The 115343-nt window shown below is 60.5% G+C and carries 101 protein-coding genes and 2 tRNA genes (2 of these 103 only partly in view); 27 read left to right on the top strand and 76 right to left on the bottom strand.

Going from position 1 to position 115343, the window contains the following annotated elements; all coding sequences use genetic code 11:
• Both ACEE43_RS01540 and ACEE43_RS01535 read right to left on the bottom strand, forming a co-directional pair.
• Positions 1-1388: the 5' portion of an AAA family ATPase gene (locus tag ACEE43_RS01540; protein ID WP_449108002.1), read on the bottom strand. 1756 nt of this gene lie to the left of the window's left edge; only the first 1388 of its 3144 coding nucleotides appear in the window; its start codon is at positions 1386-1388; the stop codon falls past the left edge of the window.
• The gene (locus tag ACEE43_RS01535; protein WP_449108001.1) at positions 1389-2534 is read right to left on the bottom strand and encodes an exonuclease SbcCD subunit D; all 1146 of its coding nucleotides are present in this window, start codon (positions 2532-2534) and stop codon (positions 1389-1391) included. It abuts the gene before it with no gap.
• Between the two features lie 48 nt (positions 2535-2582).
• Between ACEE43_RS01535 and ACEE43_RS01530 the strand changes: the two genes are divergently transcribed.
• Positions 2583-3728, top strand: coding sequence for an ADP-ribosylglycohydrolase family protein (locus ACEE43_RS01530; RefSeq protein ID WP_449108000.1), 1146 nt, complete (start codon positions 2583-2585; stop codon positions 3726-3728).
• 130 nt (positions 3729-3858) lie between these two features.
• Here the strand turns inward: ACEE43_RS01530 and ACEE43_RS01525 are convergent, their stop codons facing one another.
• From ACEE43_RS01525 to clpS, 7 genes are all read right to left on the bottom strand, one after another.
• Positions 3859-4740, bottom strand: a complete 882-nt coding sequence (locus tag ACEE43_RS01525; RefSeq protein ID WP_449107999.1) for a phosphotransferase — start codon at positions 4738-4740, stop codon at positions 3859-3861.
• Between the two features lie 21 nt (positions 4741-4761).
• Entirely contained in the window at positions 4762-5394 is a 633-nt protein-coding gene (gene rdgB / locus ACEE43_RS01520) for an RdgB/HAM1 family non-canonical purine NTP pyrophosphatase (RefSeq protein WP_449107998.1), read from the bottom strand.
• Positions 5394-6131, bottom strand: a complete 738-nt coding sequence (gene rph, locus ACEE43_RS01515; RefSeq protein WP_449107997.1) for a ribonuclease PH — start codon at positions 6129-6131, stop codon at positions 5394-5396. Before rph ends, rdgB begins: the two co-directional genes overlap by 1 nt.
• Before the next feature lie 111 nt (positions 6132-6242).
• Positions 6243-7109: an MBL fold metallo-hydrolase gene (locus ACEE43_RS01510; RefSeq protein ID WP_237211851.1), complete on the bottom strand. Its 867-nt coding sequence runs from the start codon at positions 7107-7109 to the stop codon at positions 6243-6245.
• Between the two features lie 34 nt (positions 7110-7143).
• Positions 7144-8112: a glutamate racemase gene (gene murI / locus ACEE43_RS01505; RefSeq protein ID WP_449107996.1), complete on the bottom strand. Its 969-nt coding sequence runs from the start codon at positions 8110-8112 to the stop codon at positions 7144-7146.
• A 126-nt stretch (positions 8113-8238) separates the two neighbouring features.
• Complete coding sequence (locus ACEE43_RS01500) at positions 8239-8820, bottom strand: DUF2017 domain-containing protein (protein WP_237185880.1); 582 nt, start codon at positions 8818-8820, stop codon at positions 8239-8241.
• A gap of 4 nt (positions 8821-8824) precedes the next feature.
• Positions 8825-9139 (bottom strand): ATP-dependent Clp protease adapter ClpS, encoded by a 315-nt coding sequence (clpS, locus tag ACEE43_RS01495; RefSeq protein WP_135013391.1) that lies wholly within the window; start codon positions 9137-9139, stop codon positions 8825-8827.
• A 142-nt stretch (positions 9140-9281) separates the two neighbouring features.
• Between clpS and ACEE43_RS01490 the strand changes: the two genes are divergently transcribed.
• Positions 9282-10586 (top strand): nicotinate phosphoribosyltransferase, encoded by a 1305-nt coding sequence (locus ACEE43_RS01490; protein ID WP_272878825.1) that lies wholly within the window; start codon positions 9282-9284, stop codon positions 10584-10586.
• Positions 10587-10602: 16 nt separating this feature from the next.
• A complete protein-coding gene (locus ACEE43_RS01485) occupies positions 10603-11229 on the top strand; it encodes an isochorismatase family protein (protein WP_237199971.1) in 627 nt (208 codons plus the stop codon).
• Between the two features lie 211 nt (positions 11230-11440).
• Here ACEE43_RS01485 and ACEE43_RS01480 read toward each other — a convergent pair whose 3' ends face one another.
• The 6 genes from ACEE43_RS01480 to ACEE43_RS01455 form a co-directional block, all read right to left on the bottom strand.
• The gene (locus ACEE43_RS01480; RefSeq protein ID WP_237234095.1) at positions 11441-13228 is read right to left on the bottom strand and encodes a DEAD/DEAH box helicase; all 1788 of its coding nucleotides are present in this window, start codon (positions 13226-13228) and stop codon (positions 11441-11443) included.
• Positions 13229-13342: 114 nt separating this feature from the next.
• Positions 13343-14227, bottom strand: a complete 885-nt coding sequence (locus ACEE43_RS01475) for a hypothetical protein (protein ID WP_449107995.1) — start codon at positions 14225-14227, stop codon at positions 13343-13345.
• Between the two features lie 53 nt (positions 14228-14280).
• Positions 14281-14568, bottom strand: coding sequence for a DUF3039 domain-containing protein (locus ACEE43_RS01470; protein ID WP_185174469.1), 288 nt, complete (start codon positions 14566-14568; stop codon positions 14281-14283).
• Between the two features lie 144 nt (positions 14569-14712).
• Positions 14713-16332 (bottom strand): hypothetical protein, encoded by a 1620-nt coding sequence (locus ACEE43_RS01465; RefSeq protein WP_449107994.1) that lies wholly within the window; start codon positions 16330-16332, stop codon positions 14713-14715.
• Complete coding sequence (locus ACEE43_RS01460; protein WP_449107993.1) at positions 16314-17123, bottom strand: ABC transporter ATP-binding protein; 810 nt, start codon at positions 17121-17123, stop codon at positions 16314-16316. Before ACEE43_RS01460 ends, ACEE43_RS01465 begins: the two co-directional genes overlap by 19 nt.
• Positions 17124-17258: 135 nt before the next feature.
• Complete coding sequence (locus ACEE43_RS01455) at positions 17259-18176, bottom strand: co-chaperone YbbN (protein ID WP_237236935.1); 918 nt, start codon at positions 18174-18176, stop codon at positions 17259-17261.
• A gap of 148 nt (positions 18177-18324) precedes the next feature.
• Between ACEE43_RS01455 and ACEE43_RS01450 the strand changes: the two genes are divergently transcribed.
• Complete coding sequence (locus ACEE43_RS01450) at positions 18325-19647, top strand: AI-2E family transporter (RefSeq protein ID WP_449107992.1); 1323 nt, start codon at positions 18325-18327, stop codon at positions 19645-19647.
• 109 nt (positions 19648-19756) lie between these two features.
• Here ACEE43_RS01450 and ACEE43_RS01445 read toward each other — a convergent pair whose 3' ends face one another.
• Positions 19757-20098, bottom strand: a complete 342-nt coding sequence (locus tag ACEE43_RS01445) for an ATP/GTP-binding protein (RefSeq protein ID WP_185174464.1) — start codon at positions 20096-20098, stop codon at positions 19757-19759.
• A 57-nt stretch (positions 20099-20155) separates the two neighbouring features.
• On the opposite strand from ACEE43_RS01445, the gene nucS reads away from it, so the two are divergent.
• Entirely contained in the window at positions 20156-20872 is a 717-nt protein-coding gene (nucS, locus tag ACEE43_RS01440; RefSeq protein ID WP_237185871.1) for an endonuclease NucS, read from the top strand.
• A gap of 82 nt (positions 20873-20954) precedes the next feature.
• Here nucS and ACEE43_RS01435 read toward each other — a convergent pair whose 3' ends face one another.
• The 13 genes from ACEE43_RS01435 to ACEE43_RS01375 all read right to left on the bottom strand — a co-directional run bounded on the left by ACEE43_RS01435 (position 20955) and on the right by ACEE43_RS01375 (position 33587).
• Positions 20955-21212, bottom strand: coding sequence for a F0F1 ATP synthase subunit epsilon (locus ACEE43_RS01435; protein WP_135011542.1), 258 nt, complete (start codon positions 21210-21212; stop codon positions 20955-20957).
• Positions 21213-21214: 2 nt separating this feature from the next.
• Positions 21215-22678, bottom strand: a complete 1464-nt coding sequence (gene atpD, locus ACEE43_RS01430; protein WP_185174462.1) for a F0F1 ATP synthase subunit beta — start codon at positions 22676-22678, stop codon at positions 21215-21217.
• Between the two features lie 44 nt (positions 22679-22722).
• Positions 22723-23643: a F0F1 ATP synthase subunit gamma gene (locus ACEE43_RS01425; RefSeq protein WP_449107991.1), complete on the bottom strand. Its 921-nt coding sequence runs from the start codon at positions 23641-23643 to the stop codon at positions 22723-22725.
• Between the two features lie 79 nt (positions 23644-23722).
• Positions 23723-25348 (bottom strand): F0F1 ATP synthase subunit alpha, encoded by a 1626-nt coding sequence (atpA, locus tag ACEE43_RS01420; protein ID WP_185174460.1) that lies wholly within the window; start codon positions 25346-25348, stop codon positions 23723-23725.
• Between the two features lie 156 nt (positions 25349-25504).
• Positions 25505-26317, bottom strand: a complete 813-nt coding sequence (locus tag ACEE43_RS01415) for a F0F1 ATP synthase subunit delta (protein WP_449107990.1) — start codon at positions 26315-26317, stop codon at positions 25505-25507.
• On the bottom strand, positions 26317-26862 hold the full coding sequence (locus ACEE43_RS01410) for a F0F1 ATP synthase subunit B (protein WP_135011537.1): 546 nt from the start codon (positions 26860-26862) through the stop codon (positions 26317-26319). The genes ACEE43_RS01415 and ACEE43_RS01410 overlap by 1 nt, the downstream gene beginning before the upstream one ends.
• 51 nt (positions 26863-26913) lie before the next feature.
• Positions 26914-27123, bottom strand: a complete 210-nt coding sequence (gene atpE, locus ACEE43_RS01405) for an ATP synthase F0 subunit C (RefSeq protein WP_135011536.1) — start codon at positions 27121-27123, stop codon at positions 26914-26916.
• Positions 27124-27259: 136 nt separating this feature from the next.
• Entirely contained in the window at positions 27260-28063 is an 804-nt protein-coding gene (gene atpB, locus ACEE43_RS01400; RefSeq protein ID WP_449107989.1) for a F0F1 ATP synthase subunit A, read from the bottom strand.
• A gap of 99 nt (positions 28064-28162) precedes the next feature.
• A complete protein-coding gene (locus ACEE43_RS01395; RefSeq protein WP_185174458.1) occupies positions 28163-28417 on the bottom strand; it encodes a hypothetical protein in 255 nt (84 codons plus the stop codon).
• Between the two features lie 24 nt (positions 28418-28441).
• Positions 28442-28864, bottom strand: coding sequence for a hypothetical protein (locus ACEE43_RS01390; protein WP_449107988.1), 423 nt, complete (start codon positions 28862-28864; stop codon positions 28442-28444).
• Positions 28854-29882 (bottom strand): MraY family glycosyltransferase, encoded by a 1029-nt coding sequence (locus tag ACEE43_RS01385; protein ID WP_449107987.1) that lies wholly within the window; start codon positions 29880-29882, stop codon positions 28854-28856. The genes ACEE43_RS01390 and ACEE43_RS01385 overlap by 11 nt, the downstream gene beginning before the upstream one ends.
• On the bottom strand, positions 29882-31744 hold the full coding sequence (locus tag ACEE43_RS01380; protein ID WP_449107986.1) for a polysaccharide biosynthesis protein: 1863 nt from the start codon (positions 31742-31744) through the stop codon (positions 29882-29884). The genes ACEE43_RS01385 and ACEE43_RS01380 overlap by 1 nt, the downstream gene beginning before the upstream one ends.
• Entirely contained in the window at positions 31737-33587 is a 1851-nt protein-coding gene (locus ACEE43_RS01375; RefSeq protein ID WP_449108010.1) for a glycosyltransferase, read from the bottom strand. Before ACEE43_RS01375 ends, ACEE43_RS01380 begins: the two co-directional genes overlap by 8 nt.
• Before the next feature lie 252 nt (positions 33588-33839).
• Between ACEE43_RS01375 and ACEE43_RS01370 the strand changes: the two genes are divergently transcribed.
• Positions 33840-34913 carry an NAD-dependent epimerase/dehydratase family protein gene (locus tag ACEE43_RS01370; protein ID WP_449107985.1) on the top strand — a complete coding sequence of 358 codons (1074 nt, stop codon included), beginning with the start codon at positions 33840-33842 and terminating at the stop codon, positions 34911-34913.
• Here the strand turns inward: ACEE43_RS01370 and ACEE43_RS01365 are convergent.
• The 9 genes from ACEE43_RS01365 to ACEE43_RS01325 form a co-directional block, all read right to left on the bottom strand.
• Positions 34910-35977 (bottom strand): L-threonylcarbamoyladenylate synthase, encoded by a 1068-nt coding sequence (locus ACEE43_RS01365; protein WP_449107984.1) that lies wholly within the window; start codon positions 35975-35977, stop codon positions 34910-34912. The genes ACEE43_RS01370 and ACEE43_RS01365 overlap by 4 nt on opposite strands.
• 15 nt (positions 35978-35992) lie before the next feature.
• Positions 35993-36916 carry a peptide chain release factor N(5)-glutamine methyltransferase gene (gene prmC / locus ACEE43_RS01360; RefSeq protein ID WP_449107983.1) on the bottom strand — a complete coding sequence of 308 codons (924 nt, stop codon included), beginning with the start codon at positions 36914-36916 and terminating at the stop codon, positions 35993-35995.
• Between the two features lie 2 nt (positions 36917-36918).
• The gene (gene prfA / locus ACEE43_RS01355; protein ID WP_135011527.1) at positions 36919-38001 is read right to left on the bottom strand and encodes a peptide chain release factor 1; all 1083 of its coding nucleotides are present in this window, start codon (positions 37999-38001) and stop codon (positions 36919-36921) included.
• Positions 38002-38016: 15 nt separating this feature from the next.
• Positions 38017-40113 (bottom strand): transcription termination factor Rho, encoded by a 2097-nt coding sequence (gene rho, locus ACEE43_RS01350; RefSeq protein WP_449107982.1) that lies wholly within the window; start codon positions 40111-40113, stop codon positions 38017-38019.
• Between the two features lie 320 nt (positions 40114-40433).
• Entirely contained in the window at positions 40434-41450 is a 1017-nt protein-coding gene (gene thrB / locus ACEE43_RS01345; RefSeq protein WP_449107981.1) for a homoserine kinase, read from the bottom strand.
• A 12-nt stretch (positions 41451-41462) separates the two neighbouring features.
• The gene (locus ACEE43_RS01340; RefSeq protein ID WP_449107980.1) at positions 41463-42749 is read right to left on the bottom strand and encodes a homoserine dehydrogenase; all 1287 of its coding nucleotides are present in this window, start codon (positions 42747-42749) and stop codon (positions 41463-41465) included.
• 182 nt (positions 42750-42931) lie between these two features.
• The gene (locus tag ACEE43_RS01335; RefSeq protein ID WP_449107979.1) at positions 42932-44416 is read right to left on the bottom strand and encodes a diaminopimelate decarboxylase family protein; all 1485 of its coding nucleotides are present in this window, start codon (positions 44414-44416) and stop codon (positions 42932-42934) included.
• Positions 44417-46078, bottom strand: coding sequence for an arginine--tRNA ligase (gene argS, locus ACEE43_RS01330; protein ID WP_449107978.1), 1662 nt, complete (start codon positions 46076-46078; stop codon positions 44417-44419).
• A 10-nt stretch (positions 46079-46088) separates the two neighbouring features.
• A complete protein-coding gene (locus tag ACEE43_RS01325) occupies positions 46089-47003 on the bottom strand; it encodes an alpha/beta hydrolase fold domain-containing protein (RefSeq protein WP_449107977.1) in 915 nt (304 codons plus the stop codon).
• A gap of 121 nt (positions 47004-47124) precedes the next feature.
• Between ACEE43_RS01325 and ACEE43_RS01320 the strand changes: the two genes are divergently transcribed.
• Positions 47125-47197 (top strand) — tRNA-Arg (locus ACEE43_RS01320).
• 229 nt (positions 47198-47426) lie between these two features.
• Here the strand turns inward: ACEE43_RS01320 and ACEE43_RS01315 are convergent.
• Positions 47427-48416 (bottom strand): GNAT family N-acetyltransferase, encoded by a 990-nt coding sequence (locus ACEE43_RS01315; protein WP_449107976.1) that lies wholly within the window; start codon positions 48414-48416, stop codon positions 47427-47429.
• 4 nt (positions 48417-48420) lie between these two features.
• Entirely contained in the window at positions 48421-48816 is a 396-nt protein-coding gene (locus tag ACEE43_RS01310) for a hypothetical protein (protein WP_449107975.1), read from the bottom strand.
• Between the two features lie 118 nt (positions 48817-48934).
• On the opposite strand from ACEE43_RS01310, the gene deoD reads away from it, so the two are divergent.
• Positions 48935-49657 (top strand): purine-nucleoside phosphorylase, encoded by a 723-nt coding sequence (deoD, locus tag ACEE43_RS01305; protein ID WP_449107974.1) that lies wholly within the window; start codon positions 48935-48937, stop codon positions 49655-49657.
• Positions 49658-49724: 67 nt separating this feature from the next.
• Here deoD and ACEE43_RS01300 read toward each other — a convergent pair whose 3' ends face one another.
• Positions 49725-50051, bottom strand: a complete 327-nt coding sequence (locus ACEE43_RS01300) for a HigA family addiction module antitoxin (protein WP_449107973.1) — start codon at positions 50049-50051, stop codon at positions 49725-49727.
• Entirely contained in the window at positions 50011-50292 is a 282-nt protein-coding gene (locus ACEE43_RS01295; protein WP_237185849.1) for a type II toxin-antitoxin system RelE/ParE family toxin, read from the bottom strand. Before ACEE43_RS01295 ends, ACEE43_RS01300 begins: the two co-directional genes overlap by 41 nt.
• Positions 50293-50495: 203 nt before the next feature.
• Between ACEE43_RS01295 and hrpA the strand changes: the two genes are divergently transcribed.
• Positions 50496-54929, top strand: a complete 4434-nt coding sequence (gene hrpA / locus ACEE43_RS01290; RefSeq protein WP_449107972.1) for an ATP-dependent RNA helicase HrpA — start codon at positions 50496-50498, stop codon at positions 54927-54929.
• Between the two features lie 90 nt (positions 54930-55019).
• Here hrpA and ACEE43_RS01285 read toward each other — a convergent pair whose 3' ends face one another.
• From ACEE43_RS01285 to ACEE43_RS01270, 4 genes are all read right to left on the bottom strand, one after another.
• Positions 55020-55226: a helix-turn-helix transcriptional regulator gene (locus ACEE43_RS01285; protein WP_237206337.1), complete on the bottom strand. Its 207-nt coding sequence runs from the start codon at positions 55224-55226 to the stop codon at positions 55020-55022.
• Positions 55227-55229: 3 nt separating this feature from the next.
• A complete protein-coding gene (locus ACEE43_RS01280; protein WP_449107971.1) occupies positions 55230-55691 on the bottom strand; it encodes a hypothetical protein in 462 nt (153 codons plus the stop codon).
• A gap of 215 nt (positions 55692-55906) precedes the next feature.
• Entirely contained in the window at positions 55907-56332 is a 426-nt protein-coding gene (locus tag ACEE43_RS01275; protein ID WP_431463873.1) for an HIT family protein, read from the bottom strand.
• 11 nt (positions 56333-56343) lie between these two features.
• On the bottom strand, positions 56344-56994 hold the full coding sequence (locus ACEE43_RS01270) for an MBL fold metallo-hydrolase (protein WP_449107970.1): 651 nt from the start codon (positions 56992-56994) through the stop codon (positions 56344-56346).
• A gap of 185 nt (positions 56995-57179) precedes the next feature.
• Here ACEE43_RS01270 and ACEE43_RS01265 point away from each other — a divergent pair, with 185 nt between their 5' ends.
• Entirely contained in the window at positions 57180-57614 is a 435-nt protein-coding gene (locus tag ACEE43_RS01265; protein ID WP_237185843.1) for a Fur family transcriptional regulator, read from the top strand.
• Here the strand turns inward: ACEE43_RS01265 and ACEE43_RS01260 are convergent.
• The 5 genes from ACEE43_RS01260 to ACEE43_RS01240 all read right to left on the bottom strand — a co-directional run bounded on the left by ACEE43_RS01260 (position 57586) and on the right by ACEE43_RS01240 (position 62956).
• Entirely contained in the window at positions 57586-58500 is a 915-nt protein-coding gene (locus ACEE43_RS01260; RefSeq protein WP_237199486.1) for a metal ABC transporter permease, read from the bottom strand. The genes ACEE43_RS01265 and ACEE43_RS01260 overlap by 29 nt on opposite strands.
• Positions 58497-59354 carry a metal ABC transporter ATP-binding protein gene (locus tag ACEE43_RS01255; RefSeq protein WP_449107969.1) on the bottom strand — a complete coding sequence of 286 codons (858 nt, stop codon included), beginning with the start codon at positions 59352-59354 and terminating at the stop codon, positions 58497-58499. Before ACEE43_RS01255 ends, ACEE43_RS01260 begins: the two co-directional genes overlap by 4 nt.
• Before the next feature lie 5 nt (positions 59355-59359).
• Positions 59360-60319: a metal ABC transporter solute-binding protein, Zn/Mn family gene (locus tag ACEE43_RS01250; RefSeq protein WP_449107968.1), complete on the bottom strand. Its 960-nt coding sequence runs from the start codon at positions 60317-60319 to the stop codon at positions 59360-59362.
• 211 nt (positions 60320-60530) lie between these two features.
• On the bottom strand, positions 60531-61616 hold the full coding sequence (locus ACEE43_RS01245; protein WP_449107967.1) for a hemolysin family protein: 1086 nt from the start codon (positions 61614-61616) through the stop codon (positions 60531-60533).
• Positions 61613-62956 carry a hemolysin family protein gene (locus ACEE43_RS01240; RefSeq protein WP_237194372.1) on the bottom strand — a complete coding sequence of 448 codons (1344 nt, stop codon included), beginning with the start codon at positions 62954-62956 and terminating at the stop codon, positions 61613-61615. Before ACEE43_RS01240 ends, ACEE43_RS01245 begins: the two co-directional genes overlap by 4 nt.
• Positions 62957-63360: 404 nt before the next feature.
• Here ACEE43_RS01240 and ACEE43_RS01235 point away from each other — a divergent pair, with 404 nt between their 5' ends.
• The 3 genes from ACEE43_RS01235 to ACEE43_RS01225 all read left to right on the top strand — a co-directional run bounded on the left by ACEE43_RS01235 (position 63361) and on the right by ACEE43_RS01225 (position 68114).
• Complete coding sequence (locus tag ACEE43_RS01235) at positions 63361-67107, top strand: multifunctional oxoglutarate decarboxylase/oxoglutarate dehydrogenase thiamine pyrophosphate-binding subunit/dihydrolipoyllysine-residue succinyltransferase subunit (RefSeq protein WP_449107966.1); 3747 nt, start codon at positions 63361-63363, stop codon at positions 67105-67107.
• Between the two features lie 174 nt (positions 67108-67281).
• Complete coding sequence (locus tag ACEE43_RS01230; RefSeq protein WP_135011505.1) at positions 67282-67881, top strand: GDSL-type esterase/lipase family protein; 600 nt, start codon at positions 67282-67284, stop codon at positions 67879-67881.
• Between the two features lie 158 nt (positions 67882-68039).
• Complete coding sequence (locus ACEE43_RS01225; protein ID WP_377129465.1) at positions 68040-68114, top strand: 50S ribosomal protein bL37; 75 nt, start codon at positions 68040-68042, stop codon at positions 68112-68114.
• A 55-nt stretch (positions 68115-68169) separates the two neighbouring features.
• Here the strand turns inward: ACEE43_RS01225 and rsrA are convergent, their stop codons facing one another.
• Both rsrA and ACEE43_RS01215 read right to left on the bottom strand, forming a co-directional pair.
• Positions 68170-68448, bottom strand: coding sequence for a mycothiol system anti-sigma-R factor (rsrA, locus tag ACEE43_RS01220; RefSeq protein ID WP_237185836.1), 279 nt, complete (start codon positions 68446-68448; stop codon positions 68170-68172).
• A 14-nt stretch (positions 68449-68462) separates the two neighbouring features.
• Positions 68463-69161, bottom strand: coding sequence for a sigma-70 family RNA polymerase sigma factor (locus tag ACEE43_RS01215; protein WP_449107965.1), 699 nt, complete (start codon positions 69159-69161; stop codon positions 68463-68465).
• A 236-nt stretch (positions 69162-69397) separates the two neighbouring features.
• Between ACEE43_RS01215 and ACEE43_RS01210 the strand changes: the two genes are divergently transcribed.
• From ACEE43_RS01210 to hisN, 4 genes are all read left to right on the top strand, one after another.
• Positions 69398-69928: a DoxX family protein gene (locus ACEE43_RS01210; RefSeq protein WP_431463865.1), complete on the top strand. Its 531-nt coding sequence runs from the start codon at positions 69398-69400 to the stop codon at positions 69926-69928.
• 145 nt (positions 69929-70073) lie between these two features.
• On the top strand, positions 70074-71441 hold the full coding sequence (gene aroA, locus ACEE43_RS01205; protein ID WP_449107964.1) for a 3-phosphoshikimate 1-carboxyvinyltransferase: 1368 nt from the start codon (positions 70074-70076) through the stop codon (positions 71439-71441).
• On the top strand, positions 71441-72529 hold the full coding sequence (rsgA, locus tag ACEE43_RS01200; RefSeq protein WP_449107963.1) for a ribosome small subunit-dependent GTPase A: 1089 nt from the start codon (positions 71441-71443) through the stop codon (positions 72527-72529). Before aroA ends, rsgA begins: the two co-directional genes overlap by 1 nt.
• 22 nt (positions 72530-72551) lie before the next feature.
• Positions 72552-73346, top strand: coding sequence for a histidinol-phosphatase (gene hisN / locus ACEE43_RS01195; protein WP_449107962.1), 795 nt, complete (start codon positions 72552-72554; stop codon positions 73344-73346).
• A 107-nt stretch (positions 73347-73453) separates the two neighbouring features.
• Here hisN and secA read toward each other — a convergent pair whose 3' ends face one another.
• The 10 genes from secA to ACEE43_RS01145 form a co-directional block, all read right to left on the bottom strand.
• Positions 73454-76105: a preprotein translocase subunit SecA gene (gene secA, locus ACEE43_RS01190; protein WP_449107961.1), complete on the bottom strand. Its 2652-nt coding sequence runs from the start codon at positions 76103-76105 to the stop codon at positions 73454-73456.
• A 246-nt stretch (positions 76106-76351) separates the two neighbouring features.
• Positions 76352-76999 (bottom strand): ribosome hibernation-promoting factor, HPF/YfiA family, encoded by a 648-nt coding sequence (gene hpf, locus ACEE43_RS01185; protein ID WP_431463860.1) that lies wholly within the window; start codon positions 76997-76999, stop codon positions 76352-76354.
• 172 nt (positions 77000-77171) lie between these two features.
• Positions 77172-77987: a ComF family protein gene (locus tag ACEE43_RS01180; RefSeq protein WP_449107960.1), complete on the bottom strand. Its 816-nt coding sequence runs from the start codon at positions 77985-77987 to the stop codon at positions 77172-77174.
• A 67-nt stretch (positions 77988-78054) separates the two neighbouring features.
• Complete coding sequence (locus ACEE43_RS01175; RefSeq protein ID WP_449107959.1) at positions 78055-79749, bottom strand: GerMN domain-containing protein; 1695 nt, start codon at positions 79747-79749, stop codon at positions 78055-78057.
• Entirely contained in the window at positions 79739-81442 is a 1704-nt protein-coding gene (gene mtrB / locus ACEE43_RS01170) for an MtrAB system histidine kinase MtrB (RefSeq protein WP_449107958.1), read from the bottom strand. The genes ACEE43_RS01175 and mtrB overlap by 11 nt, the downstream gene beginning before the upstream one ends.
• Before the next feature lie 3 nt (positions 81443-81445).
• The gene (gene mtrA / locus ACEE43_RS01165) at positions 81446-82129 is read right to left on the bottom strand and encodes an MtrAB system response regulator MtrA (protein ID WP_237209843.1); all 684 of its coding nucleotides are present in this window, start codon (positions 82127-82129) and stop codon (positions 81446-81448) included.
• Between the two features lie 68 nt (positions 82130-82197).
• Positions 82198-83304: a hypothetical protein gene (locus ACEE43_RS01160; protein WP_449107957.1), complete on the bottom strand. Its 1107-nt coding sequence runs from the start codon at positions 83302-83304 to the stop codon at positions 82198-82200.
• 59 nt (positions 83305-83363) lie between these two features.
• Entirely contained in the window at positions 83364-83744 is a 381-nt protein-coding gene (locus tag ACEE43_RS01155; RefSeq protein ID WP_449107956.1) for a chorismate mutase, read from the bottom strand.
• A gap of 125 nt (positions 83745-83869) precedes the next feature.
• Positions 83870-85063 carry a tRNA 2-thiouridine(34) synthase MnmA gene (mnmA, locus tag ACEE43_RS01150; RefSeq protein WP_449107955.1) on the bottom strand — a complete coding sequence of 398 codons (1194 nt, stop codon included), beginning with the start codon at positions 85061-85063 and terminating at the stop codon, positions 83870-83872.
• 221 nt (positions 85064-85284) lie between these two features.
• Positions 85285-86517: a cysteine desulfurase family protein gene (locus tag ACEE43_RS01145; protein WP_449107954.1), complete on the bottom strand. Its 1233-nt coding sequence runs from the start codon at positions 86515-86517 to the stop codon at positions 85285-85287.
• Between the two features lie 146 nt (positions 86518-86663).
• On the opposite strand from ACEE43_RS01145, the gene ACEE43_RS01140 reads away from it, so the two are divergent.
• Positions 86664-87131 (top strand): tRNA (cytidine(34)-2'-O)-methyltransferase, encoded by a 468-nt coding sequence (locus ACEE43_RS01140; RefSeq protein WP_237194408.1) that lies wholly within the window; start codon positions 86664-86666, stop codon positions 87129-87131.
• A gap of 69 nt (positions 87132-87200) precedes the next feature.
• Here ACEE43_RS01140 and ACEE43_RS01135 read toward each other — a convergent pair whose 3' ends face one another.
• Positions 87201-88655: a S1C family serine protease gene (locus tag ACEE43_RS01135; RefSeq protein WP_449107953.1), complete on the bottom strand. Its 1455-nt coding sequence runs from the start codon at positions 88653-88655 to the stop codon at positions 87201-87203.
• Between the two features lie 256 nt (positions 88656-88911).
• Between ACEE43_RS01135 and ACEE43_RS01130 the strand changes: the two genes are divergently transcribed.
• Positions 88912-90933 (top strand): TPM domain-containing protein, encoded by a 2022-nt coding sequence (locus ACEE43_RS01130; protein WP_449107952.1) that lies wholly within the window; start codon positions 88912-88914, stop codon positions 90931-90933.
• A gap of 190 nt (positions 90934-91123) precedes the next feature.
• A complete protein-coding gene (locus ACEE43_RS01125; protein ID WP_237185818.1) occupies positions 91124-91840 on the top strand; it encodes a PspA/IM30 family protein in 717 nt (238 codons plus the stop codon).
• Between the two features lie 151 nt (positions 91841-91991).
• Here the strand turns inward: ACEE43_RS01125 and udk are convergent, their stop codons facing one another.
• Together udk and ACEE43_RS01115 are read right to left on the bottom strand one after the other, a co-directional pair.
• The gene (udk, locus tag ACEE43_RS01120) at positions 91992-92618 is read right to left on the bottom strand and encodes a uridine kinase (protein ID WP_237242745.1); all 627 of its coding nucleotides are present in this window, start codon (positions 92616-92618) and stop codon (positions 91992-91994) included.
• Positions 92619-92671: 53 nt separating this feature from the next.
• Positions 92672-93445: a transposase family protein gene (locus tag ACEE43_RS01115; RefSeq protein ID WP_421084534.1), complete on the bottom strand. Its 774-nt coding sequence runs from the start codon at positions 93443-93445 to the stop codon at positions 92672-92674.
• A gap of 409 nt (positions 93446-93854) precedes the next feature.
• Between ACEE43_RS01115 and ACEE43_RS01110 the strand changes: the two genes are divergently transcribed.
• Both ACEE43_RS01110 and ACEE43_RS01105 read left to right on the top strand, forming a co-directional pair.
• Positions 93855-94277, top strand: coding sequence for a hypothetical protein (locus ACEE43_RS01110; RefSeq protein ID WP_449107951.1), 423 nt, complete (start codon positions 93855-93857; stop codon positions 94275-94277).
• A 320-nt stretch (positions 94278-94597) separates the two neighbouring features.
• Positions 94598-95509 carry a hypothetical protein gene (locus ACEE43_RS01105; protein ID WP_449107950.1) on the top strand — a complete coding sequence of 304 codons (912 nt, stop codon included), beginning with the start codon at positions 94598-94600 and terminating at the stop codon, positions 95507-95509.
• Between the two features lie 161 nt (positions 95510-95670).
• On the opposite strand, the gene ACEE43_RS01100 is transcribed toward ACEE43_RS01105, so the two are convergent.
• Positions 95671-97050, bottom strand: coding sequence for a lipase family protein (locus ACEE43_RS01100; RefSeq protein ID WP_449107949.1), 1380 nt, complete (start codon positions 97048-97050; stop codon positions 95671-95673).
• A gap of 386 nt (positions 97051-97436) precedes the next feature.
• Between ACEE43_RS01100 and ACEE43_RS01095 the strand changes: the two genes are divergently transcribed.
• A complete protein-coding gene (locus ACEE43_RS01095; RefSeq protein WP_449107948.1) occupies positions 97437-98333 on the top strand; it encodes a transposase family protein in 897 nt (298 codons plus the stop codon).
• A gap of 317 nt (positions 98334-98650) precedes the next feature.
• On the opposite strand, the gene ACEE43_RS01090 is transcribed toward ACEE43_RS01095, so the two are convergent.
• Both ACEE43_RS01090 and ACEE43_RS01085 read right to left on the bottom strand, forming a co-directional pair.
• Positions 98651-99867, bottom strand: a protein-coding gene (locus tag ACEE43_RS01090) for an IS3 family transposase (protein WP_449122293.1) whose coding sequence is annotated in 2 segments (ribosomal slippage) — positions 98651-99588 and positions 99588-99867 — 1218 coding nt in all. Because the reading frame shifts where the segments join, the coding sequence is not laid out codon by codon here.
• 178 nt (positions 99868-100045) lie between these two features.
• Entirely contained in the window at positions 100046-100237 is a 192-nt protein-coding gene (locus ACEE43_RS01085) for a hypothetical protein (protein ID WP_449108081.1), read from the bottom strand.
• A gap of 362 nt (positions 100238-100599) precedes the next feature.
• On the opposite strand from ACEE43_RS01085, the gene ACEE43_RS01080 reads away from it, so the two are divergent.
• Both ACEE43_RS01080 and ACEE43_RS01075 read left to right on the top strand, forming a co-directional pair.
• The gene (locus tag ACEE43_RS01080) at positions 100600-101253 is read left to right on the top strand and encodes a hypothetical protein (RefSeq protein ID WP_449108082.1); all 654 of its coding nucleotides are present in this window, start codon (positions 100600-100602) and stop codon (positions 101251-101253) included.
• Positions 101254-101622: 369 nt separating this feature from the next.
• Positions 101623-101973 carry a helix-turn-helix domain-containing protein gene (locus ACEE43_RS01075; RefSeq protein ID WP_449122318.1) on the top strand — a complete coding sequence of 117 codons (351 nt, stop codon included), beginning with the start codon at positions 101623-101625 and terminating at the stop codon, positions 101971-101973.
• Here the strand turns inward: ACEE43_RS01075 and ACEE43_RS01070 are convergent.
• From ACEE43_RS01070 to ACEE43_RS01060, 3 genes are all read right to left on the bottom strand, one after another.
• Positions 101930-102006 (bottom strand) — tRNA-Met (locus ACEE43_RS01070). The two genes, ACEE43_RS01075 and ACEE43_RS01070, sit on opposite strands and share 44 nt — an antisense overlap.
• Positions 102007-102152: 146 nt before the next feature.
• A complete protein-coding gene (locus ACEE43_RS01065) occupies positions 102153-105188 on the bottom strand; it encodes a UPF0182 family membrane protein (RefSeq protein WP_449108083.1) in 3036 nt (1011 codons plus the stop codon).
• A 167-nt stretch (positions 105189-105355) separates the two neighbouring features.
• Positions 105356-106441, bottom strand: a complete 1086-nt coding sequence (locus tag ACEE43_RS01060; protein ID WP_449108084.1) for a YlbL family protein — start codon at positions 106439-106441, stop codon at positions 105356-105358.
• A gap of 161 nt (positions 106442-106602) precedes the next feature.
• On the opposite strand from ACEE43_RS01060, the gene ACEE43_RS01055 reads away from it, so the two are divergent.
• Positions 106603-107985 carry a zinc-dependent metalloprotease gene (locus ACEE43_RS01055; protein ID WP_449108085.1) on the top strand — a complete coding sequence of 461 codons (1383 nt, stop codon included), beginning with the start codon at positions 106603-106605 and terminating at the stop codon, positions 107983-107985.
• A 30-nt stretch (positions 107986-108015) separates the two neighbouring features.
• On the opposite strand, the gene ACEE43_RS01050 is transcribed toward ACEE43_RS01055, so the two are convergent.
• The 3 genes from ACEE43_RS01050 to nudC all read right to left on the bottom strand — a co-directional run bounded on the left by ACEE43_RS01050 (position 108016) and on the right by nudC (position 111705).
• A complete protein-coding gene (locus tag ACEE43_RS01050; RefSeq protein ID WP_449108086.1) occupies positions 108016-108588 on the bottom strand; it encodes a M48 metallopeptidase family protein in 573 nt (190 codons plus the stop codon).
• A complete protein-coding gene (locus tag ACEE43_RS01045) occupies positions 108588-110414 on the bottom strand; it encodes an ATP-dependent helicase (RefSeq protein ID WP_449108087.1) in 1827 nt (608 codons plus the stop codon). Before ACEE43_RS01045 ends, ACEE43_RS01050 begins: the two co-directional genes overlap by 1 nt.
• A 76-nt stretch (positions 110415-110490) precedes the next feature.
• Entirely contained in the window at positions 110491-111705 is a 1215-nt protein-coding gene (gene nudC, locus ACEE43_RS01040) for an NAD(+) diphosphatase (protein WP_449108088.1), read from the bottom strand.
• A 53-nt stretch (positions 111706-111758) separates the two neighbouring features.
• Here nudC and ACEE43_RS01035 point away from each other — a divergent pair, with 53 nt between their 5' ends.
• Positions 111759-112709, top strand: coding sequence for a phosphotransferase (locus tag ACEE43_RS01035; protein ID WP_237194435.1), 951 nt, complete (start codon positions 111759-111761; stop codon positions 112707-112709).
• On the opposite strand, the gene ACEE43_RS01030 is transcribed toward ACEE43_RS01035, so the two are convergent.
• On the bottom strand, positions 112698-115343 hold the 3' portion of the coding sequence (locus ACEE43_RS01030) for an ATP-dependent helicase (RefSeq protein ID WP_449108089.1). The gene runs 1035 nt beyond the window's last position; only the last 2646 of its 3681 coding nucleotides appear in the window; its start codon lies off the right edge, out of view; the stop codon is at positions 112698-112700. The two genes, ACEE43_RS01035 and ACEE43_RS01030, sit on opposite strands and share 12 nt — an antisense overlap.

The raw sequence follows: 115343 nt of genomic DNA, 5'->3' as shown, positions 1-115343 counted from the left end.
TGCTGGGCTTCTGCCAGGGCCTGGGTGAGCTGGGTGCGGCGGACGATCAGACCCTGGAGGTTGCTGGTACTGGCCTGTGCCTGAGCGGCCAGGTTGGCGATGTCTTTTTCTGCCTGCTGGTAGCGGGTGAGCTGGTCGATGTGGGCGCTGGTGAGTTCGCTCAGCTGCTGGCTGGCCGCGTCGGTGAGGGTGGTTTCGAGGGCGACCTGGGCTTGCGTGAGTAGGTCGTATTCGAGGGCGGTTTCGGTGAGGTTTTCCCGGGCGGACGCCAGGAGCCTGCGGGTACTGTCCAGGTGGGTTTCTGCCCGCTCTGCTGCCTGCCGATAGGCGGTTGCTGCCTGTTCAGCCGCTGTTACCCGAGGCAGAATCTCAGCAGCTACCCTGTGCTCTTCGAGGCGGGTGCGGCTGGCAGCTATCTGGCTCTCCTCGTTTGCCAGGATTTCCTGTTCCTGGGTGAGCTTGAGATAGGTGGCCCAGTCTTTTTGCAGCTGGGCGGTTTCGGTGTGCTCGTTTGCCAGTGTTTCGAGGTCGTGGGCAGTTTTGTCCCGCCGCTCTTCTAGACTCTGAATGAGATCTGCTAGCTGGCTGAGTACCTGGCGCAGGTGGTCGGGAAGGTCCGCTACAGGGGCGGGCGCGGAGTCTTCGGGGGTGGAAGAGCTTTCGGTGTCTTCGTTTACCTCTTGCCCCAGGGCCCGTTGTGCCTGGTCGGCCCGGGCTGCCTGCTCGGCACGTTCTGCCCGCTGCTCTAGCACCCGCAAATCCTGCTGGGCGGCCTCGGCTGCCGCGGCGGCGTCCTTGGCATATCTGTGCAGTAGGTCCTGTACCTTCTCGAAGTCCTCGGTGCCAAAGAGCTGCTTGAGCAGCTGCTCCCGTTCCCCGGAGGTAGCGACCAGGAAACGCTGGAACTGCCCCTGGGGCAGCAGCATGACCTGGTTAAACTGTTGGGCGTTGAGGCCCAGTACAGAGAGCATGAAATCACCGGCGTCTTTGTGGCGGGTGATGGCCGGGTCTGGTTCCCAGCTGCCGGTGGCGGTATCAAACTTCTCAATCAGGGTTTTGGCCTGCTCGGTGGTAGTGCCCTCACCGCGTTTCTTGGGGCGCTCATAGGCCGGGCTACGGTCGATCCGGTAGCGGTCGGTGCCGATGGTGCAGTCCAGCAGCACCCGGGGCTGCACATGGGGGTCAGCGAAACGGGATTTCAGGTCGGTGCGCCCCGATGAGGTGGAGCCGTAAAGGGCGTAGCAGATGGCATCGAGAATAGATGACTTGCCCGAACCGGTAGGGCCGTTGAGCAGGAAGATGCCCTCTCGGTTGAGGTCGTCAAAGTCGATGGTGACGGTTCCCGGGAAGGGGCCGTAGGCGGTCAGTTCTAGTCGGTGAATTCGCATTTAGTCGCTCGCTCCCCTGGTGCGGGCCTGGTCTAGGACGTCGGTGAGATAGGTGGCTTCAGCCTCGTTGAGGGCACGACCGCGCACATGCTCGTAGAAGGACTCGCAGATAGCCTGAACGCTCTGACTCTCGCGGGTGCGGCGGTAGCTGTGCTCTTGGCTTCTCTCAGCGCCTTCGGGGGCGAAGAAAAGTTCCTGGACATGCTCGTAGTGGGCTTTGAGCCTATCGAGGGCAGCGGCTGGGCGCTCAGCGTCGGTCAGGGTAATACTGACAAAAGCCCGGCCGTAGGCCGCCACGGTGCTTTCGGCAAGCACCTCGTCGAGAGTGCCTTTGAGGGTTTTGAGCACAAGGTGGGTCTGCCAGGTATGTTCGTTCACCTCAATAGCGCCGTCAGGGGCTACATCGATGATCCAGGCCCCCTTACGGTGGTTTTGCTCGCTGAAAGAATAGGCCAACAGAGAGCCGGAATACCTGACGGTATCGGCAACCTTCTGCCGCCCGTGCAGATGCCCCAGGGCTGTATAGCTGGCAGCGGCAAAAGTGCTCACCGGCACCTGCTGTACCCCGCCCACCGAGATATCGCGTTCTGACTCTGAAGGCTCTGAACCCGTGGCAAAGCAGTGGGCAAGAACCACCGTGGCGGCAACCTGGCGGGTGGCGGCGTCCTCTTCTACCCTCCTCATAGCTTCAGCCAGCACGCTCGCGTGGCTGGCCTCGGTGCCCCAGCGGGCAGCAATCGGGCGCGGCTCTAGGTAGGGTATGCCGTAAAAGGCCACCTCAACGCCCCCGGCGGACAGCAGGACGGGCTGGCCCACCTGGGTTTGCGAGGTCACCAGGTGCACACCCGCAACGCTCAGCAAAGAAGAGCCAAAGCCCAGGCGAATAGCCGAGTCATGATTACCACTAGTTGCTACCACCTGCGCCCCGGCCTGCACCAGGCGGGTCAGGGTACGGTCAAAAAGTTGCACGGTCTCGGTGCGGGGCTGGGCCTGATCATAGACGTCCCCGCTGATCAGCACCACGTCAATACCCTGTTCCTGAACCAGGTTCACCAGCTCATCGAGCAGCTGCTCGGCATAGGAGTGCAGGGAGGTACCGTGAAAGGTGCGGCCCAGGTGCCAGTCTGAGGTGTGCAAGATACGCATACCACCAGTTTAGTGGTCCCGCTCTTACCCCGCTTTAGAATAGGGAGCATGACTTCTGTTTTTCCTGCCCCCGATGCCCTCTCCCCCGCCTACCGGTCGGCCCTGCGCGGCTCCCTACTGGGTACCGCCCTGGGGGATGCCCTGGGCTACCCCCTAGAGACCAGCACCGCAGACCAGATTACTGAGCGCTGGGGTGGGCGTACAGGAGCCGACCTTATCGCGGCTATCGCCCGGGAACCCCTGCTGGTTTCAGACGACACCCAGCTCACCCTGGCAACCCTCGACGGGCTCACCGAGGTACTGGAGTGGAACAACGAGGGCCAGGCAGCCGACGAGCTGGCCTGCATCTGGCTAGCCTACCTGCGCTGGTACACCGGCACCGGCCACCCGGCACCCGAGACCGCCCCCTATTCCCTTCCCCGCCCCCTCGATGCGCTTCAGGTGATGCGCCAGCAGCGGGGCCCGGGCAAGGCCACCCTGGCAGCCCTTGCCACAGGGGAAATGCAGTTTATCTCTAAAAACATCAACCCGCAGGCCCTGGGCACCGGGGCGCTCATGCGCTCTGCCCCCTTCGGTTACCTGCCGGTGGCCGATGACGCTACCGTCATCAAGCTATCCGCCCACGCCGCGGCCCTCACCCACGGCCACCCCGAGGCCATCATCTCTGCGAGCGCCTACGCCCTGCTCATTCGCTACCTGCTGGGCAGCACCAGCCAGGGTACCGCGCAGGCTCCCCGCCCCGATGTGCTTGAAGCCTGCACCCAGCAGGTGCTGAACTGGCTAGGTACGGTGGAAAAAAGCCAGGCCCTACCCGGCGATGCCGCACTCACCCGCACGGCGCTGGGCACCGCCGTCCGCCTGGCTCAGCAAGAAGCGCAGGTGGCGGACGCCTGCCCCCACTTCGGCGAACTCCTGGTGGCCCCCGATGTGCTCGGCTACGCCCTCTTCTTAGCTCTGCGGGCAGAGGCGGACGTCGCTGCGGAGAAGCTGAACCAGCAGCAGGCAGTGAGGGAAGCCCTGGGCGCGGCAATTGCAGTCACCGGCGATTCAGATTCAATCGGGGCTCTGGTCGGCTCCCTGCTCGGAGCGCTCTGGGGCGACACTGCTTTCCCAGCAGACCTCGCCCCTGCTACCGACGCCACAGAAGCCCTGAACCTGGTTGAGGTAGCCTGGTTCAAGCAGCTTGGGGTGTAGGTAAGGGCAGGCAGGCTCGCAGCGAAACTGCTGGCTGCGGGGCTGGCGTGAATCGCTTGTGAGCGCTAGCGAACCAGCGAGAGGGTCGGCAGTGAGCGTGAGCCTGCCTGCCCTTCTTTCGCTAGGGTTCCTAAGCTGCAAGCACCTCTGTGCGGTGGTCCAGGTACCATTCGTCAGCGCGTTCCACGGCCAGGCGTTGGATAGCTCCGCCCATGCCATTGCGCATGGTGTATGCCAGGGACTGCAGCGGTAGCAGGCGGGCCACTATTTTGGCGCGTTCCAGCTGGGTATCGTCCAGTGCCTTGGCCAGGGAGTCCCAGCCGTAGAAGTTGCCCAGGGCGGCGTGGTCAACGGCTGCGTCCCCTACAGAGGCGTGGTCCCAGTCAATAACGCCGACCAGTTTGTCGCCGTTCCAGAGAATATTGTGGCCGGCTAAATCCCCGTGGACGAGAACCGGTGAAGCGGGTTCCAGGGCCAGTACCCGGTCTATGGCTGCGTGGGCTACCTTCTGGGCGCCGGTGAGCAGCTGGGGTACGACCTGCTCGCGCAGGAGCACCTCCCAGTTATCGCGTCCGCCCCAGTGCTCGTGCACCATGTCGAGGTAGGGCCCGTAGCCGCTGAAATCTACCGAGTGGATAGCTTTGACCAGGGTGGCAAGCTGCTTGGGCGGGGCCGAACCTTGCAGGCGAGGCTCCCCCTTAATCCAGGTTAGCCCTACAGCGGTGAAGCCGTTCCGGGTGATAACCCGGGTGATGGGTCGGGGTACCGCAAAGGGAAGGTCCTGGGGTAGCCGCCGCAGGATCTCGGTGCGGCGGGCTACCAGGTGCCCGGTTTGCTGGGTTTTGGCGATACGCACACTCAGCTCCGCCTCCATGTTGACGATGATGTGGGCAGAGCCGGTGGTCCGGATGTCCCAGCGGTCGCGGGGAATGTTCAAACCGGCTTGCTCCATCACCGCCGTGACCACGGGAAGAGCCTTCATCTGTTCAATGAGTGTAAGGTGCGCTGCCATAGGGTACCTCGTACAGGATTGTTACTGGGCCAGGGCGGCCTGTAGGTGGGGAAGAAGCTTGGCTAGGGCCTGGCTCCGGTGGCTGATGGCATTCTTGACATCGGCGGGCACCTGGGCGCAGGAGAGGCCAGCGTATTCGCCGGTGAAACCGTCGGCTGCCAGAATCGGGTCATAGCCGAACCCGCCCTCACCGCGGGGCTCGCGCAACAGGGTTCCGGCAAGCTCCCCCTCTTCCACAGCCTCTACACCTTCGGGGGTAACCATCGAGGCGGCGCAGACGAAGCGGGCGCGGCGGTGTTCATCGGCGATGTCTGAAAGCTGCGCTAAGAGCAGGTTGAGGTTGGCTTCATCGTCTCCGTGCTGGCCGGCCCAGCGGGCGCTGAAAATACCGGGTGCACCGCCCAGCACGTCGACCGACAGGCCTGAGTCGTCGGCAATGGCAATCAGGCCGGTAGCCGCAGCTACCGCGCGGGCCTTCAAGAGGGAGTTCTGGGCAAAAGTAACGCCGTCTTCAACCACGTCGGGGGCACCTGCTGCACCGGCGTCGATCACCTCGGTGTCAACGTCCAGCCCCTCGATAGCGCCGCGCAGCATCTCGCGGAACTCGCGCAGTTTCCCCTGGTTGTGGGTGGCAAGAACGATTTTGGCGGGCATTAGTCCTCCAGGGCTTCGCGCTGGATCTGGGCTAGCTGCGCGGTACCGAGCAGGGCCAAGTCAAGCAGGGAGTTCAGTTCGTCGCGGTCGAAGGGGGCGCCCTCTGCGGTTCCCTGAACCTCAATGAACTTGCCTTCGCCGGTGACGACCACGTTCATGTCGGTCTCGGCGCGCACGTCCTCTTCGTAGGGTAGATCAAGCATGGGAATGCCGTCGATGATGCCCACAGAAATTGCGGCAACAGAGCCGGTGAGGGGCTTAGCCTTGGCCGGGATAATGCCCTGGGTCTGGGCCCACTTGATGGCGTCGGCCAGGGCGATGTAGGCGCCGGTGATAGCGGCGGTGCGGGTGCCGCCGTCCGCCTGGAGCACATCGCAGTCGAGCACGATGGTGTTCTCGCCCAGTTCAGCGGTGTCGATGACGGCGCGCAGAGAGCGGCCAATCAGTCGAGAAATCTCGTGGGTGCGGCCGCCAATCTTGCCCTTGACCGATTCACGGGTGTTACGGGTGTTGGTGGCGCGCGGCAGCATGGCGTATTCTGCGGTGACCCAGCCGGTGCCCTGGCCCTTGAGCCAGCGGGGCACGCCCTCGGTCAGTGAGGCGGTGCAGAGCACCCGGGTGTTGCCGAATTCGATCAGGGCCGAACCTTCGGCGTTCTTTGACCAACCGCGAGTGACGGTGATGGGGCGGAGCTGGTCGGGGGTGCGGCCGTCGCCGCGCAGGGTGGGTGCTGCCATGTTTTCTGTCATGGTTTCAGCCTAGCGTCTGTTGCCCGGGGCGCACAAAAACACGGGCGCTTTTCTGCACCCGTGTTGTCTGCGTTGGCTACTTGTGGGCAGGGGCGGCAGCTAGCTCCCCTGGTGGCGGCTAATAACGTTCAGGGTGGTGGTCTGCGGGTTACTGGCGTATTCCTCGGGGCTACGGCGGGGGTTGACCCGGTAAGTCGCCGAAGCCTCAGCCACCGATATCGGCCCGTCAAAAACGCTCTTGGCTTCGGCCAGGGCAATAGCGGGGTCGTTCCAGATGGGCAGGTGGGTGAGCAGCAGGTTGCGGACGCCCGCCTCGGCTGCCGCTTCACCGGCACGTTTGCCGGTCAGGTGGATGCCGCGCAGGGCGTCATCGCGGCCCTCCTGGTAGGCCGCTTCGCAGAGGAAAAGGTCTGCCTCGCGGGCTGCTTCAATCAAGCCGATGCAGGAGTCGGTGTCGCCGGAGTAGGTGAGCACGGTCTTGCCTTCACCGGTTTCGCACTCGATGCGTAGGGCGTAGGGCTCCTTGGTGGGGTGTACGACTACGTGCGGGGTCACTGTGAAGGGGCCGATTTTGACCTCGGCGTGGTTATTCCATTCGTGGAACTCGAACTCGGTGTGCATGCCCGGTTCGATGGGCAGGCCGTGGGTGTTGACCAGGTACTGGTGAATATCGCTGGGCCCGTAGAGGGGAATGGGTCCCTTAGACCAGCCGTTGGGGTTCCACTTGACCGCTACGTGCAGCCCTGAGAGATCGATGCAGTGATCGGGGTGCAGGTGAGAAATCAGGATGGCGTCGATATCTTCGAGGTTGATGTGGGACTGAAGGGTGCCTAGGGCGCCATTGCCCATATCAACGATAATGCGCCAGGTCTTTCCCAGGTCATCAATGGTCGAGACCATGTAGCAGCTGGCCGCTGCGTTGGGCCCGGGGAAAGAACCGGTACAGCCTATGACGGTCAATCGCATCAGTGGCCTTCCTTCTTCTGTGTGTGTCTGTGGGTTAGGGAGTGTCTGTGGTGATGGTAATGCGCGGGGTGGTAACAGTCTGGGCGATGAGTTCAGGGGGAACGACGGCTAGGGAGCCGGTGGGGAATCGTTCTGCCACCGAGTTGGTGTGGCGCACCTTGGCGACCTCGGGGCCCAGGAAGCGGCGAGCTAAGTGCTCGAAGGTTTCGGTTTCGCCGGTGGCCAGGAATTCGTGGGAGGGCGGCAGGACGGCAGGGCGCTCTAGGCCAGCTCGCAGCAGGGCCTTATAGACGTCCTTAGCCGACTCTTCCGAGGACGACACGAGGGTAACGTCGTCCCCCATGATGTAGGAGATGACGCCGGTGAGCAGGGGGTAGTGGGTGCAGCCCAGCACCAGCGTATCGACCCCGGCCTCCTTGAGAGGAGCCAGGTATTCTTCGGCAGTCTCAAGGAGCTCAGGGCCGCTGGTAATGCCCTTTTCAACGAACTCTACGAAGCGCGGGCAGGCCACAGAGTAGATTTCAAGGTCGCTCATGACCGAGAAGGTGTCTTCATAGGCCCGGGAGGTCACGGTAGCTTCGGTGGCGATGACGCCGATTTTTCGGTTGCGGGTTGCAGCCACTGCTCGGCGGGCGGCGGGCTGGATCACCTCAACCACCTGAATACCGTACTTGCGGGTGTAGCGCTCGCGGGCGTCCCTCAGTACAGCGGCCGACGCCGTGTTGCAGGCGATGACGAGGAGCTTGACCCCGGAGTCCACCAGCTCATCCATGATGCTCAGGGCGTGGGCTCGTACCTGGGCGATGGTCAGGGGGCCGTAGGGACCGTGGGCGGTGTCGCCCACGTAAATCACCGACTCGTGCGGTAGCTGATCCATGATGGCGCGGGCAACGGTCAGGCCGCCCACTCCCGAATCGAACACGCCGATGGGGGCACTTGCAGTGGGTTCGGCAAGCACCTGACTACCCCAGGGGGTGACGAGTTTCGGGTTGGTTTCACTCATTACACACCTGACATTAGCTAAAGGTTGAAGAAAACTGTAGGGCGCCCATCGCAGCGACCGGCTTTTGAGTGGACTATCACGCCCCGGCGCCCGCGCGCGGCGTCATAATCGGTCACGAAAGATTATTTACGGTGCGGACGGCCCCGCCCCAGCGTCGTCCAAGCCCAGTAGGAGGCTCTGCATGAGGCTTTCTTGCAGCCAGGTAACGAAGTTGTAGAGCAGGGCCATGTAGTCTTCGGTGCTCTCTACGCTGCCCCAGTCGGTGTGTTCGCCGATGCGGTCGGCGTCCTCAGCGCTGTTGATTCCTAAGCGGGTGCCCAGGGTCAGGCGCACATCGTTGAGGGCAGCGGCCCAGCTATTAGCCCGCTCGGTATCTAGCCGCACAACCCCGGCCTGCAGGTCCATGGAGGCCTGGGTGAGGTGTTCAATTTTGGCCCGGCGTAGAGAAAGGTCGGTGAAGCGGCGGTATTCGTCGGCAACTTCCGGGTCGTCGCTCGCCACCGGCAACATGCGGGCAACAGCAGGGTCACTGGGAACACTAGCGGTCTCAGAAATCCCCACCAGGGCCGCCAGGGGGTCGGCGTTGGGGTCTTCTTCCGGCTCCAACGCCAGGGCGACGTCCTCAAACAGGCGGGTGAGCACCTGTACCTCTTCAGGGGTGAAGCGAGCGGTAATTCCGCGGGAGGTTGGGGTAAAAGGTTCAGCCATAAGACTATGCACCTGCCTGCTCGATGGTTGCCCACAGGCCCCAGGTATGCAGGGCGGTGGTGTGCCGTTCGGCCTCTTCTTTGGAGCCGCTAAAGACGGTGGCCTTACCTTCGGTGTGTACCTGCATCATAAGCTGGTGGGCTTTTTCGGTGCTGTAGCCAAACTGGGTGCGCAGCACATAGGTCACAAAGCTCATCAGGTTAACCGGGTCATCCCAGACAATGACCGCCCAGGGCAGGTTGAGCTGGGTGCTCTCGTCTAGGGCTAGATCGAGCTCAAGATCTGCCAGGGTGTCGGTGGCTGAGGCAGCCGAAGGCATAGGGCGTACTCCTTAGGTCATTTGTACCTTATCTATCATAGGGCTCTTCTTTCGCTGTACCCTAGCTCGTTCACTTTCGGGGCAAGCAGAACCGCGGCGGTAGGGCTGGGCTTGGGCACGGTCAAAGGATAAAGTTATACCCGTGACTCAAAAAACTTCCCTCCTCACCGACCACTACGAGCTGACCATGGTGCAGGCTGCCCTAGCCTCTGGCGCTGCCCACCGACGCACCGTCTTCGAGGTTTTCACCCGCAGGCTTTCGGGCGGACGCCGCTACGGTGTCTTGGCAGGCACCGGCAGGTTGCTTGAGGGGCTGGAGAACTTCCGCTTTGATACCGAAGAGCTGGAGTTTTTAGCCTCCCGTAAGGTGGTCAATGAGCAGACCCTGGATTACCTTGCTAACTTCCGTTTTTCCGGTTCTATCCGGGGCTATGCCGAGGGTGAGGTTTTCTTTCCTCACTCCCCCGTCTTGCAGGTTGAGGCATCCTTTGCAGAGGCCTGCCTGCTAGAGACCTTTATTCTCTCTATCCTTAACTTTGACTCTGCCGTCGCTACCGCGGCCTCCCGTATGACGGTTGCCGCGGGCAAGCGTCCCTGCCTTGAGATGGGCTCCCGCCGGGCCCATGAGCAGGCTGCTGTATCTGCCGCCCGCGCCGCCGTCATTGCCGGCTTTACCGCCACCTCGAACCTTGAGGCAGGACGCCGCTACGGGCTCCACACCGTCGGCACCAGCGCCCACGCCTTCACCCTGCTGCATGACTCCGAGCGCCAGGCTTTTGAAGCTCAGCTAGCCTCTCTGGGGGTGGGCACTACCCTGCTGGTCGACACCTACGATGTTGAAAAGGCAGTGAACCTGGCCGTTGAGCTGGCAGGAAAGGAGCTGGGTGCCGTCCGCCTGGATTCTGGTGACCTGGTTGCCCAGGCCCAGAAGGTGCGCGAGCAGCTCGATGCCCTGGGCAACACCGGCACCAAGATTACCGTGACCAGTGACCTGGACGAGTACGCTATCGCGTCCTTAGCTGCCGCCCCCGTCAACGCCTACGGGGTGGGCACCAAGCTGGTCACCGGCTCCGGGGTTCCTACCTCTTCCATGGTTTATAAGGTGGTTCTGCGTGAGAACTCCCAGGGAGTGATGGAGCCTGTCGCTAAGGCGTCCTCGGGTAAGGCATCTGTGGGCGGCAAGAAAACCGCCGTCCGCCGTCTTGATACCACCGGTACCGCCACAGCCGAAGTGGTGGGGCTTGATATTGAGGCTCCGGCTGACTCCAACGACCGCCCCCTCATGGTAGACCTGGTGGTCGACGGGCAGATCCAGCCCGGCTTTACCGGGGCTGAGGGCGTGCGCCGAGCTGCCGAGCGTCATGCCCGTTCCCTCACGGAGCTGCCGGTGGCCGCTACCCGTCTCTCCCCCGGCGACCCGGTCATTCCCACAGAATTTGTCTCTTAAGAAGAAGGATCACACGATGTCAAAAGCACTCATTATTGTTGATGTTCAGAACGACTTTTGCGAGGGCGGCTCGCTCGCTACCGAGCGTGGCGCAGAGGTTGCTGCCCTCATTAGCGAATATGTAGAGAACCACCACGGCGACTACGAGGCAATTGTGGCTACCCAGGACTGGCACGTTGACCCCGGCACCCATTTTTCTGAGAACCCCGATTTCAAGGACTCCTGGCCGGTGCACTGCAAGGCCGAGAGCCACGGCGCCGAGCTGCATGAGGATCTCGATACCGACTACATCGAGGCCTACTTCCGCAAGGGCGAGTTTGAGGCCGCTTACTCGGGCTTTGAGGGGCTGCTGGCTCCCGAGGATTCTGTGATGACCGGCGAGCGCGAGGCCGGTGCCCCGGCTCAGGATGATACCCCCAAGGTGTCGCTGGATGACTGGCTGGCTGAGCGCGATATTACCGATGTTGATGTGGTGGGCATTGCCACCGATTTTTGTGTGAAGGCTACTGCGCTGGATGCGGTGGATGCTGGCTATGAGACCCGTGTGCTGCTTGATTTGACGGCCCCGGTTGATGAGGACGCCCTCGATGAGGTGAGCGATGAGCTTGAGGACGCCGGGGTAACGGTCACCGAGGTGCTGTAGCCCAGGAAATTTGATGTTCTAGTGGCTGTGCTTGTGGTGCTAGCAGGCTGGCACATGGTTGGGTCTACGGCGGCTGGTGGTTGTGGTGCTAGCAGGCTGGCTCGGGGCTTACTCTACGGGGGCCGGTGGTTGTGGTGCTAGCAGGCTGGCTCGGGGCTGGCGTTTAAGGGTGCCTGCTGGCACCACAACCATCGGCCCTAGGCAAGAGTACCTACTTACGCCCCACGAACCAGTCCTGCAGCTTGTCCAGGCGGGCCTGGAGCTGTTCTGCTGAGGCCTGGGCAACGGCGGGCCCGCCGCAGATTCGGCGTAGTTCATTGTGGATAGAGCCGTGGGGTTTGCCGGTGCGGGCTGCCCAGGCTGCCACGTTTTTGGCCAGCTTGTTGCGTAGGTCTTTGAGCTGACGGTGGTCGACGACCTGGGGGGCGGCGGACGCCGGTCGGCGGGAGGCGTGGTCTTTTTGGCGGGCGCGGAGCAGGGTGCCTACCTGGTCGGCGTCGAGTAGGCCGGGGATGCCGAGGAAGTCTTGTTCTTCGTCGGAACCGATTTCAAGACCGCCGGAGGCGAATTCGGCGCCGTCGAAGAGGACGCCGTGGAAGGATGCCTGGGAGCCGATGGCTTCGAATTTGCCGCGGGTGAGCTGGTCGCTGGCGACTTCTTCTTTGTTAGCTTCTTCGATGAGGTGGTCGTCTAGGCCTTCGTTGAGGGGGTCTACTACTTCATCATTTGCGCCCTTGCGGTCGAGGGCGTGGTCGCGTTCGGTTTCCATTTCGTTGGCCAGCATCATGAGCTGGGGTACGGAGGGTAGGAAGACCGAGGCGGTTTCGCCGCGCTTTCGGGAGCGGACGAATCGGCCGATGGCCTGGGCGAAGAAGAGGGGGGTTGAGGTTGAGGTGGCGTAGACGCCGACGGCTAGGCGGGGGACGTCCACGCCTTCGGATACCATGCGCACGGCGACCATCCAGCGGGCAAGACCTGCGGAGAATTCTTCAATGTTGTTGGAGGCTTCTTTGTCGTCGGAGAGAATGAGGGCGGGTTTTTCGCCGGTGATTTTTTGGAGCTGTTTGGCGTAGGCGCGGGCGTCGGCGTGGTCGGTGGCGATGACGAGGCCGCCGGCGTCTGGAACGGTGCGGCGTACTTCGGTGAGGCGTTTGTCGGCGGCAGCGAGTACGGTGGGGATCCATTCGCCGTCGGGGTTGAGGGCGGTGCGCCAGGCTTGGGCGGTGACGTCCTTGGTAAAGCCCTCCCCCAGGTTGGCTGCCATTTCTTCGCCAGCGGAGGTGCGCCAGCGCATCTGACCCGAGTATGCCATGAAGATGACAGGGCGCACGACGTGGTCTTTGAGGGCAGGGCCGTAGCCGTAGGAGTAGTCGGACTTTGAGCGGCGGATGCCGTCGGCGTCCTCCTCGTACTGGACGAAGGGGATGGCAGCGGTATCGGAGCGGAAGGGGGTACCGGTCAGGGCCAGGCGGCGGGTGGCCGGTTCGAAGGCTTCTCGCAGGCCATCGCCCCAGGAGAGGGAGTCGCCGGCGTGGTGGATTTCGTCCATGATGACCAGGGTGCGACCGTTTTCGGTACGGGCCCGGTGCAGCATGGGCTTGTTGGCGACCTGGGCGTAGGTGAGGGCGACGCCCTGGTAGCCGCGTCCCATGGTGCCGTCGGAGTTTTTGAAGTTGGGGTCGATGGAGATGCCAACCCGGGCGGCAGCATCGGCCCACTGGCGTTTGAGGTGGTCGGTGGGGGCAACCACGGTCATGCGGTTGATGGTGCCGCGGTTGAAGAGTTCCTTGGCGACGGTGAGCGCGAAGGTGGTTTTACCTGCACCGGGGGTTGCCACGGCCATGAAGTCGCGGGGGTTCTCGGTGAAATACTTGGTCATGGCCTCGGCCTGCCAGGCGCGGAGCTTGGGGGCGGTTCCCCAGGCGGCGCGGTCGGGGTAGGCCGGGGGCAGAGGCGGGTTGGAACCTTCACCGAAGAGTGGTAGCTGGCTGTCGTTCATCTCGTATCTTCCCTTCCCTCTGTGGCTGCCCTCAAGGTTTTTGGGCACCACAAAAGTTTAGCCCCATTCGGGAGCGAATGGGGCTATGAGTCATCTCTCGATGAGTCTGGTTGACTAGGCTACCGGCAGGGCGGGTAGCAGGTTGCTCAGGGTTTGGCCGGCGAGGTTGATGGTTTCAGTTCGGCCGTCGGTGGCGTTGATAACGATAGCGCCGGAGACCACGGTGAGGACGACCTCGAAGTCGGCTTCGGGGTTGTCCCCGTAGTAGACCGGGGCCTGGCTGAGCAGCAGCTGGGCCAGGGTTGAGGTGCTTGAGCCGTCTGAGGTGAGGGTGATGGTCTCGTTGGTGGTGTAGGTGACGCTCACGGTCTGCTGCTGGCCGTTGGTTGTCTGCGCTCCGTAGGTTGCGGTCATCTCTGCGCTGTTGACGCCGGTGGCGGTTACGGCGCTGCCGCCGCTCTGCTTGACCAGGTGGCGGGTTTCGCCGTCACGCGCGCTGTCGATGGGGAAGGGGTCCCAGCCGTCGGGGAAGGTAACCACGTAGTCCAGGCGGAAGGAGGCTCCCGCGGCGAGGACGGCGGTGCCCGCTACGGGTGCTCCGGTGGTGTCTTCGGGGCTGGAGAACCAGAGGCCGGTGCCGCCGTAGGTGCCGGAGTTGAAGCCGCCCAGGCTACCGCCGGGGGTGAAGGTGCCCTCGCCGTTGGCAACCAGGCCGGTTGCGCCGTCCGCAATGAGGCCGGTGGAGTCGTCAAACTGCACGTCACCGCTGGTGTTGCTGGTACCGCCGAAGGTTGAGGCTACGCCGACGTTAGTGTTGTAGCCGGCGCTGGCGTCCTCGATAGCGACCTGGGAGAAGAGCCCCCAGCGTACAGTCAGAGTAGGGGTAATGACGCTGGTGCTGGCGGCGTAGGCAGGCACAAGGGCTGAGGACGCGACGACGGGCGCCGCCCAGAGGCCGGCTGTGGCCAGGGTACGGCGCGAGGTTTGGGGTGAGGTCATGTAGATGTGTTTCCTGAGTGGTGGTTCTGAAGAACGGGAGTAATGTCTGCTCTTTAGTTCTCGTCGTTACCGGGGGCAAGGCCCTCGTAGATTTCCTTGCACTCGGGGCAGACGGGGAATTTTTCGGGGTCGCGGCCGGGGGTCCACTTTTTACCGCAGAGGGCGCGCACGGGCTTGCCGGTGAGGGCGGATTCCATGATTTTTTCTTTGCGCACGTAGTGGGCGAAGCGTTCGTGGTCGCCGGGTTCGACGTTCTGGACTTCTTCGCGTTCCAGTAGGGCGGTGCCGCCGGAGTGGGCGGTTTCGGGGAAGGGGTCTTCAATGCCGGGAATCGATGACATGCCGGGTCTCCTTTTAGGTTCAGAGCGGTTTGGTCTTGTCTTCCAGTGTAGTGCCCCCGTCAAGACGGCGCCCGGTTCCTGCCGTGGGGCAGGGGTCGGACGCCGCTGGTGGGGTTGCCTGCTTCTAGCAGGTTGAGGGGTGGGTTAGCTGTAGCGGGCTACTCGCTGGTACATGTCTGCTACGTGCCGTTCGTAGTTTTTCGCTCCGGCGCGGACGCCCAGGTAGAAGGCTGCTACCCCGATCAGGGCAGTGACGGCGGCACCCAACCAGAGCCAGAGCATGCTACCGGTAATAGCCGTGGCCCCCATACCGATGAGGGACGGCAGGGAGAGAGCCATAGGGATAAAGATGATAAGGCCCCGTGCCATGGTCTTAGCCATACCGTCTGGCTGTTCCGGGGTCTTCCAGGGGCTGGTTCCCGGTGGTACCACGGGTGCGTTGAAGACGGTGTCGAGGTAGTTGGCCATGCCGTTGGCGATAAAGTAGGTTCCCAGGGAGCTCACCAGCAAGGGCAGAGCCCAGGCAGCATGACCGGTCAGGAGGGCAAAAGCCAGGGTGCCCAGCACAATCATGGGCAGGTAGAGCATCATCATGCCGTAGGCCCGCCCCAGCCTATCGTCAATGCCGCGCAGGGGTGAGAGGGCGTGCAGGGAGAAGGCCGAGCCTTCAAAAGAAGCCAGGGCAGACTGGGAGTAGCCTGCCATAGCCGGTATGAAGGCGACCGCCATGACGAAGGCCATGGGGTTCGTCATCTCTTCCTCTACCCCGTTCGCTGAGACGATAAAGCTCCCCGAGATAAAAACCATCAAGATATACATGAGCGGCATCATGAGCACGTTAAGGTTGGCCCGGGAGTCCCGGAGCATCATATCGAGGGTACGGGCGGCGATAGCCCCGCGCACGGTGGCCGGGAAGCGCCCAAGAAGCCCCAGGTTACCCTGGGCCAGGGTTTTGCCTTCGTCCTGTACCCCGGTGGAATCTCCCACGCTGGCCATGGTTTTAGCCGCAAAGAACTGCCAGATGAACCAGGCCAGGCCACAGTAGACCAGGGTGAGCGCGGTGAGAGCTAGAGCGATGCCGTAGCGACCGGCTCCTACCTGCGGGGTAATAGCCCAGGCTGAAGCTACAGGAGTCCACTGCAGGTAGCCGAGAACCTGCCGGAGCTGCTCGGTGTTGCTGGTGATGCCCGTGATAGTCGCCAGCATCAGGGGCCCGGCAAAAATCAGGGCCGCAAAGGCAAGAAGGGTGAGGGCGTTACTCACTGAGCGTCGCGAGCGGACGGGTATAGAAGCTACCGCGGTCAGGCGTCCGCCCAGAATGGCAAGGGCAAGACCCAGTAAACCTGCCGGGATGAAAGCCAGGGTAGCTGCTAGCGAGTAGAAGTTGGAGGTCGTCAGAGCCAGGACGGCTAGTACCGTCAGCGCACCGGGCACCCCGATCAGAGCCCCCAGGGCTTGGCCGCCCATGAGCTGGCGGACGGTAATGGGATAGGGTGCGAGGCGCTCCGGGTCTAGGGTGGGGTCGGCACCGGCTGCGACCAGGGGTATCAGCCACCAGGCCAGGGTCAGCAGGCTACCTGCCAGCCCCAGAATCAGTAGGGAATCGGTGGGGTTTTGCAGGGTGAAACCTATACCGGCCACGCCCGCCAGGGCGCCGAGCCCGTAGAGCAGGCCAAAGACCAGACCCACGATAGCCCAGGCGTTCCCGTTACGGAAAATTGCAAGGAAGTGGTCGAACTTGAGTTTTAGGAGGACTGCAACCATGAGATTCCCTCCGATACAACGCGTCCGCCCACCAGTTCAACAAACCGTTCTTCCAGCGATGCGCCGCCGCGCACCTGTTCCACGGTGCCAGAGGCCAAAATACGGCCGGCGTTCATAATGGCAACGTGGTCGCACAGGCGCTGGACCAGGTCCATGACGTGGGAGGAGATAATGACGGTTCCGCCGCCTGCTACATAGGCCTTGAGAATATCCTGGATGTTCGAGGCCGAGACCGGGTCGACCGCTTCAAAGGGCTCGTCGAGCACCAGCAGGGAGGGGGCGTGGATCATGGCGCAGGCCAGGGCTATTTTCTTGGTCATACCGGCTGAGTAGTCGGCGACCTTGCGGCCGGCGGCCCCGGTCAGATCCATAGCGATGAGCAGGTCGCGGGTTCGCTCAGCCACGGTTGCCTTATCGAGCCCGTGTAGGCGACCGGCGTAGGTGAGGAGCTGCTCGCCGGTGAGCTTGTCGAAGAGGCGGACGCCGTCGGGCAGCACGCCCACCCGGCGTTTAGCATCTAGGGGGTTGGCCCAGACGTCCAGGCCGCCCACCAGTACCTGCCCGGCGGTGGGCTTGAGCAGGCCTGTTGCCATGGAGAGAGTGGTGGTCTTACCTGCGCCGTTGCGCCCTACCAGCCCGTAGAAGGAGCCTCGGGGCACAGTGAGGTTGACTCCGTCTACCGCAGCCTGCTGGCCAAAGACCTTCACCAGGTTGATGATGTCCAGGGCTGCGCTGCCCCTGCTGGCTTCTGCCACTTCAGCTTCTACCGGCGCTGAAACCGGCTCAGTCAAGCCGCTGCCGGGTGCCTCTTCAGGCCGGTTGTGAGTTTGATTGTAAGGTTCATTCTGCGGGGGAAGGTTCTCGTGTGCCATATCTCCACTGTAGCCAGCATCACGAGCCTTTCCCTCCCCCGCTAGGGTGATTCCTTAAAAAAGAGCCATCATCAGGGCTGAACGGGCCTTTGTGACGCGGGGGTCGGCTGAGCCTACAACCTCGAAAAGTTCCAGTAGGCGTTCGCGTACCGTGGTTTTGGTCTCCGCGTCCACGGCCTTGAAGAGGGCGATAAGACGGTTGAAGGCGTCTTCCACATGCCCGCCAGCTACATCTAGGTCGGCGACGTTGAGCTGGGCCTGCACGTTGGTAGCATCGGCGGCAGCTTTTTGGCGTTCTTCCGCCAGGTTTAAAGTAGAGACGCGGTGAAGCAGGTGCACCTGGGCTAGGCCGATTTTAGCGTCCGTATCGCCCGGGTTCTCGTTGAGCGCGCGTGTATAGGCGGCTTCCGCTCCCTGGTAATCGCCCCGATCTAGAGCCTCAATAGCTTCCCTATGCAGGGGCGGTAGGGGCTTCTCGGCCTCTGACAATACCGGTTCGAACCCACCGGGTAGGCCCTGCTGAGCGGCGAGCTGCAGCACCTGGCCCAGCACCTCGGTCAGGGCCTGGGGCTCAACGGGACCGTTAAAGAGCGGGGCCGGGCGGCCAGCAAGCACAGCCACGGCCGCAGGCACACCCTGAATCTGGAAGGCCTGCCCGATCTCGGGGGTCTTGGTAATATCAACGGCAGCCAGCAGTAGGTTGCCACCGGCAGAGTTCACCAGGGCCTCTACCTGCTCCAGCATCTGAACCGACGCCGGCGAGTGAGGTGCCCACAGGGCAAAAATCACGGCGCCCCGGTTGGACTCCTGCACCAGCTGCTGGAACTGGGCTACATCGGTCACATCGAGTCGCCAGCTGGCAGCGGAGCTCTCCTCAGCAGGCTCAGCGCTGGAAACTGCCGACCCCGCAGCCCCCAGGTCCAGGGCGTTTCGTACCGAAGCGGGTAGGTTCTGATCGTCAATCCCGGCCATTGGCCTTCCTTTCACAGCGACAAATATCTCTACTGTCTATGGTGCCAAAGCTCAGCCGGTAAGCGGGCACCCCTGCCCTAGTTCTAGCCCAGGGCAGAATCACGATAAGGTTGAACACAGTAACTACACCCCTACCCGAGTAGCCAGCATGCCCTCATCTTTTTCTCCCTCCCGCCTCCTGCGGTCTCTGACCTCCCGTACCAGCCGCGCACAGGCGTCCGCGCAACCAGATTCCCCGGCCAACACCGAAGAAAGCGGCACCAGGCAGTCACAGAACAACAAGTTCGCCCTAACGGCTATCCCCGGTGCCCGGCCCCGCCACCGCCTCCAGGTGCCCGAAGAACCGGCCCACCTCAAAGAGAATAAGGACGGCGCCGCCCCCGCTCCCCCAGAAACCCACGCGCTGGCCCCCGGCAAGGGCCGCTACATCAGCAACCCTATCTACTTCGGATTTATGCTGGCTGTAGGTGTGGGGCTTGCCTGGATGGGCATGTACTTTGTCCTCAACATTGGTGCCCTGGCAGGCTGGCTCACCGGTGCAGTCTTTATCGGCCTGGGGCTAGACCCAGCCGTGCGAAAACTAGAGAAGTGGGGCCTGCCACGCGGAGCGGGCGTCACCCTTGTTTTCCTTCTCTTCGCGCTGGCAGCTACTGCCCTCATTTTTTGGATCATTCCCCTCATCGCCCGACAGGCGGTTTCCTTTATCACGGGCTTCCCCCAGCAGTTTGAGAACTTCCTCAACTCAGACTTTTTCTCGGGTCTGGACCGGCAGTATCACATCCGTTCAGCGGTAGATGCTGAGGTGGAAAAATTCTTTGCACAGCTCACCTCCGATACGTCGGTGGTCAGCGGATTTCTTAACTCCCTCATGAATGCAGGCTCCACTCTGGCAGAGGTCACCACAGGCACCATCATCGTGCTCTTCCTCTCCATCTACGTACTCGCGTCCCTACCCACCATCAAGGCCTGGTTCATCCGCCTTGCCCCCGCCTCAAAACGCGACCGCGTAGGCTATCTCACCGAAAAAATCACCAGTTCAGTCGGCCAGTACGTGATGGGCCAGGCCCTGGTAGCGATCTGCAACGCTACCTGCGCCGCCATTATTATGCTTGTTGTTGGTGTTCCCTTCGCCCAGCTACTCATGCTCTTCGTCCTGCTGCTGGCTTTCATTCCCCTCGTTGGTGGCGTTAGTGCCGCTATCCTGGTCTCGGTTATCTCGCTAATCGACGGTTGGCAGACCGCCCTCTTCTTCCTGATCCCCTACCTGATTTACCTGCAGGTTGAGGCCTACTTCATCTCCCCCCGCATCATGAGCAGGGCAGTAGCAGTGCCCGGTGCTGTAGCTATCATCGCGGTGGCAGCCGGCGGCTCTCTCTGGGGTGTGCTCGGTGCCCTCATCGCGATTCCCGTCGCAGCATCCCTGCTGATCCTGGTCAACGAGGTACTCGTGCCCCGCCAGGACCAGCTCTAAGCGACCGCCAGTTTCCCCGCCCGGTAGCACCCTGCCTTTGAGCAGTGGCCGCTACCGGGTTTTTCTATACTTCTAACGTGACCTAGATGAAGTTGGCTTTCGCCGGGTTCTACCAGAATCTACGAGTTGCCCAGCACCGCTCGTGCCAGTGGCGGCGTTCCTCGATAGCCCGCTGGGCACCAAACATGTGGTCCTGCTGCCAGACCACCAGGTGCGCGATACCTGGGTGGATAGGCCGCCCACATTCGGGGCACTTATAGGTTTTCAGAGCGTTAATCGAGGGAATGTATTGCACATACCAGTCCCCGTCTTGGGCCCGTTCCACTCGCGGGGCGGGGTCAAGAATACGGGAAATATCGCGCCCAGCGGGGCGGGCTTTCTGCCACTTGCTGGGAGCTGCCCCGGAGTTAGAGTTAGGGCGGCGGGGCTTAGATGAAGAACGACGAGGCATTCCCCCATTCTTTCATGCACCGGTGTACCTGCCCAAGCCACCTGTTAGAGTGGTACGGTGCGTTTAGTTATAGCTGATTGTTCCGTAGACTACATGGGCCGTCTCAATGCCCATCTGCCCCGTGCTACCCGCCTGCTCATGATCAAAAATGACGGCTCGGTGCTGATTCACTCCGACGGCGGCTCCTACAAGCCCCTGAACTGGATGAGCCCGCCCTGCCGCCTGCATATTTCCCCTCGCGAAGAGTTCGAAGGCACCTCGGTAGCCGAGGATCTTGACCCCGATGTGAGCGAGCTGTGGACCGTGCAGGCTGCCAAGAGCGACGACAAGCTAGTCATTCGTGTCTTCGGCACCCACGGGGAACTCAGCCACGACCTGGGTATTGACCCGGGCCTTATTAAGGACGGCGTTGAGGCCGACTTACAGCGCCTGTTGGCTGAACAGATTGAGCTTCTTGGTGCGGGCTACCGCCTGGTGCGCCGCGAGTACCCCACGGCAATCGGCCCGGTGGATATTTTGGCTAAGGACGCCGGGGGCGTCTCTGTGGCTGTAGAGCTCAAACGTGTGGGCGATATCGACGGCGTAGAACAGCTCACCCGCTACCTAGAGCTCCTCAACCGCGACCCCCTGCTAGCACCGGTTCAGGGTGTATTTGCCGCCCAGCGCATCAAGCCCCAGGCCCGCACGCTGGCAGAAGACCGTGGCATCCGCTGTGTGGCTCTCGACTACGATGCCATGCGCGGAGTAGATGACGTGGAATCTCGCCTCTTCTAAACAAGAAGAAAGCTAAAAAATAAGGACGCCGCCCTCCCTCATCTCTGGGGAAGGGCGGCGTCCTTTCATCACAGAAATCTAGTTAGATCTGTGCGTGCTTAGCTGCGATGGTGACTCGATCGTTAGAGACGGTCAAGAAACCTTCGTGCAGGCGGGTGGTCTTCTTCTCACCGCTGGTTGCCTCGATCAGAAGCTCACCGTCTTCAGCGAGAAGGGCCATGGTGGGGATGTGACCTGGCATGATACCCAGGTCGCCATCGACGGTGCGTGCGCGCACGTACTTGGCTTCGCCAACCCACACGACTCGTTCACGGGAAACGACTTCAACTTTCAGTGCCATGATTACTTGGCTCCAGACTGTGCCTTGATTTCCTCGTAACGGCGCATGACGTCGTCCATACCACCGATGTTGTAGAAGGCCTGCTCGGGGATGTGGTCAACATCGCCGCGGCAGATCATCTGGAAGGATTCGATGGTGTCCTTAATCGGCACGGTTGAACCCTCGACACCGGTGAACTGCTTTGCAGTGTAGGTGTTCTGTGAGAGGAACTGCTCGATGCGGCGGGCACGTGAAACAACGACCTTCTGCTCTTCGGAGAGTTCGTCAACACCGAGGATGGCGATGATGTCCTGAAGTTCCTTGTTTTCCTGCAGGATAGCCTTGACCTGGATTGCGGTGTCGTAGTGCTCCTGACCGATGTACTGGGGGTCCAGGATTCGGGAGGTGGAGGACAGGGGATCAATCGCGGGGTACAGACCACGAGAAGCGATCTCACGGGAGAGCTCGGTGGTTGCGTCCAGGTGGGCGAAGGTGGTTGCAGGTGCGGGGTCGGTGTAGTCGTCCGCAGGAACGTAAATCGCCTGCATGGAGGTGATGGAGTGACCACGGGTTGAGGTAATACGCTCCTGCAGCAGACCCATTTCGTCGGCCAGGTTAGGCTGGTAGCCCACAGCGGACGGCATGCGGCCGAGCAGGGTTGAAACCTCAGAACCTGCCTGGGTGAAGCGGAAGATGTTGTCGATGAAGAGCAGAACGTCCTGGTTCTGAACGTCACGGAAGTATTCCGCCATGGTCAGGCCGGTCAGCGCAACACGCAGACGGGTTCCCGGCGGCTCGTCCATCTGGCCGAACACGAGAGCGGTGTCCTTCAGAACGCCAGCTTCTTCCATTTCAACCCAGAGGTCGTTACCTTCACGGGTACGCTCGCCGACGCCGGTGAATACTGAGGTACCACCGAAGTTGCGGGCAACGCGGGTAATCATTTCCTGGATCAGAACGGTCTTACCAACGCCTGCACCACCGAAGAGACCGATCTTACCGCCCTTGATGTAGGGGGTCAGAAGGTCGATTGACTTGATGCCGGTTTCCAGCATCTCGGTCGAACCTTCGAGGTCTGCGAAGCCGGGGGCTGCGCGGTGGATGGGCCAGTAGGTGTCGGCCTTGATTTCGTCGTTGGAGACGTCGAGGGCGTCACCGAGGACGTTGAAGATGTGGCCCTTGACGCCGTCGCCTACGGGGACGGAGATGGGAGCGCCGGTGTCAACTACAGCCTGGCCGCGGACGAGGCCGTCGGTCTGCTGCAGGGAGATTGCGCGTACCAGTGAATCACCGAGGTGCTGGGCAGTCTCGAAGGTGATCTTACGGGTGGTGCCGTTGAGGGTCAGATCAGCGGTCAGCGCGTTGTAGATGTCAGGTACCTGGCCGGCAGGGAACTCAACGTCAACGACAGGGCCGATAACGCGAGCAATGCGACCGGTTGCGCCCTGAGCCGGCGCGGTAGCCGATTCGTTCAGAGTGGCAGTCATTGTTCTCACTTACCTATGTAGAGAGTGGAAAGTTGTCTGGTGGATTAGGAGGCGAGTGCGTCGGCGCCGCCAACAATTTCGCTGAGCTCCTGAGTAATTTCTGCCTGGCGAGCGTTGTTCATCAGGCGGGTGTACTTCTTGATGAGCTCGTCAGCGTTATCACCTGCGGACTTCATCGCGCGCTGGCGGGACGCCAGTTCGGAGGCCGCTGCTTCTAGCAGGCACGCATAGATGCGGGAGGCGATGTAGCGGGGTAGCAACTCGTCGAGAACTTCCTTGGGGCTGGGCTCGAATTCAAAGACTGAGTTCTGCTGGAACTGGTCGTCTTCGAGACGTTCGCCGGGCAGGATTTCTTCACCGAGTTCGCGTGCGTCTGCTACCTCGATGGGGAGCAGACGCAGGACGCGGGTTTCCTGGCTGACCATGGAGACGAATTCGGTGTAGATGATGTGGAGGTCATCGACGTCACCGTTTTCGTAGGCTGCCAGGATGGCGTCGCGTGCTGCAACGGCCATCTCGACGTTGGGGTTGTCGGTGTTGCCTTCCCATGCCTGCTCGTATTCGCGTTCGCGGAAGTCAAAGTAGGACTTTGCCTTGCGACCGATGAGGTAGAGCTTGACTTCACCTCCCTCACCGCGGAGCTTCTCAATAAGACCCTCGGTTTTTTTGAGGACGGATGAGGAGTATGAACCCGCAAGGCCGCGGTCGCTGGTGAGGACGAGTACTGCGGAGCGACCGGTCTTAGCCTTTGAGCGTGCGTTAAGCAGGGGGTGCTCAATGTGGTGCTGGGTCGCGATGGCAGTGACAGCCTTAGTCAGCGCATTTGCGTAGGGGCTAGCGGCCTCTGCGCTCTTACGTGCCTTGTTAATGCGTGAGGTTGCGATCATCTCCATCGCCTTGAAGATCTTCTTCATAGACGATGTTGAAGTAATCTTTTGGCGGTAAACCCTAATCTGGGCTCCCATAGAGATTCCTTTCACTCCTAGGGTGAGGGCCCCTCCCCCAGGTTCTGTTGGAGGGGCGTCTCACGTGCTAGGAAAATCGCTAACCGATGGTTTCCTGTGATACTTCGCTGTCTGACAGGGGCTTGTGCTCTTCGTGGCCGGCCTCAACGAGGTGGCTGGTGCCTTCGGAGCGGAAACCCTGCTTGAAGTCAACGATGGCAGTCTTGAGAGCTGCTACGGTTTCGTCTTCGAGCTTGCCTGATGCTGCGATGTCCTGCAGTACTGAGGTGGAGCGGCGCAGGTGGTCGAGGAACTCTGATTCAAAACGCAGAACGTCTGAAACTTCGAGGTCATCGAGGTAGCCGTTGGTGCCTGCCCAGATTGAAACAACCTGGTCCTCAACTGCGTAGGGGGTGTACTGGGGCTGACGCAGCAGCTCGGTGAGGCGAGCACCGCGGGTCAGCTGGGCCTTTGAAGCGTCGTCCAGGTCGGAAGCGAACATTGCGAAGGCTTCCATGGCGCGGTACTGTGCAAGGTCGAGCTTGAGGGTACCGGAGACCTTCTTCATCGCCTTGGTCTGTGCCGCACCACCAACGCGGGAGACGGAGATACCTACGTCGACCGCGGGACGCTGGTTAGCGTTGAAGAGGTCTGACTGCAGGAAGATCTGGCCGTCGGTGATGGAGATGACGTTGGTGGGGATGAAGGCTGAAACGTCGTTTGCCTTGGTTTCAATGATCGGGAAGCCGGTCATTGAACCTGCACCCAGCTCGTCAGAGAGCTTTGCACAGCGCTCGAGCAGGCGGGAGTGGAGGTAGAAGACGTCGCCGGGGTATGCTTCGCGGCCCGGAGGACGACGAAGCAGCAGTGATACCGCACGGTAAGCTTCTGCCTGCTTTGAGAGGTCATCGAAGATGATGAGGACGTGCTTGCCGCCGTACATCCAGTGCTGGCCAATGGCGCTACCGGTGTAGGGAGCCAGGTACTTGAAGCCTGCTGCGTCAGATGCGGGGGAAGCCACGATGGTGGTGTATTCCAGAGCGCCCTGCTGCTTGAGGGTTTCGCGTACTGCTGCGATGGTTGATGCCTTCTGACCAATAGCAACGTAGACACAGCGAACCTGCTTGTTGGGGTCACCGGTTGCCCAGTTGTCCTTCTGGTTCAGGATGGTGTCAACCGCGATAGCGGTCTTACCGGTCTGGCGGTCACCAATAATCAGCTGACGCTGGCCACGGCCGATCGGAATCATGGCGTCGATTGCCTTGAGACCGGTCTGGAGGGGCTCGTGAACTGACTTACGCTGGGTAACGCCGGGAGCCTGAAGTTCGAGGGCGCGGCGGCCTTCTGCTTCAATGTCGCCCAGGTCGTCGATGGGGTTGCCCAGGGGGTCAACCACGCGGCCCAGGTAGGCGTCGCCTACGGGTACTGAGAGAACCTCGCCGGTACGGTGAACTTCTTGGCCTTCTTCAATGCCGGTGAAGTCACCGAGGATGATGACACCGATGTCACGAGTGTCGAGGTTCTGTGCCAGGCCAAGGGTGCCGTCTTCGAAGCGAAGCAGCTCGTTAGCCATTACTGAGGGAAGGCCCTCAACGCGTGCGATGCCGTCGGATGCTGATGCAACACGACCCACCTCTACGCGCTCTGCATTGCCGGGTTCGTAAGACGCTGCGAATTCGTTCAGCGCGTTACGGACATCATCGGCGTTGATGGTCAAATCGGCCATCTTATGTCCCTGCTCTCCTAATTTGTTGGTGTGCCTGCCGACTGGCGGCAGGCCCACCGAAACTTGTGTGACGTGCTCGGGCTGTGCCTTTAGGCTTGCCCGATGTCGTCTGTGTATCTTCTAAATCACCGTCGAGGTCTCGACTGTGTAAATCGCCTATGCGAAAGCGCGGCTGAGTTCTGACAGTCGGGTAGACAGTGAGCCATCGATGACTTCGTCCCCTACCTGCACGCGCAGACCGCCCAGAAGTGCGGGGTCTACGGTGATGTCGAGCTTCAGCTCCTTGCCGTAGGTCTTGTTGAGTGACCCCTGCAGCTTTGCAATCTGCTCTGCAGTCAGCGCGGTTGCTGAGGTGACTCGTGCGATCCAACGGTTTTGACGCTTGACGATGATTTCTACGAACTCGTTAGCCAGACGGGCTGCGGTGGTTCCGCGGGCCGCAGTGGCAACTCGTTCTAGCAGAAGCTTGCCTTCAGCGGTAGCTACATGTCCACCGAGGCTGACAGCCAGCTTCTTGAGTGCTTCCTTGCTTGCCCTGGTATCGGCAAGAGCAGCCTGTGCTTCTGCTGAGGCATCAACGGTGTTGATGAAGGTCAGTAGTTCGTTGACGGTCTGCTCTAGTGCATCGATACCTCCGCGCTGTTCAGCAGAAAGCGCTACTGAGGTAACAGCGGTTGTTTCGAGGGCATCAGCCAGATCGCGTTCTTCACTCCAGCGGGCTTCTGCTGCTGCAGAAACAATAGCCAGAGCGGCGTCGGAAATCTTGCCGCCCAGAACGGAGCGGGCGATGCCTGCTCGCTGCGCTGCTTCGCGGGAAGGATCGGTTAGACCTCGCCGGAACCCGCCGTTGCTGTCGATAGCGTCGACAACAGCGAAGAGCTCTTCTGCGAGGTGGGTCGGGTTATCGGTAGGCTGGGCCACCAGAACCTGTTCCACCTTGTTCAGTGATTCAGTCGATACTGCTGACATTAGCGGGCTGCACCTGCCTGCTGCTGCGCGTCAAGGTCAGCAAGAAAACGATCGACTACACGTGCGGATCGCTCATCATCGTTGAGGGATTCGCCCACAATCTTGCCAGCCAGTGAGGTTGCCAGAGCGCCAACTTCGGTACGAAGTGATGCTGCGGCAGCTGCACGTTCTGCCTCGATGGTTTTCTGGGCGTTTTCGGTGATGCGAGCGGCCTCAGCGTTTGCGCGCTCCTTAGCTTCTGCCACGATGGCGTCGCCTTCGGCGCGTGCTTCTTCGCGAATCTTCTGAGCTTCCAGACGAGCGCTTTCGAGCTGCTGGCCGTACTCTTCGCGTGCTGCCGCGGCCTCTGCCTGAGCCTTTTCAGCCTTGGCTAGACCACCCTCAATTGCTTCTTTACGGTCCTGGTAAATCTTTTCGAATGCCGGGACAACGTACTTGGTGACGATGAAGAGGAGGAGCAGGAACCCGATGGCGGTAATGGCGATTTCCCAGACATTGGGGATCAGAGGGTTCGCGCCCTCTGCTGCTGCCATTAAGTGAGACATAGGGGGTTTTCCTGTTCTATAGTTTGGTCAATCTTTTGGCGGGGCCAAAAATTACTTGATAAACGCAAGAACCAGGCCGAGAACTGCCAGTGCTTCAACCAGTGCGAAGCCCAGGAAGAGCATGGGCTGCAGGGTGCGCTGTGACTCGGGCTGACGGGCAACAGAGGTCATGTAGGCTGCGAAGATCAGACCTACGCCGATGCCACCGCCGATAGCTGACAGACCGTAACCAACTGCGGTAAGTGAACCGGTGAGTTCCATGATGTTTGTTTCCTTTCACAGTGCCCCTTGCGGTTTGTGTGTTGTGTAAGGGGCAGAGTTTTGATGTGGACACTCCCCGCTAAAGCGGGTTGCTTTTCTCGTCCGCCGGTATAACCAACGGAGAAAACCTATATTTTTAGTGGCCTTCTGAGACCGAGCCCTGCAGGTAGACCGCAAGGAGCAGGGCGAAGACGTAGGCCTGGATAACCTGAATCATGAGTTCCAGGAAGTAGAGGAAGAGACCCAGGGCGCCTGAACCGACCGATGCGATAGCGGCGATTCCGCCTGCTTCAACAATCAGGTACTGGGTAAGGGATGCTGCAACCATAATCGCCAGGTGGCCGCCGAACATGGTAGCGAAAAGACGCAGGGCGTGAGTTGCGGGGCGGATGAGCATGTTTGACATGAACTCAATCGGAATCAAGATGATGTAAACAGGCCAAGGAACGCCTGAGGGCATCGTGAGATCCTTGAAGAACTTCCCCAGACCCTTGCGCTTGATACCAACACCAACCCAGGTCAGGTAGGCGATACCTGCCAGGGCGTAGGCAGAACCTACGTGAGACATGGTGGGCAGCTGGACGAAGGGAATTGAACCGTAGAGGTTGTTCACCAGGATGAAGAAGAAGGCGGTGAAGAGCAGGGGAACGAAAGGCTTGTAGTGGTGGGCGCCAATCAGTTCCTTGCCCAGGCTGTTACGGACCAGGCCGTAACCCATCTCGCCCACGAACTGGGTACGTGAGGGAACCATGGCACGCTTGCGGGCAGCGAAAAGGAAGAAGCCAGCAACGATGACCACCGACAGGATGACCAGAAGCATCTGCTTGCTGAACTCAAAATCACCGATCGTGAAGATGGCAGGCAGGTGCATATCATCGATAGTGGGCGGAACGTAGCCCTGCTGCTCTCCCGCTGCGACAACTAGCCCGTTTGAAATCAAGGCAAGTCCTTTCATTGCTTCGTGTTGGCCGCTGGCTCCAGCAACCTCAGAGGTTTAAAGAATCAAAAGTATGTGTGTGCCAACCGGTTCCAGTTGGTCTTATTTACGCTGCTGCATGTGGATAAATACCAGGTAGATACCACCAAAGGCGCCAACGAATCCGCCTACCCAAGCAATCCAGGTTGTACCTAGTAAGTGGTCCAGACCATAGCCTACCAAACTCCAGATACCAATGCCTATCATGACGTACAGAAGTGTCATAAAGGCTCCGGCTGTTCCGCCACCGGCAACCAGGTCGCCAGCAGAGCGCAACTGCTTATCTTGCTTGTACCACTTATCGTCGGTGTTGCCCACGGGTGTATGCTCCTTTGCCTAGTTTCATCCTACCGAATCGAAATAGAGGATTCTCTGTTTCGAGATAATTTTCGTTTCGATGACAAGCTGGGCCGCCAGTGCCAGGACGGCTCCGGTGAGAAGCCAGCCGTTACGAAAATCCTGCGGTATAGGGGCGAACACTAAGAGGCCGGTGAAAACCATAATCTTGAACGGATACATGGCCGCTAGAGCCGCTGCCGCCGCTTTCATCGACTTCTTCTCAGCCGGTATCACAACCATGATTCCGACCGCGAAACTGAGATAAACCAGGGCAAGCCCCGTAAGGAACCCACCCGCAGCCGGTTTACCTGCGATAAGTACACCAACTATCGTACCGACTAGGGCCAAGATAGCCAAAGCCAGTGAGACAGACCGGAAGATTTTTAACCAGGGCATCTCGTTGATGCCCAGCGGCTTAGGCCCCATTTTTCTGACGCACCTTCCCGAGCATGGTCGGCAAAAAGATGTAAAGGGCCAAGATAAGCACAACTAATAGGGCAGACCAAACAGCATTCTGGGTCTCGAAGGGTAAAGCCAGCACGGTCACAGCAGTCACCACAAAAGTAGTGAGTGTCACAAGGGTTGCACTGCCCAAGTGGCTGAAACCGACATCCGTCAGGCGCTGATAGGCATGAGTGCGGTGGGGTTTGTACCACTGCTCACCCCGCACGATTCGGCGCAGTAGCGTGGTTCCGGTATCTGTTAGGTAAACCAGTAGAGGGGCAAGGATGTACTCAACATAAACCCCCGAAAGGAAAGCACCCACCGCCATAGAAGCGATAGCTCCCCCCAGGAAGTAGGAACCAGCGTCCCCCAAAAACACATTTTTACCGGTGCGCACGTTCCAGGGCAGGAAGGCCAGGCAGGCCGCAGCCACGGCCGCTCCCCCGGCAAGCAACCAGGGCATTTGATTGACCCACCCCGCGTAAGCGTAAGCCCCGCCCACAGCAAAACCGTGAAGGCCCGAGATGCCGTTAATGCCGTCCATAAAGTTCACCACGTTGATGTATGCGGCGATCGCAAAGACCCCTAGGGGAACCCAGAAGATGGAGGTCCCCAGCATCAGGGTCATTCCCAGAGTGACGATAGCGCCGATGAGCAGCTGGGCCGCAAAGCGAACCTTGATAGAGACCCCTCGGTAGTCCTCCATCCAGCCCAGGGCGCCCGATGCCACCATGCCAAAGAGCACGAAGAGGGCGATAGACCGATCAGTAAAAATCTGTCCGTCGATGAGGGCAACCAGGTAGGCCAGCACCGCTGCAAGTGCGGTTGCTAGCCCCATGCCTCGGAATACCGGGGAGCTGTGGGAAGACCGTGCGGTGGGGATGTCGACCAGGTTCCAGCGGTGCAGGAGCGGACGCACGGCGAAGGGTAAGAGCAGACCAGCGACCAGGCCGACAACGGTGGGCACCAGAAGCAGAGCCAGAAGTTCTGAGGTAGTCATTAGGCCTCCTGCCCCCGGTGCTCGGTGCGGTCGTATCCGCGGTGGCTACGGTAGTTTTCAAGCCAGCGGGCGTAGTCAAGGTCAGCTGGGTCAAGCCTGGGAGCTTGAGCCCTCATGATATTTTCGTTCTCTTCGCTGCGCTCGTGTACCTCGTCCTGGCCGAAAAGTACCTCGTCGCGCTTTTCGCCCGCACGCAGGCCAATAACCTCGATAGCCACGTCGAAGCGCTCATAGAGGCTGCGCATATGCTCCGCCACCTTGAGAATCTTAACCGGCTCGCCCATATCGAGTACCATCACCTCGCCGCTGCGTCCGATTGCCCCGGCCAGCATGACCAGCAGGCAGGCGTCTGGAATCAGCATGAAGTAGCGGGTGGCGTTCCGATCGGTCACGGTCAGGGGCCCGCCGTCCAGAATCTGTTTGGTAAAGAGGGGCTTGATAGAACCTCGAGAGCCAAAAACGTTGCCGAAGCGCACCGAGACATAGGTACGCCCGGTCTGCTCGCCATACCAGCTCGTCAGCATTTCCGCGCTGCGCTTGGACTGCCCCAGGGCTGTAGTGGGGTCAGCAGCCTTGTCGGTCGAGATATTGACAAAAACCTGAACATCAACCTGAGCTGAAGCCTTTAGTACGTTAGCGGTACCCAGAGTATTGGTTTTGTAGGCTTCCTTTGGGTAAGCCTCAAGGGCAGAGACGTGCTTAAGAGCGGCAGCGTGAAATACAACCTCAGGCTGACGTTCAGCAAAGACCGCCTCTAATGCCTCAGCATCCCGTACGTCCGCCAGAATCACGCTGGGGTCGTCCAGGCTTGATAGGCCGGTCAGAGAATACCGGGTATCCATGAGCAGGGACTCGTCGCGGTCGAGCATCATAAGCTCAGCCGGCTGGTAGGCACTAATCTGGCGGCAGAGCTCAGAGCCAATCGACCCACCAGCGCCGGTCACAAGTACCCGTCGACCCTGCACATAGCTACGAATGAGGTCATGGTCAATCTTGTAGTCAATTGTGCCGCGAATCTTCTCAAGAAGCTCCCGCTCATTATTCTCTTCACTGCGTCGGCGACCGTGACCAATATCGGGAACGGCAGAGTTGATACGTATGGTCTCTACGCCCAGTTCTTTCATACTCTGAGCGATGCGAACCAGGCGTCGTTCAGGAATTTCTTCACCAATAGCAATGAGCACTTTCTCAGCCTGGTGGTGTTTTACCAGAGCCGCCAGATCAGCGCTGGTTCCCTCAACCTTAACCGAATGAATACGGGCGTTCCGCACCGACCGGTCATCGTCAACAATCGCGACCGGCAGGTACTTGGCCTTGGGGTCGGTCATCAAGGTTGACACCAGGTTGCGGCCCAGAAAACCTGCGCCGTACACAATCACCCGCTGCACATCTTTACCGCTGGGGCGGTTGGTCTTTTCCTCATAGATTCGCTTGCTATAGCGGAAGCCCATCATCAGCAAAACAGCGATGGGGAAGGCAATCAGCACCACCGAGCGGGGTACCCCAAAGGCTCGAGACGATACCATCAGCAGTATCTGCATAATGATGGTGTTAGCTAATATCAGGGGGTAGAGCTTGCTCCCCTCTTGCAGGGTGCCGTAGCTGTGGACGCCGCGGTAGAGACCCATCATCAGGCCACCACCGATTTGCAGGGTGACCATCACCAGGGCAACCGCGGTGAGCCCGCCTACATCAATCTGGCTAAGGTCCATGCCGTAACGCAGAACAAAGGCAGCGGGTAGGGCTATCAGCCAGGCTAGGGAGTCGAGCCCCATCTGCACGTACTTCCACCAGGTCTTCCGCTCGGTGCTCGATGTCAGAATGGGAATAGAGGTAGTCTGCGGGGACGCTTCTTTAGACATTGCTGCCCTTCTCTTTCTTCCCCTGCGGGGTTCGGCCGGTCATGGCCCTAAAGGCCCGGGTGCGCAGTTCTTCTGGTGCTAGGCGGTAGACACCGCGTATGGCTAGGTTCTGGGCGAAGCGGACGGAGCTCAGCACTCCCCCGGTATAGAGCCTGCGCTGGACCTGGAGGTCCTTGCGCAGAGCTTCTAGCCCGCCGCGTCGGGTATAAGCTGTGGCGACCCGGTAGCTTACCAGGGGCTGGCTCAGGTTGCCCAGGACGAATCCGGCGCGGCTCATGCGGGCCCAGAGCCAGTAATCTTCAGCGCCCGGAACCTCAACGTAGCTACCGACAGCCTCCACAGCGCTCTTACGGAAGACCACGGTGGGGTGCAGCATGGGGTTGCGCTTCGGTAGTGTCTCTCGAATAGCTCTCGCCCCGGTCACCGCCTTCCGTTCAGCCTCGGGGCGGGCGGGGTCATCCTTAAACTCGTGCATGGCGCTGCCCAACACGTCAAAGTGGCCCTGAGCGACCAGAGGTATCTGTTGGGCAAAGCGTTCAGGAGCAGAAACATCATCTGAGTCTGCTCGGGCAACTATATCGTACATACAGTATCCCAGCCCCTCGTGCAGGGCAGCAGCTAGGCCGTGATTATCTTCAAGACGAACCACGGTCACCGGCAGGGAGCTCTGCTCTTCAAAATCAGCGATAACCTGAGAAAGCTCAGCGCTCACGGGGCCATCTTGCACCAGTACCAGCTGGTTGGGCTGCAAGGTTTGACCCTCGGTGTTCGAGGTTAGGGCCAGGCGCAGATGCTCGGGCTGATCCCCGGAATAAACGCTCATCAAAACAGAAAATTTGGGGTCGCTCCCGTAGTTTGCTTTGATACGCTGGGCCAGCTGGGGGGTTTCAAGCTGGTATACACCGTCCAGTACCTCGCTATTAGAGCGATAGCCGGCGGCAGCGTCCTGAAGTCCCTTAAGAAAATAGCCGGTGTAGGTCTTCTTCTCATCGGTGCGCAGCAGGGTGCTGACCCACAGGCGGGCTGTCGAACCGCCGTAGAGCAGCTTCTCCAGCGGAGTTAGGGTGCGACGGGCACAAAAAACCCAGAGCTTATTGCGTACATCGTTGTAGAAACGGGGGCCGGGTTTTGCATCTGTGGTACCAAATGTCTTGGTGTGATGACGGGCTACCGACCTCTCAGTAGCAATACCGTTGCTGTGGTGAATCAAGCGGGTGGTGTATTCGAAGTCGTCGTTCCAGATAAAGAAGTCCGCCAGGGGCAGGTCGGTGGCTCGCATGGCGGCAGCGTCCATCAAGATTGAAACAAAGGACGCCGAGCGGATCGGGCGGGCGCCGACAGCAGCTGCCCGCGCGGTACGGTCAGGGCCTGCGGCGAACATGGTGCGCATGGTGTTCATGGGGTGGTCCTGGCCGTTGGTCCACACCACCTTTGAGGCTACAACGGCCGGGCGCTCTGCCCGTACCGGCGAGTAATCAGCCCAAGCCCGGTAGGCCTCAGAGAGGGTATTTTCGGTAGGTTCCGTGTCGTCATCCATGACCCAGACCAGGTCTGCCGCATGCCGGTTCAGGGCCCGGTCAATGCCCACGGTAAAGCCGCCTGCACCTCCCACATTTTGTGGTAGGTGCACAATGTCGGTAGCCAGCGAGCTCTTGTAGCCAACCAGAAATTCCTCGGTGCCGTCGGTGGAAGCGTTATTGACGATGATGACCGTATCGGGGGTCAGCTCCCCCGCCTCTATCCCGGCTAGGGTCTGTTCAAGCAGCTCACGGCGGTTATACGTTACCACTACAGCGACAATGCGCTCCTGGGGGCGCGGCTGGGGCATAGGGGCAGATACCATGGGCAAACAGGTCCTTTCGTGGGGTGAGGCCACCTGTACACGTGTGTTTATGTCGGGGTCAAGGCAAAATTCACACAACTCTATCTAAGTTTAGCGAATTCACCTGTGGATTAGCCCAGCGCCAGAGATCAGCTACCCCGAAGCGCACCCCTTTATAGCCTGTCCTACGTGTAATTCTGCCTGACCTGTGTCACCCTAGGGGTAGGGTCACAGACGACCTACCGGTAACCACCGCACGGACGGAGTATAGGCATGGCTCAGGCCACATGGAAAGTAATTGGGGCAAGCGGGTTTGTGGGATCATCGATTGTCGCCCGGCTGGCTGCTGAAGGTGTTCAGGTTGATGCTGTTGAAGCTCCCCGCCTGCTGACCCGCACAGCCGAAGCTGAGCAGCTCATTCGCGAGGCCCGTCAGCTGGACGGTATCATCGACACTCTCGCCGAGTCTTTCGCAGGGTGCGAGGTAGTTATCAACGCTTCGGGCCTGGCTGCCCCTGATCAGGAAGACCTAGCTCCCCTACTGGGCGCAAATGCCCTACTCCCTGCCGTTATCGCTATCGCAGCCCAGCGCACCGGTGTCAGCAGGGTGATTCACCTCAGCTCGGCAGCTGTGCTTGGGCCTGTTCCTACGCTCACTCCGAGCGAAGAAACACAGCCGTTCTCTGCCTACTCTTTCTCGAAGGTCCTGGGCGAAGAGGTGCTTCTGGCCCTGCGGGCTTTTATCGAAGAAACAGCTGCTCAGGGGCAGGCTCCCGGCTCTGAAGCGTCGGAATTCCCGGCGGCTCCTTCTCACTCCCCCGTCGCTGTAGCCGGGGATCACGCGGTTGATATCTGCATTATCCGGGCTACGAGTGTGCAGGGCCGCGGACGCCGAACCACCGAGGCTTTCGCAAAAATTGCGTCCTCCCCGCTGGCGTCCGTCGCAGGGCGCACCCCGCGGCGCACCCCGGTCTCCTCCAACTACGCCCTGGCAGAATTCGTCTACCGGGTAGCCAGTTTCACCGGCCCTCTGCCCGCCATCGTAATGCAGCCCTGGGAAGGGGCAACCACCGAGTCCGTCCTTATTGACGCAGGACGCCGCCGCCCCCTGCATCTACCGGTCGCCCTCTGCCGGGCTCTGGTTGCCACCGGTTACAGGGTCTCTGAGCTCCTGGGTGACCGTCTAACCGGCCCCGTCCGCCGGGTCGAGGTGATGTGGTTCGGCCAGGATATCGACGATTCATGGGCTCAAAAAAATGGCCTGGTACCCCAAGCACGGGTGAGCGAGGTGCTTCGCACCGCCCACAGCGCGCTAGGCACCAGGCAGGACCGCAAGTTTGAAAACTAGACGGTAGGAGTTTCGTTACCCTCGCCATCCGCTTCGGTCAGCGGTTCGGCGGGGGCTTCTTTCTGGGTGCCGAACACCAGCGAACGGGCGTCGGCCACCGAGTAGGGCTTAGTATCGCCTTTCACCACGCGAGTCTCAGGCGCGTGAGCGCTTGCCGTACGGCGCTGGTCAACGGCTGCGGTGCCGCTAGCACTGCCTACCAGACCCGCAGCGAGCGAACCAGCTACAGGAGCGGCGGCCTGGCGGGAGGCAGCCTCAACCTCTTCTGTCTCAGGCTCATCCACCTGGCGGGGCGAAAACTCGGTATCTTCCATCGCCTCTGAGCTAGCTACCAGAGCTGACTCAGCTTCGCGGCGGGCCTTCTCCTGGGCCTCAAATTCGGCGCGGGTTAGCACACCGGGTACGACCTCGCGCAGGCGCTCTACTGAAATTGCGCCCTCGCGCACCACGACCAGGCGGTCAGAGGTGCAGTCCACGATGGTCGAAGGTAGGGCGTCCTTGGCTTCAAAGCCCTCAGGGCGGTTTTCGGGGCGGGGACCGCCGTCGAAAATCACCTCAACGTCGTTACCCAGCTGGGTCATGGCTTCCTGGGCGGTCGTAGCTGCCGGGCGCCCGGTCTTATTGGCTGAAGAAACAGCCAGCGGGCCCAGGTTTTTCAGAAGCTCAATAGCAACCGGGTCATTAGGAACGCGCAGGGCAACGGTTCCCTGGGTCTCGCCCAGGTCCCAATTCAGGGAGGGCTGAGAATAGAAAATCAGGGTGAGAGCACCGGGCCAAAACTCGGTAGCCAGGGCGCGGGCGTCCTCAGAAATCTCATCGGCCAAACCCGGCAGCACAGACTGGTCGTAAATGAGTACCGGCGGGGGCATCTGCCGGGTACGGCCCTTAGCGGCAAGCAGGTTCCCAACGCCCTCAACGGAGAAGGCGTCGGTGGCGATACCGTACACGGTGTCGGTAGGAATCACGATGGTCTTGGCTGCGCCGATTGCTGAGTTGGCGGTCGCGATGGCGTCGCCCAGGGTCTCAGGGTCGGTTGCACTAACAATGGTTGCTTTCACGCTCATTATTCTTTCACATTCTTAGGTGCCTGGTAGCGGTTTATAGCCCGAGGTGTGACGGGGTTTACCCGCGAAGTCGTCAATAGATTCGATACCTTCAAAGCCGGCGGCGGCAAGGGCCTGACGCATCAGTTCCTGCTGGGTTTCGGCGTGCTCCATAATCAGGTAGCCGCCGGGAGCGAGAAGGGCATAGGCCCGGGCTGCGATGGCGGTAGGTAACTCCATACCGTCCTCTCCCCCGCCGTAGAGAGCCAGGGCCGGGTCGTGGTCGCGAACCTCTGGATCTTTAGGAATTGCCCCGGCAGGGATATAGGGCGGGTTGGAAGCCACCAGGGCCACGGTTCCCTCGTAGCCGGGCAGGGCCGTGCGGGCATCGCCTGCTACCAGTTCCACCCCAGCGGGGCCCAGGTTACGCTCAGCCCAGGCAGCCGCTTCGGTCGAGAGTTCAACGGCAAGGACGCGCGGGGTCGGCACCTGCTCATCTGCGGCTAGCTCGGTAGCAAGGGCAGCTGCAATGGCGCCTGACCCGGTACACAGGTCAACCACCAGGGGCTGGGCGGGCAGGGCCTCAGCCATGCCCCGGTAGGCGGTGAGGGCGTGATCCACCAGCAGCTCGGTCTCGGGACGGGGCACAAAAACACCCGGCCCCACCGACAGGGTCAGGCCCCGGAAGTGGGCCTGGCCAGTCAGGTGTTGGAGGGGCAGGCGCTCACCGCGCAGGGTTACCAGACGGGCAAAGCCCTCAGGTGCCGGGTGCCCCAGCAGGGCCAGGGACTGAACGCGCCCCCGCGATACCGGCTCACCGGCGTCCTTCTCCAACAGGTAAGCGGCAAGAAGCTGCGCATCTACCGCAGCCGAGTCAATACCGGCTGCGCCAAGATAGAGCGCAGCCCGGCGAAGGGCTGAATCAAGCTCTTCGCCGGGCTCCAGGCTAAAATCAGCCACGCTTACTTGTCTTCCTGACCGAGCTTCTCAAGGCGGGCAGCCTCGTCCATCTCAATAGCGGACTGCACAACAGCCTCAAGGTCACCGTTGAGTACGGCATCCAGGTTGTAGGCCTTGTAACCGGTGCGGTGGTCGGCAATACGGTTTTCAGGGAAGTTGTAGGTGCGGATGCGCTCTGAACGGTCCATGGTGCGCACCTGAGAATGGCGCTTCTCGGCGTTCTCGGCGTCAATCTGCTCCTGCTGCCAGGCAAGCAGGCGGGCACGGAGCACGCGCATAGCAGCTTCACGGTTCTGAATCTGTGACTTCTCATTCTGCATAGCAACCACGATGCCGGTGGGCAGGTGGGTAATACGCACAGCGGAGTCGGTGGTGTTCACCGACTGACCGCCGGGGCCAGAAGAACGGTAGACGTCAATCTTCAGGTCGTTCTGGTTGATCTCGATTTCCTCGGGCTCATCAACCTCGGGGAAGACCAGCACACCGGCAGCTGAAGTGTGGATACGTCCCTGGGACTCGGTCGCCGGAACACGCTGCACACGGTGCACGCCACCCTCGTACTTGAGGTGGGCCCAGACGCCCTCGGCGGGGTCATTCGAGGTGCCCTTGATAGCTACCTGGGCGTCCTTGTAACCGCCCACGTCGGTGGTCTGGGAGGAAATCATTTCGGTCTTCCAACCCTTAGACTCGGCGTAGCGGGTGTACATGCGCAGCAGGTCAGCAGCAAAGAGGGAAGCCTCGTCGCCACCTTCGCCACCCTTGACTTCGAGAATGACGTTGCGGCCGTCGTCCGGATCACGGGGAATCAGCAGACGGCGCAGCTTCTCTTCAGCCTCGGGCAGCTGGGCTTCAAGCTCCTTGACCTCGTCAGCAAAGTCGGGGTCTTCGGCAGCCATCTCGCGGGCAGCTTCGATGTCGTCGCGCAGGGTGTTGACGCGGTTGTAGGCTTCAACGATGCCGTTGAGCTCTGAGTAGCGGCGACCCAGCTTACGGGCCTTACCCTGGTCAGCGTGGACGGCTGGGTCAGCCAGCTGCTTCTGGAGGTCTGCGTGCTCGTCGAGCAGACCCTGGATAGATTCAATCACGGTGATGTCCTTTCCTTATTCGCCGTGGCCCAGGCCGCTCTTAGCAACGGTGAGCAGGAATTCGACGTTGGACTGGGTCTCGCGCAGCTTGGAGAGCAGAACAGACAGGGACTGTTCCTGGTCCATGCCGGCCAGCACGCGGCGCAGGCGCCACATAATCTTGACCTCGTCGGGTGAGAGCAGGGCCTCTTCGCGACGGGTTGAGGACGCGTTGAGGTCGATGGCGGGGAAGATACGCTTGTCTGCCAGCTGGCGGGAAAGGCGCAGTTCCATGTTGCCGGTGCCCTTGAATTCTTCGAAGATGACCTCGTCCATCTTGGAGCCGGTCTCGACCAGGGCGGTCGCCAGAATGGTCAGTGAGCCGCCTTCTTCGATGTTGCGGGCAGCGCCGAAGAACTTCTTGGGCGGGTAGAGGGCAGCTGCGTCTACACCACCGGAGAGGATGCGGCCTGAGGCGGGCGCTGCCAGGTTGTAGGCGCGGCCCAGGCGGGTCATGGAGTCCAGCAGGACGACGACGTCGCGGCCCTGCTCCACCAGGCGCTTGGCACGCTCGATGGCGAGCTCGGCAACGGTGGTGTGGTCATCTGCCGGGCGGTCAAAGGTGGAGGCGATAACCTCACCGTTGACGGTGCGCTGCATGTCGGTGACTTCTTCGGGGCGTTCGTCCACCAAAACCATCATGAGGTGAACCTCGGGATTGTTGGTGGTAATCGCGTTGGCGATGGACTGCAGCATCAGGGTCTTACCGGCCTTGGGAGGTGCCACAATCAGGCCGCGCTGGCCCTTGCCAATGGGGGCAATCAGGTCGATGACGCGGGTACCGAGCTTCTTGGGATCGGTCTCCAGACGCAGGCGCTCCTTGGGGTAGAGCGGGGTGAGCTTGTTGAACTCGCGGCGGCCCTTGGACTCTTCGGGGGTCAGGCCGTTGATGGAGGTCAGCTGTACCAGGGCGTTGAACTTCTGGCGGTTGTTGTTATCGCCTTCGCGGGGGGCACGGATGGTACCGACCACAGCGTCACCCTTGCGCAGGCCGTAACGCTTGACCTGGGCCAGGGAAACGTAAACGTCGTTGGTGCCGGGCAGGTAGCCGGAGGTACGCACGAAAGCGTAGTTATCGAGGACGTCGAGCACACCGGCGACGGGAATCAGCACGTCGTCTTCGCTGATCTCGGGCTCGTAGTCGTCGCGGCGGTTGTTACGGCGTTCGCGGCGCTCTGCCTGACGGTCGCGGCGGTTCTTGCGGTTGTTACGGCGGTCTTCGTCGGGGCCGTTGTTGTTCTGGCGGTCGTTCTTGCCACCGCGGTCGCGGTTATCGCGATCCTGCTTATCGCCGCGGTCCTGACGGTTATCGCGGTCGTTGCGGTCGCGACGGTTCTTGCGCTCAAAACGCTCGTTCTTCTCGCCGTTCTCAGCGGAGGCCTCGTTCTGCTCGGCAGAATCGACGTTCTCACCCTCGTTCTTGCGGCGACGGTCGGTACGGGTGCGGGTACGGGTGCGCTTGGCACCCTCTTCGCCCTCGTTCTGCTCGTTGCGGGCAGCCTTCTGGGACTCCAGGCCGTCAAGGGCAGCTTCAACCGCCTCAAGGGCAGAGGTATCGGGCTTGGTTTCATTCTGGGCCTCAGCAGCTACGGTTGAGCTGGTGGCGCGACGGTTACCGCGACGCTTGGTAGCGGGCTTCTCAGAAGTAGCTTCAGCAGGTGCGTCAGCGGCTTCGGCGGCGTCCTGCCCCTTGGGCTGCTCTGCTTCGGCAGCCTTTTCAGCTGCGGTCTTGCGGGTGCGGGTGCGCTTGGGCTTCTCTGCCTCAGGCTGAGCCTCGGCGGGAGCTTCTGCTTCGGCAGCCTTCTCGGCTGCGGTCTTGCGGGTACGGGTGCGCTTAGGCTTCTCTGCCTGGTCAGCAGTCTCCGCAGGGCGGTCTGCTACAGCCGAGCCGCGCTGGTGGGCTGAGATAGCCTCAACCAAATCTGATTTGCGCATGCGGCGAGCGCCGGTGATGCCCAGCTGGGAAGCCAGGGACTGGAGCTGAGCAAGTTTGAGGGTGCTCAGGCTGGGGGACTTCTGCTCAGCCGCTGCTGCGGCCTCCGTACCTGCGGTCAGGTCGGTGTTTTCTGCCACGAAGATTCCTTCTCTCGAAATGTTGTTGATTTCGCGGGTTGTTCTGGCGCAACAGATGCGCCATGCCCAGAGCGGGCGAGTGATAGTTTCAGGGGTCAGGTGACGCTGTCGCTGGGAAAGCGAGAGTATCAGGTGACCCGGGTTCGGGCGCCCGGCTGCACCAAACGGTAGCTGACGGGATACCCGGCAAGGGAACGCCACCACTATTTCAGTGAAAGACGTAAATGAACGGTTGAACCTGCTGAGGCTTCTACAGACCTGCCAAACCGTGGGATGAGGCCAACACAGGCGAGCCCGGGCACAATTAGTGCTGGAGCGCGCTAGGCGGTTTCCTCATAAGTAAGCATAACACCTTTAGTATCGATATCGATATCGAGCACCCGCCAGCTTACAGCCCGACTCTCGTGCTGATTAGGCTCGCTTTCGGTGGCGAAGGCCTCAATAGCTTCGCGAACTCGGGCGCGTTCGTCCGCCCCGTTAGCCAGGGCCATGACGGTGGGGCCTGCCCCCGAGATCACCGCGGCAAAGCCCTTGCCGCGCAGGTACTTGACCAGGGCCGCTGAGGGCTTCATGGCAACGGCGCGGTAGGACTGGTGCAGTAGGTCGCTGGTTGCGGGCAGCAGGTAGTCGGGGTAGGACGCCAGTGCCTGGGTCAGCAGGGCCGCACGGCCGGAGTTGGCGGCGGCTTCCCTGTGGGGAACGGTCTCGGGAATGAGGCCGCGGGCTACCTTGGTCGGCACCTCGTAGTCAGGAATTGCGATGACCGGCAGTACGTTCTCGTGGGCCGGTACGGGCAGGGAGTGCCAGCCCGAGTCGTCCCCGTAGGAAATCACCACATGGCCGTAGAGGGAGGGGGCCACGTTATCGGGGTGGCCTTCCATGCCCGAACAAATCTGCAGTACAGCCTCGTCATCAAGCTGAAGTTCAGCGGGGAGCAGGCCGTTCGCTGCAGTCACGCCGGCCACGATGGCTGAAGCGGATGACCCCATACCGCGAGAATGCGGGATGCGGTTATGGGCCTGAATATGCAGGGAGGGCAGTTCGAAGAGCCCCACGGCCTTCCAGGCAGTCGCCATGGCCTTGACCACCAGGTGGCTGGCGTCCTGCGGAACCTCGCTCGCCCCCTCACCGGTGAGATCGAAGGTCAACTCCCCCACCCCGGGCACGCGGGTGACCGTCAGGTCATCATAGTGGGCCAGGGCCAGACCGAGAGAGTCATAGCCGGGGCCGAGATTGGCTGAAGAGGCCGGGACCTTGACGGTCACGCGCGCGCCAACGGGGATTACATCGGGCTGGACGAAGGGCTCGTCTGAGCCGTCGATCATGGGAAGTGACATAAGAATCGGTGTTTAGCCTTCTACACGGATAACGGAGGTGATGTCGCGGACGGTATCGAGGGCGTCCACCACGGCCATGGTCTTGCGCAGGTTAGCGTCGGTGGCGCGGTGGGTGACGATACGGATGGAGGCGCTGGTGCCGTCGCCGGTGCCCTTAGCCTGGCGCATGGTCTCGATAGAGACTCCGTGCTCGGCAAAGATACGGGCGATGTTGGCCAGAACACCCAGCTTGTCTTCCACAACGATACCCACAGAGTAGCGGGAGACAACGTCGTTCATGGGGGTGGCAGCCAGCTGGGCAAAGGAGGACTCGGGGATACCCGGGCCACCGAGCACCAGGCGGCGGGCCAGGGAAACGAAGTCACCCAGTACCGCAGAGGCGGTGGGGGCGCCGCCTGCGCCGGGGCCGTAGAACATGAGCTCACCGGCGTTTTCAGCCTGCACGAAGACAGCGTTGAAAGCACCGTGGACGGACGCCAGCGGGTGGGTGCGGGGCACCAGGGTGGGATTCACACGAATGTTGATGCCCTCGCCGTCCTTTTCGCAGACCGCAAGGAGCTTGATAACGTAGCCGTCGGCAGCGGCTGCCGCCACATCGTCGGCGGTGATGGAGGTAATGCCCTCGCAGTGAACGTCGTCGATGGTGAAGTCAGAGTGGAAGGCCAGGGAGGCAACGATTGCGGCCTTCGAGGCGGCGTCGTGGCCCTCGATATCGGCGGTGGGGTCAGCTTCGGCGTAGCCCAGGCGCTGAGCCTCGGCCAGGGCGTCGGTGAACTGGGCGCCGGTGGTGTCCATCTGGTCCAGGATATAGTTGGTGGTGCCGTTCATGATGCCCAGCACGCGGGTAATCTGGTCACCGGCCAGAGAGTCGCGCAGGGGGCGCAGGATGGGGATAGCACCAGCAACCGCAGCCTCATAGGAGAGCTGGGCTCCGCTCTTAGCTGCGGCAGCAGCCAGTTCTACACCGTGCTTAGCCAGCAAGGCTTTGTTACCCGATACCACCGACTTGCCGGCGTTCAGAGCACGCAGGATGCGGGTGCGGGCAGGCTCGATACCGCCGGTCAGTTCAATGACCACATCGGCAGCGTCAATCAGCGCCTCGGCATCGGTGGTGTAGAGCTCGGGCGCAGCCTCATAGTGGCGCTTGGCTGAGGTATCGCGCACGGCAATACCGATGAGCTCAACCGGCGCACCAATGCGGTCTTGCAGGGACTCGGCGTCTTCGGTGAGCATGCGGGCTACCTGCGAGCCGACGTTACCGGCGCCCAGTAGCGCTACTTTGATGGTGGTGTTGCCCAAGAGCGTCTCCTGACGTAGATGGGAAATAGGTTCAGGGGTACGCTCACCATGCTAGCGGGTAAGACAGCATAACCCAGAGTATGAACTTTATTTTCTCACGGAGTGGTTGATGGCAGGACGCCGCCTCACCGCTCCCTGCCCGCAGGCAGGGCAGCTGGCAGGCGGCGTCCTGGTAAAGAAACCTAAACTAGACCCAGGTCTCGGGCCAGCATGTCTTCTTCAGTTTCGCGGCGGATAATAGCGCGCGGTTCCTTGCCCTCCGCCGTAGCGATGACCGGCGGGCGGGTCAGGTAGTTGTAGTTCGAGGCCATAACGTGGTTGTAGGCACCGGTGGCCGGAACAGCCAGAATGTCTCCCGCTGCCAGGTCAGCCGGCAGGTAGCAGTAGCGAATCACAATATCGCCGGATTCGCAGTGCTTACCCACCACGCGGGAGAGAATCTGCTCCCCTGCCGGAGCCCGGTTAGCCAGGGTTACGGCGTAGTCGGACTCATAAAGCACCGGGCGGGGGTTATCGCTCATGCCACCGTCGACCGAGACGTAGCGGCGCACGCGGGTGTCCCCGTTCTCGTCCTCAATCGCCACGTCCTTGATGGTACCGGCCGTGTAGAGGGTGATACCCGAGGGGCCCGAGATGGAGCGGCCCGGCTCAAAGGAGAGGTGGGGAATGGCCATACCCACGTTGGCGCAGGTCTTAGAGACCATGTCGGCCAGCTCGGTGGCGATATCGGCTGAACCGCGCGGGGTGTCCTGCTCGGTGTAGCCGATACCGTAGCCGCCACCCAGGTCAATCTCGGGCAGCACCACGCCAAAGCGCTCGTTGAGCTGCTGCATGTAGGTCAGCACCTTCTCAGCGGCCTTACCGAAGCCCTCGGCCTCAAAAATCTGGGAGCCGATATGGCAGTGCAAACCGCGCAGGTCAATGTGCTCACTGGCCAGGGCCAGAGCGGCAGCCACGGTGGCGTAGGCATCATCCGCCGTGATACCCAGTTCGGCCAGTTCTTCAAGTGACAGGCCGGCCAGGGGTGCTGTACCGGCTGCCAGGGACTGGCCAAACTTCTGGTCCTCGTGGGCGGTGGCAATGAAGTCGTGGGTTGAGGCGTGGACGCCCGGGGTCACGCGCAACATGACCGGAGCGACCAGACCGAGCTCGGCTGCTACCCGGGCAATGAGCTGCACCTCGGGCACCGAGTCGGCCACCAGGCGTCCTACCCCGTAGCGCAGGGCGCGGGCGATTTCATCAGCCGACTTGTTGTTACCGTGCAGGGCGATTTTCTGTCCGGGAACTCCGGCGCGCATAGCAATAGCCAGCTCCCCGCCGCTGGCGGTATCGAGGCACAGCCCTTCTTCCTCAGCCCACTTGGCAACAGAGGTTGCCAGGAAGGACTTACCGGCGTAGTAGACCGAGACCTCAGCCCCGTGCTTCTCAAAAGCGGTCTCAAAGGCTGACCGGAACTCAGCGGCGCGGGCGCGGAAGGTGGTCTCAGAAAAGACGTATTCGGGGGTTCCGAAGTCAGCGACCAGGCGGCTGACGGGGATGCCGTCTACCTCAAGTTCGCCGGTCTTGGAGCGGGTGAAGGAGGGCATCCAAATCACCGGGTCAAGGTCGGCCGGGGCGGACGGGTAGCTCAGCCAGTCGGGCTTGAACAGTGCGGCTTCTGCGCCCATTTACATCTTCTCCGGTGCGCTTACACCCAGCAGCCCTAAGCCGTTGGCCAATACCTGGCGGGTAGCGTTGTTCAGCAGCAGGCGGGTGCGGTGCAGGTCGGTGACCTCTTCATCGCCCTTGGGGGCAACGTGGGAGACACCGTACCAGCGGTGGTAGGCACCGGCCAGGGTTTCCAGGTAGCGGGCCACGCGGTGGGGCTCACGGAAGTCAGCGGCTTCTTTGACGGCACCGGCGAACTGGCCCAGGGCAGCCAGCAGGGCTGAGTCTGCCTCTGAGTTCAGCAGGGCGGTATCGACGGAGTCGGTGGTGACGCCGGCTGCCTCAGCGTTGCGGGCGATAGCGCAGGTGCGGGCGTGGGCGTACTGCACGTAGAAGACCGGGTTCTCGTTGGACTGCTTGGTCAGCAGATCCAGGTCGATATCGATGTTGGAGTCTACCGAGTAACGGGTCAGGGAGTAGCGGGCTGCATCCACGCCCACGATTTCAACCAGGTCTTCCAGGGTCACAACGGTACCGGCGCGCTTGGACATACGCACGGGCGTACCGTCCTTGACCAGGTTAACCATCTGGCCGATCATGACCTCAACCATGTTGGGGTCATCGCCCAGGGCAGCGGCAGCGGCCTTGAGGCGGGCTACATAGCCGTGGTGGTCAGCACCCAGCATGTAGATTGCCAGGTCAGCGGGGTTCTCTTCGCGCTTGGTCTTGTCCTGGAAGTAGGCGATATCACCGGCGATGTAGGCGGCGTTGCCGTCAGACTTGATGACCACGCGGTCCTTATCGTCGCCGAAGTCGGTGGACTTGAGCCACCAGGCGCCGTCCTTAAAGTAGAGGTTCTCGGATTCCTTGAGCTTCTCAAGCAGCTCGTCTACCTTGCCGTTTTCAAAGAGGGAGTTCTCGTGGAAGTAGACGTCAAAATCGACGTGGAAGTCGTGCAGGGAGGCCTTGATGTCCTCGAACATGAATTCAACACCGGTAGCGCGGAAAACTTCCTGGGGATCTTCGGCGTCAAGGGCGTCGGGGCGAACTTCAAGCACCCGGTTGGCGATATCGGTGATGTACTCGCCACCGTAGCCGTCCTCGGGAGCCTCCTCACCCTTGGCGCGGGCCAGCAGGGAGCGAGCAAAACGGTCAATCTGGTTGCCGTGGTCGTTGAAGTAGTACTCACGCACGACCTTGGCACCCTGGGAGATGAAGATACGGGCCAGGGAGTCACCCACAGCGGCCCAGCGGGTACCGCCCAGGTGGATGGGGCCGGTGGGGTTAGCGGAGACGAACTCCAGGTTGATGGTCTGACCGGCCAGGGTTTCATTAGTACCAAAAGCTGAGCCCTGCTCAACGATGGTCTTGGCCAGCTCACCCGCCGCGGCGGCGTCCAGGGTGATGTTGAGGAAGCCGGGGCCAGCGATATCGACGCTTGCCACACCGGCAATCTCGGTGATTCGGGCAGCCAGGATCTGGGCTACCTCGCGGGGGTTCTTCCCCACCTTTTTAGAAATCTGCAGGGCGATGTTGGTGGCCCAGTCGCCGTGGTCGCGGTTCTTGGGGCGCTCTACGCGCACAGAGGGGGCGGTTTCGCCGTCGGTCAGGGTCAGTTCGCCGGCTTCGAACGCTGCGGTCAGCGCGCCGTCAATTGCACTTGAGAGTTCTTCGGGAGTCATAGGGTCAAGTCTACAGGGTGAGCTGTTCACCTACCCAGCGAATGATATGTTCCCAGGTGCTCTCACTGGCGTAGATGGCCGGGTCGGAGTGCTCTGCTCCCCCGATGAGGGTGAGTTCGGTGGCGATTCCGGCGGCTGAGAGGGCACGGTGGGCCTCGACGGACTGATTGGGCGGTACGCAGGTGTCTGCGGTGCCGTGGATGTAGTAGACCGGGGCGTGGGTTCGGTCGCCGGTTCTCTGGGCTTCTTGTATGTAGTCGATGGGGTGGGCTTTGGCCCAGTTGATCTCTGCTGGGGTGCCTGTCGGGGCGGGGTAGGTGGAGCCGAGTAGCCGCCATTCGGCGCCGTCGTCCTCGGGGTGGTCGTAGGGGAAGCCCCAGGCCACGCGGTCATCGAAGATGGTGCGCAGGTCGCTGACCCCGTAGATTGAGACGGCACAGCGGACGGACGAATCCGACTCACCTGCGATGGTGCGGGCAGTGAGCGCACTGGCTGAGAGGCCTTCGAGGTAGGGCTCGTTCAGGTGGCCGGTGGCGGCGGCTAGCTGGACCAGGTGCCCGCCCGCCGATCCGCCTGCGAGGACGATACGGTTGGGGTCGATTCCGAAGTCTTCGGCCCTGGTTTTGAAGTAGCGGATGGCTGTTTTGAGGTCGTTGATTTGGGCGGGGAAGAGGGCTTCGTGGCTGAGGCGGTAGTTGATGGAGGCTGTGGCGTAGCCGGCGTGGGCGAAGCGTTCGCGGACGCGGTGTAAACCGTTATCGGCTAAGAGGAAGGAGGATTTATCGCCGAATCGCCAGGCTCCGCCGTGGACGTAAATGAGCAGGGGCACGGGGTGATGTTCACCGGTGGGCGCACTGGGCGGGTAGAAGTCAAAGGTCTGGGAGGGGTGGTTGGTTCCCGCGTAGTTGCCGGTGAGTGTGGTCATTGATTCAGCCCTTCGGTGCGCTGGTCTTTGTTCCTACTGTAATCGGTTTGTGTTGTGGGGCGGGGTTTCTGATAGAGTAATCAGGTCTGAGTTTCACTATCTATTGTGAAGGTTCAGTGTTGCCCTCGTAGCTCAGTGGATAGAGCACCAGTTTCCGGAGCTGGGTGTCGAAGGTTCGAATCCTTTCGAGGGCACAAAAAGAGAAGGTATGCCAGAATGCGCGAAGCGCTGGCATACCTTCTCTTTTTGTGCCCGGCGTGAAGAAAGGCCCCAGTGGGGCCTTTTAGCCGGCTAAAACAAGCGGAGCCAGAATGCGCGAAGCGCTGGCAGGTCTTTTCTATTTGTGCCCGGCGTCCGCCTTCTTCCCCGCATTTATTCTGTTTTACCCGCAACTAGTTGCGGGGTTTTCAGACTAAGTGCGGGTTAGTTTGGGGCAACGAGTTCCACTTCAAACCCCTGCTTATTTTCGAGGTAGAGGGCGTAGTGGTCGGGGCCGCCTGCATGCGGGTATCGGTCTGCGAAGAGTTCACTCCAGCCGTGGCTGGTAGCCTCGCTACGGAGCTTATCGAGCAAGGCCGCGGACGGCACTGTGAAGGCCACGTGGTTGAGCCCAGCATGGGTACGGTTATGGGGGCCGGTGGTATCGGGGGATTCTTCAAGGACGAGGTAGGAGCCATCATGAGCCTGCCAGGAGATTCCACCGGGCCACTCCTGATAGGGCGTCCACCCTAGTTGCTGGGTGAGCCAGGCCCAGGATGGTAGGGCTGTTGCCAGGGATTCGATCCAGAGTTCAACGTGGTGGAAGCCGGGGCGGGAAACTGCCTCCTGGCGGCGCAGGCTGGCCGTGGCGCGTCCGTCCTTGCGGAGCCTAGCAGCTATCACCGCGTCGTAGGTCTGCCCGGCGTAGAGGAACTTCTCCTGCTCAATCCCTTCAATCTGGAACCCGGCTGCGGCGGCAACGGCTCCGCTCGCGGGGTTGTTGGCCCGGTAGCCCAGTTCCAGGCGGCGGAGGCGGGGTGAGGGTAAGGACGCCAGCAGGCCGGTATCGAGAGTAGGTAGGGTTGGTGCGGGGTCGGGCTCGCCCAGGGCCCAGGCGCACACCGCCGTGAGAGCCGCTTTTGTGTAGCCCCGCCCGCGGTAGGGGTCAGCTAGCCAGTAGTAGACCCAGGCCCTATCCCAGGCTCCGGTGTCACTGCGGGCCGTAAAGTTTAGGCCGACGAGCCCTGCGGGCCGCCCCTCGTCGCTGAGGCAGAAAATAGCCCGGTTTTCAGCCGGTAGGTAGCTGGTTTCGATGAGGTTCCGGGCGTCCTCTTCGCTGGTGAGGGCTGGCATCTGCCGCTCCAGGCCTGAGGATGTGCGATAAATCGAGTAAAGGTCAGGGGCGTCGGTGAGCGCCCAGTAGCGTAGCTCCATGTGCCTAGTTTAGATCAGGAGCAGGCCGACGGAAGGCAACCCAGACTGCTGCTATCACTCCGATAACCAGGGCAAAAATGATAGAGAAGATAGCATCGAAGATAAAGTCCTGCGGGTCGATGCGGGGCAGGCCTATTCCTAGCCCGAACACCGCGCCCAGCAGGAAGGCACCAGTGGGGCGAGCCGTAAACTGCCGACGGTAGATCAGGTGAAGGTCGGGGCCGGGGAAGCGCAGGGCAGCCAGGCTCATCAAAGTCAGGGCAACTGCCCCAATCGTCACACCGATAAGATAGGGCGTCAGTTCTTGCTCTGGGAGCACGAAGGCCCGCAACAGACCGATGACGCCGCTAATTGAGGCACCAAAAGCCGCGACCAGGGTGAGATAGAGTGCTTTCGTCATTGAATACTCCTTTCGGCGTTCCCTCCCAGACTACCAAATTACTAAGTAGGGTTGCTTATATGACGCCGGGTAGACTAGGGGGAAAACCCCACCCTTTCGCACCAGAAATGAGAGTGACATGGCAGAAGCCGTCAATACCCCGCACATTGCTCCGAACGGCGCTGAAATTGCCGAAACCATCCTGCTGCCCGGCGACCCCCTGCGCGCCAAGTTCATTGCCGATACCTACCTTGAGAACGTCGTACAGTTCAACACTGTACGCAACATGTTCGGCTTCACCGGCGACTACAAGGGCCAGCGCATTTCGGTCATGGGTACCGGCATGGGTATCCCTTCGGCCAGCCTCTACGCCCACGAGCTGATTCACACCTTTGGCGTGAAGAACCTGATCCGTATCGGCACCTGCGGTGGCATGGCTGAGGGCCTTGACCTTTTCGACCTGGTTGTGGCTTCAGCAGCTTCGACTGATTCTAACTTCATGCACCACTACAAGCTCCCCGGCACCTTTGCCCCCACCGCGTCCTGGCCCCTGCTGTCGGCTGTGGCCAAGGAGGCCGAAGCCCAGGGCAAGACCCTCAACGTGGGTAATGTGCTGTCTTCTGACGTTTTCTACCGCTCTGACTTCTCCGACGCCGCTAAGTGGGCTGAGATGGGTGTGCTGGCTGTTGAGATGGAAACCGCCGGTATCTACGCTGTGGCTGCCGCCGCCGGTGTACAGGCTCTCTCTGTTTTCACTGTCTCGGACCACCTCTTCAAGGGGGTTGAGACCACCGCCGAGCAGCGCCAGACCGCTTTCACCGACATGATGGAGCTCGTTCTCCCCGTCGCTGCCAGCCTCTAAATTTTCTGTCAGGACGCCCGCGCCCCGCTCCCCTGCCCCAGGGCAGGAGGACGGGGTGTCCCCGTCTCTAGGCAGCGTTCAATGGAACGATAGCTGCCAAAGTCTCAGCCTTTGTTTCTTCAAGCATATCTAGCTCATACCGGGCCTGTAGATTGAGCCAAAACTCAGCGCTCGTGCCAAAATAACGAGACAGCCGGGCCGCAGTATCAGCTGTTACTGCTCGCCTACCATGCACAATGTCGTTAATCCGACGCGGTGAGACTCCTATGGCCCGGGCAACCTGGTTCTGGCTCACGCTAAGGGGTTCCATAAAATCTTCGAGGAGAACCTCCCCGGGGTGTACCGGAGGCAAACTAATGGTAATCAACGATTTCAACTCCTTCGGGCCCTGCATGAGTCCAGGTAAAACAGATTCTCCATTGATCATTAATTCTTATACTATGTTGCCCAGCCCTATCACCTTTGAGGGCTTCCAGACGGTTACCCGGGGGCACTCTCAAGTCATTGAGTGATGTAGCGGCATCCAATAATCTCAGTTTCCTTAGAGCAACTCGTTCAATGCGCGTGTCAAAAACGGGAACCCGCTGGCGCTGGGCTAGCTTCTCCGTGTTTCGATCTGCGAAAGATTGAATCATAGCTCCAGGCTATAACGCGAGACGTTATAGCTCAATAGGTAGGCTGGCTTAAACCCATTTATCACACCAACGAACCGAAAGTTTATCGACTATAGTCGATAAACTTCTTTTTTTGATATTTTTATCGACTATAGTCGATAGTCTTCACGCGCCCAGTGAAACCTGACCGTTCGCACCGGCTCTGCCCTAAAATAGAGGGCAGTATGTCTAGTTCAGATTCTTCCCGCACTCCCGCCCAGCCCCTTTCCGCTATCGCCGCTGCTATGCACGGCGCGGGCGTCCGCGCATCCGAGCCCACCGAACCCCAGACCGCCGGAAAACGCGGTGGCAGGGAGAAGCAGGCTTCCGGATCTCGTGAGGGGGCGGACGCACCCGCCCGCTCCCAGCGTCGCGGCCGCAGCGCAGCCCCCCGGGGCAAGCAGGGCGGGAAGAAAGCGAACCAGCGCCGCCCCTACACCCCGCTGATTCCCGAAAAAATCACCTATCCCGAGGCTCTGCCCGTCTCTGCCCGCCGGGACGACATCATGGCAGCCATTCGCGACAACCAGGTCACCATCGTCGCGGGTGAAACCGGCTCGGGTAAGACCACCCAGCTCCCCAAAATGCTCCTTGAACTGGGTCTAGCGGAAAAGGGCATGATTGGCCATACCCAGCCCCGCCGTCTGGCTGCCCGGTCGGTGGCTGAACGCATCGCCGAAGAACTGGGGCAGACAATCGGCGAAACGGTGGGCTACCAGGTGCGCTTCACCTCAGAGGTGGGCGAAGGCTCCGCTATCAAGCTCATGACCGACGGTATTCTGCTGGCCGAAATTCAGAACGACCGGCTACTGCGCCAGTACTCGGCCATCATCATTGATGAGGCCCACGAGCGTTCCCTCAACATTGACTTCATTCTGGGCTATCTCAAGCGCATTATGCCGCAGCGCCCCGACCTAAAAATCGTCATTACCTCAGCCACCATCGACCCTGAGCGTTTTGCCCGCCACTTCTCCCCCAGCTTTGTGCCCGGTGTCGGCATCGTCGATGACAGCCTCAGCCCCGAAGAAAAAGAAATCGCCGAGGCAACCCTGCCCGATGACGCCCCGCCCATCATTGAGGTCTCCGGCCGTACCTACCCGGTCGAAATCCGCTACCGCCCCTTGAGCGAACCCCGCACCGGCGACGGCGGGGAAGACGAGGCGGACGCCGGTGACGGCCTCGAGGACGACGACCGTGACCCGATTGAGGGCGTACTTGATGCCATCCGGGAGCTTTCCGAAGAGGCCCCCGGCGACATTCTGATTTTCTTCTCGGGCGAGCGCGAGATCCGCGACGCCGCCGACGCTATCGAGGATATGGTGCGATCCACCCGCCGCCTGGCCGACTACGAGGTACTACCCCTCTACGCCCGCCTGTCGATGGCCGAGCAGCACAGGGTTTTCAAACCCGGTGGCCGGCCCCGCATCGTGCTGGCAACCAACGTGGCTGAAACCTCCCTGACCGTGCCCGGCATCAAGTACGTGATCGATACCGGCACCGCCCGTATCTCGCGCTACTCCGCGCGGACCAAGGTGCAGCGCCTGCCCATCGAGCGTATTTCGCAGGCCTCAGCCAATCAGCGTTCGGGCCGTTGTGGCCGTGTCTCTGACGGTATCGCTATCCGTCTCTACTCCGAAGAGGACTTCCAGGCCCGGGCCGAGTTCACCGACCCCGAGATTCTCCGCACCAACCTGGCCGCGGTCATTCTGCAGATGACCGCAATCGGCGTGGTCAAGTCCCCCGCCGATATTGAGAAGTTCCCCTTCGTTCAGCCGCCCGAAACCCGCGCCATCAACGACGGCGTCAACCTGCTACGCGAGCTAGGAGCTCTTGCTACCCCCGGCCGTGATGGGGCGGACGCCCTCCCCCGCGATACGCGCGGGGCACGCGGTAGAGGGGGGCGGCGTCCGTCCTCACCGCTCACTGCCGCCGGGCGCGCCATGGCGGCCCTTCCCGTTGACCCCCGCCTAGCCCGCATGATTGTGGAGGGTTCCAAGCGGGGTGTTGCCAAGGAAATTATGGTGCTGGCGGCTGCCCTGACCATTCAGGACCCCCGCGAACGCCCGGCCGAGCACCGGGGTGAGGCAGACTCCCTGCACGCCCGCTATAAGGATGAGAAGTCGGACTTCACCTCCTATCTGCTGCTGTGGCAGTACATCAACGAGAAGCAGGCAGAGCTGTCGTCGAGCCAGTTCCGCAAGATGTGCCACCGGGAGTACCTGAACTTCCTGCGAATCCGAGAGTGGCAGGATCTCTTTGCCCAGCTGCGGGAGATTGGCCGGTCGGCCGGTATTACGGTTGAGGGCGGGCGCGATATTGATCCGGCTGCCAGCGAGACCGAGGTACACAAGTCGTTGCTCTCAGGTCTGCTGTCCCATATCGGTATGCAGGATGAGCAGAACCGCCACGAGTATCGGGGGGCGCGCGGTACCCGCTTCGCGATTTTCCCCGGCTCTGCCCTCTTTAAGAAGAACCCGGTCTGGCTGGTATCTGCTGAGCTGGTAGAGACATCCCGCCTGTGGGCGCGCGTGAACGCGCAGATTGAGCCCGAGTGGGTGGAAGAGTTAGCTGGGCCCCTGCTCAAGCACTCTTATTCTGACCCGCACTGGTCTGCCCGTCAGGGGTCGGTGCTAGCCCACGAGAAGGTCACCCTCTTTGGTCTACCCGTCATTGCCGACCGCCGCATCCAGTACTGGCGGGTTGACCCGGTAGCTGCCCGCGAGATTTTCATTCAGTCTGCCCTGGTAGAGGGCGATTGGCAGACCCGCCACCGCTTCTTTGCCCGCAACCAGAAGGCTCTGGCTGAGGTTGAGGAGCTTGAGGCTCGTCTGCGCCGCCGCGACCTACGAGTCGATGACGCTGTCCTCTTCGACTTCTATAACGCCCGCATACCCGAACACGTTGTCTCTGAGCGCCACTTTGACCGCTGGTGGAAGGAGGAACGCCGGATCAATGAGCACCTGCTGGATTTCACCCCCGAAAACCTGATTGACGAAGAGGCCGCTGACTACGACGAGTCCCTCTTCCCCCGCACCTGGACGGCTCGCACCTCCGGCGGGGAGCTGGCCCTTGATCTGCGCTACGAGTACGCCCCCAGCGTGCAGATCGGTGGGGTGCGCTCGTCTCAGACACAGACGGACGGCATCGCGGTGCAGATTCCGGTGCTCTTCTTAGGGCAGCTTGAACCGGCTCCTTTTGAGTGGCTGATTCCGGGTCTGCGGGAGGAACTGGTGACGGCCCTGATTAAGTCCCTGCCCAAGCAGATTCGCAAGAATTTTGTTCCTGCACCGGACGTTGCCCGCCAGGCCGTTGAGAAACTCAACGCCGACTACTCCCCCGCTACTGACTCTCTCACCGAAGCCCTGGCTCTGGTGCTGCGCCGCCTGCGCGGGCACGTGGTCGACCCGGCCGAGTTCAACTGGGATGCGGTACCCGAGCACCTGCGCTTCACCTTCCAGGTGCGCAACCACCAGAATAAGATTCTGGGCGAGGGCAAGGATCTAGTGGAACTCCAGGGTCTTTTGCACGCCGAGATTCGCTCTGCCCTGGCAGCTTCTCTGGGCGCAAGCCCCGAGACCATGGGGAAGATGGCGGCCATGGCCGCTGGTAGTAAGAAGGATCAGGACGCCCGCGGCGGCTCTGCACCCTCTGCAGCTGCCAGCGCGGCTGGGAGCCGGGGTGCAGGTGCCAAGGGGGTACAGGCGTCCGCCCCGGAACAGGCGCCGGGCAGTAAAGCCGTGCGGGAGGTCTCGGGTCTAACCGACTGGCCGGATCAGGATCTACCCCGGAAGGTCGAGCGCGTCATTGCTACCCAGACGGTAGCAGGCTACCCGGCCCTGGTGGATGAGGGGGCGTCCGTTGCTGTGCGGATCTTCCCCACCGAAGCTGAAGCTACCCGAGCCCAGCGCGGGGGCGTGATTCGCCTGCTCAAACTCAATACTCCATCGCCCGAGCGCTACGTCTCGGAGCACCTGAACAACCGCGAAAAACTGGTCTTTACGCAGAACCCCCACGGGTCAATTGACGCGCTCATTAGTGACTGTACGGTAGCCGCTATCGACCAGCTGGTACCCGCTACCCCACCTTTTACCAGGGCGGAGTACACTGCCCTGTTCAATAGCGTGCGGGCTGAGCTCATTGACACGGTCTTCGTGATGACCAAGCTGGTTGCCGATATGCTGTCGGAAACGGCTAAGGTTCAGAAGCTCATTAAGAAGTCCACCTCGCTTGCAGTCGTTCACGCCATGAGCGACATGAAGAGCCAGCTGGAGAACCTAGTCTACCCGGGGTTTGTGACCGAAACCGGTGCGGTTCAGCTGCACCACCTACCCCGCTACCTCAAGGCGATCTCCAAGCGTATTGAGAAGCTGGGGCCCAACGTCAACCGGGATAACCAGCTCATGCTGATCGTGCAGGAACTTGAGGATGCCTACGATAAGGCCGTGCAGTCCCTGCCAGGGGGTACGGTGCCGACTCCCGAGCTGGAGCAGGTCGGCTGGATGATTGAGGAACTGCGCGTGAGCTTCTTCGCCCAGGAACTCGGCACCGCCTACACCGTCAGCGAGAAGCGGGTGGCTAAGGCCCTGCGTGAGGCTATGGAGGCCATCAAGAACGCCTAGGCCCGCCCGTCCTTGCCCTAGGTACCATCTAAATCAGAAAAACCCACCTAGTTGGTGGGTTTTTCCGATTTTCCTGGTCATTTCTCTCTTCTAGTTGTTCTCGGGAGCATCGGGGAAGAAAATATCCTCGATCCGGCAACCGAAAACTTCAGCAAGCTGGAAGGCCAGGGGCAGGGACGGGTCAAAACGTCCTTTCTCAATTGAGATGACGGTCTGGCGTGACACTCCGAGCACGTCGGCGAGCTGCTGCTGAGAGTAGCCCCGCTCAGCACGTAGTTCTTTGAGCTGGTTCTGCACAGGCTATGCATCCTTACGCTTGTAGACCTGGTAGCTCACAAGGAAGACCAGCATGGCAAGTACGGTGACGGAGGTCAGCAGAAGGGCCGGCGATACCTGCCAGTCGAAGATAGCGAAGACCCCGGCACCCAGCCCCATCGCTGCAATCATGAGGTGAAAGGTAGTTTCCGCTGCCTTCCCGTACCAGTGGTTTTCGATGCTGGATTCTGGGTTGCGGGTGGCTCCTTTAATGGTGTTTCGGTCGACCAAAACTACCCAAAAGGTGGCGGCTAACACCGGAATAAAAGCTAACGAGGCAACCGGCACCCACCACCAGGTGACTTGCTCAGGCTGAAGGGCGATAATACCCCAGGCCAGCAGCTGGGCCAGTGCAGTTGCACCCAGAATACTGACAAGTATCAGGGTTGCTTGGCTACCACCGAAGCGAGAACGGCCCCAGGTGCTTTGGGTCTTATCGATGCTCATGCCATCTCCTTATGTAAAGGTTGCTTTACAGTTGATGTGAAATAAACTTTACATACAGGTACGAGGCTATGTCAAACATACTTTACTTATTTTTAGGCCGTCGGCCCCTACGCCCCAGACACTCAGCCACTACACCAGAAAAGACCATCTAAATCAGAAAAACCCACCTAGTTGGTGGGTTTTTCTGATGTAGATGGTACCTACCTGGCGGAGGGCTAGGAAGCTACCGAGTCGCCGTAGCCCAGTTCGGTCAGGGCTGCCCTCAGCTTTTCAGCAGCCTCATCCATGGCAGCTGCATCGGGGTTACGGTTAGCCTGCTCGAAAGTGAACTCGCTCTGGTCAACAGCGGGCCACACATGAATATGGGTATGGGGCACATCAAAACCGGCAATAATCATGCCCACACGGGTGGGCTCAAAAGCCTTCATCAGGCCCTTCGATACCTTCTGAGCCACGTCAAAGAGATGGGCAGAGAGCTCCTCGGGCAGGTCAACCCAGTGGTCAATCTCAGCCTTGGGAACCACCAGAGTATGGCCATACTGGAAGGGCTCAATAGTCAAGAAGGCAACTACCTGCTCGTCCTCCCAGATAAAACGGCCGGGCAGCTCGCGGTTAATAATCTTGGTAAAAACAGTGCTCATGGGGCTTACTCCTAAATCTCTACAGACTGGCCGGGGGCCAGGTACTCAAAGGTGGTGCCGTACTTCTGACCAAAGTTGGTTGCATGGCCAACAATCATGTTTCGACCGTTTTCAGCAAGCAGTGAATCATGAATCTGGAAGGCCCGCGGGGCACGCACAGCGATAATGAAGTCAATGACCTCCTGGATCTTGTTCCAGGGAGCGTGAATCGGCACCAGCAGAGTGCCCACCTCAATGCCGTGGGGCACCACAAAAGAATCCCCTGGGTGGAAGAGGTTATCGTCAATCAGGTAGCCCACGTTATCAATCACCGGCAGCAGGGGGTGGATGACAGCGTGGTTGCCACCGAAGGTTTTGATAGAGAAGGACGAGAGAGTCAGCTCCCCATCAGCTTCCACCGACTTTGCAAGAGCCTCGGGCAGGGCCGCCAGCACAGCATCGACCACTGCGGCGGGGGCGTGAATGGTGGCCTGCGGGTTTTCTCGCAGAAAAGCAACCACCTTGCCCTCGTCGAAGTGATCGGGGTGCTCGTGGGTGACCAGAATATGGTGGGCCCCATCCAGTGCCTGCTCGACCTCGGAGAAGTTGCCGGGGTCGAGCACCAGCACGGCGCCGTCCTTTTCGAGCCTGACGCAGGAGTGGGTGTATTTCGTAAGTTTCATACCTACCACCCTAGTAGCTCCCACCACAGTCAGACTAGTTGGAGCTGACGGTTTCTTTCTGCTGAACACATACGCTGTTACGTGAAAACGTTGTTTTTCGCCCCGCGCGAGGGCCGTTTCTGCCCCGGGGAACCTGGTGTACAGTAGGCACAGAGAGAGACCGATTTTAGACGAGGGAATGACCCGTGAACACCAACTCAGCGTCGTCAGCCAGCAAGCCCACCGAAATCCGCAACACTAAACAGCGCCGGGCAGTCACCGCAACCCTCGAAACCCTCGAAGACTTTATTTCTGCTCAAGACCTGCACCAGCTCATGCTCTCGCGCGGCGATAAGGTGTCGCTGGCAACCACCTACCGTCTCTTGCAGTCCATGGTGGGCACCGGTGAGGTAGAGGCCCTCAAGACCGAGGACGGCGAAGCTATCTACCGCCGCTGCGACTCCGAGCACCACCACCATCACCTGCTCTGCCGTATCTGTGGGGCTGCCCGGGAATTTGAGATTCCCGAGCTTGAAGAGCTAGCCCTGGCGATTGCGGCAAAGAACGGCTACACCGAGGTCAAGCACGTCATTGAGATTACCGGGGTCTGCTCTAACTGCTCTGCCCACCAGCAGGGCTAGGTGCTGCTGCGGCTTCAGATGAGCGGACGCGCCCCGATGCTGAGTAGCGCTGACGGACGGCTCGTACCAGGCGGCAGACCACGAAGATGAGGAAAGACAGGGTGGTCACGTAGGGGCTGATAGGCAGGGAGCCTGCCAGAGCCAGAAGAATACCGCCCACCATGGCTGTTTCTGCAAAGAGCACTGAAAGAATTAGAGCGCGCAGGGGCGAGGCTGTGATTTGCAGGGCTGCCGCTGCCGGGGTAATCAGCAGGGCCAGAACCAGCAGGGAGCCCACCACCTGCACCGACAGGGCTGTGGCAATACCCAGCACAATCATGAAAGCAATGGAAAGGGCCTTCAGCGGCACCCCCTTGGCTGAGGCAACCACCGGGTCAAGCGAGGCGAACATGAGCGGCCGCCACATGATAGCCAGGGCCGCAATAATCACTACCCCGCCGATAACCATAGAGGTCAGTTGGGCAGAGTCAACTGAAACAATCTGACCGGTCAGCAGCGAGAATTTGTTAGCTGCCCTGCCCGAGTAGAGGGAGAGGAAGAGGATTCCCAGCCCCAGCCCAAAGGGCATCAGTGCACCGATAATAGAATCGTTTTCGTGGGCCCGGGCGCCCATCAGGGCAATCAAGAGGGCAGAGATAATGGAGCCCACCAGGGAACCGGTGACCACGTTATAGCCCAGGAGTAGGAAGAGGGCAGCTCCGGCAAAAGACATCTCGGCGATGGCGTGCACCGCAAAAGCGTGACGGCGGAGCATCACAAAGAGCCCTACAAAGCCACCGATAACACCCAAGATAGCCCCGGCGATAATGGACTGGCTCAGCAGGGCCACCAGCTCACCGTAGCGGTCAAAGACAAAGACCTTGCCCATAAAGTCCGCAAAAGTCATCGGTTATCTACCCCTTTCACGGGTGCAAGTAGCTGGGGGTGGTCGGTTTCCAGGGCGCAGTGGTGCTCCCCGTGCTCGCCGCCCACCACCACGTAGCGGCCGTTGGTCTGTATCACCGATACCGGAGTCTGGTAGAGGTCGGTAAGCACCTCACTCCGCATGACATGCTCTACCGACCCCACGGTGAAGCGTCCTCCCGCGAGGTAGAGCAGGCGGTCTACATGATCGATAATGGGGTTGATCTCGTGGGTCACGAAAACAACCGTAGCCCCGTGCTCCCGGTTGTAGCGGTGAATCAGGTCAGAGACCGCGTACTGGTGGTTGAGATCCAAAGAAAGCAGGGCCTCATCTGCCAGGATAATCTTGGGGTCATTGGCAAGGGCCTGGGCGATACGCAGGCGCTGCTGCTCGCCGCCCGATAGAAGCCCCACCGGCACATTGGCGTAGTCGCTGGCACCGACCGCATCGAGCAGGGAATCAACCTTCTCCCGGTAGGCCCGGTTCTTCACGCGGAAGCCCCAGCGGTGGCCGTCCACCCCCAGTCCCACAAAATCGCGGGCCCGCAGGGGCATCTCGGTGCCAATCGCCTTCTGCTGGGGGATGTAGCCGACGCCGGGGTTCCCCAAACGGGCGGGGGCACCCAGAACCGAAATTTTGCCAGCGCTCAGCTGGGTCAGACCCAAGATGACCTTGATAAAGGTCGATTTGCCCGAGCCGTTGGGGCCCAGGACGGCAAAATATTCGCCCTGTTCAACGGTGAGGTTGAGGTCCTGCCACAGGGTACGGTGGCCAAAGGAAAGCCCGCCCCCGGTCACCGTAAGGGCGGGGGCGAGCTGGGTAGAAGAGTGAGCCATAGGCTTTATGCTACTGCCTTTTCTAGGTTGTCGATGTTCTGGGTCATCCAGTCCACGTAGCCGGTGTTCTCGGGCAGGGTCTCGGTGAAGGAGACACTGGCAACTCCGGCTTCCTGAGCGAAGGTATAGATTTCGGTGGTCTGGGCGGTCTGGGTCTGCTCGTTGAAGGCCAGCAGGTCGATGCTGCCGCCGGTGAGGGCGTCTTTGGCTTCCTGCAGGGTCAGGGGGGCGATGTCGCTTTCGCTATCGACCGCTGCGATCAAATCTGCCGGGGTGGAGTCGGTGAAGCCGGCGTCCTCCAGCATGTAGCCCGAGACCGGCTCGGTCGCCAGGTAGGTACGCTCTTCGGTGTCGATAGCCTTGAGACGGTCAAGTAGCTGGTCAGCATCGGTGGAGAAGGTGGCAGCTGCGCTAGTGTAGGCGTCAGCGTTGGCGGGGTCGAGCTCAGCCAGGTCGGCTGCCACCTGATCAGCTACCTTCTTCATGGTGTCCAGGTCGTACCAGACGTGCTCGTTGTAGGAGTGCACGTGGTCAGAGTGGTCTTCACCGGTGGTGCTGTGCTCTTCTGCCATGTGGGCCAGGTCGTCGGCGCTAAAGAGGCCCGAGAGTTCTACCGCGTTCACCACGATCTGGTCGGGGTTATCGGTGTCGGCCATTTCGGTGAGGAAGGTGTCGTAGCCGCCGCCGTTGACGACAACCAGGTCAGCGTCTTTTACGGTCAGGCGGTCCTGGCTGGTGGCTTCGTAGGAGTGGGGGTCCACAGCGGTTGAGGCGATGAGCGGAGTGACCTCTACTTTATCGCCGCCGACTGCTGCCACCACATCGGCATAGACGTCGGTGGTGGTGACGACCTGCAGGGTTCCGTCGGTTGAGGACGAGGACGCGCTCGTCCCGCTTGACCCGCAGGCAGAGAGGGCCAGCGCCGATACGGCAAGCAGTGAGACGGTGGGGAAAATCTTTCGCATGGCGCTGTCCTTTGGTACGGAGTAAGGGATAGGGCTTCTGCCAGCCTACTCCTTTCTGCGAACGGTTCGCAAATAAAAAGTGCGTACACCGCATCACACCCGCGCCCCGCTAGGAATATAAGGACGCCCGCCCTACCTTCCCTGCCACGGGGCAGGAAAGGCGGAGCGGGCGTCCGCGCACTGGCAGAAACCGGTAGCTAGCTAGAGGAAATTAGTCGGCGCTGTGCTTTGAAGCGGCCTCCTCGCGGCGGCGCACATGCTCCTGGGTGGTGTCCTTAATTTCACCCACCAGCTCTTCCAGGATGTCTTCTAAGAAGAGCACGCCAACGCTCTGCCCCTGGGCGTCAACCACGTGGGAGACGTGGGCCCGGTTTCGCTGCATGGTGGCAAGGGCCTCATCAATGTCGGTGTCGGGCTTGACAATCGACATCTGACGTAGCTTAGACCAGGCAATGGGCTGGTCCATGCGATCAGCCTCGTAGACCAGGGCGTCCTTGATGTGCAGGTAGCCCATGTAGGTACCGTCTTGCTCGTCCTTCATCACGAAGCGGGAGTAGCCGGTGTGGGCAACGGCCCGTTCCAGCTCAGCGGGCGTACAGGGGAAGTTCATGGTAACCAGCTGGTCACCGGGCACCATAATCTCAGCAACGGTCTTCGAGCTGAATTCCAGGGCGCCAGACAGCACGCCGGAGCCGTCGTCCACGGTTCCCTCTGCGGTTGATTGAGCCACAATGCTTTGAAGCTCATCAAGGGTGAAGGTTGAGGCCACCTCGGCCTTAGGTTCTACCTTCATCAGGCGCAGGGTGTGGTCGGCAATCCAGTTGAGGAAGCCCACCAGGGGCTTGAGCACCCGCGAGACCGTGACCAGGGGCGGGGCAATCCACAGGGCAACGCCCTGGGCAGCCAGCGATACCGCCATATTCTTGGGCACCATCTCACCGAAGATAACGTGCAGGTAGGTCACCAGGATCAGCGCGAAGGCAAAGCCTACAGCGCTAGCCACCTCGTAAGGGATGCCCCAGCTTTCCAGAGGTGCAGACACCAGGTGGTGCAGGGCCGGCTCTGAAACATTCAAAATCAGCAGGGAGCAGACGGTAATACCCAGCTGGCAGGTAGCCAACATGAGCGAGACGTTCTCCAGCGCATAAAGTACGGTGACCGCGCGCTTATTACCGGTCTCAGCCAGCGGCTCAATCTGGGAGCGGCGAGTCGACATAATGGCGAACTCACCGGCCACGAAAAAGGCGTTACCAGCAAGGAGCACAAAGAGCAGGGCGATAGCTACCCAGTCGTTCATCGGGCCCCCTCCTTTCGAGCGGCAAGGTCATCTGTGGTGAGGGCTTCGGGAATAAAGCGGATGCGGTCAACCCGGCGCTGTTCCATCTTTTCTACACGCAGGCGTCCGCCCTCAACGGGCACCACGTCGCCGGTTTCGGGAACTCGGCCCAGGTGGTCCATCATGAAGCCGCCCATGGTTTCGTAGGCGGGGTCATCATCCACGTCGAGGGTTCCGATGTAGTCCTTGACCTCGTCGGGGCGGAGCAGGCCCGAGAAAATGTAGTCGCCATTGCCCACGCGCAGGGGGCGTTCGTCGAAGGAGTTGGTGTCGTGTTCGTCGGAGACTTCACCGACGATTTCTTCAACCAGGTCTTCAAGGGTGGTGATGCCGGCGGTGCCACCGTATTCGTCGAGCACTACGGCAAGCTGTAGGGCGCCCTCTCGTAGCTGCATGAGCAGGGAGTCCAGGTGCACGGTTTCGGGCACCTGCAGCACGTCCTCCATGAGCGTTCCGGCTTCCAGCGTGTCGCGCTTATCGAGGGGAAGGCCCACAGCTTTCTTCACGTGCACGACGCCCACGATGTTGTCCTGGTCTTCCCGGTAGAGGGGGAAGCGGGAGTGGCCGGTGGTGCGGGCCAGCTCGATGACGTCGCTGACAGGGGCTGTATCTTCGAGCATGATGACCTTGCGGCGCGGGGTCATGACGTCGGCTGCGGTGAGTTCGGCGAAGGAGAGGGTCTTATCGACGAAGCGGGCGGTATCGGAGTCTAGGGTGCCCAGGTCGGCTGAGCGGCGCACCATTGAAGAAAGCTCTTCGGGTGAACGGGCTGCCGAGAGTTCTTCCTTAGCTTCCATGCCGAAGCGGTGGAGTACCCAGTTTGCTGATCCGTTAGCGGTGCGGACGATGGGGCCCATCACCTTAGTGAAGAGCAGCTGGGCCGGGGCCAGGGTTCGGGCCACGCGGTAGGGCTCGGCAATCGCCAGGTTCTTGGGCACCAGCTCGCCGATAATCATGGAGAGCAGGGTTGCAATACCCATAGAGAAAATCAGGGTGAGCGCCGAGGCCACAGAGGGGGCCAACCCCCAGGACGCGATGGTGTCGCCGGCTAGGGCATTGATACCGCTGTCGAGGGTGTAACCGGTAAGTAGGGTGGTGATGGTGATACCCAGCTGGCAGCTTGATAGCTGGGTTGAGAGGGATTTGAGGCAGGCGAGCACTCGTTCGCCTGCGGCGTCTCCCCTATCAATTTCTTGCTGGACCTTGGACTGATCAAGGGCTACCAGCGAAAATTCTACGGCCACGAAGAAGCCGGTACCCAGAATCAGGGCAAAACCGATGAGAAGCAGGAGCCATTCCATGGTTTAGGCTCTCACCGCCTGCTGGGCTGGGCGCGGGCTGCCAGAGGTGCGGACGCCCGTGGTCAGGTTAAAGGATAATGCGCGCCAAAGCGCTCGTGAGGGCTGCGAAGATGCGCAGCAACTAGAAGGGTCTTCCATAGTGGTCAATTCTAGCGAATAATTATTGCTTTACTCAGTGGGCTCCCTTTCACCCCCTGCGAAATGCCAGCCTATTTCTGCCAGACAGTCTCACAGTGAGATGTCATAGAAAGTAGTGCGTTGGACGAACCCCCAAAACACTTCTAAACTAGACAAAGATATGCGGTACATCACGCGCCCAATGTAGTGTGCGATGCCCGCCCACCTCGTGCCAAAAGCGGTTTTGGCACCCAGCAATCACAAGAGATGGAAGAGGCGTAAGAGAAGTGCCAAACCAGCCAGAACATACTGTTCCCGAAGAGTTCGCGGGTAACGAGTGGCTCGTCGAAGAGCTCTTTGAGAAGTACGAGCAAGACCGCAACTCAGTCGACGAAACGTGGTGGCCCCTGTTTGATCAGTGGGCAGGCACAACCGGCAGCGCACCCAGCTCGCAGCAGGCACCGGCGCCCGCTGCAGCGTCCGCACCAGCCAAGGAAGAGCCCGCCAAGGCCCCCGCTCCCTCCACTCCCAAGACCCCTGCCCCTGAAACTGACCCCAAGTCAGCCCCACAGGCAGCCCCCAAGGCAAGCAACCCCTCAGCGACCAAGCCCGCCACCCCGAAGGAAGAACCCGTGAGCGACGCTCCCCAAGAAGACCAGATCGTTACCCTGCGCGGCCCCGCCAAGGCGGTAGCCGCCAACATGGACGAGTCACTGAGCGTACCCACCGCAACCACCGTCCGCGCTATCCCCGCCAAGCTGCTGATCGATAACCGCACCGAAATCAACAGCTACCTGGCCCGCACCCGCGGCGGTAAGGTTTCCTTCACCCATATCATCGGCTACGCCATCATCCGCGCTCTTGCAGCTTTCCCCTCCATGAACGTCAGCTACGGTGAGGACGCCAAGGGCAAGCCCGCCGCTATCCAGCACGCCCACGTTAACTTCGGCCTGGCCATCGACCTACCCCGCCCCGACGGCTCCCGCAACCTGGTTGTACCCAACATCAAGGGTGCAGAGAAGCTCTCCTTCTCAGAGTTCTGGGAAGCCTACAACGACATCGTCAAGCGCGGCCGTGAAGGCAAGCTCGGCGTTGAGGACTTCGCAGGCACTACCGTCTCACTGACCAACCCCGGCGGTATCGGCACCGTCCACTCCGTGCCCCGCCTCTCTAAGGGCCAGGCAGCCATCATCGGTGCAGGTGCCCTTGACTACCCCGCCGAGTACCGCGGTACCTCAGAAAAGGTCATTGCCCGCAACGGCGTCTCCAAGATTCTGACTCTCACTTCCACCTACGACCACCGCGTCATCCAGGGTGCAGGTTCCGGCGAGTTCCTCAAGATTGTGGAGCACTACCTGCTCGGTGGCGACGGCTTCTACGACCAGATTTTTGAGGATCTGCGCATTCCCTTCGAGCCCGTCCGTTGGGCTCGTGATAACCAGGTCAACCCCGAAGCAGAAATTTCTAAGGTTGCCCGTATCCAGCAGCTTATTCACGCTTTCCGCGTGCGCGGCCACCTGATTGCCCAGACCAACCCCATCGGCTACCAGATGCTCTCTCACCCCGACCTGCGTCTGGAGAACTACGGCCTGACCCTCTGGGATCTTGACCGCTACTGGCCCACCGGTGGCTTCGGCGAAAAGGAATCCCTGCCCCTGCGCACCATTCTTGAGCTGCTGCGCGAGGCCTACACCCGCACCCTGGGCGTGGAGTACATGCACATCGAGAACCCCGAAGAGCGCCAGTGGTTCCAGGACCGCCTGGAGCACGGCTACACCAAGCCCTCGCGCGACGAGCAGTTCCGTGTGCTGGGCACCCTGAATGCAGCCGAGGCCTTCGAAACCTTCCTGCAGACCAAGTACCTGGGCCAGAAGCGCTTCTCCCTGGAAGGCGGCGAATCCCTGATTCCCCTGCTGGACTCCGTCATCTCTGAGGCAGCGGACGCCGGCCTCTCGGGCGTCGGCATCGGCATGGCCCACCGCGGCCGCCTCAACGTACTGACCAACATTGCGGGTAAGTCCTACGCCCAGATTTTCCGCGAGTTTGAGGGGCAGATGGACCCCCGCCTGACCGGCGGCTCCGGAGACGTCAAGTACCACCTGGGCACCGAGGGTATCTTCACCTCCCACAACGGCAACCAGACCCAGGTCTACCTGGCCGCTAACCCCTCCCACCTTGAAGCCGTCAATACCGTGCTCGAAGGTATCGTCCGCGCTAAGCAGGACACCCTGGCTGAACAGGGCATCGGCAACTACCCTGTACTGCCGATCCTGGTTCACGGTGACGCCGCCTTCGCTGGCCAGGGCATCGTGCTAGAAACCCTGCAGATGTCCAAGCTTGAGGGCTACACCACCGGCGGTACCGTACACATCGTGGTCAACAACCAGGTGGGCTTCACCACCACCCCGCGCGATGGTCGTACCGCAACCTACTCCACCGACATCGCCCGCATGATCCAGGCTCCCGTGCTGCACGTGAATGCCGATGACCCCGAGGCCGTCGTCCGCGCAGGCTCCATCGCCTTCGCCTACCGCCAGGCCTTCAACAAGGACGTCGTCATCGACCTGGTCTGCTACCGCCGCCGCGGTCACAACGAGGCAGACGATCCCTCGATGACCCAGCCCAAGATGTACCAGCAGATTGAGGAACTGCCCTCAACCCGCAAGATTTACACCGAGGCCCTGGTCGGCCGCGGCGACATCTCCCAGGATGAGGCCGAGCGCGCTCTGAAGGACTACCAGTCCCGCCTGGAGCAGATTTTCACCGAGACCCACGAGGCCCAGTCGTCCTCCGCTCCCCTGGTCACCGCAGACGCCGCCGCTGTTTCTAACATCGAGCGCCCTGCTGCCCAGCAGAATGAGGATTCCGTTCACGTTGCCGGCGAGACCGCTATCTCTGCTGAGACCCTGGCTCAGATTGGCCAGGCCTTCGGCAAGATTCCCGAGGGTTTCACCGTGCACAAGAAGCTCAAGAAGCTGCTTGAACAGCGCGTCAAGATGTCAACCGAGGGCAACATCAACTGGGGCTTCGGCGAGCTTGCTGCCTTCGCCTCCCTCCTGCTGGAAGGCCGCGATGTGCGCCTGACCGGTCAGGACGTCCAGCGCGGCACCTTCGTCCAGCGCCACTCCGTGCTCCACGACTCTCTGACCGACGAAGAGTGGAACCCCCTGGCTAACCTCTCAGAAACCCAGGGCAAGTACTCCATCTACAACTCCCTGCTCTCCGAGTACGGCGTCATGGGCTTCGAGTACGGCTACTCCGTCGAACGCCCTGACTCCCTGGTGCTCTGGGAGGCCCAGTTCGGCGACTTCGCCAACGGCGCCCAGACCATCGTTGATGAGTTCATCTCGTCAGCAGAGCAGAAGTGGGCCCAGCGTTCCTCACTGGTTCTGCTGCTCCCCCACGGTTTTGAGGGCCAGGGCCCTGACCACTCATCGGCCCGCATGGAGCGCTACCTGCAGCTGTGCGCCGAGAACAACATGACCGTTGCTGTTCCCTCGACCCCGGCAAACCACTTCCACCTGCTGCGCCGTCAGGCCCACTCCCGTCCGCACAAGCCGCTGATTGTTATCACCCCCAAGCAGCTGCTGCGCCTCAAGGCTGCTGCCTCGTCGGTTGAAGACTTCACCAGCGGTAGCTTCAAGCCCGTCATCGAGGACCAGGGTAACCTGAACCCCGCTGATGTAACCCGCCTGGTCTTCGTCTCGGGCCGTCTCTACTACGATCTGGAAGCAGAGCGCGCTAAGCGCGGCGATAAGAGCACCGCAATTGTGCGAGTCGAGCAGCTCTACCCCCTGCCGTCCGCAGAGATCAAGGAGCAGATTGCTACCTACCCCAATGCGGAACTGGTCTGGGCTCAGGATGAACCTGCCAACCAGGGCCAGTGGCCCTTCATGGCTGTCAACCTGCTCCCCCAGATTGACTACCGTATGAAGCTGATTTCCCGCCCTGCCGCTGCTTCCCCCGCAGCCGGTACCGGTAAGCGTCACCAGCGCGAGCTCGATAACCTCATCTCCGAGGTATTCGACCGCTAAAGCAGGGCGCTCGCTCAGCTCCCAGTGCCCGAATCTTGCCCGTCAGGATTCGGGCACTGCCTGTTTGCGGTGCGCCCACCGTGCGCTGGCAGGCTCCAGGGTTTAGACTGGTACAGAACGAACGAGACCAACGTTGCGGGGCGACCTAGCCCTCAACCTTGTAGAAAGAAACACGTGGATCAGCGAAAAATTCGACTTGTAGCCGTTGGCGATGATCTGCTCGCAGGCGTCGGGGACCCCCGCACCCTCGGGTGGTTCGGGCGCGTTATGGCGCGTACCCCTCAGACCTCTGCCTCTATCTCTGCCTATAATCTGGCAGCTCCCGGTGAGGGCAGTGAACAGCTCAACGCTCGCTGGTTTGAAGAAGCCAGCCGCCGCTTTGCCCAGGGCCACGAAAATCGCCTAGTCATTGCCCCCTCGACCTTCGACATCGACCTGGGTCTCACCAGTGCCCGCTCCCGCCTGAACCTGGCGAACATGGTCGATATGGCCTCCCAGAACAATGTGAAGGTTCTGGTTGTTGGTCCCCCGCCCACTCTCGATGCTGAGCGCAACCGCAAGATTGCCGACCTGTCGGCAGCCTACGCCGATGTGGTGACCCGCCGTAACCACGTCTACGTTGATACCTTCAACCCCCTGCTGCACCATGAGCAGTGGCGCAATGACCTGGCAGCAAATGACGGCCGCCCCGGCCAGTCCGGCTACGGCCTGATTGCCTGGCTGGTTCTGCACCGCGGCTGGTACAACTGGCTTCAGATTTCAGAGCCCGTTTAAGGAAGCCCCTGGCTTGTGCCTGCCTCTGTGACCAACCCGGGGTGTGCAAAGCTAGCCAAGGTATGCGAAAATAGTGAGAAGTGCCTGTTCCAAGGTGCTATCGACCATTTGTGTTCCGTTATCCTGACGGGCACTCCACCTTGATCAAGGAGGCTCTCATGAGCAAGCGCGGTCGCAAGCGTAAGGATCGCCGTAAGGGTGGCGCTAACCACGGTAAGCGCCCCAACTCATAAGGCAATCAACAAGGGCCCCTACTCGCAGAAGCGAGCAGGGGCCCTTTGTTATTGGCTAGTTAGCTGCCGGGTGCCCTCCGGTATGGATGTCGTCGATGCAGGCGCGGATACGGCTTTTGAGGTCGACGGGGGCGGTTTCCTTGCAGGTGCGGCGCACTGCTTGGCGGATGATGCACTCTAGGTCGTATTCCTTGGCGCAGGTTTCACATTCGGCCAGGTGGGCTTGGAGTTCTTCGAGGTCCTGGCAGCTGAGCGGGTCGTCAATGTAGGTGTAGATTTTGGCCAGGCGCTCTTCGCAGGGAGTAGAAGGGCTCGGGTTGTGTACGGCGGTCATTGGTGGCTCCTTTCTTAGGCCCTAGCGGTTTGGCGGGCGCCGGCCTTGCCGGTGGTCGTGGTTTTGATGCCGCGCTCGGCGGCGTAGTCGGTGAGTTTGTCTCTGAGCAGTTTGCGGCCACGGTGCAGGCGGGACATGACGGTGCCGATGGGGGTATCCATGATCTCGGAGATTTCCTTGTAGGAGAACCCTTCAACATCGGAGTAATAGACGGCCATGCGGAAGTCTTCAGGGATGGACTGCAGGGCCTCTTTGATGTCACTGTCGGGCAGGTGGGCGAGGGCTTCGTTTTCCGCAGAGGGTAGGCCCTTGGAGTCGTGGGCTCCGGCCTGGGCTAGCTGCCAGTCTTCGACGGTGTCGGTGTTGGCCTGGTAGGGCTCGCGTTGGCGTTTGCGGTAGACGTTGATGTAGGTGTTGGTGAGGATCCGGTAGAGCCAGGCTTTGAGGTTGGTTCCGGGCTTGTACTGATGGAAGGCGGAGAAGGCTTTCATGTAGGCCTCTTGGACGAGGTCTTCGGCGTCCTGCGGGTTGCGAGCCATGCGCAGGGCGGCGGCGTAGAGCTGGTCTACGTATAGCAGGGCTTCTCGTTCGAAACGGGCTTTACGCTCGGCGTTGGTTTCGCGGGAGCGCACATCGGGTTCGTTGCCTTCGGGGGCGAGGACGTCGGTGGTCGGCGCAGGTTCAGTGCTGGGGGCCGGGGGCGTGGCTGTCATTTCCCTCCAGGTGTGCTGTGGTCTTTTGTCTTACTGTACCTGCCAATGGGCGCGGCTATGCGCCGAGTACACCAGATATAACGAGCGCTAGCGGCACTTATTCCCCAGAACCAGAGTAATTTTGCGCTGGTGGTGCAATAAAGTGGCTGAACCCACCGGTCTATATGTATGCTTAGTAGTGTTAGGTATCTGTGATACACCGCAAAGGGGCCTCGCACCCCGTGAAGGAGGAACTCATGTCATTGGTTCGCCGTTTTGCTCGCCCTCTGCTGGCTTCAAGCTTTATTATCTCGGGTGTTGACCGTCTGCGTGACCCCGAATCGTCTAAGCACCTGGCTAAGGTGGTTAATCTGGCTGCGACTTCTGCCCCTCAGCTTTCTGTGCTGCGTGGCCAGGAGAAGCTGGTGGGCCAGGCTTTGGCTGGCTCTCAGGTAGCTGCCGGTGCCCTCTTTGCCCTGGGTAAGCTGCCCCGTCTTTCTGCGAGCGTCCTGCTGGCTACCGGTGCTATTAACTCTTACGTTGAGTATCGCGCTACCGAGGCAAAGACTAAGGAAGAGAAGACTGCCCGCCGCAATGCTGCTGTGCTCAATGGCTCCCTGCTGGGCGCTATTGCTATCTCAGCTGTTGATACCGACGGTAACCCCTCACTGGCCTGGCGCGCTTCCAAGCTGGGTGATCAGGTAGCTAAGAAGTCCCATCAGCTGGCATCCGATGTTCAGGACGCTGCTTCTGACGCCCAGAAAAAGGTTGAGGACCTCTTCGCCTAAGCTGGCCCCTACCGGGTGTAAGCTCCCGCGAACTTTCGATAAACCCCGCACCAAACCGGTGCGGGGTTTTCTTGTTTGCCGCCCCGCCCACCTAAAATAGGGAGGGAGTACGCCGTAATAACTGATTCCGAAGTAGGTTTTATTTGTGGTTGATGCGACCAAGCAGCCCCTAGTTGCCGATGGAGACTGGCTAGCGCCCACCGTTACGGTGCCCGGCGGTGCCCATGCCCGGGTGGAGATTCCCGGGTCTAAGTCGCTCACCAATCGCTACCTGCTGCTGGCGGCTTTAGCCGATAGCCCCTCGGTGATTCATGCTCCCCTGCATTCGCGCGATTCGCAGCTGATGGTGGCTGCGCTGACTGCTCTGGGTGCCCTTTTTGAAGAGATTGAAACCGGTAGTGCCTTTGGCCCTGACCTGCGGGTGACTCCCCTAGATTTTTCTGCGACCGTTGCCCGTGAGGCCTCCATTGATGTGGGATTGGCGGGTACTGTGATGCGTTTTGTGCCCCCGGTAGCTGCCCTGCTGCCCGGTACTTTCCATTTCGATGGCGATGAGCATGCGCGGGTTCGCCCCATGCTGCCTGTGATTGAGGCCCTGCGGGGCCTGGGGGTTGAGGTTGAGGACGCCGGTCGCGGCTCCCTGCCCTTCACGGTCGTTTCTGCCGGTTCGGTGCAGGTGCCCGAACTGACCATTGATGCTTCGGGTTCTTCCCAGTTTGTCTCTGCCCTACTGCTGGCTGCCTGCCGTTTTGAGCGGGGTCTGGTACTGCGGCACGAGGGTGGCCCGGTGCCCTCGATGCCCCACATTGAGATGACCGTTGAGACCATGCGTGAGCTCGGTATTAGCGTCGACTTCAACGGCACCGATGCCTGGACCGTTGCCCCCGGTGGCTTCCCTGGCTTTGAGGTCACCGTTGAACCCGATCTTTCTAATGCTGGGCCCTTCCTGGTTGCTGCGGTAGCCACCGGGGCCTCGGTAACGGTTCCGCGCTGGCCTGAGTCCACTACCCAGGGTGGGGACCACTGGCGGAAGATTCTGCCCCTCTTCGGGGCTCGGGTAGAGCTGGCCGACGGGAACCTGACCGTCACCGGCCCTGCCGGCGGCGCGGCATCCGGCCTGCCCGGTGTTGAGCTCGATTTAGCCGAGGCCGGTGAACTGGCCCCCACCGTTGCTGCCCTCATCGCTCTCTCGCCGGCAACTAGCGTCCTTTCCGGTATTGCCCACCTGCGCGGCCATGAAACCGACCGGCTTGCCGCCCTGACCGCCGAGATTAACCGCCTGGGCGGTTCAGCCGAAGAAACTGCGGACGGTATCCGCGTCACCGCCCCTGTAGCTCACGGGGCCCTCATGCGCACCTACGCTGACCATCGCATGGCAACCGCCGCTGCCGTGATGGGTCTGGTGGTACCGGGCATCGTGGTTGAGAACGTCGAGACCACCTCCAAAACCCTGCCCAACTTCACCGGGCTGTGGCAGAACATGCTGAATCAGTGGCAGGCAGGTGCCGCCTAATGCGCCGTTCCTGGGATGAAAGCGATGTGCGCGTCCGCCCCAACAAGAAGGGCTCCCGCCCCCGCACCAAGGACCGCCCTGCCCACAAGGACGCCGAAATCGGCCGCATCATCACCGTAGACCGGGGCCGCTACACCGCCATCCTCGATGAGGGCAAGAGCAGCGAACGGGTTGTCACCGCCGTACGCGCCCGCGAGCTGCGCCGCTCCCCCATCGTGGTGGGTGACAAGGTTGCCCTCGTGGGTGATACCAGCGGCAAGCCAGATACTCTAGCCCGCCTCGTCCGGATCGAGGAGCGCACCAACCTCCTGCGCCGCAGCGCTGATGACACCGACCCCGTCGAGCGCGTCGTCGTCGCCAACGCCGATAACCTGGTCATCGTGGTAGCAGCAGAAAACCCCGAACCCCGCACCGGCTTTATCGACCGGTCCCTAGCAGCCGCCTTCGACGCTGGGCTCACCCCCATTCTCTGCATCACCAAGACCGACCTCAAACACCCTACATGGCTGCTGGACTACTACCGGGACGTCGAGCTCACCATCTTGCTGTCTAAGTCCAAGGACGGCCGCGCCCCCAGCGAGGAAGGCTCCGAGGGGCTCGACACCACCCTAGTTGAGCAGCTCTCTGAGTATCTCGACGGCTCGGTCTCTGTGCTTCTGGGCCACTCCGGTGTGGGCAAATCAACCCTGGTCAACGCCCTGACCGGGGCAGAACGCGCCACCGGCCACGTGAATGCCGTGACCGGGCGCGGCCGCCACACCTCGTCCTCAGCCCTGGCCCTCCAGCCCCAGAAGTCAGCCCCCGGCACCTGGATTATCGACACCCCCGGTATCCGCTCCTTCGGCTTAGCCCACGTCGAGCCCGACACCCTGGTCGCCTCCTTCACCGACCTTGCCCCGGGCTCAGCCAACTGCCCCAAGGGCTGTACCCACTCGGCATCCGCCCCCGACTGCGGCCTGACCGCCTACGTCGAAGCGGGCCAGGCCGGCCCCGCAGGCCCAGAACGCCTCGACTCCCTGCGCAAACTCCTGCGCGTCGACGAAGAAACCGGCGACACCGAGAAAGAACTCGGCGTCGTAGACCTCTAAACACACCAAGGCACACGAGACCATGACTAACTACACCGACGACCTGCGCCTGGCCCACATCATGGCTGATGCGGTAGACCGCCTCACCCTGGCCAAGTTCACCTCCCACGATTTCGCCGTCGACACCAAACCCGACCTCACCCCCGTCACCGACGCCGACCGCGAAGCCGAACAGCTCATCCGTTCCCAGCTGTCCCGTGTCCGCACCCGTGACTCGGTGCTGGGTGAAGAATTCGGGGAAACCGGGTCTTCCCCCCGCCAGTGGGTCATCGACCCCATCGACGGCACCAAGAACTTCGTGCGCGGCGTGCCCGTCTGGGCTACCCTCATCGCCCTGCTCGACCACGGCAAGCCCGTCGTCGGAGTCGTCTCCGCACCGGCCATCCAGCGCCGCTGGTGGGCAGCCGAAGGCACCGGCGCCTACACCGGTCGCTCCCTGGCAAAGGCTACCCGTATCTCTGTTTCATCCGTGAGTAAGCTAGAGGACGCCTCCCTCTCCTACTCCTCCCTCACCGGCTGGCGCGATTTAGGCCTGCGCGATAACTTCATCGACCTGACCGACACCGTCTGGCGCACCCGAGCCTACGGCGACTTCTGGTCCTACATGATGGTGGCAGAGGGCGTCGTCGACGCTGCCGCCGAACCTGAACTCGGCCTTTACGACATGGCCGCCCTGGTCCCCATCGTGACCGAAGCAGGCGGACGCTTCACCTCCCTGGCAGGGGCGGACGGCCCCCACGGCGGCAACGCCCTAGCCACCAACGGCCACCTGCACGAGGCCGTCCTTTCTTACCTAGGTACAGACAAGACCCTCTAAAGCCGGGTTCTCACGATACCGGGCTAAACGCTTCAACTCAGACCAAAGGCCCCGAATCCTACATCAAGGATTCGGGGCCTTTAGTCTGTGCGATTTCTTATGCTGAACTACTTCTTGCGCTGGTTCAGAATCGAAATCTGCTCATTGCTGCGGTCGTTCACTGCCTCGGTATGCACCTCGGTCTTACCAGACTCAGAGGGAGCTGAGTACTGCAGGAACTTGGGCTGGGCAGGAATCTTCAGCTGAATCTTCGACTGCTGGGTGCGCTGCTTCGACAGGTCCACACTGTAGAGCATCGACACGGTCTCCTCACGGATACCGCCCATCATGCTCTGGTAGAGGGCATAACCCTCACGCTGGTATTCCACCAGGGGATCACGCTGGGCCATGGCGCGCAGGCCAATGCCTTCCTTGAGGTAGTCCATCTCGTAGAGGTGCTCAGGCCAGCGCTTACCGATGACCGAGAGCACCACGCGGCGCTCAATCTCGCGCATGGCGTCCTCACCCACGGACTCTTCGCGCTCGGTGTACTGCATCTCAGCGTCAGCCAGCACTTCCTTGACGATCTGGTCGCGGGTGACCTTGGTCTTGTCGCCCGCTTCTTCAGCCAGGTCTTCGGGGGTAATGGTAACCGGGAAGATGGTGCGTAGGTTCTCCCAGAGCTTCTCAAAGTCCCAGTCCTCGGCATGGCCCTCGCCCACCTGGGCATCGATAGCGGACGTAATAACCTCGGTGCGGAACTTCTCAATCTGTTCCTTGAGATCATCGCCTGCCAGAATCTGAGCGCGGTCCTTGTACATGGCCTCGCGCTGGCGGTTGAGCACATCGTCGTACTTGAGCACGTTTTTGCGCTGCTCAGCGTTGCGGGCCTCAACCTGGCCCTGGGCGTTGGCGATGACGCGGGAAACAATCTTTGCTTCCAGGGCGGTATCGTCGGGGGCACCTGCCATCAGGCGGGCAGCTGCCTGGCCGTTGAAGAGACGCATCAGGTCGTCAGACAGTGACAGGTAGAAGCGGGACTCGCCGGGGTCGCCCTGGCGGCCCGAACGTCCGCGCAGCTGGTTATCGATGCGGCGGGATTCGTGACGCTCGGTGCCCAGCACGTAGAGACCGCCGAGTTCTTTGACTTCTTCGTGCTCGGCAGCAGAGGCCTGCTCCGCTGCGGCAAGCACCTCGGGCCACTTAGCCTCATACTCTTCGGGCTTCTCGTTAGGGTCAAGACCCAGGGCCTTCATGGTCTCAACGGCCTCGAACTCGGGGTTACCACCGAGCATGATATCGGTACCGCGGCCTGCCATGTTGGTTGCTACGGTAACGGAACCCTTGCGACCAGCCTGAGCGACGATGGCAGCTTCACGGGCGTTATTCTTAGCGTTCAGAACTTCGTGGCGGACGCCCGCCTTCGACAGGAGCTTAGAGAGGTACTCAGACTTCTCAACGCTGGTGGTACCTACCAGAACGGGCTGGCCGGTAGCGTGGCGCTCTTCGATATCTTTGACCACCGCGTTGAACTTGGCAATCTCGTTCTTGTAGACCTTATCGGGCTGGTCGATGCGCTGCTTTTCCTTGTTGGTCGGAATCGGCACGACACCCAGCTCGTAGGTGTTCATGAACTCAGCGGCCTCGGTCTCAGCGGTACCGGTCATGCCCGAGAGCTTGTCGTACATGCGGAAGTAGTTCTGCAGGGTCACGGTCGCCATGGTCTGGTTTTCAGGCTTGACCTCGACCTCTTCCTTGGCCTCAATAGCCTGGTGGATGCCGTCATTGTAGCGGCGACCCGCCAGAATACGGCCGGTGTGCTCATCGACAATCATGACTTCGCCGTTCATTACGACGTAGTCCTTGTTGCCCTTGAAGAGTTCCTTGGCCTTAATAGCGTTGTTGAGGAAGCCGATCAGGGGGGTGTTCTGTGACTCGTAGAGGTTGTCGATGCCCAGGTGGTCTTCGACCTTATCGATACCCGATTCGAGCACGCCCACGGTGCGCTTCTTTTCATCGACTTCGTAGTCTTCACCGGCTACCAGGGTGCGGGCGATACGGGCAAATTCGCCGTACCAGCGGTTGGCTTCGCCCATGGCGGGGCCAGAAATAATCAGCGGGGTACGGGCCTCGTCAATCAGAATAGAGTCAACCTCATCGACGATGGCAAAGTTGTGCCCGCGCTGTACCTGTTCCTCTTTGGTCCAGGCCATGTTGTCACGCAGGTAGTCGAAACCGAACTCATTGTTGGTACCGTAGGTGATGTCGGCTTCGTACTGTTTACGGCGCACATCGGGGGTCTGGTTAGCCAGGATAACGCCCGACTCCATGCCCAGGAAACGGAAGACTCGGCCCATCAGGTTAGCCTGGTACTCAGCCAGGTAGTCATTGACGGTGACCACGTGCACGCCCTTACCGGAGAGGGCGTTGAGGTAGGCAGGGGCGGTGGCGACCAGGGTCTTACCCTCACCGGTTTTCATTTCGGCGATATTGCCCAGGTGCAGGGCGGCGCCGCCCATGAGCTGCACATCGTAGTGGCGCTTGCCCAGGGTTCGTTTTGAGGCTTCGCGGACCACAGCAAAAGCTTCGGGGAGCAGAAGGTCCAGTGACTCGCCGTCCTCAACGCGCTTGCGGAAGGCGTCGGTCTCAGCGCGTAGCTCGGCGTCGCTCATAGCGACAAAGCTGTCTTCGAGTGAGTTCACTGCTTCGGTGTAAGCACGCAGCTGCTTGAGGACTTTTTGGTCTCCGCTGCGGAGTAGCTTTTCCAAGAGAGATGCCACTGAAGTTTGCTCCTTGATTGGTTTGATAGGGGGCGGGCAGGGTGAGCCCACCGTGCTCACTCTATTCTAGTTTAGTCCCCCGGTGCGCTGGGAACGTTCACCTCTGGGCTTGAAACTGCAGAGCGTTTGGTGGAAAAACTCAATAGAGGACGCTCCCCACCACCGGGTGAGCACAAAGAAGACCCCCAGTTCTTCTCCACCGAATGCCGGTAGAAAGAGCAGGGGGTCTAATAGTTTGCGGTTATTTTATGAGGCGGATTCCTCACCCAGGGTAATCACACCGTAGGACCAGCCCTTGCGGCGGTAGACCGCTGCGGGGGATCCGGTTGCCTTATCGACGTAGAGGAAGAAGTCGTGGCCAACCAGCTCCATACGGTCAACTGCCTCTTCAGGGGTCAGGTAATCAGCGGGGAATGTCTTCTGGCGGATTTCGATGGGTGAATCTGCCTCTTCGTGCAGGTCGTATTCTCCAGCGAAAGCCGCCTCTTCGACGGGTAGGTCTTCGGTCTGAATTTCGGTGAGGGAGACCTGGTCGCTGATAACGGGCAGTGAGCCGGTTGCTTCTGAGACCGAAACGGGGTGCTTGCCCCCTGCACGACGGGTCTTGCGGCGGTCACGAGCGCGACGGAGGCGTTCTAGGAGCTTGCCATAGGTTTCGTCGAAAACTGCGAACTTATCTTGACCGGTTGCTTCTGCTCGGAGCACAGGGCCACGGCCGATAACGGTGATTTCCACTCGGATAGCCGCGGGGCCGTTTTGGCCTTCCTTGGTGAACTTGACTTCGATGTCAGTTACGTTGTCACCTAGAGCTTCGAACTTGGTGATCTTACTTTCAACGTATTCCTGCAGACGTTCACTTACTTTGACGTTGCGGCCGGTGATGTTGAGTTCCACAATTCCCTCCATTCTCAGGGGGTGAATACCCGACCCTGTGACTGCCGGGTATTGGGGAATCTGTCTTGTGGATTCCTTAACGCAACTCTACGCCGTTTTGTGGCCTAAGTCATTTTTTTAAGGCTTTTACGGTTCATTTCGCAGGAAAGAGTAAGATTTTTGGTGCGCCACCTCACTCTGTGTTATACCGCTGCCGCTTGGGAACATACGCGATAGTTACCCCGCCTAACACTCTGGCTCCCCGGTGTGACAGCACTCGGTACCCCTCGCGCAGAGAAGCCCCCGTGGTGAAGACATCATCAACCAGCAGGCAGGTAGCGCCTTCTAGGCTGTAGTAGCGTCCCAGCTGATGCAGGGCTGGTTTGCCAACCCTCAGCTTCCCCTGCATCTGCCGGTAGCGTTCTTCGATGCCCAGGGTTTTTTGGGCTTTGCTTCTGTGCTGCCCCGGCAATGTCCTCGCCCAGGCAGGAACCTGGGCGAGCGCGTCCGCCACCTTGACCGGCACCGGGGAGCGCAGCAGGGGCAGCACTGCACGGGCCAGGAGTGGTGCGGGGGCGTAGCCTCTCCGTCGGACAGAAGCTCTGCTCGATGGTAGGGGAACCAGATAGATGGGTTCCGCGGGCTCCAGCTCACCCTCGCTCAGCTCTAACAGGCAGGTGAGGGCCCGGGCCAGAGCCGAAGCGAGGTAAGGGCTCAGGTCGGTGCGGCCGGCGTCCTTATAGGCAAGGACGCAGCGCCCCAGCTCGTGCTCGTAGCGGCCGGCAGACACCACCGGTAGCCGGGTACCCGGCAGGGTTGTGGTCTGCAGGTTAAGGGTAGCCAGACGCACCAGCTGATCGCAGAGAGGGCAGAGGGCGCCAGCGCCCAGCATGCTGGGCCCGAAGGTCTGACAGCTGGCACAGACCCTGGGAAAGATGAGCTCGGTGGTCTGTTTCCAGCTGGTGAGAATATCGGGTAGTGATACTCGGTTCGGGTGGGTGGACGTCATTACCCCAGCATGGCCGTCTCATCGGTGGGGCCTCTACCTATAGGGATAACTTATCCGGACCAATCTTCTAGCCAGAGTAGTTGATCTGGCTGAGACTACTTTCGATGCGGGTCCAGCTCAGGCCCGCAACGATATAGAGCCCACCGTCGCGGGTCATAGCTACTGCCTGGTCGATACCGTTACCCGTAACGATGCGGGTAATGCCCTGCAGGGAATCGTACTGGGCATTTTCACCGGTCAACGAAACTAGCTCGGTCTGGGTGGTATCGCTATTCCAGAGAAAGACCTCAACGTCGCTGACCCATTCTGCACCCCGTGGGCTCATGTCTGCCCCCAGTCGTACGGGGTCAAGGAGCTCAGTGGGGGTGCCGTCTGCCGATCGGCGGATAGCAGATACCCAGGCCCCGTAATTACTTCCGTCAACAGATGACGTCACCAACACAGCTCGGCTACCGTCACGGGCGATAGAAATACTGTGCAGGAGTTCCCCGTCCGTCCAGCTGGTGACCTCCTTAGCGCTACTATCTTCCTGGCCTGCGGCGATAACCCGCACGGAGCCGTCCTGCTCCCCCACCCACAACCAGTTCTGGTGATCAAAGCAAGGGGCCAACACGTGGGTGCCCCGGTAGACCGAGCGGGCACCGTTGGAGTTAGCCAGCCAAATCTCGTTCTGCCCGGTATTGGTGTAGGCGTAGTAGTTACGGGTGTAGTTCATGGCAGGCAGGGTAATGAGGGCCTGGGCCGAGGTCTCTACGATGGTCTGCTGGCTGGCGGTATCGTCCAGGGCTGCCCGGGCAATCAGGCGGTTATCTTCGATACCCACGATGTTGCTGGCGGCTTCGGGGTTGACTGCCGGTTCCCGGTAGTTCTCGAGGGTGGGGGCCGCAACGATCTGGTCGTTGATGGTGAGCTGCACCGTGGTGACCGAGGCGAGGTTGGTGAGGGTCTGGGTGAGCTGGGTGCGTAGGCGCTCGGTTTCGAGGGCGCTGGCTGCGGTGAGAGACGTACCCCCGGAGAGCTGGATGTCAGCCACCCCGTTTTCGATGGGGACGGAGTTGCGGGTCAGGCTGGTATCGGCCGGTACAGCGGTCACAACAGCCCCGGTGAGGTAGGGGGCCGGCCCCTCGAGGAGCACCCTCACCAGGGAGGTAGCTACCGTGGTGCGCTCGGCGAACCAGCGCACATCGGGCACAGCGTAGGTGTAGGTAGGGTCGTAGAAGTAGAGGGTGAAGGGGTTGAAGACGTCCGCGAATTCGTTTCTGCTCAGCACCGTTCCGTCGGGAGCGGAGGAGATGCGCCACTCCCCGTCGACCTGGCGCAGGGTGAATTCCACTTCGGTATCAGCCACCGTGGTGTACGAGGTAGCCAGTCCCCGGTTGTCGACCAGGGTGCTCGTGGGCACGGTGACCAGGTAGCTTGAGTCGCTGACGGAGGCCGTGGTGAAGGATGAGTTGTAGACCAGTGTGCGCCCGTCCGGCTTCCAGGACTGGGCCAGGTCTTCGGTCAGGTAGAGCCTGGCTACGCTGTAGTCGTCCTTCACCCCTACCCCGGCGTGCAAGAAGCCCTCGATAATCTCGGTGGGCCGGGCCCCGGGAGCAGGACCTTCGGGTGAGCTGCCGCTGGTGGAGGTGCTACCCGTAGCCTGAGGGTCGGCGTAGTGGTTGACTTCGCCGTCGGTGGGAATAGCGGCGCAGGCGGTGAGGGTCGCAAGAGAGCTGAGGGCGAGGCCGAGAGCTGACCGGCGGGAAAGGTTAGGGTTCAACGGTGGGCTCCGAGGGGTTTGAGGCGTCGGGGTTCACGGCCGGGGTGGCACCGGTATCCGGAGCGGACGGAGCGGGCAGCGGCTCGCCGCTCAGCAAGACCGGGGAGGGGCCCATGGGCACGTCCTGGTCAATGGGGATGGTCATGCGGAAGCTGGCCCCCTGCCCCTTGATGCCCCAGGCTTCAAGGGTACCCTGGTGCAGACGGACGTCCTCGGCGGCGATAGAGAGCCCCAGGCCGGTACCGCCCAGGGTACGTTTGCGGGAGGTGTCAGCCCGCCAGAAGCGGTTGAAGACCTGCTCGGTTTCTTCGGGGCTCAGGCCGATACCGTGGTCACGCACGGCAACGCCCAGGGTGCTTTCGGTGGCATCCACGTATACATCGATGGGCTGACCCTCGGAGTGCTCTACGGCGTTGAACAGCAGGTTGCGTAGCACTCTTTCGATACGGCGGTGGTCCATATCGACCATAATTTCGGTGTGGTCGGTGTGCACGGTCAAACTGGTGTTGGTGCGCATCAGGTGGGGTTCAACCGCCTTGAGTACCTCATCGAGCACAGCCATAAAATCAACCGACACCGTATCGAGGGTCTGAGACCCGGCATCGAAGCGGGATATTTCGAGCAGGTCGGCTAGCAGGGAATCGAAGCGGTCCACCTGGTTATAGAGCAGCTCGGTAGAGCGCTTGTAGAGGGGCTCCATGTTGTCGCGGTTATCGTGCAGCATATCGGCTGCCATACGCACCGTGGTGAGCGGGGTACGCAGCTCGTGCGACACGTCAGAAACAAAGCGCTGCTGCATGGTCGACAGCTTCTCAAGACGAGAAATCTGGTCCTGCAAGGAGTCAGCCATACGGTTAAAAGACATACCCAGACGCGCCGTCTCATTCTGGCCGCGTACCAGCACACGCTGATCCAGGTCACCGGCTGCCAGTTTCTCAGCGGTGATAGCGGTAGAACTGATCGGGCGGATCACGAAGCGGGCAATCATCCACACGATAGTCAGCACCACGACCAGAAGCACGCCGAAGCCCACCCAAACCACCAGGTTGATGTACTGCACGGTCGCCTGCGAGGTCGACAGGTCATAAATCAGGTACAGGGAGTAGTCGGGGTTCTGGGGTATAGAGATACTAGTGCCGACCACCAGAACCGGGGTGCGGCGTCCGTCCGCTGAGGTAATACTCGAGGACTGCCAGTATATGCCCGTGCCTTCACTCACACTCTGGGCTAGAGCTTCGGGCACGTCGCCGACCGTGACCTCGCTACTCTGGGCCTGCTCCACAATAAAGCCATCGGTGGTGGCGTTCACGTCCTTGATAAGCACCCAGTTGCGGTTACTATCGGCGCTACTGCTCTCAAGCACGGTCAAGAAACGAGAGACATCGCGTTGAACCTCGGTGCGGCCGGTCGCGTCAGAGCCATTGATAAGGGTCTGCACGTTACTAAAACCGGCCGATGACTCTTCGAGGGCCTGTTCCAGGTTGCCGCGGAAGAGGGAGTTCGCAATCTGGTGGGAGATAAAAGACCCCACAAAGATGAAGGCCACCAGCAGAAGGCCGGCCGCTGCCACCACAGCGCGAAACTGTAGGGACTGCTGCCAGAGCCTGCGGGCGCTGGCCAGGGGCCCGTAGGCCCGGGAGGGGCCTGCGGGGGCGGTAGTCCGAGCGGACGCGCGAGGTGAAGTACCAGCCACTGTTTAGCGCTGGCCTGCCGCGGCCTTGTAGCCCACACCGCGCACGGTCAGCACGATTTCGGGGTTTTCGGGGTCACGTTCGATTTTGGCGCGCAGACGCTGAATATGCACGTTGACCAGGCGGGAATCTACGGTCTTTTCGTAGCCCCACACATTGCCTAGCAGGGCCTCGCGGGTCATGACCTGGCCCGGCTGGCGGGCCAGGTTCGCCAAAAGTTCAAACTCAAGAGGGGTGAGCTGGATGTTCTCACCCTCGCGGCTGACCGTGTGCCCCGCCAGGTCAATGGTGAGGTTACCGATGCGCAAAGGTTCGTTATGGCGGTCTTCACGCGGGCGCAGGCGGGCGCGGACGCGGGCCAGCAGCTCAGCGGGCTTGAAGGGCTTGGTCATGTAGTCATCAGCACCTGCCTCTAGCCCCTTGACCACGTCCTCTGTATCGCCCTTGGCGGTCAACATGATGATAGGCACGTCAGATTCCCTGCGGATCTGGGTGCAGACCTCAATGCCGTCCATACCCGGCAGCATAAAGTCCAGCAGAATCAGGTCGGGGTGGTGGGTGGCAAAAGCCTCAAAGGCACGGTCACCGGCGTCGCAGAAGACCGTCTCGTAGCCCTCTTGCGCCAGCACGATACCCACCATCTCTGACAGGGCATCGTCGTCATCAACTACAAGAATGGTTTCTTTCACGGTGGGTCTCCTGGTGAGGTTCACAATGGGCCTTCCCCTAGTGTACCGGGGTTAGGTGGCAAGCCGGTTTAGGCATCTTGCGCGATTTCAGACAGGGCACGGGCTATCTCAGTCAGGTGCCCCAGCACCGTGGTAGCCCGCTGCGGATCAGTGTCGGCCAGGCTACCGGTTTCGGTCAGCACCAGCTGGTTGAGAAGCTTCTTCCCCAACCCAAGGTCCGACCAGGTGCGCCACAGCCCCCGAGCCAGATCGCCAGCAGGCACCCGGACCAACGGATCAACAACCTCTAGGTAAAGCCCCTTCTCAGCTTCTAGATGGGGTGCCAGTGCCTCCCACGCTGAGGTGGGCTGGCCCGCCATCGACAGCAGGGGGCTAGCAAGCGTAGCCCTCACCTCGGGGTGTAACTTCACATAATCAGTACGGGTGACTACCTGAGCGCCCAAATCCTCTAGCTCCTCGTGTAGGGCCCCCAACAGGGCCACCAGCTCATGACGCGGCACAGCCCGCAGGGTACGGTAGCCACTAGAGGTCGGCAACTGCCCTGCCGCCACCTCAACCAGCAGAGGCTCTTCTACCTGCACCAGCACCTGCGCACCGGGCACAGCCTGCCGCAGCAGCTTCACCACACCGTGAAAACCAGCCCGCTGGGCCTCAGCAACATCGCGTCGGGCACCATAATCTGAGAGGACGCGCTCGCCACTGCTCAAGTAGGTACTGGCAGCTAGACTCAGCGGCCCCAGCAGACGCAGCTTGATGGTTCCGGGGGCAGCCCCGCTTTCCTTCCCCACGACGTCCGCCAGGATATTGATATCAGATTCCAAGAGCGACCTGGCGGCATCCCCCTCAGCAGCGTAGCCGCCCGTGAGCCGCCAACCCGCGGCGGTGCCGTCCGCGCTCAGCCCTTCCAGGGCCGCGATAGACCGTGCCAGCAGGGTTGCCCGGTAGCCCCGGTCGGCCAGCTCCGGCAGGTAACTAATATGGGGCTCCCCCAGCTCACCGCGGATACGGGTCACCGCATCAAGCACATCGCTCCCAGCCCAGGGGCCAAGGCCGGTAGCCCCAACCGTCAGGTGCTCCTCAAAGGTCAGCGGGCTCTCTAAGTCCTTGCGGGCAGCCAGCATTTCGGCGTCAGTCGGCAGGTAGAGGGCAGGACGAGCAGGCCTCGATACAGGCATAGGGAACTCTTTCTGCCACCTACCGGTGGCTGTAGCATTGCAGACTGACAGTTGAGCGGCTAGGACTTCTGTTCGGCCTCAGCCGCAATCTTCTCGTGGTGTCTTATAACCTCAGAAATAATGAAGTTCAGGAACTTCTCGGCAAACTCCGGGTCAAGGTGGGCAGCTTCAGCCAGCGAGCGCAGGCGCTTAATCTGGGCTTCCTCCCGCCCCGGGTCCCCCGCCGGCAGAGAATGCTCAGCCTTGAGGTGGCCGACGCGCTGGGTCGCGCGGAAACGCTCAGCAAGAATATGCACCAGGGCTGCGTCCATGTTGTCGATGGTCTGACGCATAGTGAAAAGTTCTTCCAGGACGGCCGGGTGGACCCCAGCCATCGAAGTGGCACGGGTATCGAAGTCAGCGTGGGCCTGCACGTCGTGGGCCTTCGGAGTTGTGTTCATGTGTTTAGTCTAAAAACCTCAGGTACTGTTTGCAGGGGCAAGCCCACAGATTTCACCCTGTGGACTTATCCGGGTGTAGAAGCTTCAAAAGGTTCAGCAGCGAGCGCGAGCCTGCACAACCTTACCTAGTTAGCGGTGATGTCAGCCCGGTCGAGGCTGTAGGCGCGGGCGATGGTGGACTGGCCCAGCACGCGGGTGCCCTGGTAAATCACCATGGTCTGGCCAGGAGCCACACCGCGCAGTTTCTCGTGCAGGCGCACCACGGTTTCCAGGCGCAGAGCCCCGGGCTCAGCGGCTTCATCGTCAATTACCCATTCCAGGTGGGCGGTCGAGGGAACGGGGTCTGCGTGGGCTCGTACCTGGGCGGTGACGTCGAAGGACGCCGAGCGGGCACCTTCTACAGGCTCTTCGGCCAGGAAGGCTGCAGCTTCCTCTACGGGTAGACCGGCCCAGGTTTCGCGGATACCGCGAATCTCGTCGATTTCGAGTAGGTCCTTACCGCCCACGATGACCTCGTTGGTCTTGGGGCGGATTTCTAGCACGAAGCGGGGCTTACCGTCGGGGGCAGGGTGCCCAATAGCCAGGCCCTTGCGCTGTCCCACGGTAAAGGCCTGGGAGCCGCGGTGCTTGCCGAGCACGCGTCCGTCCGTGTCCTTGATATCGCCCTCGGTCATGTCGATGTGCTCTTCGAGCCACTCGCGGGTATCGCCCTCGGGAATAAAGCAGATGTCGTAAGAGTCGGGCTTCTTAGCTACCGAGAAGCCGCGTTCGGCGGCCTCCGCGCGCACCTCGTCCTTGGAGGGGGTATCGGCCAGGGGGAACCAGGCGTGCTTGAGCTGCTCGTGGGTCAGCACACCCAGAACATAGGACTGGTCCTTGGCCCAGGTCGCTGCGCGGTGCAGCTCCCGGTTGCCGTTCTCGTCCGTAATGACCTTGGCATAGTGGCCGGTCACTACCGCATCAAAGCCCAGGGCCACGGCCTTCTCCAGCAGGGCCGCGAACTTGATCTTCTCGTTGCAGCGCATGCAGGGGTTGGGGGTGCGGCCGCGCTCGTACTCGGAGATAAAGTCATCGACCACGTCCTCCTTGAACCGCTCGGAGAAGTCCCAGACGTAGAAGGGAATTCCCAGCTGGTCGCAGACCCGGCGGGCGTCCATGGAGTCCTCGATGGTGCAGCAGCCGCGGGAGCCGGTGCGCAGGGTGCCGGGCATGCGGGAGAGCGCCAGGTGCACGCCGACCACCTCGTGGCCGGCCTCAACGGCGCGGGCGGCGGCAACGGCCGAGTCCACGCCACCGCTCATAGCAGCAAGAATTTTCATGGTTTTAGTCCTACATTCAGTATTAGTTGAAGTTTTTGGGCGGTGGGTTTGGGCAGTGGGGCGGGCAGGCAACCCTGGCCGCTGGCTCGGGGCTGGCGTGAATCGGGTGAGCGCCCCGCGCGAGTCCCGAGAGGGTCGCGGCCAGGTGCCTGCCCGGCCCGCCGTCCTGCCCTCATGTCCCAGCGGTCGGTCAGCCGCGTCCTGCCCTCGCCCAGCCGGGTTCAGTTCCAGCGAGCGGCGTCCGGGGCGTGGCCCGCCATACCTGCCTTTTTAGCTTGGGCCCAGGCGTCGGGGAGGGCAGTGAGCAGGGCGGTGACATCGTCCTCGGTGCTGGTGTGCCCCAGGGTGAAGCGCTGGGCGCCGCGGGCCTCGTCCTCGCTCAGACCCATAGCCAGCAGGACGTGAGAGGGGCGGGGCACCCCGGCGTTGCAGGCTGAGCCGGTGGACGACTCCACCCCTGCCATATCGAGCAGGAAGAGCAGGGAGTCCCCCTCGCACCCGGGAAAGGTGAAGTGGGCGTTGCCGGGCAGGCGGTTGAAGGTGCCGGTTACCCGGTCCTGGGCGCTTTCGGGGGCGGCCCCGCGCAGCTGGGCTTCGGGAACAGCTGCTAGGACGCCCTCGATCAGGCGGTCCCGCAGCTCGGCCTGACGGCCTGCTTCGGCGAGCAGGTTTTGCCCTGCTTCGGCAGCTGCTGCTCCAAAGCCCGCGATGGAGGCGGCGTCAATGGTTCCTGAGCGCACGGAGCGTTCCTGCCCGCCGCCGTGGAGTACGGGCATGAGCTGGGCGCTGCGGGTGGCGATGAGGGCGCCGATTCCCATGGGCCCGCCAATTTTGTGGGCTGAAATCGCCATGGTGGTGGCGCCGGATTCCTTGAAGCTCACCGGCAGGGTGCCAAAAGCCTGGACGGCATCCGTATGAAAGGGAATCCCAAATTCTGCAGCTACCGCAGCGATTTCTGCGACGGGCTGCACGGTGCCCACCTCGTTGTTGGCCCACATGACGGTCACCAGGGCAACCGTCTCAGGGCTCTCGCCCACCGCCTGTCGAACCGCTTCGGCGCTGACTACACCGCTGGCGTCCGGAGCTACCCACACGACCTCAGCACCCTCGTGGGCCTGCAGCCACTCCACGGCATCGCCCACCGCGTGGTGTTCGATACCCGAAACAACAATGCGGGTCGCAGCCGGATTGGCTTCGCGGCGTTTCCAGTAGAGCCCCTTGATCGCCAGGTTATCTGCCTCGGTACCACCGGAGGTAAAGATAATCTCGGCGGCGTCGCAGCCGGCAACCCGCGCGATACGTTCGCGGGCGTACTCGACGGTAGCGCGAGCAGAGCGGCCCGCTGAATGCAGGGACGAGGGGTTGCCGCCAATTTTCATTTGCTCCACCACGGCGTCGATAGCCTGAGGGAGCATGGGGGTAGTGGCGGCGTGGTCCAGGTAGACCCGGGGCATGGGCGCTGGCCTTTCCGTGGCGATTGGTCAAAACAATTCAGCCTTCCATCATACTCCCCCGCTCTTGGGGCAGGCTATGGACTGCTTCACCCTCTCAACAGCTCCCATCGCGCTTTTATTTCGCGGCGGGCGCGTAAACTGTTGGGGTGTTCAAGATTCTTTTTTATACTCCTGAAATTCCCGGCAATACCGGTAACGCGATTCGCCTTGCAGCTATCACCGGCGCAGAGCTGCACCTGGTCAAGCCCTTAGGTTTTAACTTTGAGGACGCTAACCTGCGCCGGGCTGGCCTCGACTACCATGACCTGGCGGTCATGACCGTGCACGAGACCCTCGAGGACGCTTGGGAGGCCCTAGCCCCGGCCCGCGTCTTTGCTTTTACCACCACGGCCACCACTAACTTCGCTGATATTGACTATCAAGAGGGGGATGTGCTCATGTTTGGCCCCGAGTCGGTCGGGCTGCCCGAGCATGTACAGAACGACCCGCACGTTACCCAGCGGGTCAAGATCCCGATGGTTCCGGGCCGCCGCTCCCTCAACCTGGCTAATAGCGCCTCGATTGCGGTGTTTGAGGCCTGGCGCCAGCACGGCTTTGCAGGTGGAGCAATTTAGTCACAAAAAGGCTCTGCAGGCTCACAGCGAGCGTGAGCCTGCAGAGCCTTTTATGAAAGAGATGTATCGCTAGCTGTTAGCGGCGTCGCCCAGGGTCACGGTGACCTGCTGGGTTGAGCCGTTGCGCTCAACGGTAAGGGTAACGGTGTCCCCTGCTGCTGCCTGGCGGACGGCGGCGGTCAGCTCGGCTGCCTCACTGATGCTGCGCCCGTCAACAGCGGTGACAACATCGCCTGACTTCAGGCCGGCGGCTTGGGCTGCACCGCCGCTGGTAACTTCCTGAATCAGGGCACCGTCGCCGAAGGCTTCGGATGAGTCGTTGTTGGCGGGTGAGGTGGAGACGGTAGCTCCCAGCATGCCGTGGGTGGCTGAACCGTTATCGATGATTTCCTGGGCTACCCGCTTGGCGTAGTTGATGGGGATAGCGAAGCCAACACCGATGTTGCCGCTGGTGGAGGTGCTGGATGAGTCGGTGGAGGCAATAGCCACGTTGATACCGATTACTTCACCGTTGGAGTTGATGAGGGCGCCGCCGGAGTTCCCGGGGTTTACCGCAGCATCGGTCTGGATGACGTTGATGGCGATAGTGGAGCTTGAGGTGGTGCTCTGACTCTGCTGGCCGGGAATCTCAAACTGGAAGGGCGAGCTGCCGAAGGGGTCGGTGGTGCTGCTGCCGGAGTCGCTAGTGGATTCATCGGCTGCCGATGAGGCTACCTCGATTGTTCGTACCAGGTTCGAGACGATACCGGTGGTCACGGTGTTAGACAGTCCCAGGGGTGCACCGATGGCTACGGTGGTATCGCCAACATTCAGGGCATCAGAGTCGCCCAGGGTAGCGGGTGTGAGGGTCAGGCCACTGGTGCTATCGAGCTTAATGACGGCCAGGTCGCTGGTGGGGTCGGTGCCGACCACGGTAGCGGAGCGAACGCTACCATCGGCCAGCTGAACTTCAATGGCGGCGTTAGCGGTGGCCCCGTCGAGGGTGACCACGTGGGTGTTGGTGAGGATGTGCCCCTCAGCATCGAGAATAACGCCGGAGCCGGAGCCGGACGCGTTCGATGAGGTGGCTGCGATGGTGACAGTGGAGGGGGTTGCCTTGGCAGCAGCAGCGGTAACAGCGTTGACGGAGTCGGTGTTATTGACGATGGTGGTGCCCGAGCTGGTGGTTGTGATGTTTGAGGCTGAACCGATGGAAGTTGCGGCTACTACCCCACCGCCGATACCGCCACCGACCAGGGCAGCGATAGCAGCTGCTGCTAGGACGGTGCGGGTTGCGTGCTTGCCCTTGTTCTGTTCGGGCTGGCCGGTAGGAACAGCGTAGTCACCGGTGTAGGCAGCACCGGCGGCAGCGCCTGCGTAGGCGTAGGCCCCGGCGGCAGGAGCCTGCTGGGCAGCAAAAGCGGTGGTGGGGTCGTCCTGGCTGGAGGCGCCCGCGGCGGAGGCCGCTACCTGCTGCTGGTTCATAGGAACGGTACGATCAGCGGACGACGAATCGGGAGTGGGTTCCCATGAGTTCTGTGACATCTCAAGCAGCTTTCTTTCGAGATCTTTTGATGTGGGCACCTGTTCAAGAGGTGCACCTGCGGTGTTTTCTTAGCTCCCACTATGCGCTATAGGTCTGTGTTAGAGATGAAGCAAAGCTGTGTGTTTGCTGTACATAAAGCTGATGAGCACATCGCCCTGAGCTGAGGGTGAACGCCGTCAGCTACCTCAAAAGAGAGCGGGGTGAGCGGGGCTACAATAGTGCTCAAGTACCGCTGACCTCTAGAAGAGAGACCCCATGTCACGCAAACCTGCCACCACTGCCCTGCTTGCCCTTGCTTTGGCGCTGGGAGTATCGCCCGCTGCCCTGGCAGCGGCTCCCTACGATTTGGACGCCGGGGTTCGGGTCAGCGACACCACCTCGGTTCTAGGGGACACCAGTTCGCTAGAGGACGCCATCAGCCAGCTTGCCAGTGACAAACAGGTCAACCTCTTTGTTGTAACTATTGATCAGTTTGAAAGCCCGAGCTCTTCTTCAGAGTGGACCAGAGACTTTGCCACCCTCAACAATATGGGCACCAACGACGTAGTACTGGTCATCGCTACCGAAGCCCGTCAGGCCTACTTTATGGCGGGCTCTACCTCGGTCCTTTCTACCAGTCAGCAGGAAAAGATTTATCAGGATTACATCTACCCTGAGCTAGCGAAATCCGACTACGAGGCCGCTGCGCTGGCTGCGGTCACCGGTATCGAGTCTGAACTCGGTTCTGGTTCAGTGGCATCAGGTACGTCGGGGGCGCTCGTGGGTGGCGCTACCCTCCTAGGTGTAGCCACCGTCGCTGGCGGCGGGGCCTGGGCTTTTAGCCGCTCACGGGCGTCCGCGCGTAAAAACACCGGTGGCAGCCGCAGCGGGCAACCTAGCTCATCCCAGCCCCTGCCCTCTATCGAAGAGCTGCGTACCCGGGCAGGTGCCCAGCTGGTCGCTACCGATGACGCCATCGCCCACTCCCAGCAGGAGGTTGAGTTCGCCCGGCTACAGTATGGTGATGACGAGGTCAAACCCTTCCTGGCTGCCATCGAGGCGGCTAAGAACCACATGCAGCGCTCCTTCCAGCTACAAAAACAGCTGGACGATGAAATCCCCGATACCGAAGCTGACCAACGGGCCTGGCTGAACGAGATTCTTGCCCGCACCGAGGACGCCCAGAAGGCCCTCAACGAGCAGGTTGCCAACTTCACCAACCTGCGCAAGCTCGAAGAAACAGCACCCCAGGCTCTCGCCACCCTCAACCAGGGCATAGCCTCAGCAGCACCGCTCTTTCCCGCCGCCCAGGCAACCCTCGACCGCCTCGGTACCCTCTACTCCCCCAGCGCCTTCGGGGCGGTGGCAGATAACATCAGTGAGGCCCAGGCCCGCCTAGATTTTGCTCGGCAAGAGGCCAAGGAGGCAGAAGACTTGCTAGGCACCCAGCGAAGCCAGGCCATTCTCGCCCTGCGCGCGGGTGAAGAAGCCCTGGGCCAGGCCAGGGGCCTGCTCGAGTCGGTCCACCACGCCGAAACCGACCTGGGCAAGATGGCAGCCTCACTCGATAATGCCCTGATTTTAGCTGATCGCGACGTTGCCCAGGCCCAGGAGCTGGCCCGCAGCGGAGCGGGCAGCAGCAGCCAGCTCTCCGGTGCTGCCGCCGGGGTTCAGGCCGTGCTCGGCCAGATTCGAGCCGAACGCTCCGCCGGACTGATTGACCCCTACCTGCTCAACCAGCGGCTCCACGAAGTACGGTCAGACCTAGACACTGCCCTCGATGCGGTGCGCCAAACCCACGAACAAGAGCGCAGCGCCCGTGAAACCCTGGGCCATACTCTGGTATCCGCCCAGGCCCAGGTATCGTCAGCCAGCGAATACGTCTGGGCACGACGAGGCGGCGTAAAATCCGAAGCCCGCACCCGCCTCCGCGAGGCAGAGCGCCACCTCACCGAAGCCCAGCAGCTCCAGCACAGCGAACCAATTTCAGCCCTCTCCCATGCCAACGACGCTATCCGCCTCGCAGGGGAAGCCCAGCGCATCGCCCGCTCCGATGTGGACCGCTTCAACCAGCGCAACGGCTACTCCGGTAGCGGCAACTACAACTCAGCTATGCTGGGCGGCATCCTGCTCGGCACCCTACTCGGGGGCAGCAACCACAGCTCCGGCGGCGGCTTCGGGTCAGGTGGATTTGGCTCAGGCGGCTTTGGCGGCGGTATGGGCGGTGGCACCTTTGGCGGAGGCTTCGGCGGTGGAGGCAGCTGGGGCGACGGCGGAGGTGCCGGGGGCAACTTCTAGCCCACCGGCGTCCGTCCGCCTCTCTCCTCTTGCTCGCACACAGCCCCCTGCCTGTGCACAGGCTTAGTTTTCGCTGACAACGTAGTAACCACAAGGTGTGGCAGACCACCATCTGCCCCAAGCCTTGACAGAATAAAAGAAGGCACAGCAAGCCCGCTCATGCTTTCCCCACCCACCGAAAGGTACCCTCATGGCTAAGCAGACCATTTTCAGCCGCATCGCCCAGCTCACCAAGGCCAACATCAACGCCCTGATTGACGCCGCTGAAGACCCCCAGAAGATGCTCGATCAGATGGTGCGCGACTACACCAACAACATCGCCGAAGCAGAACAGGCTGTCGCCCAGACCATCGGCAACCTGCGCATGCTCGAAGAAGACCACGCCGAAGACCTGCGCGAAGCAGGCGAATGGGGTGCTAAGGCCCTGGCAGCCTCCAACAAGGCCGACGAGTTCCGCGCCGCCGGCGACACCGCCAACGCCGACAAGTTCGATAACCTGGCCAAAATCGCCCTGGGCCGCCAGATGCAGGCAGAGAACGAAGCTTCAGCGATCAAGCCCCAGATTGAGTCTCAGACCGCCGTGGTTGAACAGCTCAAGACCGGTCTGACCCAGATGAAGGAGAAGCTGAACGAAATCAAGCGTAAGCGCGATGAACTCGTAGCCCGCCAGAAGTCAGCCGCTGCCCAGTCCCAGGTCAACGACGCCCTCAAGGCCTTTGACGTCATGGACCCCACCAGCGAAATCTCCCGCTTCGAAGACAAGGTGCGCCGCGAAGAAGCCCGCGTGCGCGGCCAGCAGGAGCTCGCGGCGTCCTCCCTCGATGCCCAGTTCAACGACCTTGAAGAACTCGGCCGCCAGTCAGAGCTCGAAGCCCGCCTAGCAGCCCTCAAGGCCGGCAAGCAGTAAAAGGGTACTGTGGCGCTGGCGCAACAGAGGCCCATACAGAAATAGGGGGCCCACTTCTTTGGAAGTGGGCCCCTTTTTGACGGTAGGCAGGCGAATAAAGGTAGCACAGGTAAGGAAGTCAGCTGACAGCAACAACTACCTGTAGCGGTAGCTAGGACTGGTTCGCCTGAGTGCCAATCTGGCCGGTAATACGGTGGAACAGCATATCGAGAGCAACCACGTTGACTCCCTCGGGAATAATCATGTCTACGTGGCGCTTAGAGGGCTCTACGTGTAGCTCATGCATGGGTTTGACGGTAGTGAGGTACTGGGCCTCAACCGACTCGATGGTGCGGCCGCGCTCAATGACATCGCGGCGCAGGCGGCGCAGGATGCGCACATCGGCATCAGTATCAACAAATAGCTTGATATCGCACAGGTCGCGAATTTCGGGCTCAGCAAAAATTAGGATGCCCTCGAGGATGATGATGGGCTGGGGTTCAACGATGAGAGTCTCATCTGACCGGTTGTGATCCGCAAAATCGTAGACAGGGGTCTCGATGGTCTGACCCTCGATGAGAGCCTTGAGGTGGGTCACTAGAAGATCATTATCGAAGGCTTCGGGCGCATCGTAGTTCAGCAGGCAGCGCTGCTCGTAGGTGAGGTGGTCGTTGCGCTTGTAGTAGTTATCGTGATAAATCACACCCACCTGACCGTCAAACTTTTCAAGCAGGGAGTTAGTCAGGGTAGTTTTGCCTGAGCCGGTTCCACCGGCGATACCGATAATGAGGGGTTTCATGTGCGTATAGCCCTTGAGATCGAAGTAGTACTGCTATCTATTGTGAGGCTTATTCATAAGGGGTGTCCCGCAGCCAAAAACAGCAACCCCCGCACCACCGAAAACACCCGCCGGTACACCTCCAACGGTCGCCTGAACCCCGAATGCAGCACACGCCAGGTTTTGATCTGAGCAATCACCCGCTCCACCACCGACCGCAACCGATTAATCACCCGATTATTTCGCTTCTGCTCCTTGGTGAGCTTCTGCCCAGGCTTACGCCTGGTCGGGGCTGCTAACCCCAGCCCCACATAGCCCTTATCAGCCAAAGTCGAAGAATCCAGCAGCTTCTCAAGCCCATGAGCCCGAAAAGCATGAGCATCATGCCTAGCCCCAGGTAGCGGGTCGGTGATAGCCAGGAGCCTACCGTCAAGGGTGCAAATGACCTGGTGGTTGAACCCGGCTCGTTTATGCTTACCCGAAAAGTTTGTTTTTCCTAGTGAACGCCAGTTCCAGGTGGGCACCAGAGTGCCGTCAATCACCAGAGAACCAGGTACGTTCAGTCGCTTTTCCAAGGACTTCTCCAGGGGCTTGAGGACCTTCAAAAGGGCTTGCTCGATGGTGTTGATGGTTCGTGAGATGGTGGGCTGAGAGACTCGGGCAAAGTGGGCTAGGGTTTCTTGGGTGATGTTTTGTCGGTAGCTGAGCAGGGTGACTTTAAGGGCCTTAGCTAGGGTGAGCCTGCGGGGTTTTTGGTCTGGTTTGACCCAGGTGAGGTGCTCGGCGAGGGTTGTGAGGAGCGTGGCGAATTGCGTGGCGGTGAGGCCGGTTGTACGCTGGTGTAGCAACGGTTCTTCCGGTATGGCTTGAGGTTATTTGTAGTGATTTAACCCTTTTATTTTTGCCGCTGGTGGGGCCGTTGTCTAGTTGGTGGGGGGTGGGGGTGTTGACCCCCTTATGAATAACCCTCTGTGGCATGTCCCCTTGGGGACAGAGCCCGCAGGGACTTGTCCCCCAAAAACCTGGCATAAGCTCTCCCTCTAGCTAGCACGATGTTTCACGGGTAAATTTTTATCAAACACTACCCCCCAGCATTTTCCCAGAAAATGGCCTCACTAGCCCAAACAGGGGTGATCTAAGGTAATTCAAGAAATAGGGGACAAATTTTTTTTCGTACCACTGCCCTTTGGGGGACAAATATGTGTATAGTTGGGTACAGTTCACAAACAACCCACCAGTTATCACAGGAAGAGCACCATGATTTTTGCAAACTGGGCCACCGACACCTACACCAGTGCCTCACTGAGCTCTGCGGTCAAGCGCCACTCTTCCCACGGTGGGCTCAAGAAGTTTCACAAGGCTCTCCATATGGCTGATTCCATGGTGCGCGGCGAGACAGTTGTCGATGTAGCGACCGGTAAGCTCGGCAGCTTTGGTGACTCCCTTCTGGTTATCACCAACGAGCGAGTTCTGATTCTCAAGAACTCCTTCCAGGCCGGAAACAGCCTTTCGCTTGACTTGCAATCACTTGAGCAGGCCAAGCTGACAAACCTTCCTTTCCTGGGTAACACCCTGACCATCGACGGCTATCGCTTCAGCCGCATCCCCACCGACTACACCAATACCTTGCGCACTCTTCTAGCAGCAGATCTTGCAGGCCACTGGGCTCACGCAGCCTAAGCTCCCCTAGTCTTCACACACAAAGGCTGGCCGCACCACCAGGTGCGGCCAGCCTTTTTGCTTTCCGCCACCTCTAGATAGAAACACAGGCGTCCTTTCATAGAGGCAAGTACAAAGCTAGCTAGATATCAAAAATAATTTTTTAGCCCAAAATTTCTAGACAAAAAAGGTATGACTAGGCTTTTTCTGTGTAGCACCAGAAAAGCTTTTTTCAACATTCAAACACGGACGTGTCAAATAAATGATTTGGTGATACGATTGTTTCAACAGCTGTTGCAGAATCATCCATAACCTTGCACCACCACTAGAGGAAAACTACCATGACTACACCTCAGATCCAGCGTCGCACCCTGGCACGCGGAGCAGCCTGGGCAGCCCCCGTCATTCTTGCCAGCACATCTGTACCTGCTTTTGCTGCGTCCACACCCCCGGTAGAAGACGACTGCACCTACGGCAAAATTGTTTCTGCCCCTTGGTCTAATGTCTGGCCTTCCCAGGGCAACTTCACCGGTTCTGTAGCTAAAGAACTTGAGTGGGCTGTCTACCCCACCAGTAGCTGCGCTACCGGGCTGCAAGCATTCACTTTCGACAATTCATTACCCAGAGCTCAGGCAGGCAACCCCCTCGCTAGCTCAAGCGCAACCGCCAACACCTGGCCTCCGACCTACCCGGCAGGCGGTAAGCCTGATGCTGACATCAACTCAGTGAACGGCATCGATGGGGTAGGCCAGGGAACCATCATTTCTGTAACTATCGAAAATGTTGCAGGTGATGTGGTCTATCGCCCCACCCCTACCGGTAGCGACCGCTTTATTTTTACAAACGGCGGTGCAAGTTATAGCTCCAACGGCACCCGCGGAGTTGGTGCAAACGTCCCCATGATTCGCCTCAACGACGACTTCAAGGGCGCAGACACCACCTATGCAAAGCTCTACAACTACCTGCGTTTTGCAGAAGCTCCTATGGTCACGAAGAACACCATGCACACCTGGGGCTACGGCAACCACTACACCACCGCAGACGGCCGTGACGGCTGGAGCTGGGATATCGAGGTCATGAGCAATATCGCTAACGGCCAGGCCGGTGCCAGCGTAGTTTCCTTCATGACCCGCATGCCCGCAGCAACCTTCGGTGATGCTGCCACCGCCAGCGGTTCAGTCATCAAGACCCAGTACCGCGTTACCGTTACTTCCCCCTGGGGTGTGGTCAGCTACCTGTCAGCAGGTATCTAAACCTTTTCTATCTCATTAGTCAGCACAGGGTAAAGGAGTTGCTTATACCGTGAGTCAGCCTCTCCCCGTGAGAGAGGCACCCGAAAAAGACGTGCAGTAGGCCCGGGCCACCGTAAGGTGACCCGGGCCTACTGGTATAGATACACGGTCTCGGTTAAACCCTAGAACTGCCAGCAAGAGTTGATGCTGGAAAGACCCTTAAACTGACGGTCTAGGAAGATCAGCCCGCGGGGAATACCCTCAAAGATACCCGCCACGTGGGTCGCACCGGCCAGAGTGTAGAAGGTGACGCGGGAGCCTTGCTGGCAGTAGTCAGCAGCCAGCTGGCGGTTGGTCCGGTAGGGAATCACGTCGTCACCCCAGGATGAAGCAATCAGAATGGGCACCTGGGGGTGGCGGCCCTGCTGGCCCAGGTTATTCTGGGCCATGATTTGTGAGACCTGGGGGTCGGTGGTCATTTCACGGGCCAGGGTCTGGCCGCTGGCGGTCAGGGTGCGGGTGTTCTTAAAACCGAAGGTTCCCACGGCGTCGAGGGTGCACTGGTCACGCACCGTCTCAAGGGCGGCCTTCCCTTCGGCTGAGAGTTTGTGGCTCAGGTCGATGCCGTAGCTATCGGCCAGGCCTACAACGCCCATCAGGGAGAAGCCTGTGTAGAGACCGCCGTCAATGAAGCTGGTGACCGCCTGTAGATTGGCAGGTACAGCACCTGCGTAGATGCCCTTGAGATTGAGTTCGGGAGCGTAGCTTGCTTGGAGTTCACCGGCAGATGCCACCGCACCACCGCCCTGGGAGTACCCCCAGAGACCGATAGGTGAGGTTGCGCTGCCCAGGCCAAGCTCGGCGGCGGTAGCTGCGCGGGCGGCGTCCAGAACTGCGTTGCCCTGGTCTACGCGGTTGAGATAGCTGTGGGTTCCAGCGGTGCCCAGGCCGATGTAGTCGGTAATAACGACGTTGTAGCCAGCGTTCAGCAGGGAGGTGATAACAAGGCTTTCGTACTCACTACCAGCTGCGAACTGGTTGGAAGGTGAGCAGGAGTCCCCGATCCCCTGGGTTCCGGGGGCCATGGCGATGATAGGACGCTCGCCAGGGCCAGCCCACCGTTTAGTGGTAGTGAGTGCGGTACCGGTGACAGCCACAGGGTTGCCCCGGTGGTCGGTGGACTTATACATAATCCGCTGGGCCTGGGCTACGGGGTGGGCGATGACGTTGTTGGCGTCGACCTTGAAGGTGAAGTTTTCCTTCTTGATGAGGGCGCCGTTAGCGGTGGGCAGCTGGGCCGGGGCGTCATAGAAATTTTCGCTAGCTAGCGCTTCGGGGGCGTCGTTGTAGATAGCTGCGGGGCTACTGCCTTCGCTGGTGAGGGTTTCTTGAATGAGTGCTTCTGCTTCTTGCACGGCCTGGCTGTTTTCGGTCAGGGGCGCGGTTTCGGCTGCGTTGGCCGGGGCCATGCTGAGGGCCAGCAGGGCGGTGAGTGAGAGGGCGGTTGCCCGACGTTTGCTAACGTTTTTGGGCGCGGCGTGGCGCGGTGTGTATTTAGCCATGAGTTTCCCTAGAGGTAAAATGCGAGTGAGGGTGCCAAGAAGAATTCAGCACCCTCACAGTGTACAGCTAGATAGCTAGGAGCTGAAGACTTAGATGAATGATACGCCTCGCTATAAAAAGCCTCTATGGAAACATCTTGTTCCTTTGAATCTCTTAGGACTAGCGCTGGGGCTTTTCATCTACTTCCTGCGACTCCAGTTCAACATAAATCTCTTAGTCAGAAATAGCACTGAAGACATAACTTTCTCCTGGACCGGTCTCTTGTTCTATGTAATACCCTGCGTACTAGCGCTCAATTTTTTTGGCTGGTTCGGCTACCTACAGGAAAATATTAGCGACGATAAAAACTAGCCCAGCACGCTCAGACAACTGCTAAGCACAGCAGTTGTTGATAAGATTCGAAAATATTTCTTCTCTAAGCAAGGGATTGAGGCTTATTCATAAGGGGTCCACACCCCACCCCCACCAACTAAACAACGGCCCCACCCGGCAGGTAATCTTGAGAATAAATCGCCAGAAATATTCTCAAACCACACCAGGAAAGACCGTTGCCACACCAGCGTACAACCGGGCTAACAGCCACGCAATTCGCCACACTCATCACAGCCCTCACCAGTCACCCCACCTGGACCAAACCAGACCAAAAACCCGCAGGCTCACCCTGACCCAGGCCCTAAAAATCACGCTGATCAGCTACCGACAGAACCTCACCCAAGAGACTCTCGCCCACCTCTTCGATATCTCACAGCCAACCATCTCGCGGACCATCAAAACCATCGAGAAGGCCCTAGAAAAGGCTCTCACTCCACTAGTCCCCAGCCTAGAAGTGAGCCTGAAACCACCTGGCTCTCTTGTGATTGACCGAACCCTTGTACCCACCTGGAACTGGCGCTCACAAGGGAAAAGAAATTTCTCTGGTCAGCATAAAAGAGCAGGATTTAACCATCAGGTGATCTGCACCCTCGATGGCAGGCTCTTAGCTATCACAGACCCGCTACCTAGGGCTAGAGATGATGCTTATGCCTTCAGAGCCCACGGGCTAGATCAGTTTCTTGATTCTTCGACTTTGGCTGATAAGGGCTACGTAGGTTTGGGACTGGCCACACCGACAAAGCGCAAGCCTGGGGTGAAGCTAACTAAGGAGCAGAAACGAAATAATCGGATGCTCAATCGGATTACGGGCGGTGGCGGAGCGGGTCATCGCGCTGGTGTTGCACCTGGCGGGTTCTGCGCACAGGCTTCAGGCGCCCGTTGGACTCGTATGGGCGGGTGTTTCCAGTAGTTCGCGGGTTGCTCTTTTTGGCTGCGGGGTACCCCTTATGAATAACCCTCAATATATCAACAACTACTTTTTTCTCATCAATTCAATAAAGAATCCTGTAGCTACCCACCTTTATAGCTAGCACCTTGCATTCAGAATTATCGGCAGTCTCTGATGGTGCAACTGCATCGCCGGTGGACACCTATACCCCTTAGCTACAAGGTAACCTCTGATTCTTTCTTCTGTTTCCGCCCCTGTAACCAAGCCTCTAACAACCACGCACACAGAATGATATGTACTGGGTTTCGGTCACACCCACCACCCAAAAAACTAACACATCACACAATATCAACTAAAACATCATCAACCACCTCCTGCGGAGTCCGATAACCAAGAGACGCATGCAACCGCCGCTGATTCCACCAGTACACCCAACCCGCCGTGGCAGCCTCCAACTGAGCAACCGAACCAAAGAACCGGCCACGCACCAGCTCAGCCTTATAAGCCCCATTCACCGACTCAGCCAGAGCATTATCGTATGAATCTCCAGTAGATCCTACAGACAACTGAACACCCAGCTGGATCAGCTCACGCGTGTAATCATCAGCAACATACTGTGAGCCGCGGTCTGAGTGATGCACCACCTGCGTCAAATCAGACCCTGACCGCCTGGCTTCAAACAAAGCCTGCTTGAGAGCCATCAGCGGCATGCCCAAGGTATGCATAGTCGAGGAAACACCCCAACCCACAATCTTTCGACTGAACACATCAGTGATGAAGGCCGTGTAGCAGAAGCCACTACCTGTGCGCACATAGGTGAAGTCCGCGACCCACAAGCGGTTCGGCGCTTTAGCGGTGAACTGGCGGTTGACCAGATCAGGGCGGCGATCAGGAGCCTTGGTAGCCCTGGTGGTCACAGGTTTACGGCCCCGATGCACACCCTGGATACCAGCTGCACGCATGAGCCGGTAGGTTTGGTCCCGGCCAATAGCCCAGCCTGCTCGTCTCATGGCCTGCCACATTTTGCGCACACCATAGACTCCGTAGTTCTCCTGGTGGATTTTGATCAGTTCAGGAATGAGGAGCTGGTCGGATAGTGACCTGGCTGAAGCGACACGGCTCATTGCGCGGTAATAGCCGCTGGCCGTCATGAAGCCACCGTCAAGGTGCTCGGATAGGACTCGGCAAATGGGCTCGACCCCGAAAAGATCCTTATAAGTGTTGATGTAGCGGATCATCATCGGGCCGGTCGGTCGAGCTCTGCTGCGAAAAAAGCTGAGGCTGTCTTCAGGATTTCGTTGGCCCTGCGTAGTTCCGCGTTTTCTCGTTTTAGGCGTCTGATTTCGGCCGCCGCGTCACTCGTAGTAGTGATTTCTTTGCCGGTGTCGAGGGCGGCGTTGTTGCACCAGCGGGCCAGAGTGTTGTGGGAAATTCCTAGCCGAGGGGCGATGTCTTTGATTGCTGCGGTTATGGACGGGGCGTCGGGGTGGTTCAGTCGGTCACCGACGAGTCGTACCGCTCGTTCTTTGAATTCTTGGGGGTATTTGTTGGGCATGGTTTTATTATTCCTTCCGGTGGGGTGTGGGTGGAAGGTGTGGACTGAACCCAGTACATATCATTGGATGATGTCTTGGGTGAGGGTTTTGAGTAGGGTGTCGCTGCTGAGGTCTAGGCCTTGTTCTTTGGCTTGGGTGATGAGGTTTTGGGCGAGTTGGTGTTCTGTTGTCATGGTGTTATTTTCTCCTGTTGGGGTTGGGAGGGTTTACACCGTTTTCCTGACAGTCCCGTGTGATGCCCTGGTTGATGGCGTTGGAGATAACGAGGCTGTGGCAGCTGGTGCAAATGGGGCTACGGGTGCCTGTGTAGGGTTCGGTGATGGTGGTGAGTTTGGTGGTGCCGGTGCAGAGGGTGGGGGCTTTAGCCATAGTGTGCTCTTTCGTCTACGTTTGTGGGGTTCGTAGAGGTATATGCACTTAGCAGGTGGTTTCGGCGGGCTGTTGCCGTGGTTTTTTGGAATTGTTTGCAGCTGCGTCTCACGTCGTATCATGTGATTTCATGTCATGTCATGTCATGTCATGTCATGTCATGTCATGTCACATGCTATTACAGCATGTCAGTGGCCAATTGGCGCAAAATGATACCTAATGATGCGATATAGCATGAAAGAAATAAAGTCATTTTTCTACAACAACTTCAATAAGCAACCTTGCTTCCAGTTCACCTACTTGATATTAATTAAGACGTACATCACAACGAAGTCCTGTACCTACAATCTATTGGAGTGATCATGCTTTCAAAGCTGACCCGTACCTTCCTAGTCACCACAACCAGCCTAACCCTCATGGCAGGTATACTCCCAGCGACCCATGCAACCGCAACAACATCGCCATCTACTACAGTCACTGCCAGCAGCGCCCCAGAAACAACTTCCCAAGCAACACCTGCCAGCCTCCCCTACAGACCTCTGGCAGATATCCGAGCCGAGTCCCTAGCTAAAGGCTTAGATGCTGAAGCAACTGAACTCGCCATCGAGCTTCAAAAGATTGTCAATGCATACCACAGCCTTCCCGACCATCTCAAAGATGCCCCCTACGATTCACCAGCTGTACAAGATGCCCTATTAGCAGCCACTTCCCCATCACTAGCTCGCGGGGCCACTGCAGGCGGGATTGACATTGGCAAAGCTAGCGCCTGTGCAAAGGCTGTTGTAACCACACTCGTCAAGAGGGGCACACCAATTGGTCAGATTTGGTCTCTCATTGAAACCATCGGAGGAGTTGTAGAATTCGCCCAGGGCATATCGCAAATCCTTGTCTCAGGGCAACAGGAAAATGCACAGCGTCTTGTCACGAATAAATGGGGGCCAGAAATGGGTTATCTGCTAGGCAAAATCTTTGGATATTATGAGATTGTTATGTCATGTAAGGATTTGAGAATCTAATGCCAGCTGACCCCAAAGACAATAAAACTCTGTGGCAGGAGCTGCTCCCATTAAACATTCTTGGTCTCGCTATTGGAACAATTGCATATTTCATTAGACTCCAGTTTAATATCTCGCTCTGGACTAAATTCGCAACTATCGAGGATACGACTTTCTCCTGGACCGAGCTAATATTTGTCTATATTCTTCCAGCTTTAGCAGTTCTTAACTTTTTTGGCTGGTTTGGCTATCTACAGAAGAATATTGGTAGAAATAAGGATTAGAGCTCTCCGCCACTGGACAAGGAAACCATATCATTCTGCATGACATGGAATGATATGGTTTCTTTTTATTTTACTTCCTCAGCCATAAACCCCTAGTCCCCTATCAATTGGGGTCAGCCAAGTTATTACTCGCAAAATCAAGCCAGCCCTAAGCCGAGAAGGTCTATCCCAGAAGGAGCTCGCTAATCGTCTTGGCATTAGCGCTGCTAATGTCTCACTCAAAATGCGCGCTGAGGTCTCGTTTACAATGAACGAACTTCTGAGCATTGGCGGGATTCTAAATCTCTCCCTTAGTGAGCTGTTGGGCGACTCACTTCTACTCTCTCGTGTACCTACTCCCGAATATATGGAAGACGAAAAGGGCAAGAAAAAAGTCGCCCCGATCGGATTCATACCGAACGGAGCGACTTACTTGGTTGCGGGGGCAGGATTTGAACCTGCGGCCTCCGGGTTATGAGCCCGGCGAGCTACCGAACTGCTCCACCCCGCGGCGACTCATATAACTATACGCACTTCCCGCAAGCAGTGCAAGCCAAAACCAGCTTTTGTGATGTACTCTACACAAAAGGACGCCACCTGCCCGCTGAGTGCGGGAGGCGGCGTCCTTATCTGCCCAGGGCTGCTACAGCCTGACTCCTAGTTGGAGGGCGAGGGGCTGGGGCTTGCCTCGGTGGTGGCAGTGCCCTCAATACCTTCAGCATCAATGGCGCGCTGCAAAGCCTCGTTCAGGCGGGTCTGGGCTTCACCGTAGGCGGCCCAGTCGCCGGCCTTCATGGCGGCGTCCGCGTCCTGCATTGCCTGGCGGGCGTCCTGCAGGGCACCGGTCAGGCTGGCGCTATCGGTGTTGGTAGCGGTACCGTCAGCTGCCTGAGCGGCCTCGGTTTCATCGACACCGGCATCGGCAGCGGTTTCAGCACCAGAGGAACCGCTAAAGAGCTCGTCCAGGGCTTCCTCCAGGGTGGGGGCAAAGCCGACCTGCTCGCCAAAGCCCACAAGGACGCGGCGCAGTGAGGGGTAGGCGGCATCACCGGAGGACTGCACGTAGACCGGCTGCACGTAGAGAATACCGCCACCCACGGGCAGGGTGAGCAGGTTACCGTTAATCACGTCAGAAGCACCCTGGCGCAGCAGGTTCAGCTCTGTTGATACAGCGGTATCTGAGTTGAACACGTTCTGAGCCTGGCCGGGGCCGGGAACAACCGACGAGCGGGGAAGCTCAAGCAGGGTCAGCTTGCCATAGCCTTCAGCCTTTTCGCCGTCCTTACCGGTACCGGCATCGCCATTGGCTGAAAGGAAGCCGTACATGACGTTACGGGTGTTGCTGTCTGACTGCTGGGGGATGAAGCTGGTGGTCAGCGAGAACTGAGCTGAGTCTTCACCCGGCATCTGCAGGGACATGTAGTAGGGAGGCAGGGGGCGGCCGCTGTCATTGGTGGGGTCGTTAGGAATCGACCAGCGGTCGTCCCCGTTGTAGAGGCTGCTTGCATTGGTTACGTGGTAGGCGTTCAGAATCTCTCGCTGTACCTTGAAGAGGTCCTGGGGGTAGCGCACGTGCTCAATCAGGGAAGCCGACATCTCGCTGTAGGGGCGCACCGTATCGGGGTAAACCTTCTGCCAGGTCTTCAGTACCGGATCTTGGTCATCCCAGGCGTAGAGGGTAACCGAGCCGTCGTAGGCGTTCACAGTGGCCTTGACCGAGTTACGGATGTAGTTAACCTGTTGGCTGGGCAGGGCCTGGGTTACGCCGGATGCGGTCTCTGAATCAGAGGTCGCATTATCAAGCTGGGCTGCCTGCGAGTAGGGGTACTGGTTACTGGTGGTGTAGGCGTCCACAATCCAGAGCACCTGACCGTCGATGATAGCCGGGTAGGGGTTGCCGTCTACGGTCAGGTAGGGGGCAACCTTCTTCACGCGCTCTGAGGGGTCGCGGTCGTAGAGAATCTGGGATTCGGGGCGGACGGCGTCCGACAGCAAGATATCTGAGGACTGGAACTTGATGGCGTAGGCCAGACGGTTAAAGGCGTTACCGATGACGGGGCCGCCGTTGCCGCTGAAGGTGTACTTGGCGTCCGCGCCGCTTTCGTCGTCAGCGGTCTGGGGGCGGTCAAGTTCTAGCGGTTCGTCCTCGGCGGTGCCACCCACGATGGAGTAGTCGGGTGAGCTCTGGCCGAAGTAGATGCGGGGCTCGTAGTCGCCGCTAATTGCACCGGTTGCTTGAATACCCGACTGGATAAACTTGGGCTTACCGTCGGCTTCAACCTGGTTGCCGTAGGCGGCGATGACGCCGTAGCCGTGGGTGTAGACCACGTGCTGGTTAACCCAGGAAGACCCGGCATTCTGGTCGGGGTTCAGCTCGCGGGCGGCGATAACGGTGTCGGTCTCTGTTCCGTCGATGGTGTAGCGGTCAACCGAGAGGTTCTGCCCAAACTGGTAGTAGGGGCGGAACTGCTGCAGCTGGGCAAATGCACCGGAGACCACGTTGGGGTCGAGCAGACGGATGTTAGAGATGGTCTCACTCTCACCGCGCAGGGCACCTGCTGCGGTGGATGTGGTGGCGTCGTAGTTCTGAACGTCGATCTGATCCAGGCCGTAGGCTGCACGGGTCGCATCGATGTTGCGCTGGATGTAGGGGGCTTCTGCGACCTGTTCGTTCGGCACGACCTGGAAGCGCTGCACAATCCAGGGGTAGATACCACCGGCTACCAGGGAGGCAATTACCAGCACGGCGGTGCCAATGATGGGCAGACGGAAGTTCCCGCGTACGGCTGCTAGGACGAAGAGGGCAGCGACCAGCAGGGAGGCAATCGCCAGAATCGCGTTGACAGGGATGATGGCGTTGACGTCGCTGTACATGGCACCGGCCCAGGAGCCAGACTGGTCCTGGGTTGCGTTGTAGCGGGCCAACCACAGGGTGATGCCGCGCAGCAGAATGAAGAGGGCACCGAGCACTGCGATGTGGCGGCGGAAGTGCACGGTGGTAGTGATACCGCGCTCCCCTACTACGATGCCGCCGTAGAAGTAGTGCATGACCAAAGCTGCCATCGCTGAGAAGATGATGGCGGTGCTCAGCAGGCCGGTCACCACATTGAGGAAGGGCAGGGTAAACATGAAGTAGCCCAGGTCGCGACCGAACTCGGGGTCTGTGGTACCAAAGCTTTCACCCTGGAAGAAGAGCAGGACGGTCTCCCACTGGGTCATCGCCCCACTACCGACGAAAGCGCCCAGAAGAACCGGCACAGCAATCAGAAGGACCTTGCGCATGCGCTCAATACCCTGGCGGTAGCGCTCCATATTCTGGTTGAAGAGGTCCTGCATATCGCCGTAGGGGTCGGGCACAGGGTTGCCGTTGGCATCCACTCGGGGGCCAGCAGAACGGCGGGGGCTGGGAGTCTGTAGTTGGCCGTGCCTATAGGCGTAGAAGAGGCTGGCCCAAACGGCGATACCTACAACGATACTTGCAACCAGGAAGACGGCACCGCGGGTCAGGTTTTGGGTGATGAAAACCTTGAGGTAGCCCAGCTGGTCATACCAGAGGACGTCGGTGTACACCTGGGTTGCAAAAACAAAGGCTACGACCAGGGCGGCAATGATTGCCACGGTCACGGTCAGCGGCCGGTTTCTACGTTGAGGAGCGCGTGATGATGAACGGGGAGGGGTGCTTCCGGTACTCACGGGTATCCTTCAGTTGTGTTTCGTGTCTGCCGCAAAGGTGCGGCCTGTGTGGTGGGTGACGCCGCACAGTGGGCGACGCTACATATAAGACACTATTTTGCCAAAGAAAGCTGTGAGTTTCGAGAGTAGGCTTAGCATTTCAGCTCTGGGGTGACCAGCCCCGCCCCTTAGGAACAGGTGGGGAAGGTTGCGGGGTCTTCGCCCTGGCCGATGCGGGTCACCGCGTCTACCGCCTCATCCAAAGTTGATACCTTGATGACGTTCAGACGACGGGGCACGTTACCGACCACTTCATCGCAGTTATCTGCCGGGGCCAAGAAAACCGTAGCACCGGCGTCCGCAGCTCCCCGCATCTTTTGTTCAATGCCCCCGATGCTGCCCACGGTGCCGTCCGCGTCGATGGTGCCGGTTCCGGCAAAGTGAATACCGCCGGTCATCTCACCTTCTGTCAGCTCATCGATAATGCCCAGGGCAAACATCATGCCGGCCGACGGGCCGCCCACTTCTTCGAGGCCGTAGTTGACGGTCATGGGGAACTCAAAAGAGCGGGCGATGTAGAGGCCCAGCACGTAGCGCTGCCCCTGCTCATTGTAGGAGGGGGTGACGGAAACGTCCTGCTCGCTACCGTCGCGAGTCAGGGTAAGGGTGACGGGCTGCCCGGCGGACGCGTTCACCCGCTCGGTCAGGTCGGTGTAGCTTGCCAGTGGCTCGCCGTTGAGAGCGGTAATCACGTCGCCCTCCTGGAGTATGCCCTGGCTGGGGCCACCCTCAACGGCACCTGACACCGTTAAAATTTCGGTGTAGTCGATACCCAGCTGGGTGAGGGCAGCCGCCTGAGCTACCTCCTGGGAGTTGGTCATATCGGCAGTGTTCTGCGCGGTGACCTGCTCGCTGGTTACTGAGGGATCGTAGATGAGGTCGCTGGGCAGCACCGCTGTAGAATCTTCCAACCAGGTTGCCAGCGCCTCAATCGCAAAGAGAGAAGTGTTGGGGCCGCCTGCAACCGATACCGTGGTCATATCGAGGTTGCCGCTTACCGGGTAGGTCTGGGCGCCCTCAATCTCAATCAGGGGCTTACTATCGAACTCACCAATGGTGTTGAAGGTAGGGCCGGGTGATTCGGTCACGAAATCAACCGGAATCACCAGCGAAAACATCGACAGGCCCAGGGCCCCCACCGCGCTCACCGTGCGCAAATCAGCCCGACGTTCACGGGGGCGGGTAGCTGCTTTGTCCCTCTTCGAAAAAACCATAGGACTAGCCTACTAGCAAAATCGCCCAGCCCAGCCCACTCCCCAGCAAATTCCCACTTGGCTCAGGGCTAAAAGCATCCCGGGGTACGCGACGAGGTCGGTAGGCTAGTGAGAAACAGTAGCGGCGGGCGCCGCAGCCCCCTATTGAAACGAGGCAGAACGTGACCAACAACCCCTACGACTCAGCTGGCCGTGACCCCCTTGAAGAGTTCCTCAAGAAGCTACAGGAGCAGGGGTTTGATCCGTCAGCCATGAACGGGGCCGCGGGCTTCGACGCCGATGCCCTCAAAAACATGGGTATCCCCCTCGACCCGGCCATGCTCTCGGGTATCTTCGCCCAGGTCAATTCGATGATGAGTGCCCAGTCTAGCGACGAACCCGTCAACTGGGATATGGCCAAGCAGCATGCCCGCCAGGTACTGGCCATGGGTGAAGACCCCTCGGTGACTTCATCCCAGACAGGCGCAGTCCGTGACGCTGCTGCCCTAGCAGATCTCTGGCTGGACCCCGTAACCATCTTCGAGCGTCCTGCCTTCGGTGTTGAGGCCTGGGCCAAAGCAGAGTGGGTTGAGAACTCCTTTGCCACCTGGAAGGACATCGCTGGCCCCGTTGCCGAAGAAGTCTCATCAGCCATGACCTCCTCTATCCAGCAGCAGATGCCCGAAGAAATGGCCGGCATGCTCGGCGGCGGCAATCTCTTTGCCGGTCTTGGCGGCATGATGTTCGGTATGCAGATGGGGCAGGCTATCGGCAAACTGGCCGAAGAGGTCGTTTCGTCCACCGATATTGGCATCCCGCTGGCCCAGGGGCGCTCAGCCCTGCTACCGGCCGGTGTTGCAGCCTTCGGCGAAGGCCTAGAAATCCCGGCCCAAGAGGTCATGCTCTACCTTGCCGTGCGCGAAGCTGCCCTGATTCGCCTGCACAAGACCAACCCCTGGCTGCGTGAGGACATCATTGACCTTATCAAGCGCTTCTCCCGCGGTATTCACGTTGATATTGAGCGTATGCAGGCAGCCGCTAACGACATCGACTTCGACCCCTCAAACCCCGAGGCCATGATGGACGCCTTCGCCGGCGACATGTTCAAGCCCCAGCTCACCGAAGACCAGCAGCTGGCCCTTGACCGTCTCGAAACCCTGCTGGCCCTGATTGAAGGCTGGGTCAGCCTCGTCACCGAGCAGGCCACCAAAAACCTGCCCATGGCCCCGCAGCTGGCTGAGACCATGGCCCGCCGTCGCGCCACCGGCGGCCCCGCAGAGCACGCTTTTGCCCAGCTCGTTGGTCTTGAGCTGCGCCCCCGCAAGATGCGCGAGGCCCTTGCCTTCTGGCGTCACTACGAAGAAAACCACGGCTTTGAGGCCCGCGATCAGCTCTGGGAGGGCCCCGAGACCCTGCCCACCGGCGAGGATCTGGATGACCCCGCAGGCTTCACCTCCCGCCGGGCCCTGCTCAACGCCAGCGAGGACGAGTTCGATGCGGCCCTCGAAAAGCTTCTGGCTGGCGGCTATGACGAGCCCGCTGAAGGGTCCGAAGACAAAGAATAAAGAGGCACGGGGTCTAGAGAAGAGTCTTCTCTAGGCCCGTCCTGCCTGCTGCGCCCGCTGCCCAAAAGTAACCCCTTCCAAAAAGCCCCGCGCTTTCTCAAGGTGGGGGTAGCGGGCTTCAAGGGCCCTAAAAGCCGGTGAATGGTTGGGCTCTAGAAAGTGGCAGAGCTCGTGAAAAATCACTGAATCCAGGGCGTACTCCGGTGCGCCCTGAAGTGTATGCGAGATGCGAATCGTGCGCTCAGCGGGGGTCGCTGAGGCCCAGCGCTGCTTCTGGTTGGTGACCCACCGGATTGAGAGCGGTTCTGGGGCTTCCGGCAGGTAGGTGGCTCGCAGGTAGTCAGCTCGCTCCCGCAAAAACTCATCGAGGGCACCCCGCTGGGCACCGGCGTCCTTACGGGCCCGGCGGGCCTCTACCTTAGGTAGCATGCGGCGCAGGTAGTCCTCGATCTCCCTGTCGGTGGAGGTGGCGGGGACCATCAGGCGCAGGCGTCCGTCCTTATGCGGCGCTAGCTGTACCGTGCGGGTGCGGCGGGTAGAGCGCACCACCTCAATCTCAGGGCGGGACGCCGTCGCGGGCAGAATCTCACGCGAGGTAGCCACTAGACCCCCTTGGGAGCGATGTCGTTGATAAAGCGGGAGCGCTTGCGCCCGGCCCGCCCGCCGGGGGTTCGCGAGCGCGACCAGCTCAAGGTCAGGTAGGAGCGGGCTCGGGTAATTCCGACGTAGAAGAGACGGCGCTCTTCGTCTACCTCGTCGCTGGTTTGGGCGAAGGAGATGGGCATAAGGCCCTCGTTGAGGCCGCACAGGAAGACTGCCTCCCACTCCAAGCCCTTGGCTGCATGAAGGGAGGCGAGGGTGACGCCGTTGAGGGAGGGAGCATCGCGGTGCTGGGAGCGCTGGATAAGCACCGCGACCAGCTCGTAGAGGGTGAATTCGGGGGGCAGGTCGGTGGCGCCGTTAGCGGACGCCCGCTCCCGCGCTTGCCTGCGCTCGTCGGCGAGGCGGTCGGCAAGGGACACCAGGGTTTCAAGGGACTCCCAGCGGGCTCGTTCCTGGCCGGAACGCTGGGGGGCTTTGGCTGACCAGCCCAGGTTTTTGAGGTTATCTCTCACGAGCTGGGTGACGCTGTCGGTGGCTTCAGCGCCCTTGGCTGCGCCCTGGAGCATGCTGATAGCGGCTCGGACTTCGGGGCGGTCAAAGAACTGTTCTGCGCCGCGCAGCTGATAGTTGATTCCGGCGTCGGTGAGGGCCTGTTCCAGGGCAGCTGACTGGGAGTTGGTGCGGTAGAGCACGGCGATATCGGCTGCCGGGACGCCCTCTTTGTCGATGAGGTCCTTGATGTCTTCAGCGATACCGATTGCTTCTTGCTCGTCATCGGCGTACTCAAACCACTCGGGTTTAGCCCCGGGCTCTCGCTGGGAGACCAGCTGCAGGGGCGGGGCCCAGGAGTAGCGGGTGGAGTCGGGCATCTGACGGCGGGCAGCTAGCAGGCGGTTGGCCAGGTCGACCACCTGCGGGGTGGAACGGTAGTCACGCACCAGCTTGACCACGGTGGCGCCCTCGAAACGGGTGCGGAATTCGAGCAGGTGGCGGCTGGTTGCACCGGCGAAAGAGTAGATGGTCTGGGAAGCATCGCCCACCACGCACAGGTCATCGCGGCGCCCCAACCAGGCATCCAGTAGGCGTTGCTGCAGGGGGGAGACGTCCTGGTATTCGTCCACCACGAAGTGGCGGTACTGCTGGTGAATCTGGGCGGCGATATCGGGGTTTTCCTCGATGATGGCGACGGTCAGCAGCAGGATATCTTCAAAGTCGATGACGTTGCGCTCGTCCTTAAGCTCCTCGTAGGTGCGCAGCAGGCGCACCATGTCGATGGGGCTGATATCTGCCGGCAGCTCCCGGTGGGCCAGGTGGGGCATGAGGGAGTCGGCCGTGAGCATAGAGACCTTAGCCCACTCGATTTCACTGGCGAGGTCGCGCACGATGGCCCGGTCGGTAGCCAGCCCTAGGCGGCGAGCTGATTCGATGATGAACTGGGACTTATTCTTGATAATCTCGGGTAGCGCCCCGCCGATGGCCTGGGGCCAGAAATAGCGTAGCTGGGCGAGAGCGGCTGAGTGGAAGGTACGGGCTACAACCCCGGCGGCACCCAGCTGGCGCAGGCGCACTTTCATCTCTTCGGCTGCCCGGATGGTGAAGGTGAGAGCCAGGACGGCCCTCGGATTGTAGCGGCCGATGGCGATACCGTAGGCGATGCGGTGGGTGATGGCACGGGTCTTGCCGGTACCGGCACCTGCCATCACGCACATGGGCCCGGCAAGTTCGGTAGCCACCCGACGCTGTTCGGGGTCAAGCCCCTCAAGGATAGTCTCGGGGTTGGGGGCAGACAGGGTAATGGGCTGGGCCCTGAGCTTATCGTGAATCATGGTGCTTCTCCCCTACCCTCGCAGTCCTTGTGGCCGGTAGCGGCCACGCCAGCTATCTAGTCTACCGCCCAGCAGGCTACTGGGGGTGCCCCAGCGGCTGCCCCAGCCAGAACTCTATCAGCCGGCGGGAAATAGAGCTGGGCCCGGGAAGTTGCACGGTACCTGAGCGGTGGGCTTCAAGTAGTTCGGCTCGGCTAAACCAACGAATTTCCTCAATTTCAGCTCCGTCCGCTTCAACATGGTTGGGGTTGGAGATTTCAGCGAGATAGCCGCACATCAGCGACCTGGGGAAGGGCCAGGGTTGCGACCCCAGATACTTCAGTGAAGTAACCAGCCCACCACATTCCTCGTAGACCTCGCGCAGGACAGCGGTTTCGAGGGCTTCGCCGCCCTCAACGAACCCGGCAAAGGTAGAAAAGCGCCCTTTCCCCCAGGCCCGCGCCTGCCCCAGCAGAATCTTGCTCTCTCCCCCAAACTCAGCGGTAACGGCTGTAATAACGGCGGGGTCTGTGCGGGGGAAGAGCTCTCTACCCTCTTCGGTGATCCGCACCCAGCCGCCGCGGGTAGTGAAGGTGGGGGAGCCCGTCCGCGCATCAAACCCAGAGGATGCATGCCAGGCACTCAAGGACGCCGCAGCCGCCAGCACCTCACCCCAGGCGAAGGCTTCCCCCTGCCCCTCATAAGCATAGGCAGCGTAGTCGCGTATGCTCACCCACTCGCCGCCCGAGCGGGCAGCTACCACCTCAGCTAGGGTTTGCTCCTGGTTTTCAAAGCCCTGGAGGTTCAGGGGCGATTCTCCCAGGTCTAAGAAGCGGGCGAAGTCAGCCAGGATTACTACCACGGGTTGTTCTGTTGTCTCGCCCTTCTGTGTAGGTACGGACGCCGCTACCCGGCTTCCCGCGAAGATGAGGGTTGGGTGCTGGTGACGGTCGCGGGACGTGTAGTCGAGTACAGCTTCAGTATGCAGATCAAAAACCTGCGCTAGGTCCAGCGGTTCTAGCCCCTGATCTGTTGCGTGAACCAGCACCTTGCCCCGGTCAACTGCCAGCAGGGCGGGGCTAAGGAGCCAGGGGTAAAGGTCGCTGGGTGTTCTATCTGTGGTGTCTTGCCTGTCCGTCAAGGCCTGCCCCAGGTGAGCGAAGAATCCCGGACGCTCCCGCACTGCACCGCTGGTTCGCACCCGGTCAGTGGTCAGCGGTAACCGCCCCAGGGGCGAAAACCAGCCCTGCCCGCCGTCGCCGGGTGCGGCGTCCGTATCGTCCTGCGAACTAGATGCCGACAGATTAGTCATATTTTCAGCATTCATATCGGGTTCGTTCCAACTTCTCTTGTACCCTTAAAAGTGTGACTTCAACACCGCTTCAACTTGCCGCCATCGTATCAGCTGGGGTTCCCGGGCTCTACCCCGTAGCCGCCCTCCCCTCAGCCGACGACGCCCTCGACTTCGACTCAGCCATCATCATTGACTCAGCCGACAAGCGCTGGCGCGTCCGTGCCCCCAAGCACCCCGAAGCGAGCGTGCGCCTCGAAGCGGAACACGTCATTCTCCAGTCCTTTACGCCGGGGCTCCGAGCCCGCCTGCCCTTCCTCGTACCCACCATCGTGGGTACCGTTCCCCTCGACGGTCGGCAGGCCTTCATCTACACCCATAACCCCGGGTCCCACTACGATATCGACGATTTAGCGGACCTCTCCCACCGAACCCGCGAGGGCCAGCCCAATATTGCGGACGACATTGCCCGCCACATCGCTACCATTCACGTTTTCCCCACCACCATCGTTGAGGACGCCGACCTACCGGTCTACACCGGCCAGCAGGTCCGCGAGCGCCGCCTTGCCGAGCTTGACCTAGCTGTAGCTACCGGCAAGGTACCCTCCGGACTGCTCACCCGCTGGGAAGAGCAGCTCAACGATTCAGTAATGTGGGACTTCCGCCCCCGCGTCATTCATGGGGACCTCAACGAAGACAACCTGGTGCTTGATCAGAAGAAAATCGTTGAGATCACCGGCTGGTCAGAGGTCTGCGTCGGTGATCCCGCTGCTGACTTCGCCTGGCTGTACGCCTGCGAAGACCCCCTCTTTAGGGAGAGGGTCTTTGCGGCCTACCGTGAAGAGATGCCCCAGGAGCCCGACCGGAACCTCGAAGCTCGAGCTAACCTCTATGCGGAGTTCGGTCTGGCCCAGTGGCTGATCCGCGGGGTGGAGCTAGAAGACCGGGTCATGATTTCAGAGGCTGTTTCTATGCTCGACCACCTCGAAGCTGAGCTGCGAGCTGTTGGAGCCCTAGCCGGCTAACTGACCGGCCCGTTCCAGGGCTTTCTCTAGCTCTGCCCGGGTGGAGAAGTTGGTCACTTCAATGCTTTTTCCGGTAGAAGCGTAGAAGAAATGGGCCTCTACGTTTTCTTCGGGTACCCCCTGTAGGCGGGCAAAGCCCAGGCGGTAGAGGGAGAGCTGCACCGACCGTTCTTTGAGCTCCTTCTTGGTGCGCGGCGGCTGCCCCGTCTTCCAGTCCACCAGCTGCCAGACGGTCGAGCCGTCGCCGTCCGTCCGGGTAAAGATAGCGTCGATGCGGCCGCGTACCGTTACTCCAGCAAGCGGTGTTTCCAGCGGGTATTCCAGGGCCCAGGGCTCACGGCTTGCCCAGTCGCTGGCGAGGAAGTTCTCTCGCAGGGCCGGAATATTGAGCTCTTCCTCGGTGCTGTCGTCATCGAACTCTTCGTCCATATCGAGCATGCCGCTGGCGCCAAAGTGGTCTTCAACCCAGCTGTGGAAAATGGTTCCCTGGCGGGCCGCGATACCCGGCTTTTGGGGCATGGGGCGTCGCATGTTGTCGATGACGGCCTGCGGGTCTTTGACTAGATTGACGAGCAGGGAGGCTGACAGATGGCCGGGTAGCTCGAAGGAGCTGTTTTCCGCGGGTGCAGCCAGCAGGCTCAGGAGCAGGTCGGTTTCTTCCTGCCAGTCTTCGATAGCATCTTGTGCCTCTTGGGCCTGCTCCGGGGTGGGGTCGGGGAGGGCAGCGAGAGCTTCAGCGAGCGCATCTGCCTCAAGCCCGCCGCGCAGCACGTTCTGGGCCGCACGCTCGACTACCTGGCGGGGGCTGAGCCCTGTTAGGTTGCCCTGCTTGCTCTCATTTGGGCTGGGTGCAGGGCCTGCTGCTTCGAGTTCCTGAAGGGAGGTCCAGGTCATCTGATGGGGCCCGTCGAAGGGGTCGAAGGGCCAGAGGGCGGTGGTAATCGTGGCTGACTGGGGGTTGACGGTGCCTATCTGCTCAGGGTCAAGCTCGCTCAGAATTTCAGCTAACTCAACCGGGGCATCGAGCAACTCGGCGACGAAATCAGACATGAGGCGGGGCTTAGCCGTGGTTCCCTTCCAGGCCGAGGTCGTCAGAACGAGCAGGGATCGGGCACGGGTGTACCCCACGTAGGCTAGACGGCGCTCTTCCAGGGTGCGGTGTTCTACCGCCTGCTCCGAGAGCTGGGCCATGAAATCACCGAGATCCTGCAAATGATCAAAGTCTGACCGCCAGCCGGGTAGGTAGGCGGCGTCCCCGCGCAGGGGCCAGGGCAGGGTGTCCCCTTGCTTGGTCCAGCGTTCGTCCTTAGCATCGGGGAAGTCTCCGGCAGCCATGCCCGGAATATACACTTGGTCCCACTCCAGCCCCTTTGAAGCGTGCACGGTAAGAATCTGCACCGCGTCGTGGCGGGGGGCCTCTGCTGCCATTTCGAGCCCGGCTTCCTGCTGGGCTGCCGCATCGAGCCAGGCTAAGAAGCCGCTAATCCCCGATGCCGAGGCGCCGGTGGCGCTGAGGGCAAAACGGACGCCGTCCTCCCCCTCTTCCAGGGGCTGGCCGTTAGCAGCGGCCAAGAGCAGGGCGTTCACGCGGGGAGCTGTGGACTCGTAGGTAGCGGCCACATCGTAGAAGGCGTCAAGGTGCCTGCGAGCCGATGTTGCGTATGCCCCCGGGCGGGCAGCTAGCTCGATATCGAGCAGGAGGGTGCGCTCGATTTCGCTGATGAGGGTGGTGAGGTCATCGGAGGTGAACTGGCGCAGGTAGGTCAATTCTCTCGATACAGCCTGAAGTCGTTTCAAGCCTTCGGCGCTGATGGGCCGGCCGCTGCGGGCTGAGACCCAGCCCTCCTGCGGCAGGTTTTCGAGTGCCTCAATCAGGGAGGCTCCATCGGTGACATCGGGGGCGGCAGCCTGGAGCAGGCGCCGGTAGTCTTCAGCGGACGCGGGCACCTGCTCACCAGCGTCCTTCAGGTCCCTCGCGCTGGTAGCGCCGCGTTCAGCAGCTTCGCTCAGGCCCTCAACCTCATCGAGGATTTCCTGTTCGGTGCGCAGGGCAGCGGCCTGGGCTGTAATGCCAAACCTGATTTCAAGTTCTCGCTGGCGTTTGAGGGCTTCTGCCCACTCGCCAAAGGCTAGCAGGTCAGATAAGCCGAGCCGCCAGCGGGCGCCAGCCAGTATGCGCATGAGCGCATCTGAACGGCCGGGGTCGCTCAGCACTCGGAGCACCGCCACCAGATCTACGATTTCGGGGGTATCGAGCAAGCCGCCCAGACCTACTACCTGGTAGGGGACGCCCAGCTCGTCGAAGGCTTCTTGCAGGGGTTCCATCATGGCTCGCTTTTTGCAGAGGACGGCCATGGTCGGCATGTCTGAGAGCGGGCGGCCAACAAAGCTAGAGCGTTGCTCGGCAATCATCTGGCCAAGGGCACGGGCTTCTTGCAGGTCTGTGAGGTACTCCCCTACCAGCACCCGCCCCGCAGTGGGGTTGGGGCGCGCGACCAGGGGCGGCACCTCGATGGTGTGGGTGCGCTGAACCCAGTCGGGGCTTACGCTCAGGGGCTCAGCTACCCGATTGGCAGCTGCCAAGATAGAAGTGTCATTTCGCCAGGCCACAGTGAGGTAGCTGGCGGTACGGTC

It is taken from the genome of Rothia sp. 11254D007BW, from assembly GCF_053548195.1.
Note: the sequence above shows the minus strand (reverse complement) of the source record. Positions and strands in the feature narration are given on the sequence as shown.

What these genes read in the sequence shown, in the direction of transcription:
- ACEE43_RS01535 (WP_449108001.1), bottom strand. Translation starts at nt 2,534, where the DNA reads ATGCGTATCTTGCACACCTCAGACTGGCACCTGGGCCGCACCTTTCAC.
- ACEE43_RS01530 (WP_449108000.1), top strand. Translation starts at nt 2,583, where the DNA reads ATGACTTCTGTTTTTCCTGCCCCCGATGCCCTCTCCCCCGCCTACCGG.
- ACEE43_RS01525 (WP_449107999.1), bottom strand. Translation starts at nt 4,740, where the DNA reads ATGGCAGCGCACCTTACACTCATTGAACAGATGAAGGCTCTTCCCGTG.
- rdgB (WP_449107998.1), bottom strand. Translation starts at nt 5,394, where the DNA reads ATGCCCGCCAAAATCGTTCTTGCCACCCACAACCAGGGGAAACTGCGC.
- rph (WP_449107997.1), bottom strand. Translation starts at nt 6,131, where the DNA reads ATGGCAGCACCCACCCTGCGCGGCGACGGCCGCACCCCCGACCAGCTC.
- ACEE43_RS01510 (WP_237211851.1), bottom strand. Translation starts at nt 7,109, where the DNA reads ATGCGATTGACCGTCATAGGCTGTACCGGTTCTTTCCCCGGGCCCAAC.
- murI (WP_449107996.1), bottom strand. Translation starts at nt 8,112, where the DNA reads ATGAGTGAAACCAACCCGAAACTCGTCACCCCCTGGGGTAGTCAGGTG.
- ACEE43_RS01500 (WP_237185880.1), bottom strand. Translation starts at nt 8,820, where the DNA reads ATGGCTGAACCTTTTACCCCAACCTCCCGCGGAATTACCGCTCGCTTC.
- clpS (WP_135013391.1), bottom strand. Translation starts at nt 9,139, where the DNA reads ATGCCTTCGGCTGCCTCAGCCACCGACACCCTGGCAGATCTTGAGCTC.
- ACEE43_RS01485 (WP_237199971.1), top strand. Translation starts at nt 10,603, where the DNA reads ATGTCAAAAGCACTCATTATTGTTGATGTTCAGAACGACTTTTGCGAG.
- ACEE43_RS01480 (WP_237234095.1), bottom strand. Translation starts at nt 13,228, where the DNA reads ATGAACGACAGCCAGCTACCACTCTTCGGTGAAGGTTCCAACCCGCCT.
- ACEE43_RS01475 (WP_449107995.1), bottom strand. Translation starts at nt 14,227, where the DNA reads ATGACCTCACCCCAAACCTCGCGCCGTACCCTGGCCACAGCCGGCCTC.
- ACEE43_RS01470 (WP_185174469.1), bottom strand. Translation starts at nt 14,568, where the DNA reads ATGTCATCGATTCCCGGCATTGAAGACCCCTTCCCCGAAACCGCCCAC.
- ACEE43_RS01465 (WP_449107994.1), bottom strand. Translation starts at nt 16,332, where the DNA reads ATGGTTGCAGTCCTCCTAAAACTCAAGTTCGACCACTTCCTTGCAATT.
- ACEE43_RS01455 (WP_237236935.1), bottom strand. Translation starts at nt 18,176, where the DNA reads ATGGCCGGGATTGACGATCAGAACCTACCCGCTTCGGTACGAAACGCC.
- ACEE43_RS01450 (WP_449107992.1), top strand. Translation starts at nt 18,325, where the DNA reads ATGCCCTCATCTTTTTCTCCCTCCCGCCTCCTGCGGTCTCTGACCTCC.
- ACEE43_RS01445 (WP_185174464.1), bottom strand. Translation starts at nt 20,098, where the DNA reads ATGCCTCGTCGTTCTTCATCTAAGCCCCGCCGCCCTAACTCTAACTCC.
- ACEE43_RS01435 (WP_135011542.1), bottom strand. Translation starts at nt 21,212, where the DNA reads ATGGCACTGAAAGTTGAAGTCGTTTCCCGTGAACGAGTCGTGTGGGTT.
- atpD (WP_185174462.1), bottom strand. Translation starts at nt 22,678, where the DNA reads ATGACTGCCACTCTGAACGAATCGGCTACCGCGCCGGCTCAGGGCGCA.
- ACEE43_RS01425 (WP_449107991.1), bottom strand. Translation starts at nt 23,643, where the DNA reads ATGGGAGCCCAGATTAGGGTTTACCGCCAAAAGATTACTTCAACATCG.
- atpA (WP_185174460.1), bottom strand. Translation starts at nt 25,348, where the DNA reads ATGGCCGATTTGACCATCAACGCCGATGATGTCCGTAACGCGCTGAAC.
- ACEE43_RS01415 (WP_449107990.1), bottom strand. Translation starts at nt 26,317, where the DNA reads ATGTCAGCAGTATCGACTGAATCACTGAACAAGGTGGAACAGGTTCTG.
- ACEE43_RS01410 (WP_135011537.1), bottom strand. Translation starts at nt 26,862, where the DNA reads ATGTCTCACTTAATGGCAGCAGCAGAGGGCGCGAACCCTCTGATCCCC.
- atpE (WP_135011536.1), bottom strand. Translation starts at nt 27,123, where the DNA reads ATGGAACTCACCGGTTCACTTACCGCAGTTGGTTACGGTCTGTCAGCT.
- ACEE43_RS01390 (WP_449107988.1), bottom strand. Translation starts at nt 28,864, where the DNA reads ATGGGGCCTAAGCCGCTGGGCATCAACGAGATGCCCTGGTTAAAAATC.
- ACEE43_RS01385 (WP_449107987.1), bottom strand. Translation starts at nt 29,882, where the DNA reads ATGACTACCTCAGAACTTCTGGCTCTGCTTCTGGTGCCCACCGTTGTC.
- ACEE43_RS01380 (WP_449107986.1), bottom strand. Translation starts at nt 31,744, where the DNA reads ATGTCTAAAGAAGCGTCCCCGCAGACTACCTCTATTCCCATTCTGACA.
- ACEE43_RS01375 (WP_449108010.1), bottom strand. Translation starts at nt 33,587, where the DNA reads ATGGTATCTGCCCCTATGCCCCAGCCGCGCCCCCAGGAGCGCATTGTC.
- ACEE43_RS01370 (WP_449107985.1), top strand. Translation starts at nt 33,840, where the DNA reads ATGGCTCAGGCCACATGGAAAGTAATTGGGGCAAGCGGGTTTGTGGGA.
- ACEE43_RS01365 (WP_449107984.1), bottom strand. Translation starts at nt 35,977, where the DNA reads ATGAGCGTGAAAGCAACCATTGTTAGTGCAACCGACCCTGAGACCCTG.
- thrB (WP_449107981.1), bottom strand. Translation starts at nt 41,450, where the DNA reads ATGTCACTTCCCATGATCGACGGCTCAGACGAGCCCTTCGTCCAGCCC.
- ACEE43_RS01335 (WP_449107979.1), bottom strand. Translation starts at nt 44,416, where the DNA reads ATGGGCGCAGAAGCCGCACTGTTCAAGCCCGACTGGCTGAGCTACCCG.
- argS (WP_449107978.1), bottom strand. Translation starts at nt 46,078, where the DNA reads ATGACTCCCGAAGAACTCTCAAGTGCAATTGACGGCGCGCTGACCGCA.
- ACEE43_RS01325 (WP_449107977.1), bottom strand. Translation starts at nt 47,003, where the DNA reads ATGACCACACTCACCGGCAACTACGCGGGAACCAACCACCCCTCCCAG.
- ACEE43_RS01315 (WP_449107976.1), bottom strand. Translation starts at nt 48,416, where the DNA reads ATGGAGCTACGCTACTGGGCGCTCACCGACGCCCCTGACCTTTACTCG.
- ACEE43_RS01310 (WP_449107975.1), bottom strand. Translation starts at nt 48,816, where the DNA reads ATGACGAAAGCACTCTATCTCACCCTGGTCGCGGCTTTTGGTGCCTCA.
- deoD (WP_449107974.1), top strand. Translation starts at nt 48,935, where the DNA reads ATGGCAGAAGCCGTCAATACCCCGCACATTGCTCCGAACGGCGCTGAA.
- ACEE43_RS01300 (WP_449107973.1), bottom strand. Translation starts at nt 50,051, where the DNA reads ATGCAGGGCCCGAAGGAGTTGAAATCGTTGATTACCATTAGTTTGCCT.
- ACEE43_RS01295 (WP_237185849.1), bottom strand. Translation starts at nt 50,292, where the DNA reads ATGATTCAATCTTTCGCAGATCGAAACACGGAGAAGCTAGCCCAGCGC.
- hrpA (WP_449107972.1), top strand. Translation starts at nt 50,496, where the DNA reads ATGTCTAGTTCAGATTCTTCCCGCACTCCCGCCCAGCCCCTTTCCGCT.
- ACEE43_RS01280 (WP_449107971.1), bottom strand. Translation starts at nt 55,691, where the DNA reads ATGAGCATCGATAAGACCCAAAGCACCTGGGGCCGTTCTCGCTTCGGT.
- ACEE43_RS01275 (WP_431463873.1), bottom strand. Translation starts at nt 56,332, where the DNA reads ATGAGCACTGTTTTTACCAAGATTATTAACCGCGAGCTGCCCGGCCGT.
- ACEE43_RS01270 (WP_449107970.1), bottom strand. Translation starts at nt 56,994, where the DNA reads ATGAAACTTACGAAATACACCCACTCCTGCGTCAGGCTCGAAAAGGAC.
- ACEE43_RS01260 (WP_237199486.1), bottom strand. Translation starts at nt 58,500, where the DNA reads ATGACTTTTGCGGACTTTATGGGCAAGGTCTTTGTCTTTGACCGCTAC.
- ACEE43_RS01255 (WP_449107969.1), bottom strand. Translation starts at nt 59,354, where the DNA reads ATGGCTCACTCTTCTACCCAGCTCGCCCCCGCCCTTACGGTGACCGGG.
- ACEE43_RS01250 (WP_449107968.1), bottom strand. Translation starts at nt 60,319, where the DNA reads ATGCGAAAGATTTTCCCCACCGTCTCACTGCTTGCCGTATCGGCGCTG.
- ACEE43_RS01245 (WP_449107967.1), bottom strand. Translation starts at nt 61,616, where the DNA reads ATGAACGACTGGGTAGCTATCGCCCTGCTCTTTGTGCTCCTTGCTGGT.
- ACEE43_RS01240 (WP_237194372.1), bottom strand. Translation starts at nt 62,956, where the DNA reads ATGGAATGGCTCCTGCTTCTCATCGGTTTTGCCCTGATTCTGGGTACC.
- rsrA (WP_237185836.1), bottom strand. Translation starts at nt 68,448, where the DNA reads ATGACCGCCGTACACAACCCGAGCCCTTCTACTCCCTGCGAAGAGCGC.
- ACEE43_RS01215 (WP_449107965.1), bottom strand. Translation starts at nt 69,161, where the DNA reads ATGACAGCCACGCCCCCGGCCCCCAGCACTGAACCTGCGCCGACCACC.
- ACEE43_RS01210 (WP_431463865.1), top strand. Translation starts at nt 69,398, where the DNA reads ATGTCATTGGTTCGCCGTTTTGCTCGCCCTCTGCTGGCTTCAAGCTTT.
- rsgA (WP_449107963.1), top strand. Translation starts at nt 71,441, where the DNA reads ATGCGCCGTTCCTGGGATGAAAGCGATGTGCGCGTCCGCCCCAACAAG.
- hisN (WP_449107962.1), top strand. Translation starts at nt 72,552, where the DNA reads ATGACTAACTACACCGACGACCTGCGCCTGGCCCACATCATGGCTGAT.
- ACEE43_RS01180 (WP_449107960.1), bottom strand. Translation starts at nt 77,987, where the DNA reads ATGACGTCCACCCACCCGAACCGAGTATCACTACCCGATATTCTCACC.
- ACEE43_RS01160 (WP_449107957.1), bottom strand. Translation starts at nt 83,304, where the DNA reads ATGCCTGTATCGAGGCCTGCTCGTCCTGCCCTCTACCTGCCGACTGAC.
- ACEE43_RS01155 (WP_449107956.1), bottom strand. Translation starts at nt 83,744, where the DNA reads ATGAACACAACTCCGAAGGCCCACGACGTGCAGGCCCACGCTGACTTC.
- mnmA (WP_449107955.1), bottom strand. Translation starts at nt 85,063, where the DNA reads ATGAAAATTCTTGCTGCTATGAGCGGTGGCGTGGACTCGGCCGTTGCC.
- ACEE43_RS01145 (WP_449107954.1), bottom strand. Translation starts at nt 86,517, where the DNA reads ATGCCCCGGGTCTACCTGGACCACGCCGCCACTACCCCCATGCTCCCT.
- ACEE43_RS01135 (WP_449107953.1), bottom strand. Translation starts at nt 88,655, where the DNA reads ATGTCACAGAACTCATGGGAACCCACTCCCGATTCGTCGTCCGCTGAT.
- ACEE43_RS01130 (WP_449107952.1), top strand. Translation starts at nt 88,912, where the DNA reads ATGTCACGCAAACCTGCCACCACTGCCCTGCTTGCCCTTGCTTTGGCG.
- ACEE43_RS01125 (WP_237185818.1), top strand. Translation starts at nt 91,124, where the DNA reads ATGGCTAAGCAGACCATTTTCAGCCGCATCGCCCAGCTCACCAAGGCC.
- udk (WP_237242745.1), bottom strand. Translation starts at nt 92,618, where the DNA reads ATGAAACCCCTCATTATCGGTATCGCCGGTGGAACCGGCTCAGGCAAA.
- ACEE43_RS01110 (WP_449107951.1), top strand. Translation starts at nt 93,855, where the DNA reads ATGATTTTTGCAAACTGGGCCACCGACACCTACACCAGTGCCTCACTG.
- ACEE43_RS01105 (WP_449107950.1), top strand. Translation starts at nt 94,598, where the DNA reads ATGACTACACCTCAGATCCAGCGTCGCACCCTGGCACGCGGAGCAGCC.
- ACEE43_RS01100 (WP_449107949.1), bottom strand. Translation starts at nt 97,050, where the DNA reads ATGGCTAAATACACACCGCGCCACGCCGCGCCCAAAAACGTTAGCAAA.
- ACEE43_RS01085 (WP_449108081.1), bottom strand. Translation starts at nt 100,237, where the DNA reads ATGGCTAAAGCCCCCACCCTCTGCACCGGCACCACCAAACTCACCACC.
- ACEE43_RS01080 (WP_449108082.1), top strand. Translation starts at nt 100,600, where the DNA reads ATGCTTTCAAAGCTGACCCGTACCTTCCTAGTCACCACAACCAGCCTA.
- ACEE43_RS01060 (WP_449108084.1), bottom strand. Translation starts at nt 106,441, where the DNA reads ATGGTTTTTTCGAAGAGGGACAAAGCAGCTACCCGCCCCCGTGAACGT.
- ACEE43_RS01045 (WP_449108087.1), bottom strand. Translation starts at nt 110,414, where the DNA reads ATGATTCACGATAAGCTCAGGGCCCAGCCCATTACCCTGTCTGCCCCC.
- nudC (WP_449108088.1), bottom strand. Translation starts at nt 111,705, where the DNA reads ATGACTAATCTGTCGGCATCTAGTTCGCAGGACGATACGGACGCCGCA.